The sequence below is a fragment of the Reyranella sp. genome, from assembly GCF_965229815.1.
Taxonomy (GTDB): domain Bacteria; phylum Pseudomonadota; class Alphaproteobacteria; order Reyranellales; family Reyranellaceae; genus Reyranella.
Genome location: NZ_CBDDJN010000006.1, coordinates 1,067,800 through 1,178,420 on the forward strand (window position 1 = coordinate 1,067,800; position 110,621 = coordinate 1,178,420).

Here is a 110,621-nt window from a genome sequence, read left to right on the forward strand (position 1 = left end):
CCAGCACCGCTTCCGGCGTCTGCGCCGAGGCGCCGTTGTCGAGATAGTGGACCGGCTGGCCGTCGATGATCTCGGACAGGATCGGGAACTGTCGCCGGACGGCGACGACGTCGAAACTCATTTGCCGGGGCTCATGGGCTTGCTCCGCGCCCGCCAGGCGGCCAGCGCCTCGGGCGTATCGATGTCTGTGACCGCCGCCTCGCCCGCCATCTCGACCTCGCAGACGAGGTCGGCGTGCTCGCCGATCAGGTGCCTCGCCCCGGTGTCGCCCGACAGACGGGCGATCTCGGGGAAGAAGCGTCGCGCCCACAGGACGGGATTGCCGCGCTTGCCGGCGACGGTCGGCACGCAGATCGAGCGGCCCTCGACCGGGCTGAATGCCGCCATCAGGCGGTCGAGCAGCGCCGCCCCCACGCCCGGCATGTCGCCGAGCTGGACGATGGCTGCATCGATGTCCTTGCCGAGCGCAGCGATGCCGGCGCGCACCGACGTGCTGAGCCCGTCGGCGAAATCCGGATTGGCGACGAACCGGAGCCTCGCCCCGGCCGGTACCGCCTGCTCGACCGCGCCCCGTACCGCGTCGGCCATGTGGCCCAGCACGACGACGACCTCGACCGCCTGCGAGGCGAGCGCCGCCTGCACGGCATGGACCACCAGCGGCTGGCCGTCGGCCTCGGCCAGGAGCTTGTTGGGTCCGCCCATGCGGGTCGAGCGCCCCGCCGCGAGCACCAGCACGGCGACGCGCGGCGCCGCCTGAGGGCCCGCTTCTTCGCCCTCGCTGTCGTCGCGCGGCTGCGGCCGGCTCGCGATTTCGGCCAGCAGTCCGCCCGCCCCCATGCGCACGATCTCGGCCCGCCCGACCGGGATGCCGGCCGCCAGGCGCTCCAGCACCATGTCGAAGCCGTTGTACTTGGGGGACTTGGCGCAGCCCGGCAGGCCGAGAACCGGCCGTCCGTCGAGCTCGGCGGTCAGCAGCAGGTTGCCAGGATCGACCGGCATGCCGAAATGGATCAGCTTTCCGCCCGCCGCCTCGATGCCCGCAGGCACGACGTCGTGGCGGTCGACGATGGCCGACGCACCGGCGACGAGGAAGATGTCGCAGCCCTCGTCCTTCAGCTCCGCGAGCGCGCCGGCGATCGCCCGCGCTTCGTGCGCGACGCGTCGCTCGCCGACCAGCGCGCTGCCGAGCGAGGTCAAGCGCTTGGTGGTCGTCCCGACCGCCTTGTCGAGCACCTTGTCGCGCGTGCCCGGCAGTCGCGTCTGCACCAGGCCGGCGCGCATCGCCTTGAACGGCGCCACCGCGACCAGCGGCCGGTTGGCCGAGGTCGCGACCTCGAGGGCGCGCGCCACCGCGCTGCGCGGCGCGGCATAGGGGATGATCTTGACGGTGGCCACCATCTGCCGCGGCTCGACCCGCGCGAACGGCGGCAGCGTCGCAACGGTGACCGATTCGTCGAGCTCGTTCAGGGCGTCGATGCGCTCGTGATCGACGACGGCAAGGCCCGCCTCGCGGGCGAAATGATTGCAGCGGCCGGTGAAGGGCGCCGTGATCTCGATTCCCTCGCCGGCCAGCGCCTTGGCCACGGTCGCCGCCGCCTCGTCCTCGTGGATGTCGTCGGCATCGAGGCGGGCGGCCACGACGCTCGAGGCGCCCGCCGCCTTGAGCCGCGCCACGTCCTCCTCCGACAGGCGCCGGCCCTTGGCGAAGTTCACGCCGCTGGCGCGCCAGCTGTGCGCCAGGATGGCGCCGGCCGCCTCGTCGATCGGCGTGTCGCCGAATCTCACGCCGCCGCCACCTTGGGCGCCGCCAGCGCCTCCGTGCGGCGGGCCCGCACCTCGACGATCTGGCCAAGGATCGACACCGCGATCTCGGCCGGCGACCTGGCGCCGATGTTGAGACCGACCGGCCCGTGGATGCGCGCGAACTGCTCGTCGGTGATGCCGGCCTCCGCCAGCCGCTCCTTGCGCTTGGCGTGGGTGCGCTTGCTGCCGAGCGCCCCGACGTAGAAGGCCTCGGACCGCAGCGCCGATTCGAGCGCGGGATCGTCGAGCTTGGGATCGTGGGTCAGGGTGACCACCGCCGTGGACACGTCGAGCCCCATTTCCTGGAAGGCCTCGTCGGCCCATTCCTGGATGACCTTGACGCCGGGAAAGCGGTTGGCGGTCGCCCAGGCGCCGCGCGGATCGACCACGGTGACGTCGAAGTCGAGCATGGCCGCCATCGGCGCCAGCGTCTGCGCGATGTGCACCGCGCCCACGATCACCAGCCGCGCCGGCGGGACGTAGACGTTGAGGAAGATGCGCTGGCCGTCGACCTCGACGGTCTCGCTGCGGCCGACGGTCATGGCGCGGCGCGCCGCGGCGACCAGCGCGGCGTCGCCCGCCAGCGTGCCCTCGGCTGAATCGGCATAGACCAGCGCCTCGGCGGCGTCGCTCAGCCGCGTCGCCAGCACGACGGCGCGGCGCTTGCCGCGCGCTTCCTTGAGGGCGGCGATGGTCCCGGCCTTCATCTCAGTTCACCTTCTCGACGAAGACCTGGACCTTGCCGCCGCAGGCGAGGCCCACGTCCCAGGCCTGCTCGTCGGTGACGCCGAAGTCGAGCAGCCGCGGCTGGCCGTCGGCGATCGAGGCCAACGCCTCCTTCACCACGGCGCCCTCGATGCAGCCACCGGACACCGAGCCGACCATGGCGCCGCTGTCGTCGACCCCGAGCTGGCTGCCCACCGGACGGGGCGAGGAGCCCCAGGTGGTGATGACCGTGGCGATGGCGACCCCCTTGCCGGACGCCTTCCACTTGTCGACCTGTTCCAGAACGTCGAGCGCGTCGCTCATGGTCCACTCCCGATTGCGTGCGGTTGATCCTTGCGCAAGTCCGCCTGCCAGCCCGACAGCCGCCGGTCGCCCCCGGGTTGCGTTCCGCCGAGGGCCGCGATCAGCCCGGCCAGGCTCTCCAGATTATGCACCGGCCGGAACTCGTCGACATGGGGCAACATTGCCTTGTTCCCCTGCGATTTGGGCTCATAGGCGCCGTAGCGCAAGAGCGGGTTGAGCCAGATCAGCCGGGAACAGGACTTGTGAAGCCGCTCCATCTCCTCGGCGAGGCCCGCCGCGCCCTCGCGGTCGAGCCCGTCGGTGATCAGCAGCACGACCGCGCCCTGGCCCAGCACCCGCCGCGACCACCTGTTGTTGAACTCGTGCAGCGTCTGGCCGATCCGCGTGCCGCCCGACCAGTCCTCGACCTGGGCCGAGGCCTTCTCGAGGGCGACATCGACGTCGCGGCTGCGCAGCGCCCGGCTGACATTGTGCAGCCGCGTGCCGAAGGTGAAGCAGTACACGCGGTCGCGGTCGTTGGTGATCGCATGCATGAAATGCAGGAACATGCGCGTGTAGCGGGCCATCGAGCCCGAGATGTCGCACAGGATCACCAGCGGCGGCGGCCGACGCCGCGGCTCGCGCCTGCGCAGGTCGATCAGCCCTTCCGGCCGCAGCGCGCGCCGCAGCGAGGCGCGGAAGTCGATGCGCGCCCCGCTGCGCGAGGGCTGGAAGCGCCGGGTCCGCCGTTCCGGCACCGGCAGCCGCAGCCGCGCGATGGCCCGCAGCGCCTCGTCGATCTCGGCCTGCGACATCTGCTCGAAGTCGCGATGCTGCAGGACCTCGCGGTCGGAGACGGTGAAGGTCGCCTCGACCTCGAGCTCCGGCGGCTCTTTCTCGTCCGGCGGGGCCTCGCCGCGGCCCGGTTGCAGCGCCTCCTGCAGGCGCCGGCTCAACTCCTTGCGCGGCTCGGCCTCGGGCACGCCGATCTGCGGCAGCAGCATCTCCATCATCTTCTCGAGGAGACGCGGATTGCGCCAGTAGACGTGGAACGCCTGGTCGAAGATCTCGCGCTGGTCGCGGCGGTTAACGAACACCGAGTGCAAGGTCCAGTAGAAGTCCTCGCGACGCCTGAGCCCCGCCGTTTCCACCGCCTCGATGGCGCGCAGCACCTGGCCCGGCCCGACGCGCAGTCCCGCCGTCCGCAGCGTCCGCGCGAAGTGGACGATGTTGGTCGCAATCTTGCCACCCGGTCCACCGGGCGTCGGTGCCGCATCAGGGAGCGCGTCCATGGCCTTGCCCCCTGATTGGACCGCCCCCCTCATGTTCCTCTCCCCCGCTAGGGGGAGAGGTTAGGAGAGGGGGCGACGTACCTTCGCTGATCTCCGCTTGAATGGCAGCCCAGATGCCCTCCGGACTTTCCACGACGTCACGTGCACCGAACCGAACGACGCGCCATCCCTGACCTTCCATGAACGCCGTCCGTCGAAGATCGGATTCTACCCTGTCCGCGTGATGGTCGCCGTCGATCTCGATGACCAGCCGCCGCGATACGCAGGCGAAATCGGCGAAATATGGACCGATCGGATGCTGGCGACGGAACTTGGCCCCTTCCATTCGGTGCCCACGGATCTGCTCCCAGCACAAGCGCTCGGCGCGGCTGGGCTCATGCCTGAGTTCGCGGGCCTTGTCGGACCTCCTACTCATGCCCCCTCTCCCACCCTCTCCCCTAGCGGGGGAGAGGAGCCTGAAGAATGAGCAATGGGCCAGGAACACGATCCCCTACCCCAGCGGATGGGAGGCGATGTCGGCGTTGACCTTGCGCAGGATCTCGGCGGCCTCGGAGCCCTGAAGGCGCTGGATGTCGTCCTGGTACTTGAGCAGGACGCCCAGCGTGTCGTTGATGGTGCGCGGGTCGAGGTCGAGGACGTTCAGCTCCGACAGCGCCGTCGACCAGTCGATCGACTCGGCGACGCCGGGCGCCTTGAACAGGTCGAGCTTGCGCAGTTCCTGGACGAAGCCCACGACCTGGCGCGACAGGCGCTCGCCGGCGCCCGGGGCCTTGACCTTCAGGATCTCGAGCTCGCGCTGCAGGTCGGGATAGTCGACCCAGTGGTAGAAGCAGCGCCGCTTCAGCGCGTCGTGGATCTCCCGCGTGCGGTTGGAAGTGATGATGACGATCGGCGTCTCGTGCGCCTTGATCGTGCCGAGCTCGGGGATCGTGACCTGGAAGTCCGACAGCACCTCGAGGAGATAGGCCTCGAACGGCTCGTCGGTGCGGTCGAGCTCGTCGATCAGCAGCACGGGCGCGCCGCCGGCATGCGGGCTGAGCGCGTCCAGGAGCGGCCGGCGGATCAGGAACCGCTCGTCGAAGATGTCGGCCGCCAGCGCGCCGCGATCGTGGACGCCCTGCGCCTCGGCCAGCCGGATCTCGATCATCTGGCGCGAGTAGTTCCATTCGTAGACGGCCGAGGCGACGTCGAGCCCCTCGTAGCACTGCAGGCGGATCAGCGGCCGGCCAAGCGTCGCGGCCAGCACCTTGGCGATCTCGGTCTTGCCGACGCCCGCCTCGCCCTCGCAGAACAGCGGCCGGCCGAGCTTGAGCGCCAGGTAGAGAACGGTGGCGAGGCTGCGATCGGCGACGTAGTCGCCACGCTTCAGGAGATCGAGCGTGGCATCAATGGAGGCAGGTGGCGCTGAGGTCATGGGTCAGTGTAGCGAATGGGGCGGCGGCTCGATATGGTAGGAATCACGAGATAATTCAAGGATTTGGGAGGCAGCCATGCAGGCGGACTTGTTCAGGGGGCGGACCGCCATCGTGACCGGCGGCGCGCGCGGCATCGGGCTCGCCTGCGCCGCCCGGATCACGGCCGGCGGCGGCCGCGTCGCGCTCTGGGACCGCGACGTCGCCCGCGCCCGGGAGTCGGCCGCCGGTCTCGCGGGCGCGATCGCCGTCGAGGTCGACGTCACAAGCGAGGACTCGATTGCGGCGGCGCTCGCCGCCACCGAAAGCGGACTGGCGCCGCCCGACATCCTGGTCGCCAGCGCCGGCATCACCGGCCCCAACACCACTGTCGTGGACTATCCGGTCGACGCCTGGAAGCAGGTGATCGACATCAACCTGACCGGCGTCTTCCTGTGCAACCGCGCCGTCGCCGGCGGCATGGCCGCGCGCGGCTACGGCCGCATCGTCAACATCGCCTCGGTGGCCGGCAAGGAAGGCAACCCCAACGCCTCGGCCTACTCCGCCTCCAAGGCGGGCGTGATCGGCCTCACCAAGTCGCTCGGCAAGGAACTCGCGACCGCCGGCGTGCTGGTCAACTGCGTGGCGCCGGCCGTGGTCAAGACGGAGCTGTTCAGCCAGATGACCGAGCAGCACATCCAGTACATGCTGTCCAAGATTCCGATGAACCGCTTCGGCGAGGTCGGCGAGGTGGCGGAGCTCGTCGCCTGGCTCGCCTCCGATCTCTGCACCTTCTCAACCGGCGCCGCCTTCGACCTGTCCGGCGGCCGCGCGACCTACTGAAAGCCGACCGATGACCGCCCTTCACGACCTCACCCTCGTCGAGCTTTCGTCCGGCCTCGCGGCCCGGCGCTTCTCCTCGCGCGAGATCGTCGATGCCCTCCTGGCGCGCATCGCCAAGGCCGACGCCAAGCTGCATGCCTTCACCGAGGTCTATGCCGACGAGGCGCGGGCGCTGGCCGACGGCGCCGACCGGGCGCGGGCCGCGGGCTTCCCGCTCCCGCCCCTGCACGGACTGCCGATCGGCTACAAGGACCTGTGCGACATCGCCGGCCGCGTCGGCACCGGCGGCTCGAAGATGTTCGAGAAGCGCGTCGGCACCGAGACCTCCAACACCGTCGAGCGTCTCACCGCGGCGGGAATGGTGCCGGTCGGCAAGCTGCACATGGTGGAGTTCGCCTTCGGCGGCTGGGGCACCAACCCCCTGATGGGCGCACCCTGGAATCCCTGGGACCTCGACGTCCAGCGCGTGCCGGGCGGCTCGTCGAGCGGCACCGGCGTGGCGGTGGCCGCCCGTCTCCTCCCCGCCGGCATCGGCAGCGACACCGGCGGTTCCGTCCGCATTCCCTCGGCCCTGAACGGGCTGGTCGGCCTCAAGGTCACCTTCGGCCGCATCGGCCTTTCGGGCACGATGCTGCTGAGCTGGACGCTCGATTCGATCGGCCCGCTGGCGCGCTGCGTCGAGGATTGCGCCCTGATCCTCAATGCCCTGGCCGCCCCCGATCCGCGCGATCCTACGACGCTCGGCCAGCCCTTGGAGGATTTCACGCTGGCCACCCGGCCGGGCTCGATCGAGGGGCTGCGCGTCGCCATGCCGGACACGGACGAGCTTCCCGACTTCATGGACGACGATGTCGTGAAGGCCTGGCAGTCGGCCGCCCGCACCTTCGAGAGCCTCGGCGCCGCCGTCGAGGCGGTGCGGCTGCCGGACTGGTACTTCGACCTGTCGCAGCCGGCCGGAACGATCATCGCGTCGGAGGCCTATTCGCTGCATCGCGCCTATATCGAGAACGCGGCCAAGGCGATCGGCCCGGGCGTCCGTCAGCGCGCGCAGGCGGCCCGCAGCCTCGCGCCGGGCGCCTATGCCGAGGAGATCCGCATCATGGCCGACCGCCGGCGGGCCTTCGAGGCCTGGTTCCGGCCCTACGACGCCATCCTGCTGCCCACGATGGCGATCCCGGCGATCCCGCTGTCGGAAGTCGACGAGACCTCGCCGATCCCGGGCTACCTGACCCGGCCGGCCAACTATCTCGGCCTGTGCAGCCTCGCCATGCCGGCCGGCTTCTCGGCGGGACTGCCGATGGGTGTCCAGATCGTCGGCAAGCCTTTCGCCGAACGCGACGTCCTCCGCCTTGGCAAGGCCTTCCAGGACGCGACGGACTTCCATCGGCGGGCCCCCGATCTCTCGGCGCTGGGGCTCTGAGATGCGCGGCGGCGAGATCGTCTTCACCGGCATGGACCGCGTCGTGTTCGGCCGGCCGGCGGCCCAGTCGGTCGCCGGTGCGGCCGAGCGGCTCGGCGCACGGCGGGTGTTCATCCTGGCCGGGCGCACGCTCAACCGCGAGACCGATGCGGTCCGCGGGATCGTCGCGGCCCTGGGCCCGCGCTTTGCCGGCCTGCACGACGACATGCCGGCGCACAGTCCGCGCGATGCCGTCGTCGACTGCGCCAACAAGGCGCGCGACGCCGGCTGCGACCTGCTGGTCACGGTCGGCGGCGGCTCGACGACCGACGGCGGCAAGGCGGTCACGATCTGCCTCGAGCACGACATCCGCGAGCCGGACGGTCTCGAGCCCTTCCGTACGGTGGTCGACGACACGACGGGCAAGCGCCACTTCCCGCAGTATCGCGCGCCGCAGGTCCGCCAGATCTGCGTGCCGACGACGCTCAGCGGCGGCGAGTTCAACGCCCGCGCCGGCGTGACCGAGCCGAGGCTGCGGCTGAAGCAGGCCTACATCCATCCCGGCCTGATCCCGCTCGAGGTCGTCTTCGACCCGGCGATCTGCGTGCACACGCCGGAATGGCTGTGGCTGTCGACGGGCATCCGGGCCGTCGACCATGCCGTCGAGACCTACTGCTCGATCGACGGAAACGCCTACACGGATTCTACGGCGCTGCAGGCCCTGCGCCTGCTGGGTCGCGGCCTGCCGGCGGTCCGGCGGGATCCCGCCGACCTCGCGGCCCGGCTCGACTGCCAGATCGGCGCGTGGCTTTCGATGACCGGGATCGTCACCGGCACGCGCATGGGGGCAAGCCACGCGATCGGCCATGTGCTGGGCGGCAGCGCGGGCGTGCCGCACGGCTACACGTCGTGCGTCATGCTGCCCGCGGTGCTGGCCTTCAACGCCGAGGTCAACGGCGATCGCCAGGCCGAGATCAGCGCCGCCCTGGGCGCCGCCGGGGAGCCCGCCTCCGCGGTGCTCGACCGCTTCATCGGCGGCCTCGGCCTGCCGCGGCGGCTGCGCGACGTCGGCGTCGACCGCGACGACCTGCAGCGCATCGCCACCAACTGCATGCTCGACGACTGGACGTTCTCGAACCCGCGCCCGATCAACGGGGCGCAGGAGATCGTGCCGATCCTCGAATCCGTCTACTGAGCGCGGAGCCGCCTCAGCGCTGCGGCATGCCCTGGGGCACGACGGTCTGGACGATCGACGAATCGAGCGCCTCGTAGTCGTGATAGCCGATCGTCCGGTAGAGCTCGGCGCGCGTCTGCATCTCGCCGATCATCGTGTGCGTCCCGCCCTCGCGCCTCAACGTCGCGTACAGACGCTCCTGCGCCTTGTTGGCCACGCGGAAGGCCGAGACCGGCCAGATCACCATCCGGTAGCCCATGGCCTCGAACTCGGAGGCGGTGAAGAACGGCGTGCGGCCGAACTCGGTCATGTTGGCCAGCAGCTTGACGCCCGGCATGGCCCTGGCGAAGGCCCGGAACATGTCGGCGTTGACCAGCGCCTCGGGGAAGATCGCGTCGGCCCCGGCCTCGATGTAGCGCCGGGCGCGCGCCACCGCCGCGTCGATCCCCTCGCTCGCCGCGGCGTCGGTGCGGGCGATGACGACGAGGTCCCGGCGTGCCTTGGCCGCGGCCGCGACCTTTGCCGCCATGTCCTCGGGCGCGGCCAGCTTCTTGTCGTTCAGGTGGCCGCACTTCTTGGGCAGGATCTGGTCCTCGATGTGGACGGCGCCGGCTCCCGCCTCCTCGAACGCCCGGACCATGTGCATGACGTTCAGCGCCTCGCCGTAGCCCGTGTCGCCGTCGACCAGCAGCGGCAGGCCGCTCGCCCGCGCCACCTGGCGGATGAAGAAGCAGACCTCGTCGACGGTGATGACGCCGAGGTCCGGCAGGCCCATCGAGGCCGACATTGCCGCACCGGACAAATACAGCGCCTCGAACCCCGCCTCGCGCGCCTGCAGGGCGGCGAGCCCGTTGTGGGCGCCCGGCAGCGGCAGGATGCCCGGTCGTTCCAGCAGAGTGCGCAGGCGCCGGCCGGCGGACTCGGCGGGCAGATCGGCGGCAACGAGATACGGCATGCGACTTCTCCCCTTACGGATGGCGCCGCGCGCGGGCGGCCTGCACCGTCACCACCAGGCCTGCGCCGACGATCAGCGCCGTTCCGAGCCACGTGTAGAGGTCGGGCACCTCGGCGAACAGCAGGTAGCCCACGATGACCGAGCCGATCATCTGGGTGTAGTTGAGCGGCGCGATCAGGTTGGCCGAGGCGAAGGTCAGGGCCTTGGCGACGCAGTAGTGGCCGAGCCCGCCCAGGGCGCCAAGTGACAGAAGAAGACCCAGGTCGCCCCAGTTCTCCGGTCCCTTCCAGACGAACGGCATGAACGCCGACAGCAGGATGGCCCCCAGCAGCACGCTGTAGAAGATCGACGTGGCGGGATGGTCGGCGCCCGCCAGCCGGCGAATGATGATCTGGTAGAGCGCGTAGCAGAGCGCGCTGCCCAGCAGCAGCACCGAGGCCCACTGGAAGACCGAGCTGCCCGGCCGGATCACGACCAGGACGCCGCCGAAGCCGATGACCACGGCGATGATCCTGAGCGGCGTGATCCGCTCGCCCAGCATCGGCCAGGCGAGAAACACGACCGCGAGCGGCGCCACGAAGCTCACGGCGATCGCCTCGGCGACGCCGACGTACTTGACCGCCGAGAAGAAGAACAGGGTCGAGAGCAGCATGGCGACCGAGCTCGCGAACTGCAGCCCGATGCGCCGCGTGCGGAAGAGGTCCAGTCCCAGCCGCGGCGTGAAGACGATGGCCACGAGCACGAGGTGCACGACGATGCGGAACCACACGATCTGCGTCGGCGGGTAGGTCGCGGCGAGCAGCTTCACGAACCCGTTCATGATCGGGAACAGCGCGCAGGCGCCGCACATGTAGAGGACGCCGATCAGCGGCCGCGACACCCGGGACGGCGTCTGGGTGGTGTTCATGATCCCGGTCGGTCAGCGCAGGAACCGCTCGAGCGATCCCAGCAGGAGCGTGCCCGCCGTGGCGATGACGATCAGCGACGCGGCGATGGTGACGAAGCGGCCGATCTCCTGCGAACGGCCCTCGGCGATGATCAGCCGATGCGCCACCATGGACGCCAGGCCGATCGCCGCCAGGGTGATCGCCATGCCGAAGGCGATGGCCAGCACGCCGACGACGCCCGCCCAGACCACGCCGAGCGCGACCGACAGAAGGATGACGACCAGGGCGCCGGCGCAGGGCGCGATCCCGGCCGCCGTCAGGAGCAGCCAGCCGAGCAGCGTCCGCTCGCTCCCGGGCTGGCCATGGTCGTGATCGTGGTGCCCATGATCGTGCCCATGGTCGTGCCCGTGATGGTGATCTGCATGATCGTCGCCGTGGTGATGCTCGTGCAGGCGTCCGGTGATTCCCGCCCACAGCCGCCAGATGCCGATCAGCAGGATGAGCGTGTAGGAGACGATCTCGACGTTGCGCACCTCGCGCACCGCGCCGAGCAGGCCGGCGACGGAGAACAGCTTCAGGGCGCCCGCCAGCAGCAGCGCCGCCAGCGTATGCGTGAAGGCGATCCAGCCGCCGGCGAAAATTCCTTCGATCCAGGCACGCGGCCGCGAACTGTCGAGGAAGTAGGCCACCACCACCGCCTTGCCGTGCCCCGGCCCCAGCGTGTGCACCACCCCGTAGCCGAAGCAGACGGTGGCGAGCGTCCACATGGCGAGCGATCCCGAGCCGTCCCTGATGTCGCGGAGCGACGTCGTGAGCGATTGCTGGATGCGCCGCTGGTAGTCGGCCGAGAAGCGCGCCAGCTCGGCGACGCCGTCGCTGAAGACCAGCGCGCCGACCAGGGCGCCCAGCAGCAGCAGCCCGACCCAGAAGAAGGGCGAGCGCAGCACGGCACTCCTCACGGCAGGCGGCATGTCACTTTGTCGGCAAAGACCGGATAGCCGCGCACGAATTCCGCCTTGTAGGTCGGATGCTTGGACAGGGTGCAGCCCTCCGGCACCGATTTCCTGTCGACCTCGATGCGCACGAAATCCTCGGCGTCGTAGGTGGTGACCGACAGGAACTTGGTGGGCTGCGGCAGATCGAAGCGCATGACATAGACGAGGTTGCGGGGGCCGGTCTTGCGCGGTGCCTGCGGCTGGTCGGCCCGCTTGTTGGCCGGCATCGGCATGCCGCCCTTGTCGCCGGCCGAACGGTCCCAGTCCGGCAGCGTGAAGCTGGCCGGATCGTCGATGCGCGCGTCGAAGGCGGCAAGCTTTGGCGGGCGGACGTCCTTTGCCCCGAGGTTGATCCAGGTCAGAAACCCGTCCTTGGCGAGTTCCGGCATCGCATCGTCGCCCAGAAGCTTGATCTCCCGCGGCGAGAAGCGGCCGTCCTTGTCCTCGTCGATCAGGGGAATCTCGACCTCGCTGGCGAAGGGGTCGAACCGCCATTCGATCTCGAGCTGGGTGTACCTGCCGTCCTTGGCGACGACCCGCACGACCTGCTGGATCCAGATATGCGGATGCGCGTCGGCAAAAGCCGGCGCCAGCAGCGCGGCCAGGGCGGCAAACGGCGCGGTCCAGCGTCTCATGGCGCGTCCTTCGGCACCGGCCGCGGCCGGCCATCGTCGTCGATCGCCACGAAGACGAAGGTGCCATGGGTCACGCGCCGGTCGGTATTCTCGAGGCGGCGCTGCACCACCGTCTCCAGCTCGACGGTGATCGAGGTCCGGCCGATCTTCGTCACCTCGCCGTAGATCGACACCATGTCCCCCACCTTGATGGGCTCGACGAAGGTCATCGCCGTGATGGCGACGGTGGCCACCCGGCCATGGGCGGCGCGGGCCGCCAGGGCGCCGCCCGCGACGTCCATCTGCGACAGGACCCAGCCGCCGAAAATGTCGCCGTTTCCGTTCATGTCGGACGGGTGCGGCACCGTCCTGACGATCGGGTCGCGGCGGCTCTCGGCCATCGAATTCTCACCGTATATGGTTGCTTTCGCGGCGGTTTCCTACCATACCCGTGTCGTACCGGCCATCCGGCGATCCCCTCGCGCGGCCGCGACATGACAGAAGCAACCATGGCCAAGAACGGCGATCTGTTCGAACGATCGGGCGGCGGAAAGCGCGCCGCCTCCCGCGACAATTCCTACACCGCCCGCGACATCGAGGTGCTGGAAGGGCTGGAGCCCGTCCGCAAGCGCCCCGGCATGTACATCGGCGGCACCGACGAGCGGGCGATGCACCACCTGGTCGCCGAGGTGCTCGACAACGCGATGGACGAGGCGGTCGCCGGCCATGCCGACACGATCCACCTCGAACTGCGCGAGGGCAACCGCGTGGTCGTCCGCGACAATGGCCGCGGCATCCCGACCGATCCGCATCCCAAGTTCAAGAACAAGTCGGCCCTCGAGGTGATCCTCACGACGCTGCACTCGGGCGGCAAGTTCGACAACAAGGTCTATGCCACGTCGGGCGGCCTGCACGGCGTCGGCGTCTCGGTCGTGAACGCGCTGTCGGACGACCTGACCGTCGAGGTGGCCCGCGACCGCCAGTCCTGGACGCAGTCCTTCTCGCGCGGCAAGGCGACCGGCAAGCTCAAGTCCGCCGGCCCCGCCCCCAACCGGCGCGGCACCACGGTGAGCTTCCACCCCGACGCCGAGATCTTCGGCAAGCAGTCCTTCGTCGCCGAGCGCCTCTACCGCATGGCGCGCTCGAAGGCCTACCTGTTCCGCGGCGTCGAGATCCGCTGGAAGTGCGACAAGGCGATGCTCGCCAAGGGCAGCACGATCCCGGAAGAGGACTCGTTCCATTTCCCCGGCGGCCTCAAGGACTACGTCACGTCCGAGATCGGCGAGCGCGCCACCATCGTGCCGCAGCCCTTCGCAGGCGAGGCGAAGAGCGAGAGCAACGGCTCGGCCGGCGGCAAGGTCGAATGGGCCGTGTGGTGGCCGTCCGACGAGGAAGGCTTCGTCCGCTCCTACTGCAACACCGTGCCGACGGCCGAGGGCGGCACGCACGAATCGGGCTTCCGCAGCGCGCTGGTGCGCGGCCTCAAGCGCTATGCCGAGCTGACCGGCAACCGCAAGGGCTCGATCGTTACCGCCGACGACGTGATCGACGGAACGGCGGCGCTGGTCTCGGTCTTCATCGAGCAGCCGCAGTTCCAGGGCCAGACCAAGGAAAAGCTGGTCAGCGTCGAGGCGACCAAGCTGGTCGAGACGATCGTCGGCGACAATTTCGAGCACTGGCTGACCGGCGACAAGGACGCCGCCAACGTCCTGCTCGACCATGTCGTGGCCAAGGCCGAGGAGCGCGTGCGCCGGCGGCAGGACCGCGAGCAGCAGCGCAAGACAGCGACCCGCAAGCTGCGGCTGCCGGGCAAGCTGGCCGACTGCAGCAACACGGCGGCCGAGGGCACGGAGATCTTCCTGGTCGAGGGCGATTCGGCCGGCGGCTCGGCCAAGGCGGCGCGCAACCGCGAGACCCAGGCCATCCTGCCGCTGCGCGGCAAGATCCTGAACGTCGCCAGCGCCAGCGCCGAGAAGCTGCGCGACAACCAGGAGGTCCAGGACCTCATCCAGGCGCTGGGCTGCGGCACCGGCGCCCATTATGCGGACGAGCGGCTGCGCTACGAGCGGGTCATCATCATGACCGACGCCGACGTCGACGGCGCCCACATCGCTTCGCTGCTGATGACGTTCTTCTATCGCGAGATGCCGAAGCTGATCGAGAACGGCCATCTCTTCCTGGCGCAGCCCCCGCTGTTCCGCATCAGCAAGGGCGGCCGCACCGAGTATGCCCGCGACGAGCAGCACAGGGACGAGCTGATCCGCGACGTGTTCGGCGGCGGCAAGGTCGAGATCACGCGGTTCAAGGGACTGGGCGAGATGCAGTCCGTGCACCTGCGCGAGACGACGATGGACGTGACCAAGCGCGTTCTGCTCAAGGTCGACCTGCCGACGGCGGCCGATGTCGAGGCGCGCACCGACGCCATGCACACGCGCACGCTGGTCGAGAACCTGATGGGCCGCAAGCCGGAGAAGCGCTACGCCTTCATCCAGGAAAATGCCCGTTTCGCCCGCGACCTCGACGTCTAGGCCGTCCGGGCACGGGACCGCCACCCGCGACACTATTGCGTGAAACGAGGCGCCGCCTGCGCCGATCGTGTAGAATGCGCCGCGAGGAGAACGTCCTGATGCGTCTCAAGAGCAAGATCGCCGCCCTCCTGGCCGGCCTGGCGGCGCTCCCTGCCGCCGCGGTGGCTGCCGTGATCGGCGGCACCTACTACGCGCCGCAGTACGACTACCGCGAATTCTTCTCGATAGCGGACGGTCGCTACTTCCAGGTGATCCTGGCCGGCAATCCCTTCCCCGGCGTCGATCCCGGCGCCGTCGCACAGGCACTGCTGCCGGCGATGCAGGCCGCCAAGCCGCAGCCGGCGATGACCTTCACCTACGCCGATCCGCCGGAGAAGCCCCGCCCCTACTATCGCCTGTACCTGATCTTCGATCCGGCGCTCGACTACGGGTCCAACCAGGTGTGCGCCGGTGCTCCGCCGCGTTTCCGCCAGGGCAAGCCCGGTGTCTTCTATGCCTTCGCCGTCTACTGCCGCAACGACCAGGTCCTGTCGGAGACGACGGCGTGGACGTCCGCCAGCGGCCCGAACGATCCGCGGATCGGCGAGCTGTTCCGCGAGCTGTTCCAGGTGATCTGGAGCGACTCGCCGGCGCTCCGTCCACAGCTCGGCGGCAGCGACCGGCTGTAGGCCCCCGTGGGCGCCCGGCTTGGGCGCCCGGCTGGGGCGCCCGGCTTGGCCGCCCTTTCCGCTCCCCTTCGGCCCACCAACTGAGGACCCGATATGCAGTCGCTCAAGGACCGCCACATCGTCGTCACCGGCGGCACCGGCGCACTCGGCAGCGCGGTGGTCAATGCCTTCACGCAGGCCGGCGCCACCTGCCACGTGCCCGCGATCGAGACCACGCCGCCGACCGGCCGCTTCACCGACTCCTCAAAGGTGAGCGTCGTTCCCGCCATCGACCTGTCCGACGAGGCCTCGGTCGAGGGCTTCTACGGCAAGCTGCCGCCGCTCCACGCCGTCGTGAACATCGCCGGCGGCTTCGCCTGGGCGCCGATCGCCGACAGCCCGCTCAAGGTGCTGCAGCAGCAGATATCGATGAACCTCGTGTCCTGCGCGCTGAGCTGCCGCGCGGCCGTGGCCAATTTCCGCAAGGGCGGGACCGGCGGCCATATCGTCAACATCGCCGCCCGCCCCGCCCTCAATCCCCGGCAGGGAGCGAACATGACGGCCTACACCGCCTCCAAGGCGGCGGTGGCCGCCTTCACCGTCGCGCTGGCCGAGGAGCTCAAGAACGACCGCATCTCGGCCATCGCGCTGGCACCCTCGACCATCGACACGCCGGTCAACCGCAAGGACATGCCGGACGCCAAGTACGACACCTGGGTGAAGCCGGCGGCGATCGCCGAGCTGATCGTGGCGCATTGCAGCCTGTCCGACACGATCAACTCCGGCGTCCTCATGCCGGTCTACGGCCGGGCCTAGCCCCGGAGCGCTCCACAGGCCATCTCTGCTAACCAGACGGCAATGGCCGCCTGGTACGCCTTCGCCGATCTCTTCCTGTCCCGCCTCGATGCCGAGGCGGCCCACGGTCTCGCGCTCGGCGCCCTGAAGTCCGGGCTCCTGCCGGCCGACCGCCGGCCGGATCCCCCATCGCTCGCCGTCCAGGTCTGGGGCCGCACGCTGCCCAACCCGGTCGGCCTCGCCGCCGGCTTCGACAAGAATGCCGAGGTGCCCGACGCCATGCTCGCCGTCGGCTTCGGCTCGGTGGAGATCGGCAGCGTCACGCCGCGACCGCAGGAGGGAAACCCCAGGCCGCGCCTGTTCCGGCTGCCCGAGGATCGCGGCGTCATCAACCGCATGGGCTTTCCGGGCCAGGGGCTGGAGGCCGTGCGTGCCCGCCTGGCCGCGCGCGCGCGCCGCGGCTTCGTCGGCGTCAATGTCGGGGCCAACAAGGACACGACCGACCGTGCCGCCGACTATGTGGCGGGCTGCGCGGCGCTCGCGTCCTATGCCGACTATCTCGTCTGCAACGTCTCCTCGCCCAACACGCCCGGCCTGCGCAACCTGCAGGGCCGCGCGCAGCTCGGCGATCTCCTCAAGCGCGTGCAGGACGCCATCGCCCGCCATCCCGTGCCGCTCGTGGTGAAGATCGCCCCCGATGCGACCGACGACGACCTCGACGACATCGTCGCCGTCTGCCGCGAGCTCGCCATGGACGGCATCATCGTCGGCAACACCACGCTCTCGCGCCCCGACACGCTGCGGTCGGCGCGGCGCGGCGAGGCCGGCGGCCTGTCCGGGGCCCCGCTCGCGGCGCTGTCGACCGAGGTGCTGCGCCGCACGGCGATGCGCGTCGAGCGCCAGTTCCCGCTGGTCGGCTGCGGCGGCATCGGCTCGGGCGCCGATGCCTATGCCAAGATCCGGGCCGGCGCGACGCTGGTGCAGCTCTACTCGATGATGGTCTACGAGGGACCTCCTCTCGTCCGCCGCATCAAGGAAGAACTCGCCGCCCTGCTGGCCCGCGACGGCTTTGGCTCGGTCCGCGAGGCCGTCGGCGCCGATCTTTAGATTTTTCGCGCCCAGAAGGCGTCGATGCCCAGCGCATCGCGCCAGTCCGCCGTGGCCTCTGCCTTCGCGGGCTCGAGCGGGATGCCGGTGCCGTCGGCCACCCGCGTGATGGCGTCGAAGCCCGCGACCACCGCCGCCGCATCGACCATCGCCGCCTCACCGATCGTTTCCGTCACGGCCTGCCGCGCCTCGCCGAGCGTCTCGCTGGCCCCGATCGCGGCATCGGCAAAGGCAAGGAGCTGGGTCTCGCCGGCAACGCCGCTGCCGCCCTCACCCTCGACGATGCCGCCGAGCCTGTAGTCCTTCCCGCTGTGCCGGCCGCTCCCCCGGAGCAGCTGCAGATGGCTGGTGGTTCAATAGACGCACTGGTTGAGAACGGCGACGCGCGCCGCCAGCATCTCGATCTGCGCATGGTCGACGGCCCGGTACTCGCGCCCGAAATCGCGCATGGCGTCCTGCGGCAGGTACATCGTCTCGAAAAGGTCCCAGAACTGCATCATCGCCTCGGGCACGAGGCTGAGCGAACGATGGACGTTGCCGCCGCCGCGGCCGGCTGCCGCGTAGAGCGGCGGATCGTCGGGCCCGACATCCTCCGGCGCCAGCATCGGCATCCAGCCCAGGCCCGGCCGGGCGCCGGCGGGACGGCGGCGGGACGGCTCGCCGGGCTGCGCGTCGGGCAGGAGGCGGAGGGCTGCGCCGCGGGCGCGGTCGAACGTGTCCACGGCCGTCACGATGGCCACCACGGACAGGAGCTCGACATAGGCCTCTTCCGGCAGGCCCTGCGCGATCGTTCGCCGGTACCAGGCCTCGGACAACCGGCCGGGATCGCTGACGATGCGATGGACCGCCTCGATGGCGGCCGCCGGCAGGGTCGTCGCGGCGGCATGGTCTCCCGGCACGGCCTGCGGCGAGAGGGCTTCCTTGCGCCGGCGGCAGAGGCCGCAGCCGCGGGCCGCCCGCGTTTCCTGCGCGATCGATCGCCGGTCGGCACCGCTCCACCACACGCCGGGCCGGCCCAGCCCGGACCAGCCAGCCGCAAGCGCCTCGGTCAGCTCTCGTCGCATGGTGAAAATCTAGGCCGCAGACGTGAGCCCGTCGAGGCCATACACTGCGCGCCAGGGGAGAGAAACCGCGTGCCGCTCTGGATACCGATCACCGTCTTCGCCGCGCTGTGCCAGAACATCCGGACGACGATGCAGCAGAAGATCCGGGGCGTGCTGAGCGTCGACGGAGCCAACTTCGTCCGCTACCTCTACGGCGCGCCGCTGGCCCTGGCGGCGCTGGCCTTCCTGGTCTTCGGCACGGGGCGGCAGGTGCCCACCCTGTCGCTCGCCTTCATCGGCCTGGTCACGATCGCCGGCGTGGCGCAGATCGTCGCCACCTCGCTGATGATCCACTCCTTCGCGCTGCGCAACTATGCGGTCGGCACCGTCTATTCGAAGACCGAGACGGTGTTCGTGGCCCTGTTCGCGACCTTCATCGCCCACGAGCCGCTCCACCTGCTGGCCTGGATGGGCATCCTCGTCTGCCTCGGCGGCGTGGCGATCCTGAGCGTGCGCGGCTCCTTCGCCAACGTCCGGACCGTCCTCGCCGACCTGATGCACAAGGGCGCGCTCTACGGGATCCTGGCGGGCGCGACCTTCGCGATCGCGGCCGGCACCATTCGCGAGGCCTCCAAGCTCCTGCCCGACGGCGACTTCATGGTCCGCGGCATCACCGTGCTCGCCTGCATGAACACGATCCAGGTCGTGCTGATGGCGGCCTATCTCAGCCGCCGCGACCGGCCGCAGCTCGGCAAGGTCTGGGTCAACTGGCGCTCGTCGATCTGGGTCGGCATCTTCAGCGTGCTGGGATCCGCCGGCTGGGCGCTCGCCATGACGCTCGAGAACGCCGCCCTCGTCCGCGCCGTCGGCCAGATCGAGCTGGTGTTCACCTTCATCGCCTCGCACGTCGTGCTGAAGGAGCGGCCGTCCGCCGGCGAATGGCTGGGCAGCCTCCTGGTGATCGCGGGCGTCGTCCTCATCCTCATCGGCCGGTGACAGAATGACCGAAGCAGCAGCCCCCCGCCCCCTCGAGGGAATCCGCGTCCTCGACTTCTCGACCACCATCGCCGGCCCGCATTGCGCGCGCCTGCTGGCCGACATGGGGGCCGACGTCATCAAGATCGAATCGCCGGACGGCGACCTGATGCGCAGCCGGCCGGTGCAGCGCCAGGGCGCCGGGACCATGTTCGGCCAGCTCAACGCCGGCAAGCGCTCGATCGTGCTCGACCTCAAGAAGCCCGAGGCGATCGCCGCCGTGAAGGCGCTGGTGAAGTCGGTCGACATCCTGGTCGAGAACTACCGGCCCGGCGTGATGAAGCGCCTGGGGCTCGACTATGAGGAACTGGCGAAGATCAACCCGCGCCTGGTCTATGGCGCGATCTCGGGCTACGGCCAGACCGGCCCCGGCGCCAGCCGTCCGGCCTATGCGCCGGTGATCCATGCCTCGACCGGTTACGACATGGCGCATCTCGGCTACCAGCAGGGCCGCCAGCGGCCCGACAATTGCGGCATCTTCGTCGCCGACTATGCCAGCGGCGCCTATGCGATGGGCGCGATCCTGGCGGCGCTCCACCAGCGCCACGTCACCGGCCGCGGCCAGATGGTCGACGTGTCGATGTTCGAATCGCTGGTCGGCATGCTGCTGGGCGAGGTCAATCGCGCCCAGTTCGACTTCCAGATGCCGTCGCGGCCGATGTACGGACCGGTCGAGGCCAAGGACGGCTACGTCATGCTGGCGACCGCCAGCGAGAAGACCTTCCAGGACATGGCGACGGCCGCCGGGCGACGCGACTGGCTGACCGACCCTCGCTTCGAGAAGTATGCCGACCGGCGCATGAACTGGGACCAGTTCGTCGACGAGTTCGAGGCGTGGTCGCGCACGCTCACGGTCAAGGAATGCGTGGCGGCGCTCGAGAAGCACGGCGTGCCCTGCTCTCCCTACCTCACCGTGACCGAGGCCCTGCAAGACCCGCAGGTCGCGCATCGCGGATCGCTCTGCACCATCGAGGACAAGGCCGGCGCCTTCCAGTCCCCCGCCCCGCCCTTCCGCTTCTCCGGCTCCGCGCTGCAGAGCGGGCCGAAGGTCGCCGACCTCGGCGAGCATACCAGGAGCGTGCTGGCGGAGGCCGGGCTCAGCGACGCGGAGATCTCGTCGTTGACCGACTGAAGGTCTCTCCACCGAGTGTGGGAATTGCCACATCTTGGTCCAGGCAAGGCGCGCAACGTAGGCTAGGCTCACTCAAGAGTGCGTCGAACTCCGGGGGGAGGTAAAATGCCGACGCGTGGCATCGACGACGATGGCAACCTCGATGAAGGCACCCTGAGGCGCTTCGTGTTCCAGACCTATGGACGAGCGCGACGCACACAGGACAGTCCGATCATGCCCGACGTCTGGCTCCGCTATATCAGGGTCGCCGAGGCAATCGCCAACTTCAACATCGCGCATGCCGACGATCCGGCCAGCCAGGAACCTCTGCCGGACGACACGGTCGACCTCCTTCTCACGATGTCCTCGGGCGAACGGCCAGGCCGCATCGTCAAGAAACTCCAAGACGATCTCGGATCGACCAAAGGCGTCCCCATCAAGGACTACCAGTTCGTTCAGCGACGGCCGGCCCGCATCGCGCTCAGCGATAGGCGCATCGTCGCCCTCGCCAACTTCAACACTCTCGTTTGCTACATCGTACCATTGTCCGGTTGGTGGACGGAGCTGATCAAGGATGACAGCCAGTTCAACAAGACCTTCGATGACCTGACCGAGCACGCCGAGAAACCACGCGGAAGGTATGCGGAGCTTGGGCGCTACGTCGCGCTTGTGGGTTTCATCGACTACCTCATGCGGGCGAGTTCGAAGGAGACCATCCGGGAGCTCGGCGCACTGGCCGATCGATTGGGCGCCGTAAACGGTGGACCAGCCCAGCAGCCCATCCCCATCCTGCGTCAAATCTACCAGCACGCCCGGCGTCTGTTGTGGCATGCGGTGCCAACGCCAACCGAGAGGGAGGAGATCGCGAAGGGAATTTCGCTGATCAGCCTGAACCGTCCGGCGCAGCAGACATTGTTCGAATCGCGCGCCACCGTCAAAGCGGACGCGGCCCATCGGGTCTTCGAGATCAACACGAGTGGCATTGCGTTCGCCGTCATCGACGGCGGCATCGACGCCACCCATCCAGCGTTCCTCGACCGCTCAAAGAAGGAAGTTACCGAGCTTGGCCCCACCCCGTCGCCGGCAAACTGCCTCAAGTACTCTCGGGTTACGGAGACTTACGATTTCACGCGGCTGCGTGAAATCATCGACTATGCGATCAGCGAGGTCGAACCCAAGGAGGAAGAGGACCCGAACGAAGCCAAGGCGCATCTGCTTCCGGTGCCCGAGGGCAAGGAAGGCTATTCGATCGCCGCGCTGAGCCGCCGCTATCCGCGCGCATTCCGGCATCTGGCGGTCCGCAACAAGTTCGCCCGCGACCTCGACTGGGAGATCGTCCGCCCTCTGATTCGGGTGTCGCACGCCGACGACCGCCACTACCTGCCGCCCGAGACCGACCATGGTACGCATGTCGCGGGCATCCTGGCTGCGAGCTGGCCCAAGCAGAAGGACAAGGGCGTCGAGCAGGACCTGTTCGGCATGTGTCCCCACCTGACGCTGTACGATCTGCGAGTTTTCGATGCCGACGGTCATGGCGACGAGTTCGCCATCCTGTGCGCGCTCGAGTTCGTCGGTTGGCTCAATCGTGACCGCGCCGTCCCCGTCGTCCACGGCGTCAATCTCTCCCTGGCGCTCGCACACGACGTCGACAGCTTCGCCTGTGGCCAGACGCCGATCTGCGAGGCCTGCAATCATCTCGTGGGCAATGGCACCGTTGTGGTCGCCGCGGCGGGCAATACCGGCTTCGAGAACGGCGCCTCGGTCGAGAAGCAGAGCATGGGCACCGGCTATCGTCAGATCAGCGTCACCGATCCCGGGAATGCCGACTATGTCATCACCGTCGGTTCGACCCACCAGCGCGATCCCCATGTCTACGGCGTGAGCTACTTCTCCGCACGCGGCCCGACCGGCGATGGCCGGCGCAAGCCCGATATCCTCGCGCCTGGCGAGAAGATCACCTCGACTATTCCGGGCCCGGATCTCCAACGCATGGATGGCACGTCGATGGCGGCGCCGCACGTCGCTGGCGCCGCAGCGATGCTCATGGCCCGTTATCCAGAGCTGATCGGCCGGCCCACCCGCATCAAGGACATCCTGATGTCGACCGCGACCGACCTGAAGCGCGAGGCGCACTTCCAGGGTGCCGGGCTGGTCGACGTCTTGCGCGCCCTTCAATCCGTGTAGGCGAAAGGGGAACAACATGGTCGTCCTGGAAGCCCTGAACGCACTCGCCGGTGACTGCCTGCTGCTGCGTTATCCCGGACCGGACGGCAAGGAACGGCTTTGGATCGTCGACGGCGGGCCGCGCCGAGATGCGGGCAAGGGCATCAACGTCTGGAGCGACGTGCTGCTGCCGCGGTTGAAGGAGATCAATCCCAACCCGCGCCTACCGGTGGCCCTCGGCATGGTGAGCCACATCGACGACGACCACATAAACGGTATCCAGAAGCTGACGGACAAGCTGCGCGGCGCGACGGCGGTCAACCCGGCTGACGTTGAGTTTGCCCGCTTCTGGTTCAATTCGTTCGATAAGCTGGTCGGTCCGCCGCCTGCGGGCGCGGCCGTCGACGCGAGCCCCGCGTCGCTGCAGTCGCTCGTCGCCCCGAAGAACCTGCCCGGCGTCGACGACGAGCACGCCACTATGGTCATGCAGAGCGTCGCTCAGGGAAACGCACTGGCATCCGACCTGCGCGCCCTTCATTTGGAGGGCAACAAGCCCGTCAATGGCTTCGTCTCGGCGAAACCGGGACAGAAGAAGTACAAGATCGAAGGCGCCGATGTCACCGTGCTGGGGCCCGTGCAGAGGCGCCTCGACAAGCTGCGCGAGGAATGGGCGAAAGCCCTGAAGAAGACGACCAAGGAGGCGCGGCAGGCCGCCCTCCAGGAGCTGTTCGTGCCCAAGTCGAAGGAAGACAAGTCGGTTCCCAACCTGTCATCCATCGTCGTGCTGGTCGAGACGGACGGGCGCAGGTTGCTGCTCACCGGCGACGCCCATGGCGACGATATCGTCGAGGCGTGGAAGGAACTCGGCCTCGGCAACCAACCGGCCAAGCTCGATCTCGTGAAGATGCCGCATCACGGCAGCATCCGGAACTGCACCAAGCCGTTCGTCGAGTTCTTCGTGGCCGACCACTACGTGTTCTCGGCGGACGGCAAGCACGACAATCCCGATGCGCCGACCGTTGAGGCTGTCGTGAAGTTCCACGGCGCACGACCCATGACCGTGCATTTCACCAACGACGACGTGGCTTGGTCGAAAGCCTACGAACTGGAGAAAGGCGGCGAGAAGGTCCGCAACTTGAAGGAACTGATAGCCGAACTGCACGCGGCCTATCCGGGACCATGGCACGACAATTTTCGGAAGGCCGCCGACAAGTCGGTCGTCGTGACGTTGCCGTGATGGCAAGGAACATCGTCCTGTGTTGCGACGGAACGGCCAACGAGTTCGCGCGCGACCGCACCAACGTCGTGAAGCTCTTCCATGCCCTGGTGCACGATCCTGACGAGCAGGCGACCTTCTACCATCCGGGAGTCGGCACCATGGAAGCCGTTGGTGCCGTGACCACCACCGGACGCAAGGTCACCAAGCTGCTCGGCCTGGCGATCGGCTACGGGCTGGAGACCGACATCCGCGACGCCTATGTCTTCCTGATGAACCATTTCCGGGAGGGCGACCGGGTCTTCCTGTTCGGTTTCAGCCGCGGCGCCTACACGGTGCGGTGCGTCTCTTCCCTGCTCCACATGTATGGCCTGATCCGGGCCGGCAACGAGCCGCTCGTGCCGTACGCGATCCGCATGATGATGGCGATCACCAGCCTGCGCGAGCGCAAGCGCGCGAAGGGCGAGATCGACGCCTACTTCGACCTCGCCCGCGAGTTCAAGGATCATTTCGGCGGCCCGCGGTGCCGGCCGCACTTCGTCGGGGTCTGGGACACGGTGAGCTCGGTCGGCTGGATCGAGAACCCGCTGCGTCTCCCCTACACGGCCGACAATCCCGATATCGCCATCGGCCGGCACGCCGTCGCCCTCGACGAGCGCCGCGCCTTCTTCCGGACCAACCTGTGGCGGCCATCGCCCGACGGCGGCCCCAGCGACCTGAAGCAGGTCTGGTTTCCCGGCGTCCATTGCGATGTGGGCGGCGGCTATCCCGAGGCCGAGAGCGGCCTGTCCAAAGGCGCCCTGAAATGGATGCTCGACGAGGCCAGGGCCGCCGACCTGAGGGTCGATGCGGGACGCGAGGCACTGGTGCTCGGACAGGCCGGCGGCGGCTACGTCGCGCCCGATGCCAAGGCCAGGATGCACGATTCGCTGACCCCGCCATGGTGGCCCGTCGAGTTCCTTCCCAAGCGCCACTACAACAACAAGCTGAAGAAGGAGGAGCGCCGCATGAACCTCTTTCGCTACCGCACGATTCCACCCGGTGCCACGATCCATCCATCGGCCTACGAGCGCAGCGCGGAATACACCGAAGGCCTGAAGCGCCGGATGCAGGACGCGGGTGACGGCGCCGGGAGATGATGCCAAGACTTGCGCATGATCGATCCCCGCACCCCCATCCTGGTCGGCTGTGGCCAGATCACCGACACGACGAGCGAGCCCTCGAGCGCACGATCCAACGTCGCCTTCTGCGCCGAGGCGGCGCGGCTCGCCCTGGCGGATAGCGGGGCCGCGATCGGCGCCGACGCGCTCGGCCGCACGATCGATGCCATCGCCGTCCTGGAATTCTTTCCCGACGTCAGCCCGCGCTTCGCCTCGCCGTTCGGCCGCTCCACCAACCCGCCGCGCAGCGTCGCCAACCGGCTGAATGCCGCGCCGCGCCAGCAGATCTACACGCACCAGGGCGGCAACACGCCCCAGTACATGGTGAACCGCTTCGCCGAGGAGATCGCGCGCGGCGAGACCGGGCTGGCGCTGATCTGCGGCGCCGAGCTGCTGCGCTCGACCCAGAACGCGCGCAAGGCCGGGCTCGCGATCGACCACAACGAGGACCCGGGCGGCGAGCCGGTGCGCGTCGGCGACAAGCGCTTCGGCTTCTCCGACGAGGAGGCCCGGCACGACCTCAAGGCGGCCATCCACTTCTACCCGCTGCTCGAGAACGCGATCCGCGGCGGGCGGGGACGCGACGTTTCGAGCCACATGGCGGCGATGGGCCGGCTGTTCGCCCGCCTCGCGGCCGTGGCCAAGGCCAATCCCCTGGCGACGCGGCGCGAGGGCTACAGCGCCGAACGGCTGGCCACGATCTCCGACGACAACCGGTGGATCTGCTTTCCCTATCCCCGGCTGATGAACGCCAACGCGATGATCGACCAGGCCGCCGCGGTCCTCATGACATCGGTCGAGAAGGCGCGGGAATGGGGCATCCCGCAGGACCGCTGGGTCTTCCTCCATGGCTGCGCCGACGGGGTCGACACCTGGATCGTCTCCGAGCGCGAGCGCCTCGACGCCTCGCCGGCCATCCGCGGCTGCGCCCGCGCGGCCCTCGACATGGCCGGCAAGACGGCGGCCGACGTGGCGGCCTTCGATCTCTACAGCTGCTTCCCCTCGGCGGTGGAGGTGGCGATGCAGGAGATCGGCATCGCCGAGGACGATCCGCGGCCGATCAGCGTCACCGGCGGCCTCCCCTTCTTCGGTGGCCCGGGCAACAACTACGTGACCCATTCCATTGCCGAGATGATGAACGTGGTGCGCCGCGCGCCGGGCTCGTTCGGCATGGTGACGGCCAACGGCAACTACCTGACCAAGCATTCCGCCGGCCTCTACTCGACCCAGCCCACCCGGGGCCCGTGGCGGCGGCAGGATCCGAAGACGCTGCAGGCCGAGCTTGACGCCGGGCCGAAGCGGCACGTCGATACACGCCCCGCCGGAACGGGCACGATCGAGACCTACTGCGTGACCTACGGCCGGGAAGCGCCCGAGAAGGCCTACATCATCGGACGCCTCGACGGATCGGGCGACCGCTTCGTCGCCATGGGCGACGACGATCCCGCCCTGATGGCCGACATGCTGACGAACGAGCAGCTCGGACGTAGGGTGATGGTCCGGGAGGCCGGCGGTCGAAACGTCTTCCGGCCAGTCTAGTGCCGAGAAAAACTGTCATCTGATACGGCTTCTCAGTCATCCCGAGCGCAGCGAGGGACCTGTACTTCGGCCCAAAGGCCCCTCCCTTCGGCTTCGCTCAGGGCAAGCGCTTCGCTCGGGGTGACAGTGGTGCTTCAACTTCTCAGCGAAACCAAAAATTTGAAACCGAGGAAACCATGCCCAACGCTCTGAATGCCGCGCAGACGGCCGAGTTCAACGACAAGGGCTTCACCTATGCGCGCGGCCTGTTCGCGCCGGACGAGATCGAGCTGCTGACCCGCGCCATGGAGGAGGATCCGGCGGTTCGCGGCAGCATCCTCGACCGGCGCGACGGCGAAGGCCGCTCGACGCGCATCGCGCTGTGGAACCGCGCCGGCGACAGCGTCTACGGGCTGGCGGCGCGCTGCCGGCGGATGATCGACACGTCGGCGGCGCTGCTGGGCGGACCGGTCTACCACTACCAGTCCAAGCTCACCGCCAAGGAGCCGGAGGTCGGCGGCGCCTGGGAATGGCACCAGGACTACGGCTACTGGTACTACAATGGCTGCCTGCGTCCCGACCTCCTGTCGGTGATGATCGCGTTGGACAGGACCACGAAGGAAAACGGCTGCCTGCAGATCGCGGCCGGCTCTCACCGGCTCGGCCGCATCGACCACACGCCGCTGTCGCCGACCCAGAACGAGGTCGATCCCCAGCGCATGCCGCACATCCTCGACAAGTGCCCGATCGAGCATTGCGAGCTCGATCCCGGCGACGCGCTGATCTTCCACTGCAACGCCATCCACCGCTCCGACGCCAACCGCTCGGACAAGCGGCGCTGGACGCTGCTGATCTGCTACAACCGCGTCGACAACGACACCTTCACCCGGACGGACGACCGCTATTTCGTGCCGCTCGAGCCGGTCGACGACGACGCGCTGCGCCGTGCCGGGCTCCGCTTCGCCCGCGGCGACGACCAGGAGCACTTCGCCAGCCGGCCCTACGTGCCGGACCTCAGGAAGGCGTCTTAGTCGCCGCGGGCGCGCGACTCCGATCGCGCGTCATCGTCGAACCTTAGGGAAGCGCGCCACGGAAGTGGCGCGCCCCCAGCTAATCCGCCAGCCGCTCCAGCGCCATGGTGAGGCGCGCGCGGGTCGCCTCGGCCTGCTGGCGCCGCTCGCGCTGCTCCTCGACGACCTCCTCGGGAGCGCGCGCCACGAAGGTCGCGTTGCCGAGCTTGGCGTCGATCTTGCCCACCTCGTCGCCCAGCTTCTTGATTTCCTTCTGCAGGCGCGCGCTCTCGGCCTTGAGGTCGATGACGTCGCCCACCGGGAGGGCGTAGGTCGCCTCGCCCAGCACGATCTGCAGCGATGCCTTGGGCGCCGAGGCCGCCGGTGCGACGCCCTCGATGCGCGCCAGGCGCTCGATGGCGGCGCGATGCGTGTCGATGCGCTGGCGCGTCGTCTCGTTGCCGCCGACCACCAGGAGCCTGAGCTTGGCACCGGCCGGCACGTTCAGCTCGGCGCGGGCCGAGCGGATGTCGGAGATGAGCTTGATCAGCCAGCCGATCTCGCCGTCGGCCGCCGCGTCGCTCGCCGGCGCGACCGGCCAGGACTGGCCGATCAGGGCGCCGTGGGCGGCGCGATGGCCGAGCTTGTCCCACAGCTCCTCGGTGATGAAGGGCATCACCGGATGCAGGAGCTTGGCGGTTTCGGCGATCACGAAGGCCGTAACGGCCCGCGTCTCGTCCTTGGCCGGCCCGTCGTCGCCCTGCAGGATCGGCTTGGAGAGCTCGACGTACCAGTCGCAGACGATGCCCCAGATGAACTCGTAGAGGAGGCTGGCGGCCTCGTTCAGCCGGAAGCCGGCCAGGGCCGCGTCGACGGCGGCATTGGCGCGAGCTAGCTCGCCCAGCACCCACTTGTTGACCGTGAGCGTCGCCGTCGCCGGATCGAATCCCGACGGCAGCGCGGCGCCGTTCATCTCGGCGAAGCGCGTCGCGTTCCAGAACTTGGTGGCGAAGTTGCGCGATCCCTCGACCCGCGCCGGCGCGAGCCGCAGCCGGCCGGCATTGTTGGCCGCCAGCGACGCCATGGTGAAGCGCAGCGCGTCGGCGCCGTACTTGTCGATCAGCTCGAGCGGGTCCATGGCGTTGCCCTTGGACTTGGACATCTTCTGTCCCTTCTCGTCCGTCACCAGCCCGTGCAGGTAGACCGTCCGGAAGGGCACCTCCTCCATGAACTGCATGCCCATCATCATCATGCGGGCCACCCAGAAGAACAGGATGTCCCAGCCCGTCACCAGCACGTTGGTCGGGTAGTACTTCGCGAGCTCGGCCGTGCGGTCGGGCCAGCCCAGGGTCGAGAAGGGCCACAGCGCCGAGCTGAACCAGGTGTCGAGCACGTCGGGATCGCGCTCCAGCGCCACGTCCCGGCCGTAGTGCGCCGCAGCCTCGGCCCGGGCCTCGGCCTCCGACATCGCCACGAAGACCTTCCTGTCGGGTCCGTACCAGGCCGGGATCTGGTGGCCCCACCAGAGCTGGCGCGAGATGCACCAGGGCTCGATGTTCTCCATCCAGCGGAAGAATTCCTCGCGGCCGCGTTCGGGTACGAAGGCCACGCGCCCGTCGCGCGCCGCCGCGATCGGCTTCTCGGCGAGCTTCTTCGCGTCGGCATACCACTGCTCGGTCAGGAACGGCTCGACCGGCACGCCGCCGCGGTCGCCGTAGGGCACCGCGTGGGTGTGCGGCTCGATCTTCTCGAGCAGCCCCGCCGCCTCCATCTCCGCGACGATGCGCTTGCGCGCCTCGAAGCGATCGAGGCCGCGATAGGCCTCGGGCGCCTTGTCGTTCAGGCGCGCGAACTTGTCGAAGATGCTGATCGCCTCGAGCTTGTGGCGCCGGCCGACCTCGAAATCGTTGAAGTCGTGCGCCGGCGTGATCTTCACGGCGCCGGAGCCCTTCTCGGGATCGGAATACTCGTCGGCCACGATCGGGATCCGACGGCCGACCAGCGGCAGGATGGCGTGCCTGCCGATCAGGTGCTTCCACTTGGGGTCGTCGGGATGGACCGCGACGCCGGTGTCGCCCAGCATGGTCTCCGGCCGGGTCGTGGCGACCACGATGTGCTCGTCGCTGCCCTCGATCGGATACTTGAAGTACCAGAGATGTCCCTTCACCTCGCGCGATTCGACCTCGAGGTCGGAGATCGCGGTCAGCATCTTGGGATCCCAGTTGACCAGCCGGTTGTCCTTGTAGATCAGGCCGGCCTTGTAGAGGTCGACGAACACCTTGAGGACGGCGGCCGACAGGCCCTCGTCCATCGTGAAGCGTTCGCGGCTCCAGTCGCACGAGGCGCCGAGACGCCGGAGCTGGCTGGTGATGGTGCCGCCGGAATAGGCCTTCCATTCCCAGACCTTGGCGAGGAACGCCTCGCGGTCCAGCAGCGTCTTGTTGCCGTCGCCGCGATCGGCGCCTTCGACGGCGAGCCCGATCCCCTCCTGCTCGAGGTTGCGCACCACGACCATCTGGGTGGCGATGCCGGCATGGTCCGTTCCCGGCTGCCAAAGCACGTCGTCGCCCTTCATCCGCCGCCAGCGGATCAGCACGTCCTGCAGCGTGTTGTCGAGTGCATGGCCCATGTGCAGGCTGCCCGTGACGTTGGGCGGCGGGATGACGATGCAGTACGGCGGCTTGGACGACTCGGGATGGGCGCGGAATGCCCCTTCCTTTTCCCATTCCGGGTAGAGGCGGGCTTCGATTTCCTTGGGATCGTAGGTCTTGTCGAGCATTTGGGAGCCTTATAACGAAAAAACGCCACGGGTGCGCCGTGGCGTCGATCTTCCGGGGCGCTGGGGGCTAGCGGCGGGTCAGCCGCGCGATCTCGCGTTCGACATGCCGCTCGACGATCTGCGGCAAGTTGCGGTCGAGCCATTCCTTCAGCATCGGCCGGAGCATCTCCTTCACCAGATCCTCGACGGTCTTTCCGCTGCCGCCGATCGCCGGACCGGGCTCCGAAGCGTCTGGGGTCGGCATGGTCTCCTCCACGGCGAGGCTGAGCTTGGCGAAAGCCGACGCCGTGCTGGCCGCTGCGATCCCGTCGAGCAGCGACGGACCGCCGGCCATGCGCCCGGACGTGGCGGGCGCCGGTTCATCGACCGGCGGCTGGGCCATCTCGGCCGCCTCCGCGGGATCGATCCGGCGCAGCGGAATTGGCGGTGGCGGCGGGGCCTCGACCCGCGGTTCCTCGATGATGTCGGTCAAGAGAAGCACGTCGTCCCTGGGCTTGCCGCTCAGCGACGGCTCGACCGGCGGAGTGGCGATCGGGCGCCCGCTCTGGCTGCCTGTCGGCGAGCCCCCCGGGACGCTGGCGTCCGACAGACCGGCAGACGGACGGCCGCCGGACTGAACCCGCGCCTCGTCGTCGGAGATGATCTTGCGGATCGACGCCAGGATATCGTCCATCGACGGATCGCTGCTCTTCGAATCGGCCATGGCTTCCGCGCTTACTTGGTGCCGAAGCTGCCACTGGTGGTGGTGGTGGGAGCCGGCTGCGGGATCGGTCCCTGTTCGCCTGCGGTGCCCCAGCCGATCCAGCGGGACCCGACCTCGTTGTAGTACCGCTCCTCGTCGTAGTACTCGACCGGCAGCGCCAGGGTCCGGGCCGTCAGGCGGCCGATACCCGCCAGCACGCCGTAGTAGGACACCTGCACGTCATGCCGGGCCTGGACCAGGTTGACCTGGGCGTTGAGCAGTTCCTGCTCGGCGTTCAGGACGTCGAGGGTGGTGCGCGATCCGACCAGTGCTTCCTGACGGACGCCGTTCAGGGCGACCTCGTTGGCGCGGACCTGCGATTCGAACGAGGTCACGCGGGACCGCGAGGAATCGAGCTGTCGCCAGGCGCGGATGACGTTCTCGGCCGCGGTGCGACGCGCACTGTCGAGTTCGTTGCGGCGCTGGCCGACCAGTTCCTTGGCCTGGCGGACGCGCGACCATTCGCTGCCGTTCTGGTAGATCGGCACTGTCGCCTGCAGGCGGACGCCGTAGGTGTAGTACTTGTCGCTCGGCACCTGCAGGTCGAACTGCTGCTGCACCACGCCCACGAGGTTGACCTGGGGCAGCAGGTCGCCGATGGCGCTGTTCACGCTGTAGTTGGCGGCCGAGATCCGGTACTGGGCCGAAACGGCGCGCGGACCCATGTCCATGGCGAGCGAGATCGCCTCCTCCTCGCTCACCGGAAGGCCGCCGATCAGCGGCATCTCGCCGAGACGGCCCGGCTTCTGGCCGATCGTGCGCTCGTAGGCCGCCTCGGCGATGCGGACCTGCGTCTCGGCCTGAACGAGATCGGCGCGGGCGCCCTCGAGGCGGGCTTCGGCCTGCGACACGTCGGTGATGGTCAGCTCGCCGACGCGGAAGCGTTCGCGCGTCGCGTCCAGCTGCTGGATCAGGACGCGCACGTTGTTGCGGCGGGCGTCGGCGATCGAGATGTTCTGGATCAGGTCGGCGTACGACGTGACCGCCGCCAGCAGCACGTTCTGCTCGGTGTCGGCCAGCGACGCGCGCTGGGCCTGGATGTTGGCCTGGGCCGTCTTGGTGTCGGCGATGGTCTTGCCGCCGCGGAACAGCGGCTGCGTCACGCTCAGCGTCGTGAAGCGGCCGTTCAGGAAGTAGAAGGTCGGGGTCGTCCGCTGCGAGTAGGAGTCCTGCTCGACCTTGTTGTACTCGAGCGACAGCGTCACCCGCGGCCGCCAGTTGGAGACGGCCTGGGCGAGCGATTCGTCGGTCTGGCGCAGCAGGGCCCGCGACGCCAGCAGGTCGGGGTTGCTGTTGTACGTCGTCGACAAGGCCTCGATCAGGCTCTGCGCCTCGGCCGGCCGCGACGCCGCCGCCCCGACGACCAGGGCGCACAGCGAGGCCAGGCGCGCTAGCCTGAATGGGGGCCGGAGACGCATCGAATTACCCTCAGTTTGCGATCCGCAGCCTAGCACTTGTGGCGGCGCCATTGATAGTCCCGCAACTGACCGGCCTGGTCTCAGAAAGTGAAACGCTGCGGCGGCGCGAAGCCCGGCAGCAGCGGCGTGCCCGCGTCGAACATTGGTCGTCCCGACACGGCGCCATTCTCCTTCATGAAGAGCTGCGCCGTGCCGAGCGCACCCGGCGCGCCGGCGACGACCGTCGCCAGGCGCCCGCCCTCGGCGAGCTGATCCTCGATCGCCTGGGGCACCTGCCGGACTGCCCCTTCGATCAGGATGATGTCGTAGGGTCCCGACGCCGGCGCGCCCTGCTCGGGCGGTCCCGAAACCTGCGCGATGCCGGCGGTTCCGAGCTCCCTGGCGAGTCGCTCCGCCGTCGCGGCAAGGGTCGCGTCGCTCTCGACGGCCACCACGGACTTCACCAGCCGCGCCAGAACCGCCGCGCCGTAGCCCGTTCCGGAGGCGACGACCAGCGCCCTGTCCTCGGGGCCCGGCTGCAGGGACTGGATCAGCCTTGCCAGCACCATGGGCTCCATCAGGACGCGACCGTTGCCCAGCGGCACGTCGTCGTCGGCATAGGCGACCGACCGCAGCCCGTCGGGCAGGAAGCGTTCGCGCGGCAGGTCGGCCACCGCCGCCAGCAGTGTGGCATTCGTGACCCGGTTGGGTCTCAGCTGGCCGTCGATCATGTTGCGACGAGCGAGCGCGAAATCCGTCATCCCCGACCTCTATATCTGGGGGAGTTATATAGGCGGTGACACGCAATAGCGTCAAAGGGCGCACCGTCGCGGCCGCTTGACCCTCGTTGCGCGTCATGCGTATAGACCCGCGCTCCCCGTGCGGCCTGGTGGCAGAGTGGTGATGCAGCGGACTGCAAATCCGCGTATGCCGGTTCGATTCCGGCCCAGGCCTCCAACGCGCGGGACGCGTGGGCCTTGCATGCCGGGAAGGCCTCTGCCAAAACATCGCGCCCTCGCCCCGGCCCGCCGCGCCGGCGAGGGGTCTTGATCCGGAGTAGCTCAGCGGTAGAGCACGCGGCTGTTAACCGCTAGGTCGGGGGTTCGAATCCCTCCTCCGGAGCCAAATCTGGGCCGCCTCTCGCCGAGGCGGCCCTTTTTGCTGGTGGAGTTTCGATGACGACGCGTGCCCTGCCCAACGAAACCGTCCAGCTCGTCGACCATGTCGTGGCGTACCAGGGCCATTTCCGCATCAGCCGCTATCAGTTCCGCCATGGCCTCTACGAGGGCGGCCAGAGCCACGTCATCCGGCGGGAAGTCTTCGAGCGCGGCCAGGCCGCTGCCGTGCTGCCCTACGATCCGCGCCGCGACGAGGTCGTGCTGATCCGACAGTTCCGCGCCGGTTCCTATGTCGCCGGCCGCCATCCCTGGACCTGGGAGATCGTGGCCGGGATCATCGAGGACGGCGAATCGCCCGAGGAGCTGGTGCGCCGCGAGGCGGTCGAGGAGGCCTCGCTCGAGCTGCGCGAGGTAATTCCCATCCACGACGTCATCCTGAGCCCCGGCGCCTGCTCCGAGGGCTGCACCATCTTTCTCGGCCATGTCGACACGGCGAATGCCGGGGGCGTCTTCGGCCTCGAATCCGAAGGCGAGGACATCCTGGTCAAGGTCGTCTCCTTCGCCGAGGTCCGCACGATGCTCGAGCACGGCGAGATCGACAACGCCATTGCCGTGATCGGCCTGCAGTGGCTCGCACTGCATCGCGACGAGGTACGCGCACGCTGGCGCTGAACGGCGTCAGCGAGGTTGCGTCGGCGGCTGCTCCCTGTCTACCGTCCGGCCAGGGAAGCGCAGGGCCAACGAAGCGAGCACGACATGGACGTCCGATCGGGTTTCATCGATAGCATCGGCAATACGCCGCTGATCAAGCTGCGCGCCGCGTCCGAAGCCACGGGCTGCAACATCTACGGCAAGGCGGAATTCCTCAACCCCGGCGGCTCGGTCAAGGACCGGGCGGCGCTCGCCATCATCGAGGATGCCGAGAAGCAGGGCCGCCTGCGGCCCGGCGGGGTGATCGTCGAAGGCACCGCCGGCAACACGGGCATCGGCATCGCCCTGGTGGCCAACGCGCGCGGTTACCGCTCGGTGATCGTGATGCCCGAGACCCAGAGCCAGGAGAAGAAGGACATGCTGCGCCTGTGCGGCGCGGACCTCAGGCTGGTTCCGGCGGTCCCCTACGCCAACCCGGCCAACTATGTGCGCTATTCGGGCACGCTCGCGGAGGAGATCGCGGCCAAGGAGCCCAACGGCGCGATCTGGGCCAACCAGTTCGACAACACCGCGAACCGCGACGGCCATTACCGGACCACGGGCCCCGAGATCTGGGATCAGACCGAGGGCAAGGTCGACGGGTTCACCTGCTCCGTCGGCAGCGGCGGCACGCTGGGCGGCGTCGCCCGCGCCCTGAAGGAGCGCAATCCCGACGTCAAGATCGCGCTCAGCGATCCGATGGGCTCGGCGCTCTTCAACTGGCACGCGAAGGGAGAGCTGAAGGCCGAGGGAACCTCGATCACCGAAGGCATCGGCCAGGGCCGCGTCACCGCCAACCTCGAAGGCACGCCGATCGACATGGCCTTCCAGATCGCCGACGAGGAGGCGCTGCCCGTCCTGTTCGACCTCGTCCAGCACGAGGGACTGGTGCTGGGCGGGTCGACGGCGATCAACGTCGTCGGCGCCATGCGGCTGGCCCGCGCGCTGGGGCCGGGCAAGACGGTGGTCACCATCCTCTGTGACGGCGGCCAGCGCTACCAGTCGAAGCTGTTCAATCCCGCCTTCCTGCGCGAGAAGCACCTGCCCCTGCCGCCCTGGATGGCGTGAGCCCCGCGCATGAGTAGAGTCGTCGTCTGCGGCAGCCTCAACATGGACATCGTCGTGCAGAGCGAGCGGCGGCCCTCGAGCGGCGAGACCCTGCTCGGGGCCGAGGTGACCTTCCTGCCCGGCGGCAAGGGCCTCAACCAGGCCGTCGCGGCGGCGCGGCTCGGCGTGCCCACTGCCATGATCGGCGCGGTCGGCAACGATGCGTTCGGCAACCGGCTGCGCGGCTTCCTGGCCGACAACGACGTCGACAGTTCCGGCGTCCGCGAGGTCGAGGGCCCTGCCACCGGCGTCGCCGTGATCCAGGTCGCCGAGGGGGACAACGCCATCACCGTGGCCTCGGGCGCCAACATGCATTTCACGCGCGACATGGTTCGCCATGCGCCGCGGCCCGACGAGGTCTGGGTCGCGCAGTTCGAGGTGCCGATCCCGGAGAGCGAGGCCATCCTCGAGCAGGCACGGGCCGCCGGCGCGCGCACCGTGCTCAATCTCGCGCCCTACGCGACCCATTCCGACAGCCTTCTGCAGCAGGTCGACGTCGCGGTGCTGAACGAGGTCGAGCTGTCGCAGGCCTCCGGGATGAAGATCCGTTCCCGCAGCTCGCAGCGGACGATCGCCGCGGCCTGCGAGACCCTGCGCGCCAGGGGCGCCCGTGCCGTCGTGGCGACGCTCGGGGCCCGCGGCGCGGTGGTCGTCACCTCCAACGGCACGACGGCGATCCCGGCCGCGCCGGCCCAGGTGATCGACACGACCGGCGCCGGCGACTGCTTCGTGGGGGCGCTCGCCGCGCGCATGGCGAAAGGCGCCACGCCCCTGGAAGCGGCGCGCTATGCCGTCGTCGCCGCGACCTGCTCGGTCGAACGGCTGGGTGCGTCGCCGGCGATGCCGACCGCCGAGGACGTTGCGGGCCGGCTGCCGAAGGCCTAAATCCAGCCGATGGTCGAGGAACTCTTCCGGCAGGACGCCTATCTCAAGGACGCCGACGCCGTCGTGACGGCCGTCGAGGATCGCGGCGTGCGGCTGGACCGCACCATCTTCTATCCCACCGGGGGTGGGCAGCCGGGCGACAGCGGCACGATGCGCTGGGACGGCGGCGAAGCGCGGATCGTCGATTCGCTCAAGGCCGACGGCGGCGACGTGCTGCATGTGCTGGCGCCCGATGCGCCGCGGCCGGACGTCGGCACGCCGGTGCGGGTCGAGCTCGACTGGGAGCGCCGCTATCGCCACATGCGCATGCACACGGCGCTGCACGTCATGTCGGCCGTGATCAAGGGCAACGTCACCGGCGGCCAGGTCAATGCCGACAAGAGCCGGCTCGACTTCAACCTGGACGGCGACGTGCCCACCAAGGAATGGGTGACCGAGGAGATCAACCGGCTTCTCGCGGTCGACCGGCCGGTGGTGCCGCATTGGGTGACCGACGAGGAGCTCGAGGCCCGGCCCGAGCTCGTCAAGACGATGAGCGTACGGCCGCCGACGGGCGCCGGCCGCGTCCGGCTCCTGTCCATCGACGGCGTCGACCTGCAGGCCTGCGGCGGCACGCACGTGGCGCGGACCGGCGAGATCGGCCGCGTCGAATGCACCAAGATCGAGAACAAGGGCAAGATGAACCGGCGGTTCATCATCGCCCTGCCCTAGGGGGAACCGCATGGACTACGCCCGACCTGACGCCCTCGTCAGCACCGACTGGCTCGCCGCCCGCCTCGACGCGCCGGACGTGCGCATCGTCGACGGCTCGTTCTACCTGCCGGCGGCCAAGCGCGATCCCAAGGCCGAGTTCGCCAGCCAGCACATTCCCGGCGCGGTGTTCTTCGACATCGACGAGATCGCCGACACGTCGAGCCCGCTGCCCCACATGCTGCCCGCGCCCGAGAAGTTCTCGGCGCGCGTGCGCAAGCTCGGGCTGGGCGACGGCAGCAAGATCGTCGTCTACGACACGACGCCGATGATGGGCGCCACGCGCGTCTGGTGGATGTTCCGCGCCATGGGCCACAAAGACGTGGCGGTGCTGGACGGCGGCCTGCCGAAGTGGATGCGCGAGGGCCACCCGGTGACCGACGACCCGACGCCGCCGCGCGACCGCCATTTCACCGCCCGCCTCGACAATACGCTGGTCCGCTCGCTCGACGACGTGCGCGGGCTGATCGACAGCAAGCGCGAGCAGATCATCGACGCCCGCGCCGCCAATCGCTTCCGCGGCGAGGCGCCGGAGCCGCGGCAGGGGCTGCGCTCCGGCCACATGCCGGGGGCGTTCAACCTGCCCTACAACGACCTGATCGGCGCCGACGGCACGATGCTGCCGGCCGACAAGCTCGCCGAGCGCATCTCCGCCTCGGGCATCGATACGGCCAAGAAGGTGACGGCGAGCTGCGGCTCGGGCGTCAGCGCCTGCGTCGTGGCGCTCGGCCTCTACCTGACCGGCGCGCCGGAAGCGGCGATCTACGACGGGTCCTGGACCGAATGGGGCGGCCGTGCCGACACGCCCATCGTCACTGGTCCCTGAGCTCTTCGCCCACCAGCCGGCGCCGCGCGCGGACGGGCGGCTGCCCGTCACGATCACGCATCTGGAGATGCGGCCGGCCGACTGGACGCGACGCGGAAAGCCGCCGGAGATCGAGGTCGCCCTCGAGCCGATCGAGCGGCCGACGGCTTCCTTCTACCGCGATCTCTACGACCGGGTCGGCCGGCCCTGGCTGTGGTACGAGCGCCGGCTGCTGGGCGACGGCGCGCTCGAAGCCCTGCTCCACGCGCCCGGCCACGAGCTCCACGTCGCCCGCCACGGCGACGAGCTGGTCGGCTACTTCGAGCTGGGCGACGACGAGCTCGTCTTCTTCGGCCTGACCCTCCCCTATATCGGCCGCCGCATCGGGCCATGGCTGCTCGATCGCGCCGTCGAGCGGGCCTTCGAGCGCGGGACCGCCTGCCTCCACCTCAACACCAACACGCTCGACCATCCACGGGCGCTCGACACCTATCGCAAGGCGGGATTCCGTCCGGTGCGCCGCGAGGCCCGCGAGCTCCGCGACCCCCGCATCCTGTGGCCGGAGGTCTATCGCTGGCCGCCTCGTTGAGGCCTGTGCCATAGTGCGGTTCATGACCGCCAAGAAGACCTACACCCGTCCCGACACGATTCTCGCCGTCGCCGGGCGCGATCCCGACAACAATTTCGGCATCGTCAATCCGCCCGTCTACCACGCCTCGACGATCCTCTCCCCGACCATGGAGAAGTTCGAGAACCGGGTGCCCTTCGAGGGGTTCGGTTACGGGCGCAACGGCACGCCGACCCAGAAGGCGCTGGAGGACGCCATCGCCGCCATCGAGGGCGCCCACCGCTCGATCGCCGTGCAGTCGGGCCTGGCCGCCGTCACCGGCGCCATCGTCGGCTTCCTCAAGACCGGCGACCACATGCTGGTGACCGACAATGCCTACGGCCCGGCCCGACGCTTCGCCAACACGACGCTCAAGGGCTTCGGCGTCGAGACGACCTTCTTCGATCCGATGATCGGCAAGGACATCGAGAAGCTGATCAAGCCCAACACCAAGGTTGTCTATCTCGAAGCGCCGGGCTCGCAGACCTTCGAGGTGCAGGACGTCGAGGCCATCGCCGCGGTCGCCAAGAAGCACGGCGCGGCCGTGCTGATCGACAATACCTGGGCGACGCCGCTCTACTTCAAGCCGTTCGACCATGGCTGCGACCTGTCGATCCACGCCGGCACCAAGTACATCGTCGGCCATTCCGACGCGATGATGGGCATCATCTCCTGCGCCACGCGGCCGATGTTCGAGGTCGCCAAGACGGCCTGCCAGAACTTCGGCTTCCACGCCGCGCCGGACGATTCCTACCTGGCGCTGCGCGGCCTGCGCACCATGGCGGTGCGGCTGCGGCACCACGAGAAGAGCGGGCTCGAGATCGCCCACTGGCTGAAGGGCCGGCCGGAGGTCGACAAGGTCCTGCACCCCGCCCTGCCCGACTGTCCCGGCCACGAGAACTGGAAGAAGCTGTTCAAGGGCTCGTCCGGCCTGTTCTCCTTCACGCTGCGCGACGGCTACAGCCGCAACGCGCTGGCCGCCATGCTCGACGGGATGGACATCTTCGGCATGGGCGCGAGCTGGGGCGGCTACGAGAGCCTGATGATCCCGGCCCATCCCGACAACTACCGCACCGCCGTGCCGTGGCCCAAGGACAAGCAGATCCTGCGAGTCCATATCGGGCTCGAGGCCGTCGAGGACCTCAAGACCGACCTGGCCGAGGGCTTCGACCGGCTGAACCGCGCGCACAACGCCTGAGCCCGTGCGGATCGTCGGGATCCGCGAGCGACTGCTGGAGAGCCTCTGATCGTCAGGCGGTCAGCCGGTCCCACCAGTCGCGGGTGCGGTACCAGGCGCCGACCATCGGCAGGAACCAGGGATTGCCGCTGTAGAACGGCACGGTCGGGAAGTCCTGGCCGTCGAAGGCGTTGATGGGCGCGTTCGAGCCGCCGGCGATCTTCCGCGCCGTCTGGTGGCCGAGATACGACATCATCGCGACGCCCGAGCCGTTGCAGGCCATCAGGTAGTGCATGCCCTGCTCCATGCCCATGTGCGGCAGGAAGTCGAACGCGAAGGCGACGTTGCCGGTCCAGGCGTGCGTGATCTTCGTTCCCTCGAGCTGCGGCCAGCGCTCCAGCATGTAGCCGTGCAGCACCGGCGCGCTGACCTCCGGCGTCACCTGGGTGAAGCGCGCCCGACCGCCGAAGATCACCCGCCTGTCGTCGGGCGAGCGCCGGTAGTAGCAGAGCACGCGCTTGGTATCGCTGACGACGCGGCCCTTGGGGATCAGGCTGCGGACCAGGTCCTCGGGCAGCTCCTCGGTGGCGATGATATGGCTGGCCACGGGCACGAGCCGCCGCTTCAGGGTCGGCGTCACGTCGCCGGTATAGCCGTTGGTCGCGATCACCACCTCGCGCGCCTCGATCGGGCCCTTGCTGGTGAGCACGGTGAAGCCGCCGCCCGCCTCCCTGCCCTTGCGCTCGATCTTCTCGGCGTCGCACCGGGCGCACAGCTTCGCGCCCGCCCGATGCGCCGCCTGCAGCAGGCCGCCATAGTAGAGGGCGGGATGGAGCTGGCCGGTGCGCTCCACCACCATGCCGCCGTAGTAGTAGTCGGAGGCGATCTCCTCGCGTTGCTGCTCGCGCGGCACCATGTAGGTGCCCAGCGCCGCGCGGTCGTTGTAGGTGCCGACCTTGGCCGCCTGCTCGGCATAGTGCCGGGGCGTGAAGGCGCCGCTGAAGCGGCCGGCCATGCGCCAGTGGCATTCGATGCCCTCGCGCCGGATCACCGTCTCGACCTGGGCCAGCGAATCGGCGGCGTCGCTCAGCATGCGCGACATCACCTTTCTCCACTCCTCGGGATCGGTCTTCACCCCCTTGCCGGAGAAGCCCTTGCCAAGCGTCGTGCCGCCGCTGACGCCGCCGCCGTTGCGCGTGCTGGCGCCGTCGCCGAAGGCGCCGCGCTCCAGCACCGTCACCTCGACGCCCGAGCGCGCCAGCTCGAGCGCCGTCGACAGGCCGGCATAGCCGGCGCCGACCACCAGCACGTCGGTCTTGCGCGGCGGGTCCTGCGACAGCTCGGTGTTGGGATGCCACCATTCCCACCACCAGGGCATCGACTTGAAGTCCTTGTGGAACACCGAATCCGCCATCGCCGACTCCTAACGCGCGCTGTCGAGGCCCGGGCTTCAGAGTTGCGGATGCCGCGCTCAGCTTCGCCGGCAGTCGCCGCAGGTGCCGGTCACTTCCAGGGTCATCTCGCGCGCGGTGAAGCCGCGGCGGCCGGCACTGGCGGCGATGCTCTCGGCCAGACCGTCGCTGTGCAGTTCCTCGGCATTGCCGCACTCGCCGCAGATCAGGAAGAAGCCGCGATGCGTCTGCCCCGGGTGGCTGCAACCGACGAAGGCGTTCATGCGCTCGATGCGATGGATGAGCCCGTTCTCGATCAGGAAATCGAGGGCCCGGTAGACGGTGGGCGGCGCCGAACCGAGATCCTCGTTGCGCAGCGCTTCGAGCAGGGCATAGGCACCGACCGGCTTGTGGCTCGACCAGACAAGCTCGAGGACCCGCCGGCGCAGCGGCGTGAATCGCAGATTCTTCTCGGCACAGAGCTTCTCGGCCGCCGCGACGGCATCCTCGATGCAGTGCTCGTGATCGTGTTCGTGCGCCGGGGTTTTGGCGGTCTTCTTCACGCGGGTCCCGATTTGCCAAGCTGGCGGAGGACGATTATAGGCCCCCTTCCTTTCGCAGGCCAAGGCTCGCCCATGTCCATTCCCTCCTCCGGCCTTTCGCCCGCAACCTACCTCGACGCCGCCATCGAACAGGCGTTAGGCGCCATCAAGTTCGACTCCCAGGGCCTCGTCCCGGCGATCGCCCAGCAGCACGATTCGGGCGAAGTCCTGATGATGGCCTGGATGGACCGCGATGCCGTCGCCGAAACCATGCGCACGGGGCGTGTGTGCTACTGGTCGCGCTCGCGCCAGGCGCCCTGGCGCAAGGGCGACACGTCCGGCCACATCCAGACGCTGGTCGACCTGCGCGTCGACTGCGACGGCGACACGCTGCTCGTGCTGGTCGACCAGACGGGCGCGGCCTGCCACACCGGCCGCCACAACTGCTTCTTCCGCGCCATCCGCGGCGGCACCCTCGAGACGATCGCGCCGGTGATGGTCGATATGGACACGACCGGGAAGGATCGAGCTTGACCCACAGCGTCCTCGCGCGGCGTGCGTTCCTTGGCGCCGCCCTCACCCTGCCGCTCGGCGCCTGCACCACGTCCGGCCTGTTCGGATCGACGCCCAAGCCGCGCTACACCCTCTCGCCGCAGGGCGACCGGATGGTGTGGTGGCTGCAGACCGCCGGCGTCGACAACATGATGGCGCCCGAGGCCCTCGCGCTGATGGGCATCACCAACGAGGGGCGCGACATTCCGGTGCGCCAGCTGGCGCGCGAGGACGAGACCGGCCGCTACGTCGTGAGCCTGGTCAACATCCGCAAGGTCCACGAGCTGGTGTTCCATCGCCGCCAGGGCGACGTGCTGATCCTCCATCTCAGCGACACCAAGTTCGAGCGCATGGCCAGCGTCCGCTACCCGCGCACCGGCAAGCCGACCCTGATCACCGACCGGGCCTTCGCCGAGAGCGATTTCCGGCAGCAGGTCGCTTTTTGGTTCAGGGCGATGCCGCCGAGATAGTATTGTGACAGGGAGATGACAGTCGCCGTCGCTCCCGCCCCCTCTCCCCGTCGCACCCTGACGGTCTGCGGCGGGATCCATGCGCTGCACGACGGCTTCACCGATCTCCTGAACGTCCTCTACCCGCTGCTGCAGGCCCAGTTCGGCCTGACCTATGCCGCCATCGGCGCGCTGAAGAGCGTCTATTCCGGCGCCATGGCGGTCGGCCAGATCCCCTCGGGCAAGCTCGCGGTCCGCTTCGGCGGCGTCGGCGTGCTGGCGCTCGGCACGACGCTGGTGGCCGTCGGTTACGGGCTGGCCGGCCTCGGCGGCTCGCTCTACGCCGTGGTCGTCGGCCTGCTGCTGGCGGGCCTGGGCGGCAGCACGCAGCACCCGATCGGGTCCAGCCTGGTTTCCGCCGCCCATTCGGGCCTGCGCTCCCGCACCGCGCTCGGCACCTACAATTTCAGCGGCGACGTCGGCAAGGTGGCGCTGCCTGCCCTGTTCGCCGTCCTGGCGGCGTCGCTCGGCTGGCGACAGGCACTGATCGTGGTGGCCGCGCTCGCCGTGGCCGGCGCCGGCGTGATCCTGGCCACGCTGAAGCCGGTGCCGCTGCACGACAAGGGGAACCAGGCCCGCGCGGCCGCTGCCGGCCAGGACCGGCCATGGGCCTACTGGCTGCTGTTCGCCATCCACATCGCCGACGACCTGGTGCGCACGGGCTTCCTGATCTTCCTGCCCTTCCTGCTGCGCGACAAAGGGGCCGACGTGCCCACGATCGGCCTCGGCCTCTCGCTGACCTTCGCCGGCGGCGCCGCCGGCAAGCTGGTCATGGGCTGGGTCGGGGAGAAGCTCGGCGTCGTGCCGTCGGTGATCCTGACCGAGACGGCGACCACGCTGCTGATCCTGGCGCTGCTGCCGCTGTCTCTGCCGGTCGCGCTGGCCGTGCTGCCGGCGGTCGGCCTGATGCTGAACGGCACCTCGTCGGTGCTCTACGGCACGATCCCCGAGTTCGTCAGCCCCGAGAAGCGCACGCACGCCTTCGCGGTGTTCTACACCGGCGGCTCGGTGGCGGGCGCGACCGGTCCGCTCCTGTCGGGACTGCTGGGCGACGCCGTGGGCCTGCCGATCGCGCTGTCGGCCGTCGCCTGCATCGCGCTCACGACCGTGCCGATGGTGTGGGCGCTCCGGCCGGCGTTCCGCTCGACCTGACGATCGAAAAGGCTGTCATCCCGAGCGTAGCGAGGGACCCTCAGGGAACGGGAAAGGTCCCTCGCTACGCTCGGGATGACATCTCGGCTCGGGATGACATCTCGCGCGTTGCGGCGCTCAGCCGTTCCAGACCGGTCCCATGGGGTTGAGCCTGATGCCCTTGCGCAGGTGCTTGTAGGGCATCTCTTCCGGATCGGTGATATGGGCGCCGGGCGAGCGCACGACCAGGATCGTCTCGGCGATGGGCTGGAAGTCGGCGCGGAAATGCACCGTCGACTTCAGGCCGAGGATCGGCACATCGGACGGCTCGACGCCGACATGGCGGAACATCTCCTGGTCGGCGGCCTGGATGCGCTTGCTCGCCAGCACGACCGAAACGCCGCTGGCCTCGTCGGTCACCAGCGCCATCGGCCCGATCTGGAACCGCGCGCCGCCGTAGAAGGGACCGGTGCCCATGAAGCGACCGTCGGCCACCTTCACGACGCGCCAGTCGGCGACGACCGGCTGCTCGCCGGCATAGCCGACCACGGCGCCGATACCGCGCCGCATGACGTTGCCCTCGCCCGTCGCGGCCGCCTCCTTCGCCGCCGCCTCGTCGATGATCAGGCCGATCACGGCGCCGCGTGCCTCGTGGCGCATCAGCGCCGCCAGCAGCCCCACCGTGTCGGACGTGCCGCCGGCGCCGGGATTGTCCTGGACGTCGGCCAGCACGATCGGCTTGCGCGCATCCTTCGCCAGCGACAGCGCCCGCAGCACCGCCGCATCGGGATCGAGGAGCTCGCCGGCGAACGCCTTCTCCTGCGCCTTCACCGCCTGGGCGAGCTTGTCGGCCGCCGCTTCCACCGCTTCCCTGTCGTGGCCGTAGACGACCAGGGCGGGGCCGCACTGGGCGATGTCGGCCGGCGGGAAGCCCGGCGTATGGGTGACGCTGACGATCCCCTGATTGTGGCTCTTCTCGCCAGCCTCGAGCTCGCCCACCAGGTCGAAGATGCTCTTCGCCGGCTCGATGAAGGTGCACTGCCAGACCAGCGGGATCAGGAAGTCGAGCTGGCGGTAGGCCCGGAAGACCGGCCGCTTCTCCGCGAGCAGGCGATCCAGCAGCTCGGCGGCGCGCCGGCCGGTCACCGCCATGTCGATATGCGGGTAGGTCCGGTAGCCGACCAGCGCGGTGGACAGCGCCGCCATCTCCGGCGTGAGGTTGGCGTGATAGTCGAGACTGGCGACGATCGGCAGCGCGTCGCCGACGATGCCGCGGATGCGCCGCAGCAGCTCGCCTTCGCCGTCGTCGGTGTTCTCGGCCACCATGGCGCCGTGCAGGTCGAGATAGATCGCGTCGAGCGGTCCCAGACGCCGCAGGTCGCCCTCGAACAGCGACCACATCTTCTCGAACGCATCCTCGGTCACGTAGGAAGCGGGCGGCGCCGACGCCCAGGCGAGCGGCACCAGCTCGTGCCCGAGCTCGGCCAGCCGGCCGACCGCGCCCGCGATCGGGATGTTGAAGCCCTCCACGCCGGCGACCAGTTCCGGGCCGTGGAGGAGCGGCGGCCAGGCGTCGGCCCGCAGGAAATCGTCCCAGGTCGCCTGCTGCGGCGCGAACGTGTTGGTTTCGTGCTGGAAGCCGCCGACTGCGATACGCGCCATGACCCCGAGTCCCCCGTCCCTACTTCTTCGCCGCGTCCTCGATCGCCTTCACCAGCACCGGCCAGTATTCCTTGCCGTGCCCCAGCTCGACCGCCCGCTCCATCAGCTCGTGCACGACGTCGGCACCCAGCGCCGGCACGCCGACCTCCTCGGCCATCTGGATGGCATAGGACAGGTCCTTCATCGCGTACTCGGTCGAGAAGGCGCGCTCCGGGAAGACTCCGGGCAGCATCGCCTTCATGCCGTGATTGCGCAGCGCGAAGGAATCGGCCGAGCCCTTGGTGAGGGTCTCGAACAGGATCTTTCCGTCGACGCCGTGGGCGCGCGCGATGCTGAGAGCTTCGGCCAGCGCCACGCCGGTCTGGAACAGGATCATGTTGTTCAGGATCTTCACGGCCTGGCCACTGCCGGCGTCGCCGCAATGCGTGACCTCGCTCGCCATGTGGCGCAGCAGCGGCTCGATGCGATCGAAACAGTCGCGGGTGCCGCCGACCATGATCGACAGCGTGCCGTCGATCGCCGCCTGGCGGGTCCGCGCCACCGGCGCGTCGGCGAAGGCCGAGGCCATGCCCTCGAATTCCGCGTAGAGGCGTCGTGCCAGGCTGACCGGCGCCGTGCTGAGGTCGATCACCGTCCAGCCAAGCCGAGCCTTCGACACCAGGCCGCCCTCGCCGAGGCACACCGCCTCGACCTCGCGGCCGCCCGGCAGCGACAGCATGATGGTGCGGCACTCGTCGGCGATCTCGTCGATCGAGGCCGTGCGCACGCCGTCGGCGGCGAGCCGCTTCAGGGGCGCCTCGTCCCGGTCGGCCGCCAGAACCTCGAGCCCGCACTTGCGTGCGAGATTGCGGCACATCGGCTCTCCCATGGTGCCGACGCCGATGAATCCGATCTTGTCCGTCATGTCAGTCCACGATGAAGAGTTTGGCGCCGCCCTCGGTGCGCGAACGATGGGCCAGCGTGCCGTCGGCCACCTGGTAGCTTTGTCCCGGCTTCAGGACGACCGTGCGACCGTCGGCCAGCTCGGTGTGCAACTCGCCGTCCAGCACCAGCAGCACATGGCCCTTCTGGCACCAGTGGTCGGCGAGATAGCCCGGCGTGTACTCGACCATGCGCACGCGGATATTGTTGAAGGTGCGGGTGCGCCAATAGGCCTTGCCGGTTTCGCCGGGGTGCTCCGTGCGCTCCACGTCGCCCCAGTCGGTCGTTCCGAACGGAATGTCGAACATCAGCATGGCTGGGCTTTTAGCACAGATCGCGCCTGCCGGTAGGCCGCGCGGCGGAGGTCGTGCGCCAGCGCCGGGTCGGAGACGCTGCGGGCCGCGACCATGCCGCCGACGCAGAGCGCGACCACCGACAGCGCACGCTCGCGCGCCTGCGGACCGGCGAGATCGTCGCGCAGCAGATCGAGCAGCTTCTCGAGGACGTCCTGGTAGGCGTCGCGCACGGCCCTGCCCTGGCGCGCGACGTCGGAAGGAAGCGCGATCAGCGGGCAGCAGGTCTCCCGGTCGTCGAAATGGTCGCGCGAGAAGTAGGCGTCGACGAGGCGCGCGGCGCGCCCCTTTCCGGCGGGCCCCTTTCCGGTGGGCCGCCGAGACCCGCGCCAGGGCTTCGGTGCTTCAGCGCACAGGAAGCGGCGCACGGCCGCGGCGTAGAGCTCGTCCTTGTCGCGGAAGTGGCGGTAGAAGCCGCCATGGGTCAGCCCGGCATCGTCCATCACCTCGGCGATCGACACGTCGGCGAAGCCGCGGCTGTTGAACAGGCGCCGTGCGCTGTCGAGGATGCGCTCGCGTGTCCGCTGCTTGTGTTGGGGCGTATAGGGCATCGATCCTCCATCGGCTGCACCCCTCCATGGGCGCATCCAAAAGATGATGTTGAACATCTTTTGCCGCGGCCGACCCTCCGTCAAACCGTTCCGGAGGACCTCATGCTCGACTTCCTGGGCACCTTCGCCACCATCGCCCTGATCGTCTTCGTCGTCGGCGCGCTGCTCGTCTTCCTCGACCTGCCGCGTCCGGCACGGCTCTGGCTGGCCGGCGCGCTCGGCCTCTGGGTCGGGGTTGCGGCTGCCGGCAGCCCTGCCGGCTGGGCCGCGACTGCCCGGCCGTTTCCCCTCATTGGCCTGTTCGTGGTCGCGCCCCTGCTCGCCGCAGCAGCGGCGGCCAGGTTCGCTCCCGCGCGGCGGGCGATGCTCGGCCTGCCGCTAACCCTGCTGGTCGGCCTCAATGTCGGCCGCGCCTTCGCCGTTCTCTTCCTGCTACTCGAGGCCGAGGGCCGGCTCTCGGGCCCTTTCCCGCAGTCTGCGGCCTGGGGCGACATCATCACGGGGCTGGTCGCCATCCCGCTGCTGGGATGGGCCCGCGACCCGGCCCGTCATGCCACCGCCCTGCACCTGTGGAACGCCTTCGGGATGCTCGACCTCGTGGCGGCGATCGGCCTCGGCGTGATGTCGGCGGATGGCTCTCGCCTGCAGGTCTTTCCCGGCCCCGGCTCGGAGGCGATGCAGCACCTGCCCTGGTCCTTCGTGCCGACCGTGCTGGTGCCGCTCTGGATGATCCTGCACGCCATCGTCTTCGCGAAGCTGCGGCAGGCCGTGCCGACCCTCAGCCCCAGCCCGCGAGGGCACGGCTGAGGCTCTCGGGACCGCGATAGAGCATGGCGCGCCAGCCGCAGGCGCGCGCGGCATCGACGTTGGCGGCGGTGTCGTCGACGAACAGGATCGACTGCGCGGCCGCCACGCCCATGCGGGCCTGGGCATTCGTGAAGAACACGCGGTCGGGCTTGCAGACGCCGAGTGCCGCCGAATAGATGATCTCGTCGAAGTGCGGTCCGAGACCGGCCTGGTCGCGCAGGTACTCGATCCGGTGATGCTCCTGGTTGGAGGCGGTGAAGCAGCGGCCGCCCGTCCGCCGGCGCCAGGCATCGGCCTGGGCCAGCACATCGCGGTCGATGACCGCGTCCTTCTCGAACCAGTAGGCGACCAGCTCCTCCACCCGGTCGGCCATGCCCTTGGTCTCCAGCCAGGCGTGCAGGGCGACGTAGAGATCGAGCCGGCCGCGCAGCACCTCCGTGAAGTCGCGGCGGAAGAAGTCGCGCGCCATCTCCTCGTGGCCGAAGCCCCAGTCGGCCTCCAGGGTGGCGTACCAGGGAGCTGGCGATCCCGGCTGGGCCAGCGACACCACGCCGTCGATGTCGAGGACGAGCACAGGGGCGTGCGCGAGAGTGGCATTCATGGCCCGCCATGCTACAGCACGCGGCCCGTGGCTAGGACCTCCCGTTGCAGCTTGTCGTTCCCACCCTGGCGCATCTCGACGCCTACGCCGATGCCCTGAGCCGGGGCTGGTCGCCCGACAATGTCCGTCTCGAAGCAGCGGCGCGCGAGGAGCTGGCGCTGATCGCGGCCGATCCCGCCGCCTTCGTCGCCCGCCTCGACGACCGTGAGGCCAGGGGCGGTCCCATCACCCTGCCGGACGGGTTCCAGGTGCCGCGACTGCCGGGCTTCCGACGATGGATATGGGACGGCGCATTCTGCGGCTCGATCAACTTCCGCTGGCAGCCCGGCACGGAAGCGCTGCCGCCGCACTGTCTCGGCCATATCGGCTACGCGGTCGTGCCCTGGAAGCGCGGCCGGGGCTACGCGACCCAGGCGCTGGCGCTGCTCCTGCCGGACGCACGGCGGGAAGGGCTCGCCTATGTCGAGCTCACGACCGATCCCGACAATCTGCCGTCGCAGAAGGTCATCACCGCCAATGGCGGGCATCTGGTGGCGCGCTTCCGCAAGGACCCGGCCTACGGCGACCAGGAAGGGCTGCTGTTCCGGATTCCGCTGGCCTGAGCAGACCTCAGCGGTTGCCGGCCAGCACCACCGTCTCTACCAGGGCCGACAGCACGGCGAGGCCGCGCGCCTTCAGGGCCCGAGAGGAATCCTTCTCGCCGAGCTGGCCCTCCAGCACGAGAGTGATGAACCCATGCACGGAGGCCCAGGCGAAGTCGACCATGCGCTCCTTCACCTCACCGCTGGCCTGGGGGATCACCGCCTCGACCGCCTCGCGCTGCAGGTGATAGGCCGAGCGTGACGCCTCGGCGAGCGCCGGAGTCTCGAAGCGGTTCGCCTCGCGGCTGAACATGAGCTGGAACAGGACCGGGTTGGCGGCGGCGAAGGCCATGTAGCCGATGCCCTGTCCCACCAGCCGGGCGGCGGGCTTGTCGGCCGAACGGCGGGATTCGGCCGTCATCGCCGCCGCGAGTTCCTGGTAGCCGCGCGTGGCGATCTCGGCCAGCAGGTCGTCGATGGAGGCGAAGTGATGGGCCGGGGCGGCATGCGACACGTCGGCTCGCCGCGCGCATTCACGCAGCGTGAAGCCGCGAACGCCCCGTTCCTCCAACAGCTTGCGGCCGGCAACGACCAGTGCTTCCCGCAGTTCGCCATGATGATATGGCTTCGTCGTCCTTGCCTTGGCCATGGGCCATCCGCTCACGCGACCCTTGGGGTGTCAAGCGATCAGCCCATGACTTGACGACAGAAAGATTGGCGGGGTCGCTATATTGTCATTGACAAGATATTTCGATTTGTCCGCTGCAGAACCGGGCTGACACGACAACCGCCGCATGGCTTGATCGGTCCTCGCCCCGCGTCAGGAGATTGCCATGTCGTTCGAAGCCTGGGCCGCCTTCACGGCGGCGTCCGCCCTGCTCCTTCTCATTCCGGGCCCGACGGTTCTCCTCGTCGTGTCCTACGCCCTGGGCCAGGGCTGGCGCACCGCTCTGCCCATGGCGGTGGGCGTCGCCCTCGGCGACTTCACGGCCATGACCCTGTCGATGCTGGGCCTCGGCGCGCTGCTTGCGACCTCCGCCACCCTCTTCACGGTGCTCAAATGGGTGGGCGCCCTCTATCTCGTCTATCTCGGCGTGAAGCTGTGGCGCGCCGGCGGTGCGCTCCAGGCCACGCCGCGACAGGACGCGACCTCGGCGGCCCGGATGCTCGGCCATGCCTGGCTGGTCACGGCGCTCAACCCCAAGAGCATCACGTTCTTCGTGGCCTTCCTGCCGGCCTTCCTCGATCCGGCGGCCGACTTCCTCACCCAGATGGCGGTCTTCGAGGCGACGTTCCTGGTCCTCGCCTTCGCCAATGCCTTCGGCTACGCCCTGATCGCCTCCCGCGCGCGAGCCTTCGTCGCCAACCCTCGCTCGATCGCCATTGTGAACCGGACCGGCGGCGGCCTTCTCGTCGGGGCCGGCGTGGCGACGGTGGCCTTCGCCGGCTCGAAGAGCTGAGGGACGTGCCGGATCAGCGCTCCGGCTCGCTCACGAACGCGACCTTCGACAGGCCCGCCTTGGAGGCGTCCGCCAGCGTCTCGGCGACATAGCGGTACGGCACGTTCTGGTCGGCCCGCAGGTAGACCTCGGGCTGGGGCCGTTTCGCCCCTTCCGCGGCGAAGCGCTCGACGGCTTCCTCGCGGGTGATGCGCTCGCCCTTCCAGAAGAGCGCGCCGGTCGCATCGATGGCGAACTCGACCTTCTCCGGCTTCTGGATGTCGGCCGTCGAGGTCGCCTTGGGCAGGTCGAGCTTGACGACATTGGTGAGGAGCGGCGCGGTCACGATGAAAATGACCAGCAACACCAGCGCGACGTCGATCAACGGCACCATGTTGATCTCGGCCATGGGCTGCGACGACGACTTGCGATCAAAGCTTCCGAAAGCCATGGGAGCGTTCTCCTCTCGTCAGGTCACGGCGGCCAGCGGGACGCCGCCCGGGCGACCGCGGCCGCCCGCCTGCAGGGCTCGGCCCATCGACAGGAAGGTCAGCAGTTCGAAGGCGAAGGCATCGAGCTTGGCGGTCAGCACGCGGTTGGAGCGGGTCAGCCAATTGTAGCCCATGACCGCCGGCAGGGCGACGGCGAGGCCGATGCCGGTCATGATCAGCGCCTCGCCGACCGGACCGGCGACCTTGTCGAGCATGCCGGAGCCCGACAGGCCGATCGCCACCAGCGCGTGGTAGACGCCCCAGACGGTGCCGAACAGGCCGACGAACGGCGCGGTGGCGCCGATCGTGGCCAGCATGGTGAGGCCGTTCTCGAGCGACGTGGTCTCCTCGTCGAGCACCTTCTTGATCGTGCGCGTGAGGAACTCCTGCTCGCTGCCGGCCTCCTCGAGCTTGGCGGCGCCGAACCGGGCGTGGTGAGCCTGAGCGTGCAGGGAATGCGCCGTCAGATGCCCGAACGGCTCGTGCACGCCGTGGACGCCGAGCTCGTTCTGCACCGCCTCGAGCGAGGTCGCGCTCCAGAAGAAGGCAAGGAACTTCTGGCTGCGCCTCTGGCGGATGACCTGGGCGATGCCCTTCGAGATGATCAGGTACCAGGAGATCGCCGACATGATCGCGAGCACCGCCAGCAGCACCTTGGCGACGATGTCGGATTGCGCGATGAAATGCCCGAACCCCAGGGACGATGCGTCGCCCATGATGAAATCTCCTAACGCAGCACGAAGTTGATGGGCACCAGGACCCAGACGGCCTGCTTCAGGCCGGCCTCGGCATAGGGTCTGAAGTGCGCGGCGCGCACGGCGCTCACCGCCGATTCGTCCAGCGCCGGGTGGCCGGACGATTTATGAAGCGAGACCTGCGCCGGGCGTCCCGTGACGTCGACCAGCACGCGCACGATCACCGTCCCCTGCTCGCCCGCCTTGCGCGAGCGCGAGGGATAGACCGGATTGGGAGCCGACAGGTACCCGAGCTGCGATGCCGACACGGTGCGGGGCGTGGCGGGCGCCGAAGGCGCCGGCGTCGCGGCCTGCTGCTGGGTCTCGACCGGACCGACCGGCACCGGTGGCCGCTTCTGCACGGGCCTGGGTGCCGGGGGCTTGGGCTTCGGCTGGGGCTTCGGCGGCTCAGGTGGCTTCTCGACCTTGATCTCCGGCGGCGGCAGGTCGGGCGGCGGCGGGATGTCGAGCTTGGCGATCGGAAACTCGGGCGGCGGCAGGTCGGGCGGTGGCGGATCGACGATCGCCGCCAGATCCGGCGGCTTGATCTCCACCGGCGGCGGCGGCTCGGCATTTTCGATCTCCGGCGCGGCGGGCGGCTCGGCCGCGACCATCCGCACCTCCATGGGCGCGATGTCGCCCACGATCAGCTTCACCGGCTCGACCTGGGTCAGCGCCCAGCCACCGCCGACATGGAAGAAGATCACCGCCGCCAGGAGCGCCCGCTTGACCGTCGGAGTCAGCGGCTCGCGGTAGGCGGCGACGCCGGTCGACGGCAGTCTCGGCAGGAAGGAAAACGCGTCAGGCATCGGCCGCTCACCACTGTACCGGCCACAGCGCCAGGGCGACCGTTGCGGCGACCGAGACGCCGAAGATTGCGATCCCGAGGCCGCGCCGGCGATGGGTTTCCCACCACAGAATGGTGCCGCTGATCGAGAGAAAAATCATCGCACCCGCCAGCGTGTCGACCAGCAGGATCCAGGGCACCGGCATGGTCGTGCCCTTGTGCAGGTTGGTAAGCGTGGCAATGAACCCATTCTGCATCGTACGGATGCTGGCGGCGTCGTTGCCGACCCAGTATTCAGCCTGGACCACCCTATTGGGACCGCCCAGCACGATTGTCCAGCGCTCCGGCTGCATGAGGGGCTTGCCGTCGGCGCCGCGCGCCCCCCAGGGCACCGGCCGGGCCCGCTCGATCCGGGTATTCGTCGCCGGCCGGTCGAGATTCAGCGCCTGCTGCAGCCATTCGGCCATGGCCGAAGGAGTCTTGGGCCGCGGATCCGGCACGGCCAGGCGCTCGACGCCCTGTCGTTGCCCCGGCAGGTCGATCTTGAGAATGCTGCGATGGTTCAGCCAGATGCCGCTCACCCCGGCCATCAGGCCGAGCAAGGCGCCCCACAGGCCGAACCAGCCGTGGGTGCGGCGGACCCAGCGGACGAACGCCAGGCGGTGATTGATCCGGGTCGCGGCGCGGGCTGTGGCGGCGGCTCCAGCCATCAGGTCTCGCTCCAGATGCGGACCATGTTGTGGTAGCAGCCGATCAGCGATCGTCGCGCGATTTCGTCGGCATTGGTCTGGTTCAATCGCTGGATGGCGTCGTCCATCTGGTGCAGCACCGCCCGTTGCGTCTCGTCTCGGATCAGGCTCTGGACCCAGAAGAAGCAGGCCGTCCGCACGCCGCGCGTGATCGGCGTGACCTGGTGAAGGCTGGTCGCCGGATAGACCACCATGTCGCCGGCATTCAGCTTGACGGTGTGGCGGCCGTACGTGTCCTCGATCTCGAGTTCACCCCCGTCGTACTCCGACGGGTTGGTGAGGAAGAGCGTCGCCGACACGTCCGTGCGCAGCTTGCTGCCGGTGTGCGGGTTGATGCGCACGCTGCCGTCGACGTGGGGTCCGAATTTCATGCCCTCGCCGTAGCGGTTGAACATCGGCGGATAGATCGTGTTCGGCAGCACGGCGCTGATGAACAGCGGATTCGTCTCCAGCGCACCGACGACGATGCGCTGGCACTCGACGGCGACCTCGGATCGTTCGTCGATCTGGTGGTTGAACTTGACCGGCGCGCCCTGGTAGCCCGCCGTCACGCGCCCGTCGACCCACGCATTGGCGCGATCGAGGCGGGCGCGGACGCTCACGAGCTGCCCGGCGTCCAGGACCTGGGGGATGCAGACCAACATTGGCGGGCGGCGGCCTCCGTCACATGCGATAGGTCAGCGTGATCATCCCCGTCGTGCCCGAACCCGGCACGGCGCGACCGCCGTCCGAGGCCATGAGCGCGTCGTAGTACATCGTGTTGAACACGTTGAAGACGTTGGCGCGGATCTCGTAGGTCGGCTGCTTGTAGGCCGCCGTCAGATCGAACCGCGTGTAGGCGGGCACCTGGACGGTGTTCTGGTTGTTGGCGTAGCGCTGGCCGACATAGAACAGGCCGCCGCCCACCTCGTACGTGTCCTTGATCGTGTAGGTCGTCCAGAGGTTCGCCGAATCCCGCGGCACGTTCAGCGGCACGTTGCCGGTCGTGTTGCCGATGCCGTTCATGTAGGTCAGGCCCTGGATGATGCGGCCGTTCAGGTAGGCGTAGCCGCCGTAGATCTGCCATTCCGGGGTGATCCGGCCGACGGCGCCGATGCGGGCGCCCTGCACGCGCACCGTGCCGGTCGGCGTATAGGTGCCGTCCGGATTGGCGGTGCGCTGGTTGTACTTGGTGATCTGGAAAAGCGCGCCGTTCAGCGACAGGTTGCCGTTCAGCAGGTCGTACTTCGCGCCAACCTCGAACCCTTCGTTGGATTCCGGCGGGAGCTGCTGGTCGCCCGTCGTCGAGGTGAGCTGCTCGAGCGACGGATTGAACGAGGTACTGTAGGAGAAGTAGTACGACTGCTCCTTCGTCGGCTCGAAGATGACGCCGGCGCGCACGCTCGTGAACGTGTCGGTCTGCGAGTAATACGGCACGGTCCTGTTGCCTGGCGTGTTCACCGAGTTGACCGAGTTGCCGATCTGCGCCTTGTAGATGTCCCAGCGCACGCCGCCCACGAACTTCAGCCACGGCATGGCCGTGATCGTGTCGTTGGCATAGAAGCCGGCGCCCCAGGCCTGCGAGGAGGCGTAGTTCCCCGGGACGGACGGGACGTTGCCCGGCGTGCCGCCGCCGACGGTGAAGCCGGCGGGCGTGCATCCGATCGAGCCGGCCGGAAGGGCGAAGCCGTTGCAGGTTCCGGTGCGGGACGCCGCCTTGTTGGTATAGGCCTCGTAGTTCAGGTCGATGCCGCCCAGCAGCACGTGGCCGATCGGGCCGGTCGCGAACTTGGCCAGCATCTCGGTCTGGTTCTCGAGCGTGTAGTCGTTGATGTTGCGGTCGCGGCTGATCTGCCGGATGTAGAGACTGCTGAGCGGCGCCGCCGTATAGGGCGTGTTGCCAGGCCCCGCCGAGGCCTGCACGAAGGCCCCCGCCGGCGACAAGGTGCCGACGAAAGCGCCCGAGGTTTCCCGCACCTGCGTGTTCACCCAGACGAACTCGGTCTGGTTGCGGAAGCTCAGACTGTCGTTGACCTTGTGGTCGATCGTGCTGTTCAGCGCCACCGAATCCTGCTCGGTATAGTCGTCGCTGAAGCCGTAAGCGGTGTTGCGCGGCACGTTGATCGGATAGCCGTTGATGGGCGGCACGCCGTAGTTCACCTGGTCCTTGCGATGCTGCAGGATCGCCGACAGGGTGATCTGGGTCGGCGTACCGATGCCGAGCTTGACCGACGGTGCCATGCCGAAGTCGAACACGTTCGTCATGTCGATGGTCGACGCCTTGCCGGTCTGGAACATGGCGTTGACGCGCGCCGCGTTCGTCTCCTCGAAGGGCACGTTGACGTCGGCCGTGGTGCGTACCAGCCCGTTGGTCGTCGCCTGGACGCTGAGCTCGGTGGCCTGCTTCAGGCCGGGCTTCTTCACCACCTGGTTGATGACGCCGCCGGTCGAGCCGCGCCCGAACAGCATCGACGACGGGCCCATCAGCACCTCGACGGCCTCGAGGGCGAAGACGTCGCGATAGTACTGGCCGCGGTCGCGCATGCCGTCGAGGTAGATGTCGGTGCGCGCCGAGAAGCCGTTGAGATTGATGTTGTTGCCGATCGTGCCGCCCTCGGCCGAGCCGATCGTGACGCCGGGCACGTTGCGGACGGCGTTCTCCAGCGTGGTGACGCCCTGGCTCTGCATCAGGGCCTTGTCGATCACGACCACCGTCTGGGGGACGTCCATCAGGTTCTCGGCGCCCAGCCGCATCAGCGAGCCGCGCGTCACCTGGAAGTCCTCGCTGGGGCGGGACCCCGTCACGGTCACGGGCTGCATCGTCGCGGGGGCGCCGCTGGCCGGCGCAGGATTGGTGCCGGGCGGCGGCGCCGGCTCCGGGGGAGTCGTCGCATTCTGGGGGGGCGGCTGCTGGGCGCCCGCGCCGGACGCGACGACCAGACCAATCAGCGCGGTTGAGACCGGAACCCGACGCTTCATCACTCACTCTCCCCCATGGACGCGACGAGCCGCATTCGAGCGAATGCGAGTCGTTATCATGGCCTTTTAGGGAATTGCGACTTACTTGCAAACGGAAATCGCCGATCCGTTTCGCAATATGTCGAATTTATGTTCTGCAGGGGGCGTGCGCGGGGCACGTAGATGGCGCGCCCGGCTGGATTCGAACCAGCGACCTACCGCTTAGAAGGCGGTTGCTCTATCCGACTGAGCTACGGGCGCCCGCATCCCTGTGTACCACAGCCACCTCGCCCCGCCGACGCCCGACGACATCGACTGAGGCCATCCGGCAGGCTATGAGGGCCGCATGACCGACCAAGCCTTGCTCGCCCAGATCGGGCAGACCGTCTGGGGCTCGACCTGGCGGGCGCCGATGTCCGCCGCGCTGAAGTCCCGCGCCGCCGCCCTCGCCGACTGGACCAGCGGCCGCACCCACGTTCCCGCCGAGGTCTGGAAGGACCTGAGGGAGATCACCCGGCTGCACTACCTGAAGCTGGCAGACCTCGATCCCCGCATCGTCCAGGCCTTCGACGAGGCAACGGCGCGCGAAGCCAAGCGCTGAGGCCCGCGTGACGGCCGCCGTACGGCCGTCAGTGCGTCCAGCGACCGATACGGTTGAAGGCAAAATTGTCGGCGTAGGCCTTGGGCCGGATGTGCCGGGCATGCGGCTGCTCGACCGTGTACTGCCAGCCGTTGCGCTCGGCATGGGCCTTGGCCTCGTCGAGCGTGTCGAAACGCAGCCGAATCTGCTGCATCGTATCGCGCGAACTCGTCCAGCCCATCAGCGGGTCGAGTTCCTTCGGCGAGGGTTCCGCCTCCAGGGTCCATTCCCTGGTGTTGCCCTGTCCCGATTGCATGGCCGTCTTGGCCGGCTTGTAGATCCGAACCTTCATATGCTCCGCTGTCTCCCCGGGCGACGGAACGAGGGCTGGTCGGGGCGGCCGGATTCGAACCGACGACCTTCTGCGCCCAAGGCAGACGCGCTACCAGACTGCGCTACGCCCCGCCCCAAGGACCGTGAATCGCGCGTTTCTACCAGCGTGCCGGCCGCCTCGAAAGCGGAAATTCCCGGTGCTACAGTGAGTTCATGTTCGACCAGACGCCCGAACAGGGCCGCCCCGGCCGCGCGCCGTCCATAAATGTCCTCGGCGGCTCCCTCGTCCCCTGCTCGCTCGATCCCAAGACCGGCTTCTACCGCGACGGCTGCTGCAACACCGGCGGCGAGGATCTGGGCCTGCATACCGTCTGTGCGGTGATGACCACGGCCTTCCTCGCCTTCTCGAAGGCGCAGGGCAACGATCTCAGCACGCCGATGCCGCAGTACGGGTTCGCCGGCCTGAAGCCGGGCGACCGCTGGTGCCTCTGCGCCGCCCGCTGGAAAGAGGCGCTCGACGCCGGCGCCGCGCCGCAGGTCGTGCTCGAGGCGACCCATGCCGTGACCCTGCAGGTCGTGTCGCTCGACGACCTCAAGAAGCACGCCGTCACGATCCAATGATCCTGACGGGCCAATGATCCTGACGGGCCAATGATCCCGACGGGCCAATGATCCCGGGGCCAGGGCTCCGCGAGGCATCCGTCCCATCCGTCTTCCGAGGTGATCCATGAAGAGCTGGCCCCGCATCGACGGCGCCCTCGCCGACCATGTCGACGCCATCTGGCTGCGCGACAGTCCCCTGAAGCGACGCCTGCGCGAGGAGACGGCGGCGATGCCGAGGGCCGGCATGCAGATCTCGGCCCACCAGGGCCAGCAGCTCGCCCTTCTTGTCCGCCTCGTGGGTGCGCGTCGCGCCGTCGAGGTCGGCACCTTCACCGGCTACTCGTCGCTCTGCCTCGCGGAGGCCCTGCCGGCGGACGGCAGGCTGTGGTGCTGCGACGTGAGCGACGAATGGACATCCGTCGCGCGGCGCTACTGGCAGGAGGCGGGCCTCGCCGACCGCATCGAGCTCACCCTCGGACCGGCGCTCGGCACGCTCGACGCCCTGCTGGGCCGGGGTCTCGAAGGGCAGCTCGATCTTGCCTTCATCGACGCCGACAAGGAGAACTACGACGGCTACTACGAGCGCTGCCTGCGCCTCGTCCGCCCCGGCGGGCTGATCCTGGTCGACAACGTGCTGTGGGGCGGATCGGCCGCCGACCCGGCCGACAACGACGCCGACACGGTGGCGATCCGTGCCCTCAACGCCAAGCTCCACGCCGACCGGCGCATCGACCTCGCCCTGCTGGCCGTCGGCGACGGCATGACCTGCGCCCGCAAGCGCTGAGTGCGGCTCGGGAAGCGACGCTCAGGCGTTGCCGAAGATCGGATGCCGGATCTTGTCGCCGGGCTTGATGCCGAGCAGCCGCGCGCTGCCGCCGTTGATCTCGAGGACCGCCCGCACCGGGTACTGGCTCGGGATCGCCTCGGTGGAGAGCGGCACGGCGTTGGCGTGGACGTGCTTGACCGTGCCGTCGGCGGCGATGAAGACCATGTCGAGCGGGATCAGCGTGTTCTTCATCCAGAACGACACGGGCTCCTCGCGGTGGAAATCGAACAGCATGCCCTGATAGGGGCCGAGCTTCTCCCGGAACATCAGCCCCCGTGCGCGCTGCGCCTCGTCCAGCGCCAGCTCGACATCGAACTTGATGTGCCGTCCGCCGCTGTCGACGACCAGCGAGGAGCGCTGGAACTCGATCGGCGGCGCGGGCTGCGCCAGGGCGCCGCGGGCGGCCGCCAGAGCGAGAGGCGTCGCGAGGAAAAGGCGGCGTCCAAGCCGTCGACGGGAGCCGGTCATGGGCATGCCATATGGCTGCCCGCGCATTTCGTCAAACTCAAGACGCTTGCGTGACAGTCTCTGCCTTTTCATAGTGATTGCGATCATCGGGGGGAGCCGACGGACGGCTGAGAGGTTCGCAAGAACGACCCCGGCAACCTGATCCGGTTAATGCCGGCGTAGGGACTGGTGACGGTTGTTGTCGAGTGCTCCTCCCCTGTTCGTCCGCGATGCCTGCATCGCCTATGGCGACCGCGTGGTCGCCCGCGACCTCACGCTCGATTTTCCCGCTGGCGAAACGACCTGCCTGCTCGGGCGCAGCGGTGTCGGCAAGACCTCCCTGCTGCTTTGGCTGGCCGGGCTGCTGCCCGGCACCCGGCGGCTGGCCCCGGTCGCCTACATGGCGCAGTCGGACCTTCTGCTGCCCTGGCTGTCGGTCCTCGAGAACGTCCTGCTGGGCTTCCGCCTGCGCGGTGACCGCGCCCGGCGGCAAGCCGCCGAGCCTCGCGCGCGTGCCCTCCTGCGGGACGTCGGGCTCGGCGATCGCCTGCACGATCGGCCCGGCGACCTGTCGGGCGGCATGCGCCAGCGCGCCGCCCTCGCCCGCACCCTGTGCGAGGACCGGTCGGTCGTCCTGATGGACGAGCCCTTCGCCCATCTCGACGCCGTCACCCGCCTAGACCTGCAGGATCTCGCCGCGCGCATGCTGGCCGGCCGGACCGCGGTGCTCGTCACCCACGATCCGCTGGAGGCGCTACGCGTCGGCCACGAGATCCGCGTGCTGAGCGGCCAGCCCTTCGTCGCCGGCCCGCCGCTTCGCCCGCCGGGCCCGGTGCCGCGCGACGTGACGGAGGCAGCCGTGGGCGCGCTGCATGCCCGGCTGGTCGGCGAACTGCGCGGGCTCCCGGCGTGAGGCCCTTCATCACCGCGATCGGGCTGCTCCTCGCCTGGGAGATTCTCGCGCGGGCGAGCGGCGTGCCGCCCTACATCCTGCCGCCGCCGTCGCGCGTGCTGCTGGTTCTCGTCGAGCGCTGGGACCTGCTGGCCGAGCAGGCCGCGTGGACGGCGGCGGAGATGGCGCTCGGTCTCGTGCTGGGGCTCGTGCTCGGCTCTCTGCTCGCCATCGCCTTTGTCGCTTCGGCGGTGTGGCGACGCTGGGCGCTGCCCCTCGTGATCGTATCGCAGGCCATTCCCGTGATCGCCATCGCGCCGCTGCTGGTCCTGTGGCTGGGCTACGGCATGGCGTCGAAGGTCGCGATGGCCGCCCTCGTCATCTTCTTCCCCGTCGTGAGCACCCTCTACGACGGGCTGCGCCGCACCGATCGCGGCTGGCTCGATCTCGGCCGCACCATGGACGCCTCCCCGGCCGCCCTGCTGCTGCAGATCCGGCTCCCGGCGGCCCTTCCCGCCTTCGCCTCGGGCGCCCGGATCGCCGCCGCCATCGCGCCCATCGGCGCGGTGATCGGCGAGTGGGTCGGCGCCAGCGCCGGTCTCGGCTACCTGATGACGCTATCCCTGGCGCGTGGCCAGACGACGCTCGCCTTCGCTGCCCTCGTCGTCCTCTGCCTGCTCGGCCTCGCGCTCTACCACGCGACGGACCGCCTGGCCCGCGCCCTGGTTCCCTGGCAACCGCAAGGAGAATGACCCATGCAACTCGTCGTCCGCCTGATCGCCGCCCTCGCGTTCGTGGCCGTCGCCTTGCCCGCCGCCGCGCAGGACAGGGTCCGTCTGCTGCTCGACTGGTTCGTCAATCCCGATCACGCCGCGCTGGTGATCGCCAAGCAGCAAGGCCTGTTCGCCAAGCACGGGCTCGACGTCGAGCTGATCGCGCCGGCCGATCCCAATGCGCCGCCCAAGCTGGTCGCCGCCGGCCAGGCGGAGTACGCGGTGACCTACCAGCCGACGCTGCAGCTGCTCGCGGCCGAGGGCCTGCCGCTGGTGCGCGTCGGGGTCCTGGTCGCGCAGCCGCTCAACTCCGTGGCCGCCCTCGAGGATGGGCCGATCAAGACCATCGCCGACTTCAAGGGCCGCAAGATCGGCTATTCGATCGCGGGCTTCGAGGAGGCGCTGCTCGGCGCCATCCTGGAGAAGGCCGGCCTCACGCTGAAGGACGTGACCCTGGTCAACGTGAACTTCGCCCTGACGACGGCGCTCATGAGCAGGCAGGTCGACGGCGTCATCGGCGCCTTCCGCAATTTCGAGCTGAACGAGCTCACCCTCGCCAAGGCCAAGGGACGTCTGTGGCCCGTCGAGGAGAATGGCGTGCCGACCTACGACGAGCTGATCCTGGTGACCAAGCGCGAGACGGTCGACGTGCCCCGCACCAAGAAGCTGCTGGCGGCCATCGCCGAGGCCACGACCTGGCTGCGCGCGCATCCCGACGAGGCGTGGACGATCTTCGCCAGGTCCGGCAAGGACCTCGACAACGAGCTCAACAAGATGGCATGGCGGGACACGCTGCCCCTCCTCGCCAACGATCCGGCCGCACTCGATCGGCATCGCTACGAGGTCTTCGGCGACTTCCTGGTCAAGCGCGGACTCATCGGCCGCGCGCCGGCGCTCGACACCTACCTGCGGCAGATCGAGTAGCAGGCGACGACGCCGGGCGGATCACCCCGCCCGGATGTCGACCACCTGGAGCCCCTTCTGCCCCTCGGCAATGCGGACCATGACCTTCTGGCCAGGAGCCAGCGAGTCCATCCCGTGCCTGCGAAGTACAGCGGCGTGGACGAAGATGTCGCCCTCCGTCGCTTCGCGCGTGACGAAGCCGTAGCCACGCTCGTTGTTGTACCACTTCACCAGGACGGCGATGTAATCGCCCATGGCGATGCCTTCCGGTGGCGGAGGTGCCTTGGGCACGACCGCGACCGCCGTCGACGAATCGACGGTCAACACCTTCATGACCTGCCAGCCTTTAGGCCCCCTGACGCCGGCGCAAACAACCGTTGCACCGGGCTTGAGATCCTCATGCCCAGCTTGGCGAAGTGTCGTCACATGCAGGAATGCGTCGCTGTTGTCACTGTCGAGGGAAAGGAATCCATAGCCCTTGACAGCGTTGAACCACTTTACCTTACCACGCAGCTCAACTGTACCGACGTCCCCGCCCGTCTCTCCCTGTTGGGTCGTCATTCAACGATCCCGTGTTGTTATCTCAAAATCCTAGCACCCTCTTCGAATGGTGCAACAGTCCTTGTGAGTGGAGCTGGGGGCACGATAGACGGCTCTCTAAATGCAATCCAAGGAGGCATCGATGTTCCAGGCCGATCTGTTCAAGGGGAAACGCTTCTTGGTCACGGGCGGCGGCACCGGGCTGGGACGCGTCATGATGGAGAAGTTCGTCGCGCTGGGCGCCGACTGCGCCATCTGCGGCCGGCGAGGCAGCGTTCTCGAGGAGACGGCCCGTGAAGTCATGGCCAGGTATCCCGGCCGCCGTGTCGACGCTCACACCGTCGACATCCGTGTGGCGGCAGCCGTCGAGGAGATGATCGATCGCATCTGGGAGACCGGCCCGCTCGACGGCCTGGTCAACAATGCCGCCGGCAACTTCATCGCCCAGACCAAGGACCTCAGCCCGCGCGCCTTCGACGCCATCGCCAACATCGTGCTGCACGGCACGTTCTACGTCACGAACGCCTGCGGCAAGCGCTGGATCGAGGAGAAGCGCCCGGCGAGCGTGCTCAGCATCCTGACGACATGGGTATGGACCGGCAGCCCGTTCGTGGTGCCTTCGGCGATGTCCAAGGCGGGCGTCGCCGTGATGACCCAGAGCCTCGCCGTCGAGTGGGCGCGCCACGGCATCCGCCTCAATGCGATCGCCCCCGGTCCCTTTCCCACGGAAGGCGCGTGGGCCCGGCTCAATCCCATGAAGGAAGGCGACGACAGCCGCTACAACACGCGCAACCCGATGGGCCGCGTCGGCCGCCCAAGCGAGCTCGCCAACATGGCGGCGTTCCTCATGAGCGACGAGGTCGCTTACATCAACGGCGAGGTCATCGCCATCGACGGCGCCATGGGCATCATGGGCAACGGCACCTTCTCGCACATGCTCTCCAACACGGAGGACGACTGGCGTCGCATCCGCGATCAGATCCAGGCGACCAATGCCGCCGACAAGGCGAAGCGCAGCTAGAGCGGCTTGCGATAAATCGGGACCGCATGTGCGGTCCCGATTTATCAGAAACGCATCAAGTCGGGGCAGTCCCCGCCTTCGGCATCGAGCGTTCGGCCGATTCCGACCGAACGCTCGATGCTTCAGACCGGACGGGCCGATGATGCACGCCCCGGGAGCCATCCGGTCCCGTCCTCCCGAATGGCGAGTGTGCGCTGCGGCATCGCGGTCGGGCGTGCCCCGCGCCCCCGGCTTGTCCAACCGAAACCCTCGTGCCGTACGCGAATCTGTTGCACGAAAGCCACATCGACATGGGATTGATGCCGCACGCCCTCCAACGCTGCCTGCCCCGGCCTCAATTGAGCCAAAGTGTGATGGTCATTACGACCATTCCTTTTCGTCAGCCCGGGTCCAGAGATTCCGTCGTGCTTGCAGGCACCAAGGCAGCCCCCCACACACTTCGGTCCGCACCACGCCGGCGCTTCCTGTCGTTCGGCATCGCGGTGGCAGGGGCGGCCCTTCTCCCGGCTGCCGCGCACGCCCAGACGATCGATGTCCGACACTGGAACGGCGTGGCTGCCCTGACGCGACAACCCGAGCAGGTCGTTGCCGGCACCATGGCCGAGTGGCGCAGCCTGTGGGGCCGGGTCGGCGCACCGGCACCCGACCTCTTCGAACCCGGTCGCATGAACGCCGTCGGCATCTTCCTCGGCCGGCGCTCCAGCGAGGGCTACTCGGTCAACGTCCTCTCGGCCAGCCGCCGGCGCGATCGCATCGTCGTCGTGTTCGAGGAGCGCATGCCGCCCGAGATCATGATGGCGCAGCGCGCGAGCCCGCCGCCTCCCCGGCCGGTCGCAAGCTCCCCCGGCGGCGGCTTCGGCGGCCCGGCCGCGGGCTTTGCGGCGCCGGGCGCGACCGCGAATCTCGCGCCCACCGCGCCGACGCGACCGATCGGCCACCCGACGTCGCCGTGGGCGATCATCCTGATCAACCGGGCAGACCTTCCCGTCACCGTCGAGCAGCGGCTGTTCCGCTGACGAGCGGCGGCGTCCGCGCTCAGTGCGAGTGGCGCGGCACGCCCTTGGTCTCCGAGATGCGCTGGTAGTTCACCGCGAAGTCGAGGCAGGCGCCGCTCGACAGCTGGCCGATGAACTTCCGCTGCAGCTCCTGCCACGGCGTCTGGCTCTCCTTCACGTTCGGCTTCCACGCCGCCTTGCGCCGCGCCAGCTCGGCTTCCGGGATCTGGATGTCGGCACGCCGCCTCGCGATGTCGATGCGGACCCTGTCGCCGGTCTGCAGCAGCGCCAGCCCGCCGCCGACGGCGGCCTCGGGCGAGGCGTTCAGGATCGAGGGACTGGCCGACGTGCCGCTCTGGCGGCCGTCGCCGATGCAGGGCAGCAGCAGCACGCCGCCCTTCACCAGCCGGTCGGGCGGCAGCATGTTCACGACCTCCGCCGCGCCGGGGTAGCCGACCGGCCCGGTGTTGCGGATGAACAGGATGCTGTTCTCATCGATCGGCAAGGCCGGGTCGTTGATGCGGTGGTGATAGTCCTCCGGCCCGTCGAACACGATCGCCGTGCCCTCGAAGGCGTCGGGGTCGCCCTTGCGCTCCAGGTACTTGGCGCGGAACTCCGGCGAGATCACCGACGTCTTCATGATCGCCGAGTCGAACAGGTTGCCGCTCAGGACGGCGAAGCCCGCCTGCTCCAGCATCGGCCTGTCGTAGCTCTTGATGACCTCGCCGTCGGGTGCGGTGGCGCCCGCGAGGTTCTCAGCCATCGTCCTGCCGGTCACGGTGAGCGCGTTGCCGCGCAGCTTGCCATGCCGCGCCAGCTCCGCCATCACCGTCGGCACGCCGCCTGCGCGATAGAACGCCTCGCCGAGATACTTGCCGGCCGGCATGCAGTTGACCAGCAGGGGGATGTCGTAGCCGATCCGGTCCCAGTCGGCGTTCTCGAGCTCGACGCCGGCATGGCGGGCGATAGCGTTGACGTGCGGCGGACAGTTGGTCGAGGCGCCGAGCGCGCTCGCCGCCAGGATCGCGTTCTCGAAGGCCTCGCGCGTCAGGATCTTCGACGGGCGCAGGTCCTCCCACACCATGTCGACGATGCGACGGCCGGTTTCGTAGGCCATCTGCCCGCGCTGCTTGTAGGGACCCGGAATGGCGGCGCAGCCGGTGAGCGACATGCCGAGCGCCTCGGCCATGCTGTTCATCGAGAGCGCCGTGCCCATCGTGTTGCAGTGACCGACGCTCGGCGCGCTCGATGCCACCATCTCGATGAACTGCTCCATGTCGATGCGGCCGGCAGCCAGCTCCTGGCGGGCATACCAGACGATCGTGCCCGAGCCGGACAGGCCGCCCGCGAAATGGCCGTCGAGCATGGGTCCGCCCGAGAGCACGATGGCCGGGATGTCGACCGTGGCGGCGCCCATGATCATGGCCGGCGTGGTCTTGTCGCACCCGGTGGTCAGCACCACGCCGTCGAAGAAGTAGCCGTACAGGCTCTCGACCAGGCTGAGATAGGCGAGGTTGCGGTCGAGCGCGGCGGTCGGCCGCTTGCCCGATTCCTGGATGGGATGGACGGGAAACTCGATCGGGATGCCGCCGGCGTCGCGGATGCCGTCGCGGATGCGCCAGGCAAGGTCGAGATGGTGTCGGTTGCACGGCGAGAGGTCCGAACCGGTCTGGGCGATGCCGATGATCGGCTTGCCGCTGCGCAGCTCGGCCAGCGTCAGGCCGAAGTTCATGTAGCGCTCGAGATAGAGCGCGGTCATCGTCGGATCGGTCTTGGAATCGAACCACTCCCGGCTGCGCAGCCGGCGCTCCCCGTCCTTGCCGTTGGCGCCCTTCTTGTCGGCCATCCTCGGATCCTCCGCATTTTCGGCCGCAGGCTAGCGCCGCGGAGCCCTCCATCGCCACCTCTTCTTGCAGGCCGCCGACATGGCGGTTGAGCATGCCGAGGGACCATGGGAAACCTCGAAGCGCATGCCCACCGCCCCCGACCTCGTCTCCATCGGCGAGCCGCTGATCGAGTTCAACCGCCCCAGGGAAGGCGACGGCCGGACCTGGCTGCAGGGGTTCGGCGGCGATTCCCAGAATGTCGCCATCGCCGCCGCCCGCCAGGGCGCCTCGGCCGGCTACGTCACCAGCCTCGGCGAGGACTGGATGGGCGATGCCTTCCTCGACCTCTGGCGGTCGGAGGGAGTCGATGCCTCGCGGGTGCGCCGCCATCCCACCGCACCGACCGGCGTGAGCTTCGTCACCCACGGGCCAGCCGGCCACAAGTTCGACTATCTGCGCAAGAACTCCGCGGCCTCGCTCATGACGCCGGAAGACCTGCCGGCCGACTACGTGGCGGCCGCGCGCTACCTCCATCTCTCGGCCATCGGCCAGGCGATCAGCAGCAGCGCCCGGGAGACCTGCGCGGCGGCCGTTGCCGCGGCGCGCAGCGCCGGCGTGAAGGTCTCCTACGACACCAACCTGCGGCTCCGCCTGTGGGAGCTCGACACCGCCCGGGCCTGCATCGACGCCACCGTCGCGCTGTGCGACATCCTCCTGCCGAGCCTCGACGATTCGCGGCAGCTCACGGGGCTCGATCGGCCCGACGCCATCGCCGACCGCTATCTCAGCCTGGGCGCGCCACTGGTCGTGCTGAAGATGGCGGCCGACGGATGCCTGCTCGCGAGCCCGGACCGGCGCTTCCGACTGCCCGGCCACGCTGTGCAGGCGGTCGATGCCACGGGCGCCGGCGACACGTTCGACGGAGCCTTCCTCGCCCGCCTCATCGCCGGCGACGATCTCGAGACGGCGGCGCGCTACGCCAACGTGGCGGCTGCCCTGTCGACCCAGGGCTACGGCGCGGTGACGCCTATTCCGCGGGCGGACGCAGTGCGGGCGGCATTGGCGAGCGGCTGAGGCCGGGCACCAGCGCTCGCAGGAAGCGGCCGAACACGGTCACCTGCTGGGCGATCCAGCCGCGGCCATTGTCGGCGTCGACAACGGCATCGTCGACCCCGGTGGGACGATACTTGCGGTCGAAGATCGCGGTGCCGAACAGGATGTCCCAGACCGGCAGGACCGGCGCGAAATTGTGGTCGTGGATGTGGCGCTCTTCGGGGCTGGCGAGCGCGTGATGCAGCCGATGGAAGCGCGGGCCGACGATCAGCCGCCCGCCCAGCCATCCGAAGCCCATGTCGACATTGGCATGGCTCCAGCTCTCGATCAGGCGGCCGATCATCAGGATCGTGACGTACTCGCCCGGCTGCACGCCGACCAGCTGGGAGAACAGCACCAGGGCCAGGGTGACAAGCAGGTCGTCGATGACGTGATTGCGATCGTCCGACCACACCGTCATTCGGCGCTGGCTGTGGTGCAGGCTGTGCAGCGCCCACCACCAGGAAAAGGCGTGCTGGGCGCGATGGACCCAGTAGGAGGCCAGGTCGTAGAGCGCAAAGTAGACGAGGAACGACGCCAGCACATTGTTCTCGAGCCACGGCACGAGTTGCTCGATCCGCGGCGGGATCAGGCCCCAGGCGCGCATCGCGTGCTCGATCTGGTTGGTGAGCGGCAGCGTCAGGACGAAGATGGCGAGCGGGATGATGCCGAGCTTGTTCAGCAGCGTGTAGACGCGGTCGACCACGATCAGCCGGTCGTCCCCCTCCCGCTCCAGCGGCCAGCGCCGCTCGAAGAACCGCATGCCCAGCGCGATGATCGCCACCTGGACGACGCCCAGCATGACGAACTCGACGGCGCCGTAGCCCGCCTCGTACCAGGACATCAGCCCGAGGCCGAACAGGACCGGACTGACGAAGGTTTCGAAGATCCAGCTCTGGGCGCCGACCCAGAGATCGATGAGTTCGCGCATCGCGCGCGGCTTACCGCGTCTCGCCGGCCGTCGAGACGGCGCGCACCCGTACCGGCCCGGGACCCGCCGCGGTCGGGACCGGCGCTCCCGGCTTCAGCATGAAGACGCCGTGCGGCGACTTGCCGACCGGGACAGAGGCCACGACCTTCATCTGCTCGAGGTCGACGATCGCCACCCGGCGCAGGAAGCGCTGGGTGACCCACAGTTCGCGTCCGTCGTGAGAGATGTCCATGCAGTCCGGCCCGCCCGGCACTCGGATGGAGGCGACCACCTGCATCTCCGCCGTGTCGATCAGGGAGACCGTGCCCTCGACGCGGTTGCTCAGGAACCAGTGGCGGCCGTCGCCCTTCGGCCAGAAATTGTGAGCGCCCTTCCCGGTCTTCAGCCGACCGGTCACGCTGCCATCCGCCGGATTCATCACCACGAAGCCGTCCTCGCCCGTCAGGGCGACCAGGAGGCGCTTGTCGTCGGGCAGCATGACCACGCCAGCCGGGGCCTCGCCCACCACGACGTTCCACTTCAGCGTCTGGGTCGCGAGGTCGAACGCGGCGACCCGGCCGCTCTGCTGCAGCGTCACATAGACGGTGCTCGAAGCGGCGTCGAAGGCCATGTGGCTCGGCATGCCGTCGATGAAGATGCGGCCGGCCAGCCGGAAGCCGTCGGCATGGAAGATGTCGACATGGTCGAGCCGGTAGGCGGTGGTGACGAACCACTTGCCGTCCGGGCTGAAGCCCAGATGGTAGGGGTCGATGATGTCGCGGACGATCCGGCGCCGCTCGCCGCTGTGCATGTCGAGGAAGACGAGCTCGTTCGTCGCCGTCGAGCCGACCACGATCTCCTTGCCGTTGGGCGACGGCACCACGTGATGCGGCTCGCGGCCGATGGGCAGCCGCTGCAGCTCGACCCGGCCGGTTCGGCTCAGGATGCTGTAGGAGGCTTCCTCGGAGTTCAGGACGAGCACCGAATCGGCGCGCGCCGAGCCTCCGGCAGCCAGGACCAGGACAGTCGCCGCGATCGCCAGATGCTTCATGAGAACGGTGGATCTCCTCGGCATGGTTGAAGCACCTTTCCGCGCCCGGCGCTAGCGCACATTGAGGCGGGAGGCTGCGGCAGCGAGCCGCTCGATGGCCGCCCAGTCGCCGGAGACAACCGCCTCGCGGGGAGCCACCCAGGAGCCACCGACGCAGGCGACGTTGGGCAGCGACAGGTACGCCTGCGCGGTCCCGGCAGAGATCCCGCCGGTCGGGCAGAAGCGAAGACCGGGAAGCGGCGCCGCAACCGACTTCAGCCAGCCGATGCCCCCGGAGGGCTCGGCGGGAAAGAACTTCAGGAGCCGGAACCCCTGCTCCGCCAGGACCATCGCCTCCGACACCGTCTGGACGCCGGGAAGCAACGACAGACCGGCCGATCGGGTTGCCTCGATCAACGTCGGGGTGCAGCCGGGGCTGACGCCGAACCGGGCGCCGGCGCGCCGGGCCGCCACCGCCTGCCCGGCATCGAGCACCGTGCCGGCTCCGACGATGGCCCCGGGCACCCCGGCGTCGATCGCCGCCACGACGTCGAGGGCGGCCGGGGTGCGCAGCGTCACCTCGAGCACCGGCAGGCCTCCGGCAACCAGCGCCCGGGCGAGCGGCACGGCATCGGCGACGCGCTCCACCGTGAGGACCGGGATGACCGGTGCCCGCGCCGCGATGGCGGCGATGTCCATGTCAGACGCTCCAGCCGCCGTCGATGACGTTGACCGTGCCGGTGGTGAAGGCCGATTCGTCGCTGGCCAGGTAGACCGCCAGCGCCGCGATCTCGTCGGCCGAGCCGAACCGGCCGGTGGGCTGGCGCTGCAGGAAGAACTGCCTTGCGTCCGCGCCGCCGCCCAGCGAGGCGATGCGCTCGTCGAGGGAGGGCGTCTGGACCGTTCCGGGACAGATGGCATTGCAGCGGATGCCCTGCCCGACATAGTCGACCGCGACCGACTTGGTCAGCCCGATGACCGCCGCCTTGGTCGTGCCGTAGACGAAGCGCAGCGCCGCGCCCTTCACCGACGAGGCGGCCGACGACATGTTGATGATCGACCCGGCCTTGCGCGCCACCATGCCCGGCAGGAAGGCCTGGATGGTCCAGAACATGCTGCGGACGTTGAGGTCGAAGGCGAACCGCCACTGCTCGTCCGTGGCATCGAGCACCGAGCCGTGATGCACGAAGCCTGCACAGTTGAACAGGACGTCGGCCGCCCCGACCTCGTCCGCCAGCGCCGCGATCGCGCCCTTGTCGAGGACGTCGAGGCGCCGCGTCGTGATGCCTGGCGTGTCCGCCAGCGCGGCGAGCTTGCCGGCATCGACATCGGTCGCCCAGACGCGCCCGCCCTCGCGGGCAAAGGCACGCGCGGCGGCGGCACCGATCCCCTGCCCGGCGGCCGTGACGATACAGACCTTATCCCGCAGGCGCATGGGCGAGCCTCCGACGGCGCATGAGTTGCAGGGCAAGGACCGGTACCGCGAGCACGAGGCTGGCCACGAGCGGCACCAGGCCTGCACCCATCGCCGGCAGGGCCGCGACCGCCAGCCAGATGCGCTCCCACACCGTCATGGGGGCGACGAGGTAGGCCGACAGGGCGGCGCCGAGGAAGGTGATGCTGACCAGGCAGCCGGCCAGGGTGACGATCAGCTCGTGCCAGCTGAACCCCGGCACGACCAGCAGCAGCGACGGCGAGAACACGAAGATGAAGGGCACCAGCGCCTTGGCCAGCGCCAGCCTGAACGCGGTATTGCCGGACTGGAAAGGGTCGGCTCCCGCCATGCTTGCCGCCGCATAGGCGGCGACGGCGACCGGTGGCGTCACGTCGGCCAGCACGCCGTAGTAGAAGACGAAGAAGTGCGCCACGATCGGCACCACGCCCAGCAGGCCGAGCGCCGGCGCGGCGATGGTGACCATGATGATGTAGGTCGCGGTGGTGGGCACGCCGCAGCCCATCAGGATGCAGACGAGAGCGGTCATCGCCAGGGTGAAGAACTTGATCAGCGTCAGCTTGTCGAACGGCAGCCAGGCCTCGACAAGCCCCGTCGCGTCGTTGGCCACGCCGACGATGATGGTGGCGAACTTGAGCGCCGTTCCCGTGAGCGTCACGACGCCGATGATGATGCCGATCGCCGCCGCGGCGGCGCCCACGGCCAGCGCGTACTTGGCGCCGACGGTGAAGGCGTCGAGCAGGTCGCGCCAGTGCAGGGCCGGTGCCGGATTGAGGCGCCAGATGGCGACGCAGAGGGCGACGAAGAGGCCGAAGGTGATCTCGTTGAACCAGTCGGAGAGGTCGCCGGGCAGCAGCTTGCGGCCGAAGCTCAGCAGCAATGCCCAGGCCACGACCAGGACGATCTCGACCACCGGCAGCCGGCGCTTGGTCGAGCGCATCAGGCCGACGATGATGGCGAGGTAGATTCCCCAGAACGCCGCCATGTACGGCGTCGAGCCGTCGAAGATCTTCCAGATGAGCCCGGCGAGCGGGATCAGCGTCACCCAGTCCTCGCGCAGCACCGCGCGCCAGTCGGGCATCTCCTCGGGCTGCAGCCCGCGCAAACCGACGCGCTTGGCCTCGAAGTGGACCTGGATGAAGACGCCGAAGAAATGAAGGAACGCCGGCAGCACCGCAGCGGCGATGATGGTCTGGTACGGCAGCTCCAGGAACTCGACCATCAGGAAGGCCGCCGCCCCCATGACGGGCGGCGTGATCTGCCCGCCGGTGCTCGAGGTCGCCTCGACGCCGGCCGCAAAGGTCGGCCGGTAGCCCAGCCGCTTCATCATCGGAATGGTGAGCGAGCCCACGGTCACGGCATTGGCGACCGACGAGCCCGAGATCATGCCGAACAGCGCCGAGCCGAAGATCGCCACCTTGGCCGGGCCGCCGGCGAAGCGGCCGGCGACCGCCATGGCCATCGCCAGGAACAGGCGGCCGAGCCCGATGCGCATGGCGACCACGCCGAACAGCACGAAGTGGAAGACGTAGGTCGCCACCACGCCGATCGGCACGCCGTAGATGCCCTGGCTGGTGAGATAGAGGTGGTCGGCAAGTTGCGACCAGGTCGTCCCCGGATGGACCAGCAGCCCCGGCATCCAGGGACCGGCGAAGGCATAGGCCAGGAACCCCACGCAGATGATCACCAGCGCCCAGCCCATGGTCCGGCGGGTCGCCTCGATCACCACGAGCGTCAGGATGGTCCCCATGGCGACGTCGATCGGATCGGGATTGCCGGTCTTGAAGGCGATGTCGTGGAAGATCGCCGGCAGGTAGAGCGACGACACGACGGCGGCGCCGAACAGTGCCCAGTCGTAGAGCGGCACGCCGCCCGGGTGCCACCACCCCGACGCCACCGTCGAAGCCGGCTTCCGGTTCGCGGAGAAGACCAGGAAGATAAGCCCCAGGACGAGCGCCATGTGGACGCCGCGATGGGTCTGCTCGCGCAGCAGGCCGAAACCCGCGGTGTAGAAGTGGAAGACCGACAGCGACAGCAGCAGTCCGGCGACGATCCACGTGCCGCTGATGCCGAGCGGCCGAAACCGCATCTCCGCGTCGAACTCGCGTTCGAGTTCGGCGGCCTTTTCATGGTCGACTTGCAGGCTCAACTTGTCTTCCGATTCTCTTCGACGGTCCTCCCGGGCGATGGCCGGGAGTGGCCCGGGGGGCCGCGGCGGTCGCGGCCCCTCCTGTCGGCGCGGCAGCCCGAGCCCTCCCCGCCGCAACGCGCGACAGGGAAGATCGGCGGCCTACTTGAGGACGCCCTTTTCCTTGTAGAACTTCTCGGCGCCCGGATGCAGCGGGATGCCGAGCCCCTTGGTGGCGGTCTCGAGCTTGATCGCCTTGCCCTTGGCGTGGCCGGAATCGAGGAGCTTGCGCGTGTTCGGGTTCCAGAGCGCCGCGGTGATGTTGTAGATCAGCTCCTCCGACTGCTTGGCCGACGTCGCCCAGATCGCGTTGACGCTGACCGTCTTGACGCCGGGGACGTTCTTGTAGGCGCCATCCGGGATCTCGTCGGCCGCGAAGAAGCTGAACTCCTTGATCAGCTTCTCGGCCTCGGGCCCGTCGATCGGCACGAGGTCGATGCCGGTCGTAGCGGCCAGCTCGGCGATGGCGCCCTGCGGCCAGCCCGAGACGCTGAAGAAGGCGTCCAGCGCCCCGTCCTTCAGCTTGTCGGCCGACTGCTGCGGCTTCAGGTACTCGGCCTTGATGTCCTTCTCGGTCATGCCGTAGGCGGCCAGGATCAGGCGGGCATCGACCAGCGTGCCCGAGCCGGGCTCGTCGAGCGACATGCGCTTGCCCTTGAGGTCCTTGATCGACTTGATGCCGGACCCCTTGCGGACCACGAGATGGAAGCTCTCGGGGTAGAGGTTCGCGATGGCGCGCAGCGCCTCGACCTTGGGCCGGCCCTCGTAGATGCCGTTGCCGTTGAAGGCCCAGTAGGCGACATCGGACTGGGTGAAGCCCGACTGCATGCTGCCGCTGTTGATGGCGTTGACGTTGGCGACCGAGCCGTTGGAGGCGACCGCCGTGGCCACCAGGCCCGGCACGCCGCACGACCCGCCCTCGGCGCAGGCGCGCGAGCCCGGCGGGTTGGAGATCGCGTTGGCGATCAGCCCGCCGATCGGGAAATAGGTCCCGGCGGTGCCGCCGGTGCCGATGCGAAAGAACGTGATGTCCTGGGCCGCCGCCGGCAGCCCGCCCAGCGCCGTGCCGACCGTCGCGCCGATGGCCGCTCCGAAGCCGCCCAGCAATGCGCTCCTGCGCTTGATTCCCATTGCCAACCCTCCTTGACCGAGTGCGGATTTAACTTCTTCCTGCAGGCGGCCGCAACGACAAGCCCTCAATTGACGCCGACCGCGCGACTCATCGTCGGCCCGATCTCGCCATGGATCACGAGGTCGGCATCACCGTCCTGGTCGGTCGCGTCGCGGTTCACGATCACCAGCCTGGCGCCCCGGCGCTTGGCGATGCGCGGGAAGCCGGCGGCCGGATAGACGACCAGGGAGCTGCCCAGCACGATGAACAGGTCGCAGCCCATCGTCTCGTCCTGGGCCCGCGCCATCGGGATCTCGGGCATCGCCTGGCCGAAGGAGATCGTGGCCGTCTTCACGATGCCGTCGCACTTCTCGCAAAGCGGCAGCCGGCCCGCCCCCAGGAAGGCCTCGCGGATCGGCGCCAGCTCGTGCCGGTGACCGCAGTCCAGGCAGGTCGCGTAGGTCGTGTTGCCGTGCAGCTCGATCACCTTGGAATCCGGCACGCCCGAGCGCTGGTGAAGCCCGTCGATGTTCTGGGTGATGATGGCGCTCATGCGCCCCTGCTCGACCAGCCTGGCCAGCGCCCGGTGGCCGGCGTTCGGCTCGGCCTTCAGCATGGTCTCGTCGGTCGCGAACTTGCGCCGCCAGGCCTCCCGCCGCATCTCCTCCGAGGACATGAAGTCGTCGAAATAGATCGGCTGGTACTTGGTCCAGATCCCGCCCGGAGAGCGGAAGTCCGGAATGCCCGATTCGGTCGAGATGCCCGCACCCGTGAAGGCGACGATGCGCCTGGCCGAGCCGATCGCCTCCCGCAGCCGTTCGATGTCGTCCATGAGCCCCTCTCGCCGCGACACGACGCGGCCACTGCCGTCACCTTAGCGTGTCGCCGAGGGCTTCTCGAACGACGATTGCCGGCGATCGCATAAAGGGCCTGGGACGTCACGGCCGCCAACGATGTTACTGTAGTTATACACCCGATGCGGCTCGCCGGCTATTCCCACTTTTTGCGCACCGCAGCGGCGGTCCGCGCGCGCGACGACCCCACCCTTTGCGGGCAGCCGTTCAGCGACACCACCAGTCATGGGGGCTGTGCCTGCACTGCCGGCAGTGCCGCCGTCGTCTCAGGACAGCCAGCGCTTGCGCCGCTTGTAGTGCTTGGTGTCGCGGTAGGACTTGCGCGCGCCGCCCTCGTTCAGGCCGAGGTAGAATTCCTTGATGTCGGCATTGTCGCGCAGGCGGCCGGCCGGACCCTCGAGGACGATGCGGCCGTTCTCCATGACGTAGCCGTGGTCGGCCACGGAAAGCGCCATGGTGGCGTTCTGCTCGACCAGCAGGACCGACAGCCGCTCCTGCCGCACCAGGCGGCCGACGATGCCGAAGATCTCCTCGACCAGCATCGGCGCCAGGCCGAGCGAGGGCTCGTCGAGCAGCACGACGCGCGGCTGGCTCATGAGCGCCCGTCCGATCGCCAGCATCTGCTGCTCGCCGCCGGACAGGTAGCCGGAGATCTGGTGACGCCGCTCGCGCAGGCGGGGAAAGTAGGAATAGACGAGGTCGATGCCCTTCTTCACCGACGCCGACGTCTGGACGTGCCCGCCGGCGATCAGGTTCTCCTCGGTGGTGAGGTTCTCGAACACGCGGCGTCCCTCGAAGACCTGCACGAGGCCAAGCCGCGTGACGTCGTGCGCCCGCATGCCGTCGATGCGGGCGCCGCCGAGCTGGATGGCGCCCTTGGTCACCTCGCCCCGCTCGGAGCGCAGCACGCCCGAGATCGCCTTGAGGGTCGTCGTCTTGCCGGCGCCGTTGGCGCCCAGCAGGGTCGTGATGGCGCCCTCGCCAACCTCGATCGAGACGCCTTTCAGCACCAGGATCACGCGGTCGTAGACGACCTCGATGTTGTTGATCGACAGCATCGCACCTCCGCTGGAGGAGCCGGGCGGCGATCCCTCGCCGCCCGCTCCCGGTCGCTCAGGACTTGGCGGCGTCGGCCGCCAGGTGCTTCAGGATCACCGGGCGGAAGCCCTGGAACCAGTCCTTGGTCTTCACCATCTTGCCGCCCTTGACGGTCCAGATCTGCACCCAGCCGCCGCCCTCGTGGTCGGCCGGCGTGATCTCCATCGGCGGCACCAGGCCGCCCAGCGTGAAGCCCTTGACCGATTCCATGCCCTTCTTGACCTCCTCCGAGGTCGGCATGGCACCGCCCTTGGCCTTCACCGCGTTGCGGAAGGCTTCGGCATGCAGGGCCGCGATGAGCACGCCGCGATTGTAGAGCACGGTCGACTCCATCTCCTTGGGCAGCGGCTTGCCCTCGGCCTTGTACATGGCCTGGATGTCCTTGATCACCGGGAAGTCCTTGCCGACGCCGGCGAACTGGATGGTGTTGTAGCCCTCGGCGACGCCCATGCCGCCGGCGGCGATGATGTCGGCCTCGGAACTGGCCCACACGAAGCCGACCACCTTGCTGAGCGGGAAGCCCTTGCCCTTCAGCTCCTTGATCAGCACCGACGGCGCGCGACCGAACAGGTGGGCGATGATGAAGTCCGGCTTGAACCGGGCAGTGATGTCGAGCACCTGCGCGCCCATCTCGAGGCCGGGCGCCGGCACCGCGAAGGACCGCATCTCGAAGCCCTCGGCCTTGGCGAGGTCCTCGAGGATCGGCAGCGGCTCCTTGCCTGCCGGGTTGTCGTAGAAGATGTAGGCGATCTTCTTGCCCTTGAGGTTGCCGCCCAGCTTCTCCTTGGCGAACTGGACCGCCGCGCCAGCCTGCGACCAGTAGCTGGCCGCGATCGGGAAGGTATAGGGATAGCGCTTGCCGTCGGCCGCAGATGCCGTGCCGAAGCCCGGCGAGGTGCCGAGCATCTTGTCTTCCTCGAGCTTCTTGTTCAGCGCCGCGGTCTGCGGCGTGCCGTAGAGGCCCTCGAGCACGGCGCCTTCCTTCTTGAAGCGCTCGTGCGCCTCGATGGCCGGCGGCACCTTGTACTCGTTGTCGATCTCGAGGACCTTGACCTTGTAGCCTTCGATCCCGCCCTTGCTGTTCAGCAGGGCGATATAGTCGTGATACCCGGGACACAGGACCGTCCCGACCGTCGCGGTCGGGCCGGTGCGATCGCACTGGAGGCCGAACACGACCTCCTTCTGGGCGAAGGCCTGGCCCGCGCCGAACGCCAGGGTCGCGGTCGTTGCCGCCACACCCAGCAGACTCCTAACGAACCTCGTCATGGGTTCCTCCCTTTTGCAGCGATGCCCCTCTAGTAGGAGAAGGGCCACACCCGGAAATAGCTCCGGATATTCCTCCACAGGCGGTTGAGCCCCTCGGGCTCGACGATGAGAAAGAAGATGATGAGGGCGCCGAACACGCCGAGCTTCAGCCCGGAGATGACGTTGGCCATCTCCGACTGGGTGAAGAACAGTGCGCCCACGCTCTCCATGAAGATGCGGATGACGATCGGCAGCAGGGTGACGAAGATGGCGCCGAAGATGGTTCCCAGCACCGAGCCCAGGCCGCCGATGATGATCATCGCGAGATAGTCGATCGAGACGATGAGCTGGAACTGCTCGTAGTTGGCGATGCCGAAATAGTAGGTGTAGAGCACGCCGCAGACGCCGGCATAGAAGGACGAGACGGCGAAGGCCAGCAGCTTGTAGCGGAAGATGTTGATGCCGATGATCTCGGCGGCGATGTCCTGGTCGCGTACCGCCACGAAGGCGCGGCCGACGCGGCTGCGCACCAGGTTCAGCGTCGCCACGATCGCCAGCACGGCGAAGAAGAGCAGGAAGAAGTAGAGCCGGCCCTGGGTGTCGAAGCTGAAGCCGAACAGGCTCGGCCGGTCGACCTCGATCGAGGCCTGGGCGCCGCCCGAGATCGCCGGCACGCGGTTGATCGTCCACTCGATGATGAGCTGGCCGGCCAGGGTGGCGATGGCGAGGTAGAGGCCCTTGATCCGCAGGCTGGGAATGCCGACGACGACGCCGATCAGCGCCGCCATCAGGCCGCCGGCCGGCAGGGTCAGCCAGAACGGCAGGTCGAGCTTCACCGCGAGGTTGGCGGCCGTGTAGGCGCCGACCGACATGAAGGCGCCGTGCCCGATCGAGATCTGGCCGGTGTAGCCCACCAGCACGTTCAGCCCGAGGGCGCCGACGATGGCGATGAAGATCAGGTTCAGGATCGACAGGTAGTATTCGTGGACGAGGAGCGGGATCACCGCCACGAACAGCACCGCGAGGCCGATCATCGTCCAGCGCGCGACCGGCAGCGGATAGAGCGCCATGTCGGCGGCGTAGGTGGTCTTGAAGACCCCGGATTCGCGATGGAACATCTAGCACCCGATCCGTTCTTCGCTCCTCTCCCCCGCTCGGGGGAGAGGATGGGAGAGGGGAAAGCGCCGTGCGCCGCCCCCTCTCCTCACCTCTCCCCCTTGCGGGGGAGAGGAACATGAGTCGACCCGCATCGTCACACCCGCTCGATCTTGCGCTTGCCGAAGATGCCGTAGGGCCTGACCATCAGGACCAGGATCATCAGGACGTAGGGGGCGAAATCCTTGGTGCCGCCGCCGACATAGGGGTCGAGATAGCCGGCGGCCATGCTCTCGACGATGCCGACGATCAGCCCGCCGACCAGCGCGCCGCCGATCGAATCGAGGCCGCCCAGGATGACGACCGGGAAGACCTTCAGGCCGACCAGGGCGAGCTGCACGTCGACTCCCAGCATGGCGCCCCACACCACGCCGCCCAGCGCCGAGACGATGCCCGCCATCGCCCAGGCGATGGCGAAGTAGCGCTCGACGTTGATGCCCATCGCCTGCGCCACCTGCTGGTTGTCGGCGACGGCGCGCATGGCCACGCCCATCCGGCTCTTCTTGAAGAACCAGCTGAAGGCCACGAAAAGCAGCACCGCCACGAGGGCCCCCAGCGCCTGGATGGGCGGCAGGGCCGCCGGCCCGATCACGATCGGTTCGTCACCGATCGGCAGCGGCAGCGCGCGCGTCTCGCTCCCGAACAAGAGGGGGCCGAGCCCGCGCAGCATGGCCGCGAGCCCGATGGTCGCCATGATGACCGCAACGACCGGCCTTCCGAGCAGCGGCCGCAGGACCACCTTCTCGAGACCGAAGCCGAAGCCGATCATCACGAGCAGGACGACGACGATCGCGGCCACCAGCGGGGCTTCGGCGCCCAGCACGGTGACGACGATCAGGCCGGCCAGCATGACGAACTCGCCCTGGGCGAAGTTGATCGCGTCGGTCGCCTTGTAGACGAGCACGAAACCCAGCGCGATCAGCGCATACATCAGGCCGATCGACGCACCACTCAGAAGCAGGGCGAAAGCGAACTCGAGATCCTCGGACATCACCGCTCCTTGAAGGACAAGCAACGCGGGACGCGGACGCGACTCTGCTCAGGACATGCTAGGCAGCCTTCAGGGCGGGCTCCTTCGATGTGCAGCCATGGATGGCGATGGTCGAATCCAGCGTCGACTTGCGGCCATCCTCGAAGGTGATCTCGACCGTGACGTCGGCCGATGCGGCGCCACCATAGAAGGCCTCGATGACGCTGGCATACTTCTCGGCAACGAAGCGGCGGCGCACCTTGCGCGTACGGGTCATCTCCGCATCGTCGGCTTCGAGTTCCTTGTTCAGCAGCAGGTAGCGCTTGACCTGCTGCACGTCGGGCAGGCCGGCATTGGCCTTGGCGATCTCCTCGCCAATCAGGTCGGCGACCTCGGGCTTGCGGCTGAGATCCATGAAGCTCGTATAGGCGAGCCCGCGCCGCTCGGCCCAGGTCCCGACGGTCTGCATGTCGATGGCGATCATGGCGGCGACGAACGACCGGCGGTCGCCGAAGGCCACGGCCTCGCGGATGAAGGGGCTGAACTTCAGCTTGTTCTCGATGAACTGCGGCGCGAAGGCGCTGCCGTCCGCCAGCTTCCCGACGTCCTTGGCGCGGTCGATGATGACGAGGTGCCCCTGCTTGTCGAAGAAGCCGGCATCGCCCGTGCGCAGCCAGCCTTCGGCGGTGACCGTCTCGCGGGTCGCCTCCTCCTGCTTGAAGTAGCCGCGGAAGACGTTCGGTCCCTTCAGCAGCACCTCGCCGCGCTCGTCGATGCGGACCTCGATGCGCGGGATCGGCCGGCCGACCGTGTTCGGGTTGGCTTCAGCATCGGCCTGGCAGGCGATCAGCGCCGAGGCTTCGGTCGCGCCGTAGACCTGCTTGAGGTTGATGCCGAAGGACCGGAAGAAGCGGTAGGTGTCCGGCCCCAGCGGCGCGCCGCCCGTATAGCACCAGCGGGCGCGGCGAAGGCCGAGCTGGTCGCGCACCGGCCCGTAGACCAGGAACTCGCCCACGGCCAGTCCGAGCCGTTCGCCCGGCGACAGCGGCTTGCCGTCCGTGCGCTTGAGCTCGCAGCGCTCGGCCAGCGCACGGAAATAGCCGAACACGCGCCGCTTCAGCGGCGAGGCGTCGTTGCTCCTGACCTGCACCACGGTGAGCATGTTCTCCCAGATCCGCGGCGGCGCCAGGATGGCGTCCGGCCCCAGCTCGCGCAGGTCGCGCTGCACAGTCTCGGGATTCTCGGGGCAGTTGGCCGTGAGCCGGGCGACCAGCGCCATGCCCAGCGTGAACGCCGCGTCGCCGACCCAGGCCATCGGCAGGTAGGACAACCAGTTGTCCCCGGTCTTGACGTCGTTCACCTCGAGGAAGGCCTCGGCGGTCGCGATCATGTTGCGATGGCTCAGCATCACGCCCTTGGGCCTGCCGGTGGTCCCCGACGTGTAGGCGATCATGGCGATGTCGTCGGCCTGGCCGCGCGCCATCTCGGCGGCGTGGACGTCGGGGTTGGCCTCCGCAAACCGCCGCCCCTCCTCCCGCACGCTGTCGAACGAGCGCAGCATGGGATCGTCGTAGGAGGACAGGCCGCGCGCATCGTCGTAGACGATCCAGCGCAGGCTGGGCAGCCGGTCCTTCAGCGACAGTGCCTTGTCGACCTGCTCCTGGTCCTCGGCGACGATGACCGACGTCTCCGCATGGTTCAGCACGTAGACCAGTTCCTCGGCGATCGAATCCTGGTAGACCGGCACCGACACGCCACCCAGGAGCTGGGCCGCGAGCTGGGCGAAATAGAGCTGCGGGCGGTTGTCCCCGATCACCGAGAGCTTGTCGCCGCGGCCGAAGCCCAGCGTCGCGAGACCGAGCGCAAAGTCGCGCACGCTGTCGCGATAGTCGCGCCAGGAATAGGTCTGCCAGACGCCGCGCGTCTTCTCGCGCATGCCCGGCCCGCGCGGGTCCTGCGCCGCGTTCCGCTCGAGGAGCTGCGGCAGGGTCGCCGTGTCAGGCTGGTCCGCGAGACTCATGTCCGTCCCCCACCCTTGCTGGTGCCGAGATAGGCCTCGATCACGGCCGGATCGCGCTGGACCTCCTCCGGCGTGCCGGCCGCGATCCTTCGCCCGCGATCGAGCACGACCACGCTGTCGGAGATATCCATCACCACGCCCATGTCGTGCTCGATCAGGACCACGGTGACGCCGCGCTCCTGGTTCACGTCCAGGATGTAGCGGGCCATGTCCTCCTTCTCGTCCTGGTTCATCCCGCCCATCGGCTCGTCGAGCAGGAGCACCTTCGGATCGAGGGCCAGTGCCCGGCCGAGCTCGACCCGCTTGCGCAAGCCATAGGCCAGGGCCGCCGTCGGCTGCTTGCGCAGGTCCTGGAGCTTCAGGAACTCGATGATCTCCTCGCAGGCCTCGCGATGGGCGATGTCCTCCTTCTGCGCCAGGCCCCAGTAGACGACGCTGGCCAGCACGCCCGCCTTCATGCGCACGTGGCGGCCCAGCATCAGGTTGTCGAGGACGGTGAGGCCGCTGAACAGCGCGATGTTCTGGAACGTGCGGGCGATCCCGAGCTGGGCGATGTCGCTCGGCTTGCGCTGGGTGATGTCCTGCCCCTCGAGCGCGATGCGTCCCGTGTCCGGCCGGTAGAAGCCCGAGATCATGTTCAGGAGCGAGGTCTTGCCGGCGCCGTTGGGCCCGATGATGGACACGATGGCGCCGCGCGGCACGTCCAGCGACACGTCCTGCACCGCGACGACGCCGCCGAAGCGCTTGGACAGTCCCTGCACGACAAGCTGGTGTTCGGCCATGGGCGCGTCGACGCGCCGGGCGGAATCGCCCTTCATGAACCCTCCCTAAACTCAGCCTCACTTTGCTTATAATTGGGAGGCATCATGCAAGGTCCGCTGGGCGAACGCAACCGATCTGGCCTACACTCCGCCCGTACCAGCCGGGGAGTAACCATGCCGCGCCACGTCGTCTGCCTGACCTTCGACCACGACCACATGTCCGGCTTCATCGCCCGCGGCCTCACGACCCCCACGGCGATCTCGCGCGGCGAGTACGACATGGTCGTGATCCCGCGCCTGGTCGCGCTGCTGGACCGCTACGGCATCAAGGGAACGTTCTTCACGCCGGGGCATACGATCGACAGCTCGCCCCAGGCGGTGATGCCGTACATCGAGGCCGGCCACGAGCTCGCCCATCACGGCTGGACCCATCGCCTCCCGGTGACGATGTCGCGCGAGGAGGAGGAAGAGGAGATCGTCCGCGGCAACGAGTCGATCAAGCGCATCAGCGGCAAGGCCGCCCGCGGCTACCGCTCGCCCGCCTGGGACCTGTCTCCGAACTCGATCGAGCTGCTGCTGAAGCACGGCATCCAGTACGACAGCTCGCTGATGGGCCACGACTACGACTGCTACTGGGCCCGCCAGGGCGACACGGTCGAGCTGATGAAGCCCTTCGTGCGCGGCCGCGAGACCACGCTGCTCGAGATGCCGATCTCCTGGTCGCTCGACGACTTCCCGCACTTCGAATACATGCGCCTGCCCAACGGCTCGGTCATGCCCGGTCTCATGAACGCCAACGGCGTGCTCGAGAACTTCGTCGACGACTACACCTACATGACGCGGGTGCAGCCCGACTTCGGCATCCTGACCTACACCTTCCACCCGCACGTGATCGGCCGCGGCCACCGCATGATGATGCTGGAGCGCCTGATCCAGAAGCTCATGGAAGGCGGTGCGGTGTTCATGACCATGGAAGCCGCCATGGGCGAATGGCTGGCGCGCCGGCAATCGGATCGCAAGCAAGCGGCGGAGTGATCGTAGCGCCGGTATCGCCCTAGCTAGCGCTCGGCGTTCACCAGCCGATAGACACCGCGCTCGAAAGCGTCGCAGACGGCCAACGCCTTGGCGTCGGCAAACGGCAGGTACTGCATCATGATGACGCCCGCGATGCCGCGCGCGTCATCGATCCAGAAGTACGTGTTGTTGATGCCGCCCCAGCTCAGGCTGCCCGGCGAGCGCTTGCCGGGAACCTGATCGACGGTGATGAGGAAGCCCAGCCCCCACTTGTCGCGACCGTCCGCAATGAAGGTGAAATCGGCGCTGCGCGGCAAGGCGGACCTGTGCGCAGGCACCGCGAGGTCGCCGATGTGGTTCTGCCCCATCAGGGTCACGGTCCCGGCCTCGAGCACGCGCACGCCGTCCAGGGCGCCGCCGTTCAGCAGCATGCGCACGAAGCGCCCGTAGTCGCCGACCGTAGAGGCGAGCCCGCCGCCACCGATCGGCGCCGCAATGGCAAGGGGAGGTTGCGGCGTCTGCCGCTCGATCGCACCGTCCATGCGGTCGCCGGCCCGCTGTTGCTGGGCGACGAGCCGCGGCCCCTTCGCCTCCGGCACGCTGTAGGACGTGTCGTCCATCCCGAGCGGGGCAAAGATGCTCTGGCGGAAATAATCCTCGAGCTTCTGGCCGGACACGACCTCGACCAGCCGGCCGACGACATCGGTGCTGGTGCTGTAGTACCAGCGCTCGCCCGGATCGAACAGCAGCGGTCCGCCGAACGGATAGGTCTCGCCGGCGCGCGGCTTGAAATCGCGCCAGACCGCGCTGGTGAAGGGATAGGCCAATCCCGACGTGTGGGTCAGGAAATGTCTGACCGTCGCCGGTCGCGATGCAGGGCGGAGGCGGTAGGCGCCGGTCGCAGCATCGAACGATTCGAAGACCTGCAGCCCCGCGAGCTCCGGCAGGTACTTTTCGGCCGGGTCGTCGAGGCCGATCCGCCCCCGCTCCACGAGCTGCATCAACGCCACGGACGTGATCGGCTTCGTCATCGAGGCGATCCGAAACAGCGCGTCGATTGCCAGCGGACGCCCGGTCTCGACGTCCGCTACGCCGAACGCACCCTGGTAAAGCACGCGTTCGCGATCGGTGACCAGCGCGACAACGCCCGGCACGTCCTTGCGCGCTATCGCGCCCTGCAAGCTGGCATCCAGCGCCGCGGCTTCCGCCGAATCTCTTGTCTTCATGGCATCATTCACCACAGCATCCACTCGCATCCTCAGTTTGCAGGGACCTCGCGCGCTACCGCTCCGGGCCTCGCGCCGTCCGCACCGCCCGGCAGATCGTCACCATCTTGCCGATCGCATGGTCGAGGAAGGAGGCGACCGCCGTCTCGATCTCGCGGGCGGCCGTCGGGCGGTCGGCGGCGATGGCCCGGGCGAGCACGCGGGAGCGTTCCCAGGCGCCTTCGCGGTTGGCCACGATCGCCCGTCCGAGCGTGCCGTCCTCGTGAAGCGGCGCCAGCACAGGCTCGAGCCTCGCCAGGAAGTCCGGCGCGTGCGCCAGATGGCGGTACATGCTGGCCAGGATCAGGGGCCGGCTGGTGTCGCCGAAACGGTTGAGCCGCAGCACGCGCTGCCAGGTCTCGGGCGCCACGTCGGCCTCCGAGGCCAGCCTGGGCAGTTCGACGTCGGGCGCCGGCAGCCGTTCGCCCTCCTCCGGCCGCCCGTCCAGCGCGGCCTCGTCGCGCAGCCAGGCCGCCAGCGCCCCCAGCGCGAAGAGGTTGATCGTGTTGGAATGGTCGTAGCTCGCCAGCACGGCTTCGACGCTGGCCGGCTCGTCGCCCGCCAGGGACGCCACCTTCGGCACGATCATGGCGCCGCGGAAGCGGAGCGCCGCCCGGTCGGCCATGCCGCGCAGGTAGAGCGGCTTCACCGCGGCCCAGGCCCAGGGCAGCGCGCCGTCGAACGTGGCCAGATGGCGCCAGACCAGGTTGACGACGCGGACGCCCACGGTGGCGCGGATGTCGGCGAACAGCGCCGCGGTCTCGCCCGTCGCTGCCGCCTCGGTGATGGCCGGGAACGGATCGCTCACGGCTGGCTCATGGGCCGGTCACTCGGCACCCTGCTTGGACTCCTGGCCCAGGACGGTGAAGAAGGAGGCGGATTTCGGCTGCCTCGGCAGCTCGACCAGCCCCTCGGTCAGCCGGGCGAACCGCGCTTCCTCGCCCCGCACGATGCGGCCCTCGTTGAGGCTCGGCATCGGGTTGCGGGCGATCGGCACGGCGTCGGCCGCCGTGTAGACGCAGATGTAGAGGCCGCGCGCCTTGTCGGCGCTGTTGGCGGCCGAGCCGTGCAGCAGCCTGGTGTGCATCAGGCAGACGCTGCCCGCCTTGCCGAGGCAGGGCACCGACTGCGCCAGCGCCGCCTTCTCCTCCGCCGGCGCGACGCCGCCGGTGAAGCGCTCGCCGTCGAACAGCGAGAGCATCGGCCCCTTGTGCGAGCCCGGCACGACGGTCAGGCAGCCGTTGGTCTCGTCGATGTCGTCGAGGAACAGGAGCGCCGTCACGACGTCGGAATTGGTGTGCGGCGTGTAGGCGAAGTCCTGGTGGTAGGCCACCTCGGTGCGGGCGCCCGAAAGCTTGAGGTTGATCTTGCAGTGGTGGAACTTGACGTCCGGCCCGATCAGGTCGGCGACCATGTCGACGGTCCGCGCGTCGAGCATGACCTCGCGATAGGCCTCGGAAATGTCCGACGGATTGTTGATGCGCCGCAGCGCCGGCCGGGCGGCGCTGTGCTCGCTGCCCATGTCGAAGCGCGGCCGGCCGTCGACGGTCGGCGGGCCGAACGGCGTACTGTGCGCCCGGCTCTCCTCGACCCATTTGTCGATCTCGGCCCTGAGCGCGGCGAGCTGGGCCGGGGTCACGGCATCCTCGACCATGAGAAAGCCGTCGCGCCAGAAGGCGTCGATCTGCTCGGGGCTGAGAACGGGCATGGTCGATCTCCCTCATCGGACCGCGGGCCTCCAGGCCCGCGTTCATGAGCGGGCCTGGAGGCCCGCGGTCCCCTGACTACCGTCCCTTGAACTGCGGCCGGCGCTTTTCCATGAAGGCGCGGCGGCCCTCGACATAGTCCTCGGAGGCGAAGCATTCCTGCACCAGCGCCGAGGTGCGGGCGAAATCCGGCTTGCCGTCGAGCCGCGTCAGCTCCTCGATCGTGCGCTTGGCGGCATGCATGGTGAGCGGCGCGTTCTCGCCGATCAGCTTGCAGTAGTTGTCGACATAGGCGTCGAGCTCGGCATCGGGCACGACCCGGTTGAGCAGGCCCATGCCCAGCGCCTCCTCCGGGCTGAAATGCCGGGCGGTGAAGAAGATCTCCTTGGCATAGGCCGGCCCGACGAGGTTCATCAGGTTGTGCAGCCCGGCCGCGCGATAGCCCAGGCCGAGGCGCGCCGCGGGCACGCCGAACTTCGACTTGTCGGAGGCGATGCGGATGTCGCAGGTCAGCGACACGGCCAGCCCGCCGCCGATGCAATAGCCGCGGATGCGGGCGATCGTCGGCTTCGCGCACCTGGTCAGGCGGGCGTTGGCGATCTCGCCGATCTTGTCGTAGTAGGCGACCTGCTCGGGCGTCGAGCGCGCCTTCTCGAATTCCGAGATGTCGGCGCCCGACACGAAGGCCTTGTCGCCGGCGCCGGTCACGACGACGACGCGGATGGCAGGGTCCTTCTCGAAATCGTCGAGGATGACCGGGATCGCCTCCCACATGTCGGTCGAGGTGGCATTGTGCTTGGCCGGCTTGTTGAAGATGAGCTTTCCGACCGAGCCGTGCTTCTCGGCGATCATGTTCGGCGTGGGACTGGTCATGTTACTCTCCTGCCGGGGGCGCGCCACTCCAGTGGCGCGCTCATTCGTTGAGGCAGCAAAGACGCGCCACTGGAGTGGCGCGCCCCCAGCGCTAGATGACGCCGCGCTGCTTGAAGCTCGCGATCGCGGCGGCGTCGAAGCCCGCCTCCTTCAGCACCTCCTCGGTGTGCTCGCCCTGCTCGGGCGTGGCGGTGCGCATCTCGAAGGGCGTGCGGCTCATGTTGATCGCCTGGCCGATCAGCTCGATCGGGCCGAGCTTGGGCGAGGTCACCGGATGCGCCATCTTCAGGTGCCTGACCTGCGGATCGGCGAACATCTCGTCCATCTTGTAGATCGGCCCGGCCGGCACGCCGGCCTTGTTGAGCTTCTCGACCAGCTCGGCGCTGCCGTAGGCGCCGACCCGCTTCTCGATCTCGGCGTTCAGCAGGTCGCGGTTGGCGCGCCGCGCCTTGTCGGTCGAGAACTTCTCGTCCGTCATCAGCTCGGGCGCGGCGATGCACTCGCAGAAGCGCTTGTAGATGTGACCGCCCGAGGCCGCGATGTTGATGTAGCCGTCCTTCGTCTTGAAGACGCCGGTCGGGATCGAGGTCGGATGGTTGTTGCCGGCCTGGCCCGGCACGTCCTTGGCGATGGTCCAGCGCGCGGCCTGGAAGTCGCACATCGAGATCATGGCCTGCAGCAGAGAGCTCGACACCCACTGGCCCTGGCCCGAGGTCTCGCGCTCGAGCAGCGCGATCAGGATGCCGATGGCGCAGTGCAGGCCGGCGCCGACGTCGGCGACGGCGATGCCGGCGCGCACCGGCCCCTGCCCCTCCATGCCGGTCACCCACATCAGGCCGCCCATGCCCTGGGCGATCTGGTCGAAGCCGGCCCGCTCGGCATAGGGCCCGTCCTGGCCGAAGCCGGAGATCGAGCCCAGCACGATGCGCGGGTTCACCTTCTTCAGGCTCTCGTAGTCGATGCCCAGCCGGAACTTCACGTCGGCGCGGTAGTTCTCGACCACCACGTCGGCCTTCTCGACCAGCTTCATGAAGACGGCCTTGCCGTCCGGCTCCTTGAGGTTGAGCGTGATCGACCGCTTGTTGCGGTGGAGGTTCTGGAAATCGGGCCCGTGGCGCGGCCCGCCCATGTCCATGTCGCCGGCGCCCGGCGGCATCTCGACCTTGATGCAGTCGGCGCCCCAGTCGGCGAGGTAGCGGACGGCCGTCGGGCCGGCGCGCACCCGGGTCAGGTCGAGGACGGTGAAGCGGGAAAGCGGTCCGGCGGTCATGGCTACTCTCTGGAAAAGGCGACTATTCTACCCGTACCATGGCGGCCGGATCGATCTCCAGCCAGACACGGTTGCCGACATCGAAGACGACGGTGGGGGCGGTCGACACGCGCAGCGCCTTGTCGCCGCCCAGCGGCCGGACCTGATAGTCCCAGTATTCGCCGAGATAGGAGCGGTCGGTCACCTCGGCCTCGACCGCCAGCGCGCCGCCATTGGGCCGGGTGGCGCCAAGGCCGATCGCCTGCGGCCGCAGGGAATAGAGAAGCCCGCCCGAGCCGCCCGCCCCCTCGAGCCGGGCCGCGGCGGCCGTGAAGCCGTCGAACCGGACGTCGCTGCCCTGCCGAGCGCCCTCGAGGAAGTTGGTGCGGCCGATGAAGCCCGCCACGAAGCGGCTCTTCGGCCTTGCATAGAGCTTGTGCGGCGCATCGACCTGCTCGATGCGGCCCTTGTTCATGACCACGATGCGGTCGGAGGTCACCATGGCCTCGGACTGGTCGTGGGTGACATAGACGGTGGTGATCTTGAACTCGTCGTGCAGGCGGCGGATCTCGAACCGCATCTCCTCGCGCAGGTTGGCGTCGAGGTTGGAAAGCGGCTCGTCGAGCAGCAGGACCTCGGGCTCGACCACGATGGCCCGCGCCAGCGCCACGCGCTGCTGCTGCCCGCCCGACAGCTCGGCGGGGTAGCGGCCCTTGAGGCCGCGCATCTGCACGATGTCGAGGATGGCGTCGACCTTGCGGTCGATCTCGGCGCGCGGCAGGCGGCGGACCTGCAGGCCGAAGCCGACATTCTCGCCGACCGTCATGTTCGGCCAGATGGCGTAGCTCTGGAAGATCATCGACATGCGCCGCTTCTCCGGCGGCACCACGCCCGACGGCGACGAGATCGTCTCGCCGTCCATCTCGATCGTGCCGGCCGACGGCGGCGCGAAGCCGGCGATCATGCGCAGCGTCGTGGTCTTGCCGCAGCCCGACGGGCCGAGCAGCGACACGAACTCGCCGGGCACCATCTCCAGCGAGAAGTCGGCGACCGCCTCGACCGCGCCGTAGCGGCGCGCGACGTTCCTCAGGACGAGCTTGCTCATGTCGCGTTACGCCTCAGCATGAAGTCACGGCCCAGCGCCTTCATCCCGATCCACAGCAGCGGCAGGGTCAGGACCTGGAGGATGAGGGCCAGCGCGGCGAGGTACTCGAAATTCCCCTCCTCGCTCATGTCGAAGATCATGACCGACGCCACCTTGGTGTTGGGACCGTACAGGAAGATCGCCGCCGACAGCTCGCGCGTCGCCGGGATGAAGATCAGCAGCCAGGCGCCGAGCAGGCTGCGCTTCAGGAGCGGCGCCACCACGCGCCGCAGCGCCGTCAGCCGGCTGCCGCCGAGAACGCGCACCGCCTCCTCCATCTCGGGATTGAGGCTGCGCAGGGCGGCGCTGGCGTTGACGTAGCCGATCGGCAGGAAGCGCGTGGTGAAGGCGAGGATCAGGATCAGGGCGGTGCCGTAAAGGGCGAGCGGCGGCGGGGCATAGGCGGCATAGAAGCCGATCGCCAGGACGATGCCCGGAATCACGAACGGCGCCATGCACAGGAAGCCCAGCACGCCGCCGAACGGCACCAGCCGGCGGGTGACGATGTAGGCGACGCCGAGCGTCAGGATCACCACGGCGGTGGCGCTGGCGGCGCCGTAGAGGAAGCTGTTCACCACCGACTGCGCGGCCGTCGCATGCTCGAACAGCACGAAGTGGAAGTTGCGCCAGGTGATGTTGTCGAGCGAGAAGCCGCGTCCCCACGCCTTGGCGAACGCCGCCTGGAGCAGGAACAGGTAGGGCAGGAAGACCGACAGGGCGGCCACGAACATGGCGTAGCCGAACATCGCCCAGCGCCAGCCGCCGAGGTTGATCGGCCGCCGCTCGCCGCCCTTGCCGGTGAGGGCGACGAAGCCCTTGCGCCGGGTCATCAGCCGCTGGAGCAGGATCAGGATGACCGTGACGCCGAGCAGCGGCATGGCGTAGGCAGCCGCCACCTCGACTCTCACCGGGTTGCCGAAGAACTGGAAGAGCTGTGTGGTCACCACGTTGAAGCGGGCCGGGATGGCGATCATGGCCGGCGAGCCGAACAGGGCGATGGCTTCCAGGAAGGAGATGATCAGGCCGCCCAGGATGGCCGGCAGGGCGAGCGGCAGGGTGACGCGCCGCATGGTGCGCCAGGCGCCGGCGCCCAGGATGTTGGCCGCATCCTCCATCTCCGACGACACCAGCTCGAGCGCCGCGGTGGTGAAGATGAAGATGTAGGGGAAGGAATAGAGCGCGATGACCAGCGCCAGGCCGGGGAAGCTGTAGATGTCGAACGGCCCCGCCTCGGCGCCGGTCACCAGCTTGAAGAACCGGTTCAGCCAGCCGGCATTGGGGCCGGCCAGCAGGATCCAGGCGACCGCGCCCGTATAGGGCGGCGTGATGAAGGTCGCGAGCACCAGGATGCGGGTGAGCCCGCGGCCCGGCATGTCGGTGCGGGCGACCGCCCAGGCCAGCGGGATGGCGAACAGGCCCGCCAGCACGGCGGCGGCGGCGCCGAGCTTCAGCGAGTTGACCAGCGCCGCGACGTAGCGCGACCGGCCGTAGGCCGCCGCGTAGTTCCCGAGCGTGAACTCGCCCGTGCGCTCGGCCGTGAAGCTGGTGACGACGAGGTAGACGAACGGGCTCACCACCAGGAACAGCAGGATCGCGATGATGGCGATCCAGATCAGCCAGGTGGAATCGAAGGCGAAGGCCCGGCGCGGCGCGCCGGGCGTGGCGAGCGCGGGTGCGGCGACGGTCATCGTGCGATCGCTGTCATCCCGAGGCCACGGGCCGAGGGACCTTTCCGTATCGGCAAAGGTCCCTCGCTACGCTCGGGATGACACTGTCCCCGCACCATCGATCGACCTCAGTTCCCGAACGTGTCGCGCCATTGCTCGATCACTTCGGGGATGCCCTTGTCGATCTCGGCGGTGGTCGGACGGATCGTCTTGACCTCGCTGATCGGCTTGGCGCCGGCCGGCGACGGGACTTCGGGGCGCAGCGGGATGGCGAAGTGCTTGGCGTTGATCTTCGCCGCCTCGACCGAATACAGGTACTCCATGAAGAGCTTGGCGGCGTTGGGATGCTTGGTGCCCTTCATGATCGCCGACGGGGCGATGATGAGCACGGAGCCGTCGGTCGGATAGGAGACCGCGAGCGGGTTGCCGCGGGCCGCGCTGAACAGGGTCGACCCCTCGGCGCCGGCGGCGACCTGCCGCTCCCCGGCGTTGAGCGCCGTCACCGTGTCGTTGATCGAGCGGCCGATCTGCGGCTTGTTCTTTTCCAGCTTCTCGAAGTAGTCCCAGCCATAGAGCTTCTTCATCATCAGGACCCAGGTCCCGACATAGCCCGAGAAACCGGGATGACCGGTCGAGACCTTGCCCTTCCATTTGATGTCGAGCAGGTCCTGCCACTTCTTGGGCGCGTCCTCGGGCTTCACCTTGGACGAATTGTAGGTGATCACGACCAGGCCGGCCGAGGTGGTGTGGTAGTAGCCGCCGGGATCGAAGTTCCGGAAGGCCGGAACGATCTTCGACTCGCTCTCCGGCGTGAACTTCTCGAACTTGCCCTCGGCGGCGAGCCGCACATAGTGGCCGACGTCGGTCGACGAGAAGACGTCGCAGATCGCCTGGTTGTTCTTGATGTCCTGCAGCAGGCGCTGATAGGCGACCTGCGCCGTCGTGCGCACGACGTTGACCTTGACGCCGTACATCTCCGTGAAGCCGCGGCCCAGTTCCTCGGCGCCCTCGGACGTATAGTGGGCGACGTACCAGGTGAGCTCGCCCTCCTTCTTGGCGCCCTCCTCCAGGGCTTTCATGTCGGCGTGAGCCGCCGGAGCCAGGGCCAGTACCGCCAGGACGGCAAGGCTCGCCAACCGCTTCATCAGTTCCTCCCTTACATGGACACGCTTGTCGTTGGCGGCGATACGATCACACGAACAACCGCGCTACAAGCGCAGACCACGTGAACCCGCGCATGACGAAAGACAAATCCGCCAGTTGGGCCGCCTACTACGACAAGCTGCGCGATCGGCCGCCGCGGCGCACCCTGCTGGCGGCGCTCGATGCGTTCGGCGAGACACCCCCCGATGCGCTCGCGCTCGACCTCGGCTGCGGCGACGGCCGGGACGTGATCGAGATGCTGCGCCGCGGCTGGCGAGTCGTGGCCGTCGATTCGGAACCGGCGGCACTCGCGCGGCTGCAGGAGCGGCCGCTGCCGCCGGATGCGGCGCTGACGCCGGTCCTCGCCCGCCTCGAGGAGGTGCCGCTGCCGCTCGGCGTCCGGCTCGTGAATTCGAGCTTCGCCATGCCGCTTTGCGAACCCGATGCCTTCCGCGCCCTGTGGGACAGGATCCGGGAAGGGCTGCCGGCCGGCGGCCGCTTCAGCGGCCAGTGGTACGGACCGAAGGACAGCTGGTTCGGCCGGCCGGGCATGACCTTCCTCGGCCGCGACGAGGCACTCGCCCTGCTCGACGGGATGCACCTCGAGATGTTCGAGGAAGAGGAAGACGACGGCGTCACGCCGCGCGGCACCGCCAAGCACTGGCACATCTTCCATATCGTTGCGCGGAAGTGATCGCGCCGTCGCGTCGCGGGAAACGTGCCCTCGCGGCCCTTGTGCAGTAGACAATGCCGCGCCGGGCGTCCGACACTCCGCCCACCCAATCGCAGGAGGCAACATGGCCACCGTTCCCGTCACCGCCGAGATCGCCCGCCGCGCCGCCGCGCTGGCCTGGAACGATCTGCCCGAGGATCTCGTCGAACGCACCAAGCAGTGCCTGCTCGACTGGTTCGCCGTCACCGTGCCGGGCGCGCAGGAGGAGCTCACCGACATCCTCGTCCGCGAGGCGCTGGAGGACGGCGCCAAGGGCCCGGCCTCGCTGGTCGGCCGCTCCGAGCGGGTGCTGCCGTCGGCCGCGACCCTGATCAACGGCGCGGCCAGCCACGCGCTCGACTACGACGACGTGAACTTCTCGATGGGCGGCCATCCGACCGTCACCGTCGTGCCCGCCCTGCTGGCGCTGGGCGAGCAGACGAAGGCCTCCGGCCGCCTGTTCGTCGAGAGCTTCGTGGCGGGCTACGAGACGTCGGGACGGGTCGGCCGCCTGGTCTCGCCCAGCCACTACCAGAAGGGCTTCCACGTCACCGGTACCGTCGGCTCCTTCGCGGCGACCGCCGCGGCGGGCCGCATGCTCGGCCTCACCGACGAGCAGCTGGCGGTCGCCTTCGGCATCGCCGCGACCCAGGCGGCCGGCCTGAAGTCCAACTTCGGCACGATGTGCAAGCCGCTCCATGCCGGCACCGCGTCTGAGCACGGGCTGCGCGCCGCCCGGCTGGCGGCCAGGGGCTTCACCGCGCGCCGCGATTCGCTGGAATGCGACCAGGGCTTCGCCTCCTCGCAGAGCGACCATCTCAACGCCGAAGCGGCGCTGGGCGAGCCGCCGCAGGGCTGGCACCTGCGCAACAACCTCTTCAAGTACCACGCCGCCTGCTACCTGACGCATGCGCCGATCGAATGCGCCAAGGAGATCCGGCTGAAGAGCAACTTCCCGCCGGAGCGCGTGCAGAAGATCCTGCTGCGCATCGATGCCGGCGCCGACAAGGTCTGCAACATCCCCGATCCGACGACCGGGCTCGAGGCCAAGTTCTCGCTGCGCCAGACGGTGGCGATGGCGCTCACGGGCGTCGACACGGCCGCCCTCGATTCCTACAACGACGCCAGCACGCAGGAGCCGCGCATGCGGACGCTGCGCGACAAGATGTCGATCGAGTTCAAGCCCAACTGGGCGCATTCGCTCGCCGAGATGGCGATCCAGCTCGACGACGGCACCACGATCGAGGCCAGCCACGATTCCGGCATCCCGTGGGCCGACGTGGCCAAGCAGCGGCGGGCGATCGAGACCAAGTTCGAGAGCCTGGTCGCGCCGGTGCTCGGCGCCGCCGGCACGCGGCGGCTGCACGATGCCATCGAGCGCATCGACTCGCTGGACGATGTCGGCGAGCTCGCGAGGGCCGCGACCAAGGGTTAGCCTGACGGAGCGCGGACCTCCAGGTCCGCTTCATGATTCATGGGCGGACCTGGAGGTCCGCGCTCCCCCGATTCGAGGAGTACGAATGACAGAAGATTTCAGGACACGGGCCCGGCTGGTCCCGAAAGGAAACCGCTACGAGGACTTCGAGCCCGGCCGCGTGTTCAGGCACCACTGGGGCCGCACCGTCACCGAATCGGAAAGCACGCTCTTCTCGACCCTGACGCTGCACTTCAACCCGCACTACTTCAACGCCGAGTACGCCCGCGCGCACGGCCATCCCGGCATCGTGATCAACCCGCTGCTGGTCTTCACCACCGTCTTCGGCCTCACGGTCGAGGACCTCAGCGAGGGCGGCGGGCCCTTCCTCGGCGTCAACGAGCTCAGCTACCAGCAGCCGGTCTATCCCGGCGATTCGCTGCGCGCGGAATCGGAGGTGCTGGACCGGCGCACGTCGGAGTCCCACAAGGGCTTCGGGATCGTCACCTGGCACACCAGGGGCTTCAACCAGCGCGAGGAGCTCGTCATCGACTTCAAGCGCACCAACCTCGTCCGTCTCAGGAACGCGTAAGCCATGCCGTACATCACCGAAGAGCGCCGCATGATCCAGGAGCAGGCGCGCGAGTTCACCCTCAACGAGGTCCTGCCCGTCGCCAACAAGCTCGATCCCGAGAAGGGCGACATCCCGATGGACCTGCGGGACAAGATGGCCGAGCTCGGCTACTTCGGCATCCTGATCCCCGAGAAGTACGGCGGCCTGGGCCTCGGCTGCTTCGAGTACTGCCTCGTGACCGAGGAACTGTCGCGCGGCTGGATGAGCGTCGCTTCCCTGATCGCCCGCGGCAACCTGCTGATCGGCGCGCAGGAGATGAGCGAGGAGCAGCGCGCCCGCTACCTGCCGCGCATGGCCAGCGGCTCGTTCCTCGGCGCCTTTTCCATGTCCGAGCCCAATGCCGGCTCCGACGTCGCCAACATCTCCTGCCGGGCGAAGAAGGACGGCTCGGGCTACACGATCAGCGGCAACAAGTACTGGTGCACCTTCGCCGACGGCGCCGACTTCTTGATCATCATCGCCCGCACGTCGGATGCCCCGCCGGGCAAGCGGCACCTCGGCCTGTCGATGTTCTTCGTCGAGAAGAAGCGCGGCACGCTGCCCAAGGGCATCAGCGGCGCGCCGATCCCCAAGATCGGCTACTTCGGCTGGAAGACCTACGAGCTGGCGTTCGACAATTTCCGCGTCGACGCCGCCGACATGATCGGGGAGGAAGGCAAGGCCTTCTACTACGCCACCTCGGGCCTCGAGACGGCGCGCGCCCACACCGCGGCCCGCGCCATCGGGCTGGCGCAGGGCGCGCTGGACGATTCGATCCAGTACGCCAACGACCGCCGGCAGTTCGACCGGCCGATCGCCGACTTCCAGGCGATCCGCTTCAAGATCGCCGAGATGGCGACCCAGATCGAGGCGGCCCGCCAGCTCAACTACTTCGTCTGCGAGCAGATCGACACCGGCCAGCGCTGCGACAAGGAGGCCTCGATGGTCAAGCTGTTCGCCTCCGAGATGGCCGAGCGGGTGTGCAGCGAGGGGCTGCAGATCCACGGCGGCGCCGGCTACACGACGCTGCACGCGGTGGAGCGCCACTGGCGCGACGCGCGGCTGACCAAGATCTTCGAGGGCACCTCGGAGATCCAGAAGCGCATCATCTCCGACCGCCTGCTCGGCCGCGGGAGGAACTGATGAAGGTTTCCGCCCTCACCGGCCGCACCAACTACTTCGAGGACTTCAAGGTCGGCGACGTGATGAAGCACGCGCGCGGCAAGACCGTGGAGCCCATGGAGCAGGTCTGGATCACCAACGTGACCATGAACACCGCCGAGGCGCACTTCAACGAGCACCTCACCCAGTCGACACCCTACGGCCGGCGGCTGGGCTTCGGCGGCGTCACCATCTCGATGTGCATCGGCCTCGCCGCCGAGGACACGGCCGAGAATGCGCTCAGCGAGCTCGGCATGGACAAGATCCGGCTCAAGGGCCCGCTGCATCACGGCGACACGCTCTACTGCTACAGCGAGGTGCTGGAGACGCGCGACGGCGGGCAGCCCGACGCCGGCATCGTGCGCTTCAAGCACTACGGCGTGAACCAGGACGACAAGCACATCTTCGAGGGCGAGCGCACCGTGCTGATCAAGCGGCGCAGCCACTGGGGGGAGAAGTGACCTCCTGCTCTCGTTCCTCTCCCCTAGCGGGGAAGAGGAGGAAGAGAAGCGTAGATGAGTGACGTCCTCGGCGCCCTCGAGGGCGTGCGCATCGTCGATCTCACCCAGATGCTGGCCGGGCCGTTCTGCACCATGCTGCTGGCCGACCAGGGGGCCGAGGTCATCAAGGTCGAGCCGCTGGACGGCGACCATACGCGCATCGTCGGCCCCTACCATGCCGAGGACCGGCTGAAGGCGTTCGGCGGCTACTTCGCCTCGGTCAACCGCAACAAGAAGTCGATCGCCATCGACCTCAAGCGGCCCGAGGGCCGCGCGCTGGTGCTGCGGCTCTGCGCCGACGCCGACGCCGTGGTCGAGAACTATCGCGGCGGCGTCATGGACCGGCTGGGCCTCGGCTACGAGATGCTGCACGAGCGCTTCCCGCGGCTGGTCTACGCCACGATCCGCGGTTTCGGCGACTGGCGCACCGGCCGCAGCCCCTACACCGACTGGCCGGCCTACGACGTCGTGGCCCAGGCCTTCGGCGGCGTCATGGCCATCACCGGACCGGACGCCACGACGCCGATGAAGGTCGGCCCCGGCATCGGCGACCTGATGCCGGCCACGATGTGCGCCGTCGGCATCGTCAGCGCCATCCTGCGCGCCCACAAGACCGGCAAGGGCCAGTTCGTCGACGTCGGCATGGTCGACGCCATCCTGTCGATGTGCGAGCGCATCGTGCACCAGCACGCCTATACAGGCGGCGTGCCGGTGCCGGAGGGCAACCACCACCCCCTGCTCTGCCCCTTCGGCATGTTCCCGGCCAAGGACGGCCACGTCACCATCGCCGCCCACGCCGATGCCCACTTCCCGATCCTCTGCCGGCTGATCGGCCGGCCCGACATGGCGACCGACCCGCGCCTGTCCAACGTGCAGGACCGGCGGGCCCACCAGGACGAGATCATCGCCGCGGTGTCCGACTTCACCAGCCGGCGCACCAAGCAGGAGCTGCTGGCCCATCTCGGCGGTCAGGTGCCGTTCGCACCGGTCAACGACGTGCGCGACGTCTTCGCCAATCCTCACTTCGCCGCCCGCGACATGGTCGTGTCGGTGCCCCATCCGGGCCTCGACGGCGAGATGAAGGTGGCCGGCGTCGCCATCAAGATGAGCGACACGCCCGGCCGCGTGCGCCATCGCGCCCCCTTGCTGGGCGAGCACACCGACCATTATCTGACTGGCCTCGGCCTCGGCGGCGCGGAAATTGCGCGCCTCAGGGCCGAAAAGATCGTTGCCTGAGGGAGAATTCGACATGACCGACCGTCCGCGCCGCGCTCGCCGCGTCCAGCTTTCCACGCCGGGATCGAGCGAGAAGATGATGCAGAAGGCCTCGGAGTCGAAGGCCGACCACGTCTTCCTCGACCTCGAGGATGCCGTCGCCCCCAGCCAGAAGCGCGAGGCCCGCAAGAAGATCGTCGAGGCGCTGAAGACGCTGAACTGGAAGGGCAAGACGCGCTGCGTGCGCATCAACGACCTCACCACGGAGTATGCCTTCGAGGACATCATCGAGGTGGTCGAGGGCGCCGGCGAGCACCTCGACACGATCATGATGACCAAGGTGCTGACGCCGGCCGACATCCTGTTCGCCGACAAGCTGCTGCACCAGCTCGAGAAGAAGCTGAAGCTCAAGAACCGCATCGGCCTCGAGGCCCTGATCGAGGAGGTCGAGGGCATGCAGAACGTCGACGCCATCGCCAAGAGCACGCCGCGGCTGGAATGCCTGGTGTTCGGCATGGGCGACTTCTCCGCCTCGATGGGCGTCACCAACAAGAACGTCGGCGAGACCGACGGCTATCCCGGCGACGTCTGGCACTATGCCCGCTTCCGCCTGGTCATGGCCTGCCGCGCCGCCGGCATCGACCCGGTGGACGGGCCCTTCGCCGACTTCAAGAACCCCGAGGCCTATCGCGAGGAATGCCGCCGCTCGATGATCCTGGGCTGCGTCGGCAAGTGGGCCATCCATCCCTCGCAGATCGAGCACGCGCTCGAGATCTACTCGCCCAAGCCCGACGACATCGCCCGCGCCCGCAAGCTCGAAAAGGCCTATGCCGAGGCCGAGGCCAAGGGCATGGGCGCCATAAACGTCGACGGCATCATGGTCGACGTTGCCTCAATTCGAATCCTGCGCAACACTATCCTCAACAAGGCGGACCTCTACGGCATGTAGCCACCGTCGATCGCAATCGGGGACTCGCCGTCCCCTCCTGGGAGGAAACAAGGATGCAAAGAAGGACCCTGCTGGGCGGCGTCGCCGCCTCCGTGCTCGCGGCACCCGCGCTGGTGCGCGCCGCCGACCCGCTGAAGATGCGCCTGTCGCTTGACACGTCGGCGACGCATACGCGCACCCTGCAGATGACCCAGTTCGCGAAGGAGCTCGAGAAGGTCGCCAGCGGCAAGATCGTCGTCGAGGTCTTCCACTCGGCCCAGCTCTTCCGCGACCGCGACGTCGGAAAGGCGCTGCGCCAGGGCGGCGCCGAGATGGGCGTTCCCGGCCCCTGGAACCTGACGGGCATCGAGGCCAATCTCGACATCACCCAGACGCCCGCGTTCTACGGCCGCTCGGCCGCCGAGGTCTACAAGGTGATCGACGGCGACGTCGGCAAGACGCTGAACGCGATGCTGGGCAAGAAACTCGGCATCCACGTCCTCGGCAAGTGGCTCGACCTCGGCGCCTCGCACACCTTCTCGACGGCCAAGCCGCTCAACGGGCCGGACGACCTCAAGGGCCTCAAGATCCGCACGTCCGGCGGCGCCGGCCAGATGGTGCGCGTGAAGTTCTTCGACGCCGTGCCGAACTACACGGCGTGGCCCGACGTCCCGCTGGCGCTGAGCCAGGGCACCTTCGACGCCCTGTTCACGACCAACGAGAGCGTCAAGTCGGCCAAGCTCTGGGAATCCGGCGTGAAGTACGGCCTGCAGGACCAGCAGTTCTTCGCCCAGTACATCCCCATGGTGAGCGAGTCCTTCTGGAAGAAATTGGGCCCGGACCTGCAGAAGATCGTGACCGACATGTGGGCCTCCAAGATCGACGGCTGGCGCAAGGACATGGCCGAGAGCCAGGCCGAGGCGGTCAACATCATGCGCAAGGCCGGCATCACCATCGTGGTGCCCGAGCCGGCCGTGCTCGAAGCCACGCGCAAGAAGCTGATGACGACGGACGATGCCGTCATCAAGGAGCTCAAGCTCGATCCCGCGCTGGTCGCCAAGGCCAACGCGGCGCTCGGCGTCGGCACCGGCAAGAGCTGACGGGTCCATCCGGGGCGCCCGCAACCGGGCGCCCCTTCCGATTCCGAGGGGACCTCGTGACGTTCGGGACACGCATCCTCGAGGTTTGGGACACGCTCGAGCGCTGGCTGATCGGCCTGCTCGGCGCTGTCGGCCTCGTCGTCTACCTCACCCAGATCGTCGGCCGCTACATCACGACGGAGATCGACTTCTCCGCCGGCGAGGAGCTGACGATCTACATCATCATCTGGGCGGCCCTGCTGACCGGCAGCCTGCTCGTGCGCGAGGACGGCCATGTCCGCGCCGACCTGCTGCTGCGCATGATGCGGCCGGAGCGCCAGCGCTGGTTCGAGATCGCGAACTGCGGCATCGCCGTCGGCTTCTGCCTGGCGCTGGCCTGGTACGGCTACCTCGTCGCCGCCGATTCCTACGACCTCGGCGAGCGCAGCAACACCGCGCTCGGCTTCCCGCTGTGGGTCTACTATTCGGCCCTGCCCTTCTCGGCCGCGCTGATGGCGATCCGCTACGCCAGGCGGCTGTGGCAGTTCTGCTTCGCCTTCGATCCGTCCACCATGGAAGTCCATTCGGGCCGCGAATAGCCATGACCAAACTGTTCGCCGCCATCTTCTTCATCCTGCTCGGCATGGGCCTGCCGATCTGGCTGGTGCTGGGCGTCTCGGCCGGCACCATGTTCGCGATCGACGGCCGGCCGCTGGTCGGCATCGCCCAGAAGATGCTGGACGAGCTCAACTCGACCACGCTGCTGGCGGTGCCGTTCTTCGTCATGGCCGCGTCCTTCATGCAGCGCGGCGGCATCGCCAAGGCGCTGGTCGACGTGGCCGCCGCCTGGGTCGGCAACGTGCGCGGCGGCCTGGGCGTGGTCTGCGTCGCGGCCTGCGCCATGTTCGCCGCAATCTGCGGCTCCAGCGTCGCGACGGCGCTCGCCATGGGCACGATCCTGATCCCGGCCATGATCGAGCGGAAGTACGACCGGCCGTTCGCGCTCGGCGTGACCGCCGCCTCCGGCACGCTCGGCATCCTGATCCCGCCCAGCCTGCCGCTGATCCTCTACGCCATCATCGCCGACGAATCGGTGCCGCGCCTGTTCCTGGCCGGCGTCGTGCCCGGCGTGATGCAGGCCTCGCTCTTCGTCGCCTACGTCCTGTGGTACGGCCGCCGCAAGAACCTGGCGCGCGAGCCGCGCCGCTCGCCCGAGGAGTTCCGCCGCGTCAACATCGACGCCATCCCGGCCCTGTCGATGCCGGTCATCATCGCCGTCGGCATCTACGGCGGCTGGGTGACGACGACCGAGACGGCGGCGCTGGCGGCCTTCGTCGCGCTGCTGATCAGCCTGTTCTACTACAAGGGCTTCAAGCCGTCGGAAACGCTGGCCGTGATCGGCGAATCGATCAAGAACGCCGGCACCATCATGATCATCATCGCGACGGCGCTGGCCTTCGGCCACTGGATCACCGAATCGGGCATCCCGGCGGCGTTGGTGCAGTTCATCCGCGACAATGGCTTCACGACCTGGCAGTTCCTGCTCACGATCAATGTCATGCTGATCATCCTCGGCATGTTCCTCGAGGTCGCCTCGATCCTGCTGATCGCCATGCCGATCCTGATCCCGGTCCTGAAGCCGCTCGACGTCGATCCGGTCCATTTCGCGATCCTGGTGACGGTCAACATGGAGCTGGCGCTGATCACCGCGCCGGTCGGGCTGAACCTCTACGTGCTCGCCACCGTGTCGAAGACGCCGCTCTCGACGGTCATCCGGGGCGTCAACCCGTTCCTGCTCCTGATGCTCGCGCTGCTGGCGGTCGTCACCTACGTCCCCGAGGTCAGCCTGTGGCTGCCGCGCCTTGTCTACGGCTGAGGCGGCACCCGGCCTGAGAACGGCGCTGGTCCCGATCGGGGCCATGCTCGGCACCCAGATCACGATCTCGCTGGCCGTCCTGTCGCTCAGCGTGCTGATGCCGGCGGTGGCTCGCGATCTCGCGATCAGCCCCAAGCTGGTCGGCGCCTTCACCGCCATCACCTATGCTGTCGCCTCGGCAGTCGCGCTCACCAGCGCCGGCGTCATCGCCCGGCTGGGCGCCGTGCGCGCCTGCCAGCTCGCCATGCTGGCCGCCGCCGCCGGCCTGGCGCTGAACGCCGGGGCCGCCCTGTGGGCCACGATCGGCGCCGTGATCCTGATCGGCTTCGCCCAGGGGCCGATCAACCCCGCCTCGGCCCATATCCTCAGCCAGCGCGTGCCGCGCGCCTGGTTCAGCATGGTCTTCTCGGTCAAGCAGACCGGCGTGCCGCTGGGCTTCGCCGCCGCCGGGATCGTGCTCCCCCTGCTGCTGGGCTGGATCGGCTGGCGCGGCGCCTCGCTGGCGGGCGCCGTGTTCCTGCTGGCCGGCACGGTGGCGCTCGGCCTGCTGCGGTCGCGGCTCGACGCCGCCATGGCGCCGCCCGGCCCGTCGCCGGGCATCTGGCGATCGGTGCGCTTCGTGCTCGGCCACCGCGAGCTGCGGGTGCTGGGCTGGTCGGCCCTGGTCTATGTCATCGCCCAGCACAGCTTCACGTTCTTCCTGGTGACGTACCTCTACGAGCACTGCCACCTCACCATCGCCCAGGCCGGGTTCCTGCTGTTCCTGTCGCAGATGGGCGGCACCGCCCAGCGCCTGGTGCTGGGCGCGATCGGCGATCGCATGCCGCGGCTGCCGCTGCTGGGCTGGACCGGCATCGGCATCGCCGCCGGCGCCGCCGCCACGGCGGCCATCGCGCCGACCACACCGTACTGGCTGGTCGGCCTCATCGTGTTCGCCTACGGCACGGTGGTGATCAGCTGGAACGGCGTGTCGATCGCCGAGTTCGCCCATCTCGCCCCGCCCGGCCAGGTGGCGGCCGTCGCCGCCGTGCAGACGGCGCTCGCCTTTTCCGGCGCCGTGGTCGGGCCACCGACGTTCGGCCTGATCGCCTCGCTGGCCGGCTACCCCGCGGCGTTCCTCGTCGTCGCCGTCCTGGTGACGGCCGCCGCGATCTGGCAGATCGTCACGGCCCGGAACAACCGGCCGGAGCCGATGGCGGCCGGCTGACCGGCCCGGCGGACACGCGGGCGGCGAGGATGACGCCGCACAGCACGGTCAGGCGGCGACCGGCTCGACGACCGCCGCCGTGCCGTAGGCCACGATCTCGCTCATCATCTCGCCGATCTCGGAGGAGTCGAAGCGCATCATCAGGACCGCGTTGGCACCCATTGCCGTGGCATTGGCCACCATGCGGTCGGTGGCGTGCCGGCGCGCCTCCTCGAGCAACTGCGTATACTCATGGATCTCGCCGCCCACGATCGAGCGCAGGCTGGCAACGATGTTCCCGCCGATGCCGCGGCTGCGCACGACCACGCCGAAGACCTGGCCGAGGGTGGTTACGGTCCGGTGCCCTGCGATGCTCTCGGTCGTCACGATGATCATGCGCTCTCCTCTCACGGCGATGTCCGGCCTTCAGCCTACGCGCGCGCCCTGGCGGATGGTAGAATCCGCCCGCGCCGTCGGCATTGCGATTCGCCGGCCGATGCCAATATCGGTCGTTGCCCCGGAAGCCCTCCAGGAGGACGCCATGATCAAGGGTCTGCACCACAACGCCTACCGCTGTCGCGACTCGGAGGAGACGCGGAAGTTCTACGAGGACTTCCTCGGCCTGCCGCTGGTCAACGCCTTCAGGATCGAGACCACCCAGACCGGCCGCAAGACCGGCGCCGGCGTGCTGCACTCCTTCTTCCAGCTCGACGACGGCTCCTGCCTCGCCTTCTTCGAGGCGCCGGACATGCCCTTCGAGTTCAAGGACCAGCATGACTTCGACCTGCACATCGCCCTGGAGGTCGAGCCCGAGGTGCTGGAGCGGATGTTCGCCAAGGGCAAGGCGGAGGGCCGCGAGGTGCGCGGCGTGTCGGACCACAAGTTCATCCGATCGATCTACTTCCGCGATCCCAACGGCTACGTGATCGAGCTGGCCGCCAAGGTGCCCGGCACCGAACGCGACATGGACCCGACGCAGAACCGCGCGCGCGAGATCCTGAACGGCTGGCAGGCCGGCAAGAAGCGCCAGCCCGCCGCCGCCTGACCGCGCGCCGCGTCAGCCCAGACGCCGGCGGTAGAGCGCGATCAGCCGTTCCCAGTGCCGCTCGGCGGCCGCCTTGTCGTAGCACCAGCGCTGCGGGAAAGCGAAGCCGTGATGGACGCCGGGATGGATCTCGAGCTCGCCCGGATTGCCCGACTTGTCGAACAGCGCCTTCAGCTCCTGCACCATGTCGGGCGGCGCCAGGTCGTCGTGCTCGGCGCAGGAGATGTAGAGCTCGCCGCGCGCCTTCGCGAGGGTGAGATGGGGGCTCTCGACCGCGTCGCTCACCAGCCAGGTGCCGTAGAACGACGCCGCGGCGGCGATGCGGTCGGGATAGCGGGCCGCCGCCGCGAGCGCATAGGGACCGCTCATGCAGTAGCCATGGACGCCGACCGGCCCGGTCTTCGACTCCGGCTGGGCATCGGCATAGGCGATCAGTGCCGCCACGTCGTCCATGACCGGCGGGATCGTCATTTTCGTGCGAACCTCGCGCATGCGGGCATGCTCGGCACTGCCGTGCTTCAGCACGTCCGGCCCGTACTTGGTGTCCCGGCCGGCGCGATAGTAGAGATTGGGCAGCAGCACGTAGTAGCCGACGGTCGCCAGCCGCCGGGCCATGTCGTGGAGCTCCTCGCGGATTCCCGGCGCATCCATCAGAAAAAGGACCGGCGGACAGGGCCCGCCGCGTTCCGGATGGCAAACGAATGTTTCGATGGCGCCGTCCCTGGTCGCCACATCCACGGTCTTTTCGATCATCCCCGCCCGCTCCCCTTCTTGTTCCCGAGGCCGGCACCTTGCTAGGCTCGCCCCAACAACAAGTCCATGGGAGTGAAACGATGAAGCGTATGTTCTGCGTCGCGGCTCTGGCGGCCGCGGCGTCCGTGTCGCCTGCCGCCGCTCAACAGGCGACCGACGACACCGTCAAGATCGGCGTGCTCACCGACATGTCGAGCCTGTATTCCGACATCAACGGCCCGGGAGCCGTCATCGCCGTCCAGATGGCCATCGAGGATTTCGGCGGCACGGCGCTCGGCAAGAAGGTCGAGATGGTCCAGGCCGATGTCCAGAACAAGGCCGACGTCGCCGCCACCATCGCCGGCCGCTGGTACGACACCGAGAAGGTCGACGTGATCCTGGGCTCGGGCGCCTCCTCCTCCTCGATCGCGACCTCGCGCGTGGCCAACGACAAGAAGCGGATCTACATCGCGCCCGACCCGGCCTCGTCGGACATCACCGGCAAGCTCTGCAACCCCTATACGGTGCATTGGGTCTACGACACGTTCGCCCTCGCCAAGGGCACGGGCTCGGCGGTCGTCAAGGCCGGCGGCGACAGCTGGTTCTTCCTGACGGCGGACTACGCCTTCGGCTATGCGCTGCAGCGCGACGTGGCCAACATCGTGACCAAGTCCGGGGGCAAGGTGCTGGGCGAGGTCCGCCATCCGCTCAACACCAACGACTTCTCCTCCTTCCTGCTGCAGGCGCAGGCGTCCAAGGCCAAGGTCATCGGCCTGGCCAATGCCGGCGGCGACACGATCAACTCGATCAAGCAGGCCGCCGAGTTCGGCATCGTCAAGGGCGGCCAGAAGCTCGCCGGCCTGCTGGTGTTCGTCTCCGACGTGCACTCGCTCGGCCTCGAGCGCGCCCAGGGCCTCAACCTCACCGAGGCGTTCTACTGGGACCTGAACGACAAGACCCGCGCCTTCGCCAAGCGCTTCGCCGCGCGTCACAACGGCAAGATGCCGACCAGCGTGCAGGCCGGCTTCTACTCCGGGGCGCTGCAGTACCTGAACGCCGTCAAGGCGGCGGGAACCGACAATGCCGACGCGGTGATGGCGAAGCTGAAGGAGATCAAGTGGGACGACCCGGTCTTCGGCCAGAGCTACATCCGCGCCGACGGCCGCAAGATGCACGACATGTACCTGTTCGAGGTCAAGAAGCCCTCCGAGTCCAAGGGACCGTGGGACTACTACAAGCTGATCTCCAAGATGTCGGCCGAGGAGGCATTCCGCCCCCTCGACCAGGGCGAGTGCCCGATGGTCAAGAAGAACTGAGTCCAGGAGACAGACATGGCCGACCAGTCGCACGTCTTCGTCGGGGTCGCGGGCTACTTCGGCAAGCCCGACCACAAGGGAAAGGTGGGCGTGTTCCGCCGGCCCGCCGCGGGCGGCGACTGGCAGCACGTGCTGGGCACCGTCCAGGCCTACACCGTGTTCGTCCATCCGACGGAGCCGGAGACGGTGTTCGCCGGCACCAACGACGGCGTGTGGCGCAGCACCGACCGGGGCGCCACCTTCCGGCGCACCGGCTTCCCCGATGCCGGCAAGGAAGTCTGGTGCTTCCTGGTCGACAGCCGCGACCCCCGGCGCATCTTCGCCGGGGCCTCGCCGATCGACGTCTATCGGAGCGACGACGGCGGCGCCAACTGGCGCAAGCTGCCGACGCCCAAGGTCGGCGAGCACTGCAAGGGGCCCTTCGCCTCGCGCGTCATGCGCTTCGCCCAGAACCCCAACAAGCCCGACGAGATCTACGCCGCGCTGGAGATCAACGGCGTGATGCGCAGCACCGACGGCGGCGAGAGCTGGGAGGATTGCAGCGCCGGGCTGATCAAGCTCGCCGAGTTGCCGCACCTCAGGAGCAAGATCGTGAGCGACACGACCGCCGAGGGCATGCTCGACGGCCACGCGGTGACGATCAACGCCGCCGATCCCGATGCCGCCATCGTGGCCCTGCGCATGGGCCTGTTCCGCACCGTCGACGGCGGGCGGAGCTGGCAGGACATGGAAGTCGGGCGCTTCTCGCCCACGACCTACGGCCGCGACGTCAAGGCCTCGCCGACCGAGCCCAACACGCTCTACGCCGCGCTCTCCGTCGCCGCCGCCAGTCACGACGGCGGCCTCTACAGGAGCGCCGACGGCGGCAGGAGCTGGCAGCGCTTCGACAAGGTCCAGGTGCACGGCACGATCATGTCGATCGGCCTGCACCAGACCGATCCCGACCAGGTCTATATCGGCGCACGCTACGACGGCGAGGTCTTCGGCACGCAGGATGCCGGCAAGACCTGGCAGGCGATGCCGCTGCCCGGCGAGGTCCAGCACATCTACTCGGTGGCTTGCGGCTGACCGCCCAGTCGCCGTAAAGGTCCCTCGGGCTTCGCCCTCGGGATGACATCATCCATTGTCATCCCGAGCGAAGCGAGGGACCTTTGTCATGCGCAAGCTCACGTCTACCCGTCGAACCGTCCTGAAGTCGGGCGCCGCGCTCGCGGGCGCCACGCTGGCCGGCGGCGGTGCCGCGCTGGCCCAGGCGCCCGCCATCACCGGCGGCAGCGAATCGCGGTTCCCCTCAGCCGATGCGCCGGGCTCGACCGACGGCGGCTACAACATCCTGTTCATCCTGACCGACCAGGAGCAGTACATGGGCTACGAATGGCCCATGCCCCTGCCCGGCCGCGAGCGGCTGCGCCGGACCGGCACCTTCTTCGAGAACCATCACATCGCCGCCGACATGTGCTCGGCATCGCGGGCGGTCATCTACACGGGGCTTCACCAGCCGCACAACGGCATCTTCGACAATGCCGGCGTCCCCTACATGAAGAGCCTGAACGCCAAGCTCCCGACCGTCGGCAAGGTGCTGCGCAAGATCGGCTACTACCCGGCCTACAAGGGCAAGTTCCATCTCAACACCGCGATGGCGATGGAGAACCATCCCAACGACATCAAGGCGCTGTTCGAATCGGTGATGGATCGCGACTACGGCTTCTTCGACTACACCGGGTCTGGCGACTTCATCGACGGCGCGCGCGGCGGCTACGAGTACGACGAGCTGACGTCGGCCCAGGCGATGCAGTGGCTGAAGGCGAAGGGCCGGTCGATGGCCGACCGGCGCCAGCCTTGGTACCTCGCCGTCAACTTCGTGAACCCGCACGACATCATGTGGTTCAACACCGACGACAAGGGCCATCCGGTGCAGGCCAAGGACGCCCTCCTCGCGATCGACTATGCGCCGGACGACACGATCTACAGGAAGGAGTGGAACGAGGTCCCGCTGCAGTCGACGCTGCACCAGTCGCTCGACGCGCCGGGCCGTCCCCAGGCGCACCGCCTGTATCACGCCGCCAACGGCTACCTCACCGGCCTGATCCCCGACAGCGACGCGCGGATGCGCAAGCACCAGAACTACTATTTCAATGCCATCCGCGACGTCGACCGCCAGATCGTCGGGCTGCTCGACCAGCTCGACCGGCTCGGCCTGACCGAGAACACCATCATCGTCTTCACCGCCGACCACGGCGAGCTGCTGGGCTCCCACGGCGGCCTCGTGTCCAAGGGCACCACCGCCTACCGCCAGCAGAACCACGTCCCCCTGCTGGTCGTGCACCCCGGCATCCCCGGCGGGCGGCGCTGCCGCGAGCTCACCTCGCATCTCGACCTGCTGCCGACCATCGTCGGCATGACCGGCAAGTCGACGACGCCGGTCGCCGACGTCATGACGCGCATGAAGGGCCGCGACCTCACCCCTCTGCTGCGCCAGCCCGACAATCCGCAGTTCAGCGACGCCCGCGGCGGCGTGCTGTTCTGCTACAGCCAGCTCATGGTGCACGATCCCGGCTTCACGAAGTTCTTCTACGAGACGGTGCACAACAAGTCGGTGCCGCAACGCGACAAGCTCAGCACGATCGAGTCGTTTCCCATCGACTGGGCGCTGCGGGTGGCGATCCGCTCGATCACCGACGGGCGCTATCGCTTCACGCGCTACTTCCCGTTCCGTGGCTACAACACGCCCCGGACGCTGGACGAGCTCAAGGCCAAGAACGACCTCGAGCTCTACGACCTCAAGGACGATCCCGACGAGGTCGTGAACCTCGCCTACGACTTCGACCGCAACCGCGAGCTGATCGCGACCATGAACACCAAGATGAATGCCCTCATCGCCGCCGAGATCGGCGTCGACGACGGCAGCTTCCTGCCGTTCAAGGACTTCGTCGACTGGGGCAAGGCCGGTCCGGCCAGCATCAACATCTGATCAAGGCATCGCGAGATGGGCTGGAAGCAGCCGATCTCGTCCCGCTCTACCGCAGCGCGGTCGCCTCGTCGGCACGGGTGCTGCCGCCGAACAGGCGGCTGATCAGCGCGTCGACCTTGCTCTCGCGCCCCGTGTCGATGCGTACCGTCGCGGTCATGCCGGCGCGCAGCGGCGGCTCGCCGGCATGGGGGAACAGGCGCAGCTTGACCGGCAGCCGCTGCACGACCTTGACCCAGTTGCCCGAGGCGTTCTGCGGCGGCAGGACGGCGAACTCCGCGCCGGTGGCCGGGCTCACGCTCTCCACCACCGCCTCCCAGGTCGCATCCGGGTAGGTGTCGGCCACGACCGTCGCCTTCTGGCCGACCCGCACGTGGGTGAGCTCCGTCTCCTTGAAGTTGGCCTCGACCCAGGGCCGGCTCACGACCACCACGGCGAACAGCGGCGTCGCCGCCTTCACCTGCTCGCCCTGCTGCACGCGCATGTTCACGACCACGCCGTCGACCGGCGACCGGATGGAGGTGCGCGCGAGGTCGAGCGCGGCCCGCTCGCGCGCCGCCGTCTTGTCGCGCACCAGGTGATGCTCCTCGGCCGGCAGCTTGGGATCGCCGTTGAGCGCCGTCAGCACGCGTCGCAGCTTCTCGCGCACCGTGGCGACATGGTCGGCGGCGGCGCGCGCCTCGTTCTGCGCCTCCTCGCGCTTGGCGACCGACGCGATGCCCTTGGAGGCGAGTTCCTCCTGGCGCTGGAACTGGCGCTGGAAGTAGTCGGCGCGCGCCTCCGCGTCGGCCAGCTCGCTCACCGTCTCGCGCCAGACGCCGCGCAGCGTCTCGACCTGGCTGCGCGCGGCGTCGAGCTCGGCCTCGGCGCTGTCGAGCGCGAGCTTGAAGGGGCGCGATTCGATGGTCATCAGCGTCTCGCCCGCCCGCACCTCCTGATGGTCGCGCACCAGGACGCGACGCACCTGGCCCGACACTTCCGGGGCGATCTGAACGATGTGCGCCTTCACGTAGGCGTTCTCGGTGCTGACGTAGCGGCCGCCCGAGAACCACCAGAAGGCGCCGCCGAGGGCGGCCAGCGCCGGCAGGACGACGAGCAGCACGAGCCGAAGCCCGGCCTGGCCGCGACGGCTCACGGCGCGCTCCCCGCCAGCGACTGCAGCCGGCCCTTGACCCTGGCCGTCAGGGACGTGAACTGGACCCGCTCGGTGGCCGACAGGGGCGACAGCGCGTCGTCGACCGTGGCTTCGGCGATCGCCCACATCGCGGCGTGCACCTTGCGCGCCTCCGCGGTGAGATGGAGGCGATTGATGCGCCGGTCGCCGCCGTCGGGACGGCGCTCGACCCAGCCGTTCTTCTCCATGCGGTCGATCATGCGACCGGCGCTGGCGCGGTCAATCTCGAGCATGTCGGCGAGTTCGGTCTGGCTGGCGCCGGGCCGGCGATAGAGCCGCGTCAGGACCAGCCACTGGGCGCGGGTCAGCCCGATGTCGCGCACGCGCCGGTCGAACACCGTCCGGATCAGTCGCGCGACGTCGGAGAGCATGTAGCCGATGTAGCCGTCGTCTTCCGGCCCGGAGAGGCGCTGGTCCATGATTGTTGCATAGGCTACATTAGCCTCGGCTATGACTTCAAGCGCCGCCACCGCCGACGTCGCGCCTCCCGATGCCGCCGAAGCCTTCTCGGTCGGCCGGCGCGTGC

Annotated in this window: 113 protein-coding genes, 4 tRNA genes and 1 riboswitch (2 of these 118 only partly in view); of the genes, 55 read left to right on the top strand and 62 right to left on the bottom strand. The window is 68.6% G+C overall.

Going from position 1 to position 110,621, the window contains the following annotated elements; genetic code table 11:
* From ACO073_RS16470 to ACO073_RS16500, 7 genes are all read right to left on the bottom strand, one after another.
* Positions 1–121 carry the 5' portion of an aminotransferase class V-fold PLP-dependent enzyme gene (locus ACO073_RS16470; protein WP_421998743.1) on the bottom strand. The gene continues 1,100 nt to the left of window position 1, outside the view, so 121 of the gene's 1,221 nt are visible here — the first part of the coding sequence; the start codon lies at positions 119–121; its stop codon lies beyond the left edge, outside the window.
* Positions 118–1,785, bottom strand: a complete 1,668-nt coding sequence (locus tag ACO073_RS16475) for an NTP transferase domain-containing protein (RefSeq protein ID WP_421998745.1) — start codon at positions 1,783–1,785, stop codon at positions 118–120. The genes ACO073_RS16470 and ACO073_RS16475 overlap by 4 nt, the downstream gene beginning before the upstream one ends.
* Positions 1,782–2,510: an XdhC family protein gene (locus ACO073_RS16480; protein ID WP_421998747.1), complete on the bottom strand. Its 729-nt coding sequence runs from the start codon at positions 2,508–2,510 to the stop codon at positions 1,782–1,784. The genes ACO073_RS16475 and ACO073_RS16480 overlap by 4 nt, the downstream gene beginning before the upstream one ends.
* A 1-nt stretch (position 2,511) precedes the next feature.
* Positions 2,512–2,832, bottom strand: a complete 321-nt coding sequence (locus tag ACO073_RS16485) for an XdhC family protein (RefSeq protein ID WP_421998749.1) — start codon at positions 2,830–2,832, stop codon at positions 2,512–2,514.
* A complete protein-coding gene (locus ACO073_RS16490) occupies positions 2,829–4,103 on the bottom strand; it encodes a vWA domain-containing protein (RefSeq protein WP_421998751.1) in 1,275 nt (424 codons plus the stop codon). The genes ACO073_RS16485 and ACO073_RS16490 overlap by 4 nt, the downstream gene beginning before the upstream one ends.
* Positions 4,087–4,518, bottom strand: coding sequence for an endonuclease domain-containing protein (locus ACO073_RS16495; RefSeq protein ID WP_421998753.1), 432 nt, complete (start codon positions 4,516–4,518; stop codon positions 4,087–4,089). Before ACO073_RS16495 ends, ACO073_RS16490 begins: the two co-directional genes overlap by 17 nt.
* Positions 4,519–4,593: 75 nt before the next feature.
* Complete coding sequence (locus ACO073_RS16500) at positions 4,594–5,517, bottom strand: AAA family ATPase (protein WP_421998755.1); 924 nt, start codon at positions 5,515–5,517, stop codon at positions 4,594–4,596.
* Between the two features lie 76 nt (positions 5,518–5,593).
* Between ACO073_RS16500 and ACO073_RS16505 the strand changes: the two genes are divergently transcribed.
* From ACO073_RS16505 to ACO073_RS16515, 3 genes are read left to right on the top strand one after another with little or no spacing between them, the layout of a single operon-like run.
* The gene (locus tag ACO073_RS16505) at positions 5,594–6,337 is read left to right on the top strand and encodes an SDR family NAD(P)-dependent oxidoreductase (protein WP_421998757.1); all 744 of its coding nucleotides are present in this window, start codon (positions 5,594–5,596) and stop codon (positions 6,335–6,337) included.
* Positions 6,338–6,347: 10 nt separating this feature from the next.
* A complete protein-coding gene (locus ACO073_RS16510) occupies positions 6,348–7,757 on the top strand; it encodes an amidase (RefSeq protein ID WP_421998759.1) in 1,410 nt (469 codons plus the stop codon).
* 1 nt (position 7,758) lies between these two features.
* Entirely contained in the window at positions 7,759–8,931 is a 1,173-nt protein-coding gene (locus ACO073_RS16515; RefSeq protein ID WP_421998761.1) for an iron-containing alcohol dehydrogenase, read from the top strand.
* Positions 8,932–8,944: 13 nt separating this feature from the next.
* Here ACO073_RS16515 and prpB read toward each other — a convergent pair whose 3' ends face one another.
* The 5 genes from prpB to ACO073_RS16540 are packed head-to-tail and all read right to left on the bottom strand — an operon-like array spanning position 8,945 to position 12,762.
* On the bottom strand, positions 8,945–9,865 hold the full coding sequence (gene prpB, locus ACO073_RS16520; protein ID WP_421998763.1) for a methylisocitrate lyase: 921 nt from the start codon (positions 9,863–9,865) through the stop codon (positions 8,945–8,947).
* A gap of 13 nt (positions 9,866–9,878) precedes the next feature.
* Positions 9,879–10,772, bottom strand: a complete 894-nt coding sequence (locus ACO073_RS16525) for a DMT family transporter (RefSeq protein WP_421998765.1) — start codon at positions 10,770–10,772, stop codon at positions 9,879–9,881.
* 12 nt (positions 10,773–10,784) lie between these two features.
* The gene (locus ACO073_RS16530) at positions 10,785–11,723 is read right to left on the bottom strand and encodes a hypothetical protein (RefSeq protein WP_421998767.1); all 939 of its coding nucleotides are present in this window, start codon (positions 11,721–11,723) and stop codon (positions 10,785–10,787) included.
* On the bottom strand, positions 11,708–12,382 hold the full coding sequence (locus ACO073_RS16535; protein WP_421998769.1) for a DUF1007 family protein: 675 nt from the start codon (positions 12,380–12,382) through the stop codon (positions 11,708–11,710). The genes ACO073_RS16530 and ACO073_RS16535 overlap by 16 nt, the downstream gene beginning before the upstream one ends.
* Entirely contained in the window at positions 12,379–12,762 is a 384-nt protein-coding gene (locus tag ACO073_RS16540; RefSeq protein ID WP_421998771.1) for an acyl-CoA thioesterase, read from the bottom strand. The genes ACO073_RS16535 and ACO073_RS16540 overlap by 4 nt, the downstream gene beginning before the upstream one ends.
* A 108-nt stretch (positions 12,763–12,870) precedes the next feature.
* Between ACO073_RS16540 and parE the strand changes: the two genes are divergently transcribed.
* The 4 genes from parE to ACO073_RS16560 all read left to right on the top strand — a co-directional run bounded on the left by parE (position 12,871) and on the right by ACO073_RS16560 (position 17,438).
* A complete protein-coding gene (gene parE / locus ACO073_RS16545; protein WP_421998773.1) occupies positions 12,871–14,889 on the top strand; it encodes a DNA topoisomerase IV subunit B in 2,019 nt (672 codons plus the stop codon).
* 98 nt (positions 14,890–14,987) lie between these two features.
* Positions 14,988–15,557, top strand: coding sequence for a hypothetical protein (locus ACO073_RS16550; RefSeq protein WP_421998775.1), 570 nt, complete (start codon positions 14,988–14,990; stop codon positions 15,555–15,557).
* Between the two features lie 93 nt (positions 15,558–15,650).
* On the top strand, positions 15,651–16,352 hold the full coding sequence (locus ACO073_RS16555; protein ID WP_421998777.1) for an SDR family NAD(P)-dependent oxidoreductase: 702 nt from the start codon (positions 15,651–15,653) through the stop codon (positions 16,350–16,352).
* A 42-nt stretch (positions 16,353–16,394) separates the two neighbouring features.
* Positions 16,395–17,438, top strand: a complete 1,044-nt coding sequence (locus ACO073_RS16560; RefSeq protein ID WP_421998779.1) for a quinone-dependent dihydroorotate dehydrogenase — start codon at positions 16,395–16,397, stop codon at positions 17,436–17,438.
* Here the strand turns inward: ACO073_RS16560 and ACO073_RS16565 are convergent.
* On the bottom strand, positions 17,435–18,502 hold the full coding sequence (locus tag ACO073_RS16565; protein WP_421998781.1) for an alkylhydroperoxidase-related (seleno)protein: 1,068 nt from the start codon (positions 18,500–18,502) through the stop codon (positions 17,435–17,437). The genes ACO073_RS16560 and ACO073_RS16565 overlap by 4 nt on opposite strands.
* 69 nt (positions 18,503–18,571) lie before the next feature.
* On the opposite strand from ACO073_RS16565, the gene ACO073_RS16570 reads away from it, so the two are divergent.
* The 7 genes from ACO073_RS16570 to ACO073_RS16600 all read left to right on the top strand — a co-directional run bounded on the left by ACO073_RS16570 (position 18,572) and on the right by ACO073_RS16600 (position 27,715).
* Positions 18,572–19,477: a DMT family transporter gene (locus tag ACO073_RS16570; protein ID WP_421998783.1), complete on the top strand. Its 906-nt coding sequence runs from the start codon at positions 18,572–18,574 to the stop codon at positions 19,475–19,477.
* 4 nt (positions 19,478–19,481) lie between these two features.
* Complete coding sequence (locus tag ACO073_RS16575) at positions 19,482–20,648, top strand: CaiB/BaiF CoA transferase family protein (RefSeq protein ID WP_421998785.1); 1,167 nt, start codon at positions 19,482–19,484, stop codon at positions 20,646–20,648.
* Between the two features lie 105 nt (positions 20,649–20,753).
* Complete coding sequence (locus ACO073_RS16580; protein ID WP_421998786.1) at positions 20,754–22,811, top strand: S8 family serine peptidase; 2,058 nt, start codon at positions 20,754–20,756, stop codon at positions 22,809–22,811.
* A gap of 16 nt (positions 22,812–22,827) precedes the next feature.
* Complete coding sequence (locus tag ACO073_RS16585; RefSeq protein ID WP_421998787.1) at positions 22,828–24,027, top strand: hypothetical protein; 1,200 nt, start codon at positions 22,828–22,830, stop codon at positions 24,025–24,027.
* Positions 24,027–25,145, top strand: a complete 1,119-nt coding sequence (locus tag ACO073_RS16590; RefSeq protein WP_421998788.1) for a DUF2235 domain-containing protein — start codon at positions 24,027–24,029, stop codon at positions 25,143–25,145. Before ACO073_RS16585 ends, ACO073_RS16590 begins: the two co-directional genes overlap by 1 nt.
* A gap of 15 nt (positions 25,146–25,160) precedes the next feature.
* Positions 25,161–26,705: an acetyl-CoA acetyltransferase gene (locus ACO073_RS16595; protein ID WP_421998789.1), complete on the top strand. Its 1,545-nt coding sequence runs from the start codon at positions 25,161–25,163 to the stop codon at positions 26,703–26,705.
* A gap of 176 nt (positions 26,706–26,881) precedes the next feature.
* Entirely contained in the window at positions 26,882–27,715 is an 834-nt protein-coding gene (locus ACO073_RS16600) for a phytanoyl-CoA dioxygenase family protein (RefSeq protein WP_421998790.1), read from the top strand.
* Positions 27,716–27,794: 79 nt separating this feature from the next.
* On the opposite strand, the gene ACO073_RS16605 is transcribed toward ACO073_RS16600, so the two are convergent.
* The 4 genes from ACO073_RS16605 to ACO073_RS16620 all read right to left on the bottom strand — a co-directional run bounded on the left by ACO073_RS16605 (position 27,795) and on the right by ACO073_RS16620 (position 33,373).
* On the bottom strand, positions 27,795–30,473 hold the full coding sequence (locus ACO073_RS16605; RefSeq protein ID WP_421998791.1) for a valine--tRNA ligase: 2,679 nt from the start codon (positions 30,471–30,473) through the stop codon (positions 27,795–27,797).
* Positions 30,474–30,540: 67 nt separating this feature from the next.
* Positions 30,541–31,176: a DUF2497 domain-containing protein gene (locus tag ACO073_RS16610; RefSeq protein WP_421998792.1), complete on the bottom strand. Its 636-nt coding sequence runs from the start codon at positions 31,174–31,176 to the stop codon at positions 30,541–30,543.
* 11 nt (positions 31,177–31,187) lie between these two features.
* Positions 31,188–32,633 carry a TolC family outer membrane protein gene (locus ACO073_RS16615; protein WP_421998793.1) on the bottom strand — a complete coding sequence of 482 codons (1,446 nt, stop codon included), beginning with the start codon at positions 32,631–32,633 and terminating at the stop codon, positions 31,188–31,190.
* An 80-nt stretch (positions 32,634–32,713) separates the two neighbouring features.
* Positions 32,714–33,373: a protein-L-isoaspartate O-methyltransferase family protein gene (locus ACO073_RS16620; RefSeq protein WP_421998794.1), complete on the bottom strand. Its 660-nt coding sequence runs from the start codon at positions 33,371–33,373 to the stop codon at positions 32,714–32,716.
* A 122-nt stretch (positions 33,374–33,495) separates the two neighbouring features.
* On the opposite strand from ACO073_RS16620, the gene ACO073_RS16625 reads away from it, so the two are divergent.
* The 9 genes from ACO073_RS16625 (at position 33,496) to metC (ending at position 39,772) form a co-directional block, all read left to right on the top strand.
* Positions 33,496–33,569 (top strand) — tRNA-Cys (locus tag ACO073_RS16625).
* Between the two features lie 93 nt (positions 33,570–33,662).
* Positions 33,663–33,737 (top strand) — tRNA-Asn (locus ACO073_RS16630).
* 50 nt (positions 33,738–33,787) lie between these two features.
* Positions 33,788–34,402: an NUDIX domain-containing protein gene (locus ACO073_RS16635; protein ID WP_421998795.1), complete on the top strand. Its 615-nt coding sequence runs from the start codon at positions 33,788–33,790 to the stop codon at positions 34,400–34,402.
* Between the two features lie 84 nt (positions 34,403–34,486).
* Positions 34,487–35,488, top strand: coding sequence for a cysteine synthase A (locus ACO073_RS16640; RefSeq protein WP_421998796.1), 1,002 nt, complete (start codon positions 34,487–34,489; stop codon positions 35,486–35,488).
* Between the two features lie 9 nt (positions 35,489–35,497).
* Positions 35,498–36,412: a ribokinase gene (locus ACO073_RS16645; protein ID WP_421998797.1), complete on the top strand. Its 915-nt coding sequence runs from the start codon at positions 35,498–35,500 to the stop codon at positions 36,410–36,412.
* 9 nt (positions 36,413–36,421) lie between these two features.
* On the top strand, positions 36,422–37,123 hold the full coding sequence (locus ACO073_RS16650) for an alanyl-tRNA editing protein (RefSeq protein ID WP_421998798.1): 702 nt from the start codon (positions 36,422–36,424) through the stop codon (positions 37,121–37,123).
* 10 nt (positions 37,124–37,133) lie between these two features.
* Positions 37,134–37,988 (top strand): 3-mercaptopyruvate sulfurtransferase, encoded by an 855-nt coding sequence (gene sseA / locus ACO073_RS16655; protein ID WP_421998799.1) that lies wholly within the window; start codon positions 37,134–37,136, stop codon positions 37,986–37,988.
* Positions 37,957–38,556 (top strand): GNAT family N-acetyltransferase, encoded by a 600-nt coding sequence (locus ACO073_RS16660; RefSeq protein ID WP_421998800.1) that lies wholly within the window; start codon positions 37,957–37,959, stop codon positions 38,554–38,556. The genes sseA and ACO073_RS16660 overlap by 32 nt, the downstream gene beginning before the upstream one ends.
* A 22-nt stretch (positions 38,557–38,578) precedes the next feature.
* Positions 38,579–39,772, top strand: coding sequence for a cystathionine beta-lyase (gene metC / locus ACO073_RS16665; RefSeq protein WP_421998801.1), 1,194 nt, complete (start codon positions 38,579–38,581; stop codon positions 39,770–39,772).
* A gap of 52 nt (positions 39,773–39,824) precedes the next feature.
* On the opposite strand, the gene ACO073_RS16670 is transcribed toward metC, so the two are convergent.
* On the bottom strand, positions 39,825–41,165 hold the full coding sequence (locus tag ACO073_RS16670) for an NAD(P)/FAD-dependent oxidoreductase (RefSeq protein WP_421998802.1): 1,341 nt from the start codon (positions 41,163–41,165) through the stop codon (positions 39,825–39,827).
* Positions 41,166–41,222: 57 nt separating this feature from the next.
* Positions 41,223–41,705 (bottom strand): Fur family transcriptional regulator, encoded by a 483-nt coding sequence (locus ACO073_RS16675; RefSeq protein WP_421998803.1) that lies wholly within the window; start codon positions 41,703–41,705, stop codon positions 41,223–41,225.
* A 72-nt stretch (positions 41,706–41,777) separates the two neighbouring features.
* On the opposite strand from ACO073_RS16675, the gene hisI reads away from it, so the two are divergent.
* The 3 genes from hisI to ACO073_RS16690 are packed head-to-tail and all read left to right on the top strand — an operon-like array spanning position 41,778 to position 43,897.
* Complete coding sequence (gene hisI / locus ACO073_RS16680) at positions 41,778–42,218, top strand: phosphoribosyl-AMP cyclohydrolase (protein WP_421998804.1); 441 nt, start codon at positions 41,778–41,780, stop codon at positions 42,216–42,218.
* Complete coding sequence (locus ACO073_RS16685; protein ID WP_421998805.1) at positions 42,215–42,706, top strand: hypothetical protein; 492 nt, start codon at positions 42,215–42,217, stop codon at positions 42,704–42,706. Before hisI ends, ACO073_RS16685 begins: the two co-directional genes overlap by 4 nt.
* 15 nt (positions 42,707–42,721) lie before the next feature.
* A complete protein-coding gene (locus ACO073_RS16690) occupies positions 42,722–43,897 on the top strand; it encodes an MFS transporter (RefSeq protein WP_421998806.1) in 1,176 nt (391 codons plus the stop codon).
* 117 nt (positions 43,898–44,014) lie between these two features.
* On the opposite strand, the gene ACO073_RS16695 is transcribed toward ACO073_RS16690, so the two are convergent.
* Genes ACO073_RS16695 through ACO073_RS16710 form a run of 4 tightly spaced genes read right to left on the bottom strand, consistent with a single transcriptional unit; the run spans position 44,015 to position 47,363 of the window.
* A complete protein-coding gene (locus tag ACO073_RS16695; protein ID WP_421998807.1) occupies positions 44,015–45,538 on the bottom strand; it encodes a M81 family metallopeptidase in 1,524 nt (507 codons plus the stop codon).
* 19 nt (positions 45,539–45,557) lie between these two features.
* On the bottom strand, positions 45,558–46,442 hold the full coding sequence (locus ACO073_RS16700) for an NAD(P)-dependent oxidoreductase (RefSeq protein ID WP_421998808.1): 885 nt from the start codon (positions 46,440–46,442) through the stop codon (positions 45,558–45,560).
* 1 nt (position 46,443) lies between these two features.
* On the bottom strand, positions 46,444–46,773 hold the full coding sequence (locus ACO073_RS16705; protein ID WP_421998809.1) for a DHCW motif cupin fold protein: 330 nt from the start codon (positions 46,771–46,773) through the stop codon (positions 46,444–46,446).
* The gene (locus ACO073_RS16710) at positions 46,767–47,363 is read right to left on the bottom strand and encodes a TetR/AcrR family transcriptional regulator (protein ID WP_421998810.1); all 597 of its coding nucleotides are present in this window, start codon (positions 47,361–47,363) and stop codon (positions 46,767–46,769) included. The genes ACO073_RS16705 and ACO073_RS16710 overlap by 7 nt, the downstream gene beginning before the upstream one ends.
* Positions 47,364–47,465: 102 nt before the next feature.
* Here ACO073_RS16710 and ACO073_RS16715 point away from each other — a divergent pair, with 102 nt between their 5' ends.
* Entirely contained in the window at positions 47,466–48,170 is a 705-nt protein-coding gene (locus tag ACO073_RS16715) for a hypothetical protein (RefSeq protein ID WP_421998811.1), read from the top strand.
* On the opposite strand, the gene ACO073_RS16720 is transcribed toward ACO073_RS16715, so the two are convergent.
* Positions 48,142–48,771, bottom strand: a complete 630-nt coding sequence (locus tag ACO073_RS16720) for an HAD-IA family hydrolase (protein WP_421998812.1) — start codon at positions 48,769–48,771, stop codon at positions 48,142–48,144. The genes ACO073_RS16715 and ACO073_RS16720 overlap by 29 nt on opposite strands.
* A 44-nt stretch (positions 48,772–48,815) precedes the next feature.
* On the opposite strand from ACO073_RS16720, the gene ACO073_RS16725 reads away from it, so the two are divergent.
* Positions 48,816–49,373 (top strand): GNAT family N-acetyltransferase, encoded by a 558-nt coding sequence (locus ACO073_RS16725; protein ID WP_421998813.1) that lies wholly within the window; start codon positions 48,816–48,818, stop codon positions 49,371–49,373.
* A 7-nt stretch (positions 49,374–49,380) separates the two neighbouring features.
* On the opposite strand, the gene ACO073_RS16730 is transcribed toward ACO073_RS16725, so the two are convergent.
* Positions 49,381–50,001 (bottom strand): TetR/AcrR family transcriptional regulator, encoded by a 621-nt coding sequence (locus tag ACO073_RS16730; protein ID WP_421998814.1) that lies wholly within the window; start codon positions 49,999–50,001, stop codon positions 49,381–49,383.
* 184 nt (positions 50,002–50,185) lie between these two features.
* Here ACO073_RS16730 and ACO073_RS16735 point away from each other — a divergent pair, with 184 nt between their 5' ends.
* Positions 50,186–50,812 carry a LysE family translocator gene (locus ACO073_RS16735; RefSeq protein WP_421998815.1) on the top strand — a complete coding sequence of 209 codons (627 nt, stop codon included), beginning with the start codon at positions 50,186–50,188 and terminating at the stop codon, positions 50,810–50,812.
* 13 nt (positions 50,813–50,825) lie between these two features.
* Here the strand turns inward: ACO073_RS16735 and ACO073_RS16740 are convergent, their stop codons facing one another.
* The 7 genes from ACO073_RS16740 to ACO073_RS16770 all read right to left on the bottom strand — a co-directional run bounded on the left by ACO073_RS16740 (position 50,826) and on the right by ACO073_RS16770 (position 56,750).
* Positions 50,826–51,242 carry an ExbD/TolR family protein gene (locus ACO073_RS16740; RefSeq protein ID WP_421998816.1) on the bottom strand — a complete coding sequence of 139 codons (417 nt, stop codon included), beginning with the start codon at positions 51,240–51,242 and terminating at the stop codon, positions 50,826–50,828.
* An 18-nt stretch (positions 51,243–51,260) separates the two neighbouring features.
* Positions 51,261–51,998, bottom strand: coding sequence for a MotA/TolQ/ExbB proton channel family protein (locus ACO073_RS16745; protein ID WP_421998817.1), 738 nt, complete (start codon positions 51,996–51,998; stop codon positions 51,261–51,263).
* An 11-nt stretch (positions 51,999–52,009) separates the two neighbouring features.
* Positions 52,010–52,825 (bottom strand): energy transducer TonB, encoded by an 816-nt coding sequence (locus ACO073_RS16750; protein ID WP_421998818.1) that lies wholly within the window; start codon positions 52,823–52,825, stop codon positions 52,010–52,012.
* A gap of 7 nt (positions 52,826–52,832) precedes the next feature.
* Positions 52,833–53,513, bottom strand: a complete 681-nt coding sequence (locus ACO073_RS16755) for a PepSY-associated TM helix domain-containing protein (RefSeq protein ID WP_421998819.1) — start codon at positions 53,511–53,513, stop codon at positions 52,833–52,835.
* The gene (locus ACO073_RS16760) at positions 53,513–54,196 is read right to left on the bottom strand and encodes a Fe2+-dependent dioxygenase (RefSeq protein ID WP_421998820.1); all 684 of its coding nucleotides are present in this window, start codon (positions 54,194–54,196) and stop codon (positions 53,513–53,515) included. Before ACO073_RS16760 ends, ACO073_RS16755 begins: the two co-directional genes overlap by 1 nt.
* A 19-nt stretch (positions 54,197–54,215) precedes the next feature.
* A complete protein-coding gene (locus ACO073_RS16765; RefSeq protein WP_421998821.1) occupies positions 54,216–56,510 on the bottom strand; it encodes a TonB-dependent receptor in 2,295 nt (764 codons plus the stop codon).
* Positions 56,511–56,673: 163 nt separating this feature from the next.
* A tRNA-Arg gene (locus ACO073_RS16770) sits at positions 56,674–56,750 on the bottom strand.
* Between the two features lie 85 nt (positions 56,751–56,835).
* Here ACO073_RS16770 and ACO073_RS16775 point away from each other — a divergent pair.
* Positions 56,836–57,090 carry a hypothetical protein gene (locus ACO073_RS16775; protein ID WP_421998822.1) on the top strand — a complete coding sequence of 85 codons (255 nt, stop codon included), beginning with the start codon at positions 56,836–56,838 and terminating at the stop codon, positions 57,088–57,090.
* Between the two features lie 28 nt (positions 57,091–57,118).
* Here the strand turns inward: ACO073_RS16775 and ACO073_RS16780 are convergent, their stop codons facing one another.
* Together ACO073_RS16780 and ACO073_RS16785 are read right to left on the bottom strand one after the other, a co-directional pair.
* On the bottom strand, positions 57,119–57,421 hold the full coding sequence (locus ACO073_RS16780) for an ETC complex I subunit (RefSeq protein ID WP_421998823.1): 303 nt from the start codon (positions 57,419–57,421) through the stop codon (positions 57,119–57,121).
* A gap of 36 nt (positions 57,422–57,457) precedes the next feature.
* Positions 57,458–57,534, bottom strand: a tRNA-Pro gene (locus ACO073_RS16785).
* A gap of 81 nt (positions 57,535–57,615) precedes the next feature.
* Here ACO073_RS16785 and ACO073_RS16790 point away from each other — a divergent pair.
* Together ACO073_RS16790 and ACO073_RS16795 are read left to right on the top strand one after the other, a co-directional pair.
* A complete protein-coding gene (locus ACO073_RS16790; RefSeq protein WP_421998824.1) occupies positions 57,616–58,023 on the top strand; it encodes a DUF2237 family protein in 408 nt (135 codons plus the stop codon).
* A gap of 106 nt (positions 58,024–58,129) precedes the next feature.
* A complete protein-coding gene (locus ACO073_RS16795; protein ID WP_421998825.1) occupies positions 58,130–58,789 on the top strand; it encodes an O-methyltransferase in 660 nt (219 codons plus the stop codon).
* A gap of 21 nt (positions 58,790–58,810) precedes the next feature.
* Here ACO073_RS16795 and ACO073_RS16800 read toward each other — a convergent pair whose 3' ends face one another.
* Complete coding sequence (locus ACO073_RS16800; RefSeq protein WP_421998826.1) at positions 58,811–59,299, bottom strand: DUF192 domain-containing protein; 489 nt, start codon at positions 59,297–59,299, stop codon at positions 58,811–58,813.
* 79 nt (positions 59,300–59,378) lie between these two features.
* Positions 59,379–59,482: riboswitch (TPP riboswitch) on the top strand.
* Between ACO073_RS16800 and ACO073_RS16805 the strand changes: the two genes are divergently transcribed.
* From ACO073_RS16805 to ACO073_RS16815, 3 genes are all read left to right on the top strand, one after another.
* Entirely contained in the window at positions 59,478–60,191 is a 714-nt protein-coding gene (locus ACO073_RS16805) for an ABC transporter ATP-binding protein (RefSeq protein WP_421998827.1), read from the top strand. (Overlaps the previous riboswitch by 5 nt.)
* Positions 60,188–60,922, top strand: coding sequence for an ABC transporter permease (locus ACO073_RS16810; RefSeq protein WP_421998828.1), 735 nt, complete (start codon positions 60,188–60,190; stop codon positions 60,920–60,922). The genes ACO073_RS16805 and ACO073_RS16810 overlap by 4 nt, the downstream gene beginning before the upstream one ends.
* A gap of 3 nt (positions 60,923–60,925) precedes the next feature.
* Positions 60,926–61,867, top strand: a complete 942-nt coding sequence (locus ACO073_RS16815) for an ABC transporter substrate-binding protein (protein ID WP_421998829.1) — start codon at positions 60,926–60,928, stop codon at positions 61,865–61,867.
* A 21-nt stretch (positions 61,868–61,888) separates the two neighbouring features.
* Here ACO073_RS16815 and ACO073_RS16820 read toward each other — a convergent pair whose 3' ends face one another.
* Positions 61,889–62,407, bottom strand: coding sequence for a cold-shock protein (locus ACO073_RS16820; RefSeq protein ID WP_421998830.1), 519 nt, complete (start codon positions 62,405–62,407; stop codon positions 61,889–61,891).
* 121 nt (positions 62,408–62,528) lie between these two features.
* On the opposite strand from ACO073_RS16820, the gene ACO073_RS16825 reads away from it, so the two are divergent.
* Both ACO073_RS16825 and ACO073_RS16830 read left to right on the top strand, forming a co-directional pair.
* Entirely contained in the window at positions 62,529–63,407 is an 879-nt protein-coding gene (locus ACO073_RS16825) for an SDR family oxidoreductase (RefSeq protein WP_421998831.1), read from the top strand.
* Between the two features lie 404 nt (positions 63,408–63,811).
* The gene (locus ACO073_RS16830) at positions 63,812–64,423 is read left to right on the top strand and encodes a hypothetical protein (RefSeq protein ID WP_421998832.1); all 612 of its coding nucleotides are present in this window, start codon (positions 63,812–63,814) and stop codon (positions 64,421–64,423) included.
* Between the two features lie 19 nt (positions 64,424–64,442).
* On the opposite strand, the gene ACO073_RS16835 is transcribed toward ACO073_RS16830, so the two are convergent.
* On the bottom strand, positions 64,443–66,248 hold the full coding sequence (locus ACO073_RS16835; protein ID WP_421998833.1) for an IlvD/Edd family dehydratase: 1,806 nt from the start codon (positions 66,246–66,248) through the stop codon (positions 64,443–64,445).
* Between the two features lie 124 nt (positions 66,249–66,372).
* Between ACO073_RS16835 and ACO073_RS16840 the strand changes: the two genes are divergently transcribed.
* Complete coding sequence (locus ACO073_RS16840) at positions 66,373–67,302, top strand: sugar kinase (RefSeq protein ID WP_421998834.1); 930 nt, start codon at positions 66,373–66,375, stop codon at positions 67,300–67,302.
* Here the strand turns inward: ACO073_RS16840 and ACO073_RS16845 are convergent.
* The 13 genes from ACO073_RS16845 to ACO073_RS16905 all read right to left on the bottom strand — a co-directional run bounded on the left by ACO073_RS16845 (position 67,256) and on the right by ACO073_RS16905 (position 82,172).
* Positions 67,256–68,251: a sterol desaturase family protein gene (locus ACO073_RS16845; protein ID WP_421998835.1), complete on the bottom strand. Its 996-nt coding sequence runs from the start codon at positions 68,249–68,251 to the stop codon at positions 67,256–67,258. The genes ACO073_RS16840 and ACO073_RS16845 overlap by 47 nt on opposite strands.
* A gap of 10 nt (positions 68,252–68,261) precedes the next feature.
* Positions 68,262–69,281 (bottom strand): YncE family protein, encoded by a 1,020-nt coding sequence (locus ACO073_RS16850; RefSeq protein WP_421998836.1) that lies wholly within the window; start codon positions 69,279–69,281, stop codon positions 68,262–68,264.
* Between the two features lie 51 nt (positions 69,282–69,332).
* Complete coding sequence (gene eda, locus ACO073_RS16855) at positions 69,333–69,959, bottom strand: bifunctional 4-hydroxy-2-oxoglutarate aldolase/2-dehydro-3-deoxy-phosphogluconate aldolase (RefSeq protein WP_421998837.1); 627 nt, start codon at positions 69,957–69,959, stop codon at positions 69,333–69,335.
* A gap of 1 nt (position 69,960) precedes the next feature.
* Positions 69,961–70,695 (bottom strand): SDR family oxidoreductase, encoded by a 735-nt coding sequence (locus ACO073_RS16860; RefSeq protein ID WP_421998838.1) that lies wholly within the window; start codon positions 70,693–70,695, stop codon positions 69,961–69,963.
* Positions 70,679–72,901 (bottom strand): TRAP transporter permease, encoded by a 2,223-nt coding sequence (locus ACO073_RS16865; protein ID WP_422002162.1) that lies wholly within the window; start codon positions 72,899–72,901, stop codon positions 70,679–70,681. The genes ACO073_RS16860 and ACO073_RS16865 overlap by 17 nt, the downstream gene beginning before the upstream one ends.
* 102 nt (positions 72,902–73,003) lie before the next feature.
* A complete protein-coding gene (locus ACO073_RS16870; RefSeq protein WP_421998839.1) occupies positions 73,004–74,032 on the bottom strand; it encodes a TAXI family TRAP transporter solute-binding subunit in 1,029 nt (342 codons plus the stop codon).
* 65 nt (positions 74,033–74,097) lie between these two features.
* Entirely contained in the window at positions 74,098–74,844 is a 747-nt protein-coding gene (locus tag ACO073_RS16875) for an SIR2 family NAD-dependent protein deacylase (protein WP_421998840.1), read from the bottom strand.
* Positions 74,845–75,132: 288 nt separating this feature from the next.
* Positions 75,133–75,924 (bottom strand): ABC transporter ATP-binding protein, encoded by a 792-nt coding sequence (locus tag ACO073_RS16880; protein ID WP_421998841.1) that lies wholly within the window; start codon positions 75,922–75,924, stop codon positions 75,133–75,135.
* Positions 75,925–75,979: 55 nt separating this feature from the next.
* Positions 75,980–77,230 (bottom strand): ABC transporter substrate-binding protein, encoded by a 1,251-nt coding sequence (locus ACO073_RS16885; protein ID WP_421998842.1) that lies wholly within the window; start codon positions 77,228–77,230, stop codon positions 75,980–75,982.
* A gap of 29 nt (positions 77,231–77,259) precedes the next feature.
* Complete coding sequence (locus ACO073_RS16890; RefSeq protein ID WP_421998843.1) at positions 77,260–78,327, bottom strand: branched-chain amino acid ABC transporter permease; 1,068 nt, start codon at positions 78,325–78,327, stop codon at positions 77,260–77,262.
* Between the two features lie 134 nt (positions 78,328–78,461).
* Positions 78,462–79,355 (bottom strand): branched-chain amino acid ABC transporter permease, encoded by an 894-nt coding sequence (locus ACO073_RS16895; protein ID WP_421998844.1) that lies wholly within the window; start codon positions 79,353–79,355, stop codon positions 78,462–78,464.
* 58 nt (positions 79,356–79,413) lie between these two features.
* Positions 79,414–81,354, bottom strand: coding sequence for an AMP-binding protein (locus tag ACO073_RS16900; protein ID WP_421998845.1), 1,941 nt, complete (start codon positions 81,352–81,354; stop codon positions 79,414–79,416).
* The gene (locus ACO073_RS16905) at positions 81,351–82,172 is read right to left on the bottom strand and encodes an ABC transporter ATP-binding protein (RefSeq protein ID WP_421998846.1); all 822 of its coding nucleotides are present in this window, start codon (positions 82,170–82,172) and stop codon (positions 81,351–81,353) included. The genes ACO073_RS16900 and ACO073_RS16905 overlap by 4 nt, the downstream gene beginning before the upstream one ends.
* A gap of 117 nt (positions 82,173–82,289) precedes the next feature.
* Between ACO073_RS16905 and ACO073_RS16910 the strand changes: the two genes are divergently transcribed.
* Positions 82,290–83,150 (top strand): polysaccharide deacetylase family protein, encoded by an 861-nt coding sequence (locus ACO073_RS16910; protein ID WP_421998847.1) that lies wholly within the window; start codon positions 82,290–82,292, stop codon positions 83,148–83,150.
* A gap of 23 nt (positions 83,151–83,173) precedes the next feature.
* Here ACO073_RS16910 and ACO073_RS16915 read toward each other — a convergent pair whose 3' ends face one another.
* The 8 genes from ACO073_RS16915 to ACO073_RS16950 all read right to left on the bottom strand — a co-directional run bounded on the left by ACO073_RS16915 (position 83,174) and on the right by ACO073_RS16950 (position 92,178).
* Positions 83,174–84,367, bottom strand: coding sequence for a serine hydrolase domain-containing protein (locus tag ACO073_RS16915; RefSeq protein ID WP_421998848.1), 1,194 nt, complete (start codon positions 84,365–84,367; stop codon positions 83,174–83,176).
* Positions 84,368–84,410: 43 nt separating this feature from the next.
* Positions 84,411–85,202 (bottom strand): hypothetical protein, encoded by a 792-nt coding sequence (locus ACO073_RS16920; protein WP_421998849.1) that lies wholly within the window; start codon positions 85,200–85,202, stop codon positions 84,411–84,413.
* 18 nt (positions 85,203–85,220) lie between these two features.
* On the bottom strand, positions 85,221–86,102 hold the full coding sequence (locus ACO073_RS16925; RefSeq protein WP_421998850.1) for a phytanoyl-CoA dioxygenase family protein: 882 nt from the start codon (positions 86,100–86,102) through the stop codon (positions 85,221–85,223).
* Between the two features lie 76 nt (positions 86,103–86,178).
* Positions 86,179–86,973: an enoyl-CoA hydratase gene (locus tag ACO073_RS16930; protein WP_421998851.1), complete on the bottom strand. Its 795-nt coding sequence runs from the start codon at positions 86,971–86,973 to the stop codon at positions 86,179–86,181.
* 91 nt (positions 86,974–87,064) lie between these two features.
* The gene (locus ACO073_RS16935) at positions 87,065–88,243 is read right to left on the bottom strand and encodes a CaiB/BaiF CoA transferase family protein (RefSeq protein WP_421998852.1); all 1,179 of its coding nucleotides are present in this window, start codon (positions 88,241–88,243) and stop codon (positions 87,065–87,067) included.
* 22 nt (positions 88,244–88,265) lie between these two features.
* Positions 88,266–89,327, bottom strand: coding sequence for an ABC transporter ATP-binding protein (locus ACO073_RS16940; protein ID WP_421998853.1), 1,062 nt, complete (start codon positions 89,325–89,327; stop codon positions 88,266–88,268).
* A complete protein-coding gene (locus ACO073_RS16945; protein WP_421998854.1) occupies positions 89,324–91,054 on the bottom strand; it encodes an ABC transporter permease in 1,731 nt (576 codons plus the stop codon). Before ACO073_RS16945 ends, ACO073_RS16940 begins: the two co-directional genes overlap by 4 nt.
* Before the next feature lie 107 nt (positions 91,055–91,161).
* Entirely contained in the window at positions 91,162–92,178 is a 1,017-nt protein-coding gene (locus tag ACO073_RS16950) for an ABC transporter substrate-binding protein (RefSeq protein ID WP_421998855.1), read from the bottom strand.
* 92 nt (positions 92,179–92,270) lie between these two features.
* Between ACO073_RS16950 and ACO073_RS16955 the strand changes: the two genes are divergently transcribed.
* The 11 genes from ACO073_RS16955 to ACO073_RS17005 all read left to right on the top strand — a co-directional run bounded on the left by ACO073_RS16955 (position 92,271) and on the right by ACO073_RS17005 (position 102,881).
* Complete coding sequence (locus ACO073_RS16955) at positions 92,271–92,870, top strand: class I SAM-dependent methyltransferase (protein ID WP_421998856.1); 600 nt, start codon at positions 92,271–92,273, stop codon at positions 92,868–92,870.
* 103 nt (positions 92,871–92,973) lie between these two features.
* Complete coding sequence (locus tag ACO073_RS16960; RefSeq protein ID WP_421998857.1) at positions 92,974–94,323, top strand: MmgE/PrpD family protein; 1,350 nt, start codon at positions 92,974–92,976, stop codon at positions 94,321–94,323.
* Positions 94,324–94,408: 85 nt separating this feature from the next.
* A complete protein-coding gene (locus ACO073_RS16965; protein WP_421998858.1) occupies positions 94,409–94,894 on the top strand; it encodes a MaoC family dehydratase in 486 nt (161 codons plus the stop codon).
* A gap of 3 nt (positions 94,895–94,897) precedes the next feature.
* Positions 94,898–96,058 carry an acyl-CoA dehydrogenase family protein gene (locus ACO073_RS16970; RefSeq protein WP_421998859.1) on the top strand — a complete coding sequence of 387 codons (1,161 nt, stop codon included), beginning with the start codon at positions 94,898–94,900 and terminating at the stop codon, positions 96,056–96,058.
* Positions 96,058–96,537, top strand: a complete 480-nt coding sequence (locus ACO073_RS16975; RefSeq protein ID WP_421998860.1) for a MaoC family dehydratase — start codon at positions 96,058–96,060, stop codon at positions 96,535–96,537. The genes ACO073_RS16970 and ACO073_RS16975 overlap by 1 nt, the downstream gene beginning before the upstream one ends.
* A 54-nt stretch (positions 96,538–96,591) precedes the next feature.
* Positions 96,592–97,812 carry a CaiB/BaiF CoA transferase family protein gene (locus tag ACO073_RS16980; RefSeq protein WP_421998861.1) on the top strand — a complete coding sequence of 407 codons (1,221 nt, stop codon included), beginning with the start codon at positions 96,592–96,594 and terminating at the stop codon, positions 97,810–97,812.
* Positions 97,813–97,825: 13 nt separating this feature from the next.
* Entirely contained in the window at positions 97,826–98,740 is a 915-nt protein-coding gene (locus ACO073_RS16985) for an HpcH/HpaI aldolase/citrate lyase family protein (RefSeq protein WP_421998862.1), read from the top strand.
* 53 nt (positions 98,741–98,793) lie between these two features.
* Positions 98,794–99,819 (top strand): TRAP transporter substrate-binding protein DctP, encoded by a 1,026-nt coding sequence (gene dctP, locus ACO073_RS16990; protein WP_421998863.1) that lies wholly within the window; start codon positions 98,794–98,796, stop codon positions 99,817–99,819.
* Positions 99,820–99,875: 56 nt separating this feature from the next.
* Positions 99,876–100,397 (top strand): TRAP transporter small permease, encoded by a 522-nt coding sequence (locus ACO073_RS16995; protein WP_421998864.1) that lies wholly within the window; start codon positions 99,876–99,878, stop codon positions 100,395–100,397.
* A gap of 2 nt (positions 100,398–100,399) precedes the next feature.
* Complete coding sequence (locus tag ACO073_RS17000; protein WP_421998865.1) at positions 100,400–101,674, top strand: TRAP transporter large permease; 1,275 nt, start codon at positions 100,400–100,402, stop codon at positions 101,672–101,674.
* Between the two features lie 43 nt (positions 101,675–101,717).
* A complete protein-coding gene (locus tag ACO073_RS17005) occupies positions 101,718–102,881 on the top strand; it encodes an MFS transporter (protein ID WP_421998866.1) in 1,164 nt (387 codons plus the stop codon).
* A 48-nt stretch (positions 102,882–102,929) separates the two neighbouring features.
* Here the strand turns inward: ACO073_RS17005 and ACO073_RS17010 are convergent, their stop codons facing one another.
* A complete protein-coding gene (locus tag ACO073_RS17010) occupies positions 102,930–103,256 on the bottom strand; it encodes a heavy metal-binding domain-containing protein (RefSeq protein ID WP_421998867.1) in 327 nt (108 codons plus the stop codon).
* 145 nt (positions 103,257–103,401) lie between these two features.
* On the opposite strand from ACO073_RS17010, the gene ACO073_RS17015 reads away from it, so the two are divergent.
* Positions 103,402–103,905 (top strand): VOC family protein, encoded by a 504-nt coding sequence (locus ACO073_RS17015; protein ID WP_421998868.1) that lies wholly within the window; start codon positions 103,402–103,404, stop codon positions 103,903–103,905.
* 12 nt (positions 103,906–103,917) lie between these two features.
* Here ACO073_RS17015 and ACO073_RS17020 read toward each other — a convergent pair whose 3' ends face one another.
* Complete coding sequence (locus ACO073_RS17020; RefSeq protein WP_421998869.1) at positions 103,918–104,658, bottom strand: dienelactone hydrolase family protein; 741 nt, start codon at positions 104,656–104,658, stop codon at positions 103,918–103,920.
* Between the two features lie 80 nt (positions 104,659–104,738).
* Here ACO073_RS17020 and ACO073_RS17025 point away from each other — a divergent pair, with 80 nt between their 5' ends.
* The 3 genes from ACO073_RS17025 (at position 104,739) to ACO073_RS17035 (ending at position 108,924) form a co-directional block, all read left to right on the top strand.
* Positions 104,739–105,953 carry an ABC transporter substrate-binding protein gene (locus ACO073_RS17025; RefSeq protein ID WP_421998870.1) on the top strand — a complete coding sequence of 405 codons (1,215 nt, stop codon included), beginning with the start codon at positions 104,739–104,741 and terminating at the stop codon, positions 105,951–105,953.
* A gap of 15 nt (positions 105,954–105,968) precedes the next feature.
* A complete protein-coding gene (locus tag ACO073_RS17030; RefSeq protein ID WP_421998871.1) occupies positions 105,969–107,021 on the top strand; it encodes a VPS10 domain-containing protein in 1,053 nt (350 codons plus the stop codon).
* Positions 107,022–107,109: 88 nt separating this feature from the next.
* The gene (locus tag ACO073_RS17035) at positions 107,110–108,924 is read left to right on the top strand and encodes a sulfatase-like hydrolase/transferase (protein WP_421998872.1); all 1,815 of its coding nucleotides are present in this window, start codon (positions 107,110–107,112) and stop codon (positions 108,922–108,924) included.
* A gap of 46 nt (positions 108,925–108,970) precedes the next feature.
* Here the strand turns inward: ACO073_RS17035 and ACO073_RS17040 are convergent, their stop codons facing one another.
* Together ACO073_RS17040 and ACO073_RS17045 are read right to left on the bottom strand one after the other, a co-directional pair.
* Positions 108,971–110,056, bottom strand: coding sequence for an HlyD family secretion protein (locus ACO073_RS17040; RefSeq protein WP_421998873.1), 1,086 nt, complete (start codon positions 110,054–110,056; stop codon positions 108,971–108,973).
* A complete protein-coding gene (locus tag ACO073_RS17045) occupies positions 110,053–110,514 on the bottom strand; it encodes a MarR family winged helix-turn-helix transcriptional regulator (protein ID WP_421998874.1) in 462 nt (153 codons plus the stop codon). Before ACO073_RS17045 ends, ACO073_RS17040 begins: the two co-directional genes overlap by 4 nt.
* A gap of 31 nt (positions 110,515–110,545) precedes the next feature.
* Here ACO073_RS17045 and ACO073_RS17050 point away from each other — a divergent pair, with 31 nt between their 5' ends.
* Positions 110,546–110,621, top strand: the beginning of a protein-coding gene (locus tag ACO073_RS17050; RefSeq protein WP_421998875.1) for a DHA2 family efflux MFS transporter permease subunit. Its footprint extends 1,466 nt past the window's final position; only the first 76 of its 1,542 coding nucleotides appear in the window; its start codon is at positions 110,546–110,548; the stop codon falls past the right edge of the window.

Excerpts from the sequence above, each read along its gene's own strand:
- ACO073_RS16480 (WP_421998747.1), bottom strand. The coding sequence starts at position 2,510 with ATGAAGGCCGGGACCATCGCCGCCCTCAAGGAAGCGCGCGGCAAGCGC.
- ACO073_RS16485 (WP_421998749.1), bottom strand. The coding sequence starts at position 2,832 with ATGAGCGACGCGCTCGACGTTCTGGAACAGGTCGACAAGTGGAAGGCG.
- ACO073_RS16490 (WP_421998751.1), bottom strand. The coding sequence starts at position 4,103 with ATGGACGCGCTCCCTGATGCGGCACCGACGCCCGGTGGACCGGGTGGC.
- ACO073_RS16495 (WP_421998753.1), bottom strand. The coding sequence starts at position 4,518 with ATGAGTAGGAGGTCCGACAAGGCCCGCGAACTCAGGCATGAGCCCAGC.
- ACO073_RS16500 (WP_421998755.1), bottom strand. The coding sequence starts at position 5,517 with ATGACCTCAGCGCCACCTGCCTCCATTGATGCCACGCTCGATCTCCTG.
- ACO073_RS16505 (WP_421998757.1), top strand. The coding sequence starts at position 5,594 with ATGCAGGCGGACTTGTTCAGGGGGCGGACCGCCATCGTGACCGGCGGC.
- ACO073_RS16510 (WP_421998759.1), top strand. The coding sequence starts at position 6,348 with ATGACCGCCCTTCACGACCTCACCCTCGTCGAGCTTTCGTCCGGCCTC.
- ACO073_RS16515 (WP_421998761.1), top strand. The coding sequence starts at position 7,759 with ATGCGCGGCGGCGAGATCGTCTTCACCGGCATGGACCGCGTCGTGTTC.
- prpB (WP_421998763.1), bottom strand. The coding sequence starts at position 9,865 with ATGCCGTATCTCGTTGCCGCCGATCTGCCCGCCGAGTCCGCCGGCCGG.
- ACO073_RS16525 (WP_421998765.1), bottom strand. The coding sequence starts at position 10,772 with ATGAACACCACCCAGACGCCGTCCCGGGTGTCGCGGCCGCTGATCGGC.
- ACO073_RS16530 (WP_421998767.1), bottom strand. The coding sequence starts at position 11,723 with ATGCCGCCTGCCGTGAGGAGTGCCGTGCTGCGCTCGCCCTTCTTCTGG.
- ACO073_RS16535 (WP_421998769.1), bottom strand. The coding sequence starts at position 12,382 with ATGAGACGCTGGACCGCGCCGTTTGCCGCCCTGGCCGCGCTGCTGGCG.
- ACO073_RS16540 (WP_421998771.1), bottom strand. The coding sequence starts at position 12,762 with ATGGCCGAGAGCCGCCGCGACCCGATCGTCAGGACGGTGCCGCACCCG.
- parE (WP_421998773.1), top strand. The coding sequence starts at position 12,871 with ATGGCCAAGAACGGCGATCTGTTCGAACGATCGGGCGGCGGAAAGCGC.
- ACO073_RS16550 (WP_421998775.1), top strand. The coding sequence starts at position 14,988 with ATGCGTCTCAAGAGCAAGATCGCCGCCCTCCTGGCCGGCCTGGCGGCG.
- ACO073_RS16555 (WP_421998777.1), top strand. The coding sequence starts at position 15,651 with ATGCAGTCGCTCAAGGACCGCCACATCGTCGTCACCGGCGGCACCGGC.
- ACO073_RS16560 (WP_421998779.1), top strand. The coding sequence starts at position 16,395 with ATGGCCGCCTGGTACGCCTTCGCCGATCTCTTCCTGTCCCGCCTCGAT.
- ACO073_RS16575 (WP_421998785.1), top strand. The coding sequence starts at position 19,482 with ATGACCGAAGCAGCAGCCCCCCGCCCCCTCGAGGGAATCCGCGTCCTC.
- ACO073_RS16580 (WP_421998786.1), top strand. The coding sequence starts at position 20,754 with ATGCCGACGCGTGGCATCGACGACGATGGCAACCTCGATGAAGGCACC.
- ACO073_RS16585 (WP_421998787.1), top strand. The coding sequence starts at position 22,828 with ATGGTCGTCCTGGAAGCCCTGAACGCACTCGCCGGTGACTGCCTGCTG.
- ACO073_RS16590 (WP_421998788.1), top strand. The coding sequence starts at position 24,027 with ATGGCAAGGAACATCGTCCTGTGTTGCGACGGAACGGCCAACGAGTTC.
- ACO073_RS16595 (WP_421998789.1), top strand. The coding sequence starts at position 25,161 with ATGATCGATCCCCGCACCCCCATCCTGGTCGGCTGTGGCCAGATCACC.
- ACO073_RS16600 (WP_421998790.1), top strand. The coding sequence starts at position 26,882 with ATGCCCAACGCTCTGAATGCCGCGCAGACGGCCGAGTTCAACGACAAG.
- ACO073_RS16605 (WP_421998791.1), bottom strand. The coding sequence starts at position 30,473 with ATGCTCGACAAGACCTACGATCCCAAGGAAATCGAAGCCCGCCTCTAC.
- ACO073_RS16610 (WP_421998792.1), bottom strand. The coding sequence starts at position 31,176 with ATGGCCGATTCGAAGAGCAGCGATCCGTCGATGGACGATATCCTGGCG.
- ACO073_RS16615 (WP_421998793.1), bottom strand. The coding sequence starts at position 32,633 with ATGCGTCTCCGGCCCCCATTCAGGCTAGCGCGCCTGGCCTCGCTGTGC.
- ACO073_RS16620 (WP_421998794.1), bottom strand. The coding sequence starts at position 33,373 with ATGACGGATTTCGCGCTCGCTCGTCGCAACATGATCGACGGCCAGCTG.
- ACO073_RS16635 (WP_421998795.1), top strand. The coding sequence starts at position 33,788 with ATGACGACGCGTGCCCTGCCCAACGAAACCGTCCAGCTCGTCGACCAT.
- ACO073_RS16640 (WP_421998796.1), top strand. The coding sequence starts at position 34,487 with ATGGACGTCCGATCGGGTTTCATCGATAGCATCGGCAATACGCCGCTG.
- ACO073_RS16645 (WP_421998797.1), top strand. The coding sequence starts at position 35,498 with ATGAGTAGAGTCGTCGTCTGCGGCAGCCTCAACATGGACATCGTCGTG.
- ACO073_RS16650 (WP_421998798.1), top strand. The coding sequence starts at position 36,422 with ATGGTCGAGGAACTCTTCCGGCAGGACGCCTATCTCAAGGACGCCGAC.
- sseA (WP_421998799.1), top strand. The coding sequence starts at position 37,134 with ATGGACTACGCCCGACCTGACGCCCTCGTCAGCACCGACTGGCTCGCC.
- metC (WP_421998801.1), top strand. The coding sequence starts at position 38,579 with ATGACCGCCAAGAAGACCTACACCCGTCCCGACACGATTCTCGCCGTC.
- ACO073_RS16670 (WP_421998802.1), bottom strand. The coding sequence starts at position 41,165 with ATGGCGGATTCGGTGTTCCACAAGGACTTCAAGTCGATGCCCTGGTGG.
- hisI (WP_421998804.1), top strand. The coding sequence starts at position 41,778 with ATGTCCATTCCCTCCTCCGGCCTTTCGCCCGCAACCTACCTCGACGCC.
- ACO073_RS16690 (WP_421998806.1), top strand. The coding sequence starts at position 42,722 with ATGACAGTCGCCGTCGCTCCCGCCCCCTCTCCCCGTCGCACCCTGACG.
- ACO073_RS16695 (WP_421998807.1), bottom strand. The coding sequence starts at position 45,538 with ATGGCGCGTATCGCAGTCGGCGGCTTCCAGCACGAAACCAACACGTTC.
- ACO073_RS16700 (WP_421998808.1), bottom strand. The coding sequence starts at position 46,442 with ATGACGGACAAGATCGGATTCATCGGCGTCGGCACCATGGGAGAGCCG.
- ACO073_RS16705 (WP_421998809.1), bottom strand. The coding sequence starts at position 46,773 with ATGCTGATGTTCGACATTCCGTTCGGAACGACCGACTGGGGCGACGTG.
- ACO073_RS16710 (WP_421998810.1), bottom strand. The coding sequence starts at position 47,363 with ATGCCCTATACGCCCCAACACAAGCAGCGGACACGCGAGCGCATCCTC.
- ACO073_RS16715 (WP_421998811.1), top strand. The coding sequence starts at position 47,466 with ATGCTCGACTTCCTGGGCACCTTCGCCACCATCGCCCTGATCGTCTTC.
- ACO073_RS16720 (WP_421998812.1), bottom strand. The coding sequence starts at position 48,771 with ATGAATGCCACTCTCGCGCACGCCCCTGTGCTCGTCCTCGACATCGAC.
- ACO073_RS16730 (WP_421998814.1), bottom strand. The coding sequence starts at position 50,001 with ATGGCCAAGGCAAGGACGACGAAGCCATATCATCATGGCGAACTGCGG.
- ACO073_RS16735 (WP_421998815.1), top strand. The coding sequence starts at position 50,186 with ATGTCGTTCGAAGCCTGGGCCGCCTTCACGGCGGCGTCCGCCCTGCTC.
- ACO073_RS16740 (WP_421998816.1), bottom strand. The coding sequence starts at position 51,242 with ATGGCTTTCGGAAGCTTTGATCGCAAGTCGTCGTCGCAGCCCATGGCC.
- ACO073_RS16745 (WP_421998817.1), bottom strand. The coding sequence starts at position 51,998 with ATGGGCGACGCATCGTCCCTGGGGTTCGGGCATTTCATCGCGCAATCC.
- ACO073_RS16750 (WP_421998818.1), bottom strand. The coding sequence starts at position 52,825 with ATGCCTGACGCGTTTTCCTTCCTGCCGAGACTGCCGTCGACCGGCGTC.
- ACO073_RS16755 (WP_421998819.1), bottom strand. The coding sequence starts at position 53,513 with ATGGCTGGAGCCGCCGCCACAGCCCGCGCCGCGACCCGGATCAATCAC.
- ACO073_RS16760 (WP_421998820.1), bottom strand. The coding sequence starts at position 54,196 with ATGTTGGTCTGCATCCCCCAGGTCCTGGACGCCGGGCAGCTCGTGAGC.
- ACO073_RS16765 (WP_421998821.1), bottom strand. The coding sequence starts at position 56,510 with ATGAAGCGTCGGGTTCCGGTCTCAACCGCGCTGATTGGTCTGGTCGTC.
- ACO073_RS16775 (WP_421998822.1), top strand. The coding sequence starts at position 56,836 with ATGACCGACCAAGCCTTGCTCGCCCAGATCGGGCAGACCGTCTGGGGC.
- ACO073_RS16780 (WP_421998823.1), bottom strand. The coding sequence starts at position 57,421 with ATGAAGGTTCGGATCTACAAGCCGGCCAAGACGGCCATGCAATCGGGA.
- ACO073_RS16790 (WP_421998824.1), top strand. The coding sequence starts at position 57,616 with ATGTTCGACCAGACGCCCGAACAGGGCCGCCCCGGCCGCGCGCCGTCC.
- ACO073_RS16795 (WP_421998825.1), top strand. The coding sequence starts at position 58,130 with ATGAAGAGCTGGCCCCGCATCGACGGCGCCCTCGCCGACCATGTCGAC.
- ACO073_RS16800 (WP_421998826.1), bottom strand. The coding sequence starts at position 59,299 with ATGACCGGCTCCCGTCGACGGCTTGGACGCCGCCTTTTCCTCGCGACG.
- ACO073_RS16815 (WP_421998829.1), top strand. The coding sequence starts at position 60,926 with ATGCAACTCGTCGTCCGCCTGATCGCCGCCCTCGCGTTCGTGGCCGTC.
- ACO073_RS16820 (WP_421998830.1), bottom strand. The coding sequence starts at position 62,407 with ATGACGACCCAACAGGGAGAGACGGGCGGGGACGTCGGTACAGTTGAG.
- ACO073_RS16825 (WP_421998831.1), top strand. The coding sequence starts at position 62,529 with ATGTTCCAGGCCGATCTGTTCAAGGGGAAACGCTTCTTGGTCACGGGC.
- ACO073_RS16835 (WP_421998833.1), bottom strand. The coding sequence starts at position 66,248 with ATGGCCGACAAGAAGGGCGCCAACGGCAAGGACGGGGAGCGCCGGCTG.
- ACO073_RS16840 (WP_421998834.1), top strand. The coding sequence starts at position 66,373 with ATGCCCACCGCCCCCGACCTCGTCTCCATCGGCGAGCCGCTGATCGAG.
- ACO073_RS16845 (WP_421998835.1), bottom strand. The coding sequence starts at position 68,251 with ATGCGCGAACTCATCGATCTCTGGGTCGGCGCCCAGAGCTGGATCTTC.
- ACO073_RS16850 (WP_421998836.1), bottom strand. The coding sequence starts at position 69,281 with ATGAAGCATCTGGCGATCGCGGCGACTGTCCTGGTCCTGGCTGCCGGA.
- eda (WP_421998837.1), bottom strand. The coding sequence starts at position 69,959 with ATGGACATCGCCGCCATCGCGGCGCGGGCACCGGTCATCCCGGTCCTC.
- ACO073_RS16860 (WP_421998838.1), bottom strand. The coding sequence starts at position 70,695 with ATGCGCCTGCGGGATAAGGTCTGTATCGTCACGGCCGCCGGGCAGGGG.
- ACO073_RS16870 (WP_421998839.1), bottom strand. The coding sequence starts at position 74,032 with ATGGGAATCAAGCGCAGGAGCGCATTGCTGGGCGGCTTCGGAGCGGCC.
- ACO073_RS16875 (WP_421998840.1), bottom strand. The coding sequence starts at position 74,844 with ATGGACGACATCGAACGGCTGCGGGAGGCGATCGGCTCGGCCAGGCGC.
- ACO073_RS16880 (WP_421998841.1), bottom strand. The coding sequence starts at position 75,924 with ATGCTGTCGATCAACAACATCGAGGTCGTCTACGACCGCGTGATCCTG.
- ACO073_RS16885 (WP_421998842.1), bottom strand. The coding sequence starts at position 77,230 with ATGACGAGGTTCGTTAGGAGTCTGCTGGGTGTGGCGGCAACGACCGCG.
- ACO073_RS16890 (WP_421998843.1), bottom strand. The coding sequence starts at position 78,327 with ATGTTCCATCGCGAATCCGGGGTCTTCAAGACCACCTACGCCGCCGAC.
- ACO073_RS16895 (WP_421998844.1), bottom strand. The coding sequence starts at position 79,355 with ATGTCCGAGGATCTCGAGTTCGCTTTCGCCCTGCTTCTGAGTGGTGCG.
- ACO073_RS16900 (WP_421998845.1), bottom strand. The coding sequence starts at position 81,354 with ATGAGTCTCGCGGACCAGCCTGACACGGCGACCCTGCCGCAGCTCCTC.
- ACO073_RS16905 (WP_421998846.1), bottom strand. The coding sequence starts at position 82,172 with ATGAAGGGCGATTCCGCCCGGCGCGTCGACGCGCCCATGGCCGAACAC.
- ACO073_RS16910 (WP_421998847.1), top strand. The coding sequence starts at position 82,290 with ATGCCGCGCCACGTCGTCTGCCTGACCTTCGACCACGACCACATGTCC.
- ACO073_RS16925 (WP_421998850.1), bottom strand. The coding sequence starts at position 86,102 with ATGCCCGTTCTCAGCCCCGAGCAGATCGACGCCTTCTGGCGCGACGGC.
- ACO073_RS16930 (WP_421998851.1), bottom strand. The coding sequence starts at position 86,973 with ATGACCAGTCCCACGCCGAACATGATCGCCGAGAAGCACGGCTCGGTC.
- ACO073_RS16935 (WP_421998852.1), bottom strand. The coding sequence starts at position 88,243 with ATGACCGCCGGACCGCTTTCCCGCTTCACCGTCCTCGACCTGACCCGG.
- ACO073_RS16940 (WP_421998853.1), bottom strand. The coding sequence starts at position 89,327 with ATGAGCAAGCTCGTCCTGAGGAACGTCGCGCGCCGCTACGGCGCGGTC.
- ACO073_RS16945 (WP_421998854.1), bottom strand. The coding sequence starts at position 91,054 with ATGACCGTCGCCGCACCCGCGCTCGCCACGCCCGGCGCGCCGCGCCGG.
- ACO073_RS16950 (WP_421998855.1), bottom strand. The coding sequence starts at position 92,178 with ATGAAGCGGTTGGCGAGCCTTGCCGTCCTGGCGGTACTGGCCCTGGCT.
- ACO073_RS16955 (WP_421998856.1), top strand. The coding sequence starts at position 92,271 with ATGACGAAAGACAAATCCGCCAGTTGGGCCGCCTACTACGACAAGCTG.
- ACO073_RS16960 (WP_421998857.1), top strand. The coding sequence starts at position 92,974 with ATGGCCACCGTTCCCGTCACCGCCGAGATCGCCCGCCGCGCCGCCGCG.
- ACO073_RS16965 (WP_421998858.1), top strand. The coding sequence starts at position 94,409 with ATGACAGAAGATTTCAGGACACGGGCCCGGCTGGTCCCGAAAGGAAAC.
- ACO073_RS16970 (WP_421998859.1), top strand. The coding sequence starts at position 94,898 with ATGCCGTACATCACCGAAGAGCGCCGCATGATCCAGGAGCAGGCGCGC.
- ACO073_RS16975 (WP_421998860.1), top strand. The coding sequence starts at position 96,058 with ATGAAGGTTTCCGCCCTCACCGGCCGCACCAACTACTTCGAGGACTTC.
- ACO073_RS16980 (WP_421998861.1), top strand. The coding sequence starts at position 96,592 with ATGAGTGACGTCCTCGGCGCCCTCGAGGGCGTGCGCATCGTCGATCTC.
- ACO073_RS16985 (WP_421998862.1), top strand. The coding sequence starts at position 97,826 with ATGACCGACCGTCCGCGCCGCGCTCGCCGCGTCCAGCTTTCCACGCCG.
- dctP (WP_421998863.1), top strand. The coding sequence starts at position 98,794 with ATGCAAAGAAGGACCCTGCTGGGCGGCGTCGCCGCCTCCGTGCTCGCG.
- ACO073_RS17000 (WP_421998865.1), top strand. The coding sequence starts at position 100,400 with ATGACCAAACTGTTCGCCGCCATCTTCTTCATCCTGCTCGGCATGGGC.
- ACO073_RS17005 (WP_421998866.1), top strand. The coding sequence starts at position 101,718 with ATGCTCGGCACCCAGATCACGATCTCGCTGGCCGTCCTGTCGCTCAGC.
- ACO073_RS17010 (WP_421998867.1), bottom strand. The coding sequence starts at position 103,256 with ATGATCATCGTGACGACCGAGAGCATCGCAGGGCACCGGACCGTAACC.
- ACO073_RS17015 (WP_421998868.1), top strand. The coding sequence starts at position 103,402 with ATGATCAAGGGTCTGCACCACAACGCCTACCGCTGTCGCGACTCGGAG.
- ACO073_RS17020 (WP_421998869.1), bottom strand. The coding sequence starts at position 104,658 with ATGATCGAAAAGACCGTGGATGTGGCGACCAGGGACGGCGCCATCGAA.
- ACO073_RS17025 (WP_421998870.1), top strand. The coding sequence starts at position 104,739 with ATGAAGCGTATGTTCTGCGTCGCGGCTCTGGCGGCCGCGGCGTCCGTG.
- ACO073_RS17030 (WP_421998871.1), top strand. The coding sequence starts at position 105,969 with ATGGCCGACCAGTCGCACGTCTTCGTCGGGGTCGCGGGCTACTTCGGC.
- ACO073_RS17035 (WP_421998872.1), top strand. The coding sequence starts at position 107,110 with ATGCGCAAGCTCACGTCTACCCGTCGAACCGTCCTGAAGTCGGGCGCC.
- ACO073_RS17045 (WP_421998874.1), bottom strand. The coding sequence starts at position 110,514 with ATGGACCAGCGCCTCTCCGGGCCGGAAGACGACGGCTACATCGGCTAC.